General features: G+C 60.6%; 109 protein-coding genes, 1 tRNA gene, 1 other RNA gene and 5 pseudogenes (2 of these 116 cut by a window edge). 75 read left to right on the top strand and 41 right to left on the bottom strand.

Features of this window, described 5'->3' with window-relative positions; all coding sequences use genetic code 11:
- From V8Z78_RS03960 to V8Z78_RS03940, 5 genes are all read right to left on the bottom strand, one after another.
- Positions 1–102, bottom strand: the beginning of a protein-coding gene (locus V8Z78_RS03960; RefSeq protein ID WP_349730950.1) for a TonB-dependent siderophore receptor. 2,085 nt of this gene lie to the left of the window's left edge; only the first 102 of its 2,187 coding nucleotides appear in the window; it begins with the start codon at positions 100–102; the stop codon falls past the left edge of the window.
- Positions 103–185: 83 nt separating this feature from the next.
- Complete coding sequence (locus tag V8Z78_RS03955; protein ID WP_279088231.1) at positions 186–902, bottom strand: DUF4198 domain-containing protein; 717 nt, start codon at positions 900–902, stop codon at positions 186–188.
- Between the two features lie 340 nt (positions 903–1,242).
- The gene (locus tag V8Z78_RS03950; protein WP_314353424.1) at positions 1,243–1,602 is read right to left on the bottom strand and encodes a DUF3325 domain-containing protein; all 360 of its coding nucleotides are present in this window, start codon (positions 1,600–1,602) and stop codon (positions 1,243–1,245) included.
- A gap of 2 nt (positions 1,603–1,604) precedes the next feature.
- Positions 1,605–3,317 carry a PepSY-associated TM helix domain-containing protein gene (locus tag V8Z78_RS03945; RefSeq protein WP_349730949.1) on the bottom strand — a complete coding sequence of 571 codons (1,713 nt, stop codon included), beginning with the start codon at positions 3,315–3,317 and terminating at the stop codon, positions 1,605–1,607.
- A complete protein-coding gene (locus V8Z78_RS03940) occupies positions 3,314–3,622 on the bottom strand; it encodes a DUF3649 domain-containing protein (protein ID WP_179625917.1) in 309 nt (102 codons plus the stop codon). Before V8Z78_RS03940 ends, V8Z78_RS03945 begins: the two co-directional genes overlap by 4 nt.
- A gap of 564 nt (positions 3,623–4,186) precedes the next feature.
- Between V8Z78_RS03940 and V8Z78_RS03935 the strand changes: the two genes are divergently transcribed.
- Both V8Z78_RS03935 and V8Z78_RS03930 read left to right on the top strand, forming a co-directional pair.
- A complete protein-coding gene (locus V8Z78_RS03935) occupies positions 4,187–5,167 on the top strand; it encodes an alpha/beta hydrolase (protein ID WP_046460771.1) in 981 nt (326 codons plus the stop codon).
- Positions 5,168–5,183: 16 nt separating this feature from the next.
- A complete protein-coding gene (locus V8Z78_RS03930; RefSeq protein ID WP_034356690.1) occupies positions 5,184–6,041 on the top strand; it encodes a GNAT family N-acetyltransferase in 858 nt (285 codons plus the stop codon).
- A 265-nt stretch (positions 6,042–6,306) separates the two neighbouring features.
- Here V8Z78_RS03930 and V8Z78_RS03925 read toward each other — a convergent pair.
- Both V8Z78_RS03925 and ygfZ read right to left on the bottom strand, forming a co-directional pair.
- Positions 6,307–6,754 (bottom strand): annotated as a pseudogene (locus V8Z78_RS03925) (GlcG/HbpS family heme-binding protein); the annotation flags it as partial.
- Positions 6,755–6,965: 211 nt separating this feature from the next.
- Positions 6,966–7,920: pseudogene (gene ygfZ, locus V8Z78_RS03920) on the bottom strand (CAF17-like 4Fe-4S cluster assembly/insertion protein YgfZ).
- A 44-nt stretch (positions 7,921–7,964) separates the two neighbouring features.
- Between ygfZ and mltG the strand changes: the two are divergent.
- From mltG to V8Z78_RS03890, 6 genes are all read left to right on the top strand, one after another.
- The gene (mltG, locus tag V8Z78_RS03915; protein WP_034356694.1) at positions 7,965–8,957 is read left to right on the top strand and encodes an endolytic transglycosylase MltG; all 993 of its coding nucleotides are present in this window, start codon (positions 7,965–7,967) and stop codon (positions 8,955–8,957) included.
- 89 nt (positions 8,958–9,046) lie between these two features.
- Positions 9,047–9,736, top strand: a complete 690-nt coding sequence (tmk, locus tag V8Z78_RS03910; protein ID WP_057091983.1) for a dTMP kinase — start codon at positions 9,047–9,049, stop codon at positions 9,734–9,736.
- On the top strand, positions 9,733–10,758 hold the full coding sequence (gene holB / locus V8Z78_RS03905) for a DNA polymerase III subunit delta' (protein ID WP_057091984.1): 1,026 nt from the start codon (positions 9,733–9,735) through the stop codon (positions 10,756–10,758). Before tmk ends, holB begins: the two co-directional genes overlap by 4 nt.
- Before the next feature lie 123 nt (positions 10,759–10,881).
- On the top strand, positions 10,882–11,205 hold the full coding sequence (locus tag V8Z78_RS03900; RefSeq protein ID WP_012837773.1) for a PilZ domain-containing protein: 324 nt from the start codon (positions 10,882–10,884) through the stop codon (positions 11,203–11,205).
- Positions 11,206–11,318: 113 nt separating this feature from the next.
- Positions 11,319–12,149, top strand: coding sequence for a TatD family hydrolase (locus V8Z78_RS03895; RefSeq protein WP_034356703.1), 831 nt, complete (start codon positions 11,319–11,321; stop codon positions 12,147–12,149).
- Positions 12,146–12,874 carry an ankyrin repeat domain-containing protein gene (locus tag V8Z78_RS03890; RefSeq protein ID WP_349730947.1) on the top strand — a complete coding sequence of 243 codons (729 nt, stop codon included), beginning with the start codon at positions 12,146–12,148 and terminating at the stop codon, positions 12,872–12,874. Before V8Z78_RS03895 ends, V8Z78_RS03890 begins: the two co-directional genes overlap by 4 nt.
- A gap of 111 nt (positions 12,875–12,985) precedes the next feature.
- Here the strand turns inward: V8Z78_RS03890 and msbA are convergent, their stop codons facing one another.
- A complete protein-coding gene (gene msbA / locus V8Z78_RS03885) occupies positions 12,986–14,854 on the bottom strand; it encodes a lipid A export permease/ATP-binding protein MsbA (RefSeq protein ID WP_034356707.1) in 1,869 nt (622 codons plus the stop codon).
- A 300-nt stretch (positions 14,855–15,154) separates the two neighbouring features.
- Here msbA and tolB point away from each other — a divergent pair, with 300 nt between their 5' ends.
- The 5 genes from tolB (at position 15,155) to V8Z78_RS03860 (ending at position 18,826) form a co-directional block, all read left to right on the top strand.
- Positions 15,155–16,474 (top strand): Tol-Pal system beta propeller repeat protein TolB, encoded by a 1,320-nt coding sequence (gene tolB / locus V8Z78_RS03880; RefSeq protein ID WP_279088205.1) that lies wholly within the window; start codon positions 15,155–15,157, stop codon positions 16,472–16,474.
- Between the two features lie 67 nt (positions 16,475–16,541).
- On the top strand, positions 16,542–17,069 hold the full coding sequence (gene pal / locus V8Z78_RS03875; protein WP_003061517.1) for a peptidoglycan-associated lipoprotein Pal: 528 nt from the start codon (positions 16,542–16,544) through the stop codon (positions 17,067–17,069).
- On the top strand, positions 17,069–17,830 hold the full coding sequence (gene ybgF / locus V8Z78_RS03870) for a tol-pal system protein YbgF (protein ID WP_003061519.1): 762 nt from the start codon (positions 17,069–17,071) through the stop codon (positions 17,828–17,830). Before pal ends, ybgF begins: the two co-directional genes overlap by 1 nt.
- Entirely contained in the window at positions 17,830–18,654 is an 825-nt protein-coding gene (locus tag V8Z78_RS03865) for a tRNA threonylcarbamoyladenosine dehydratase (RefSeq protein ID WP_280009434.1), read from the top strand. The genes ybgF and V8Z78_RS03865 overlap by 1 nt, the downstream gene beginning before the upstream one ends.
- A gap of 96 nt (positions 18,655–18,750) precedes the next feature.
- Positions 18,751–18,826 (top strand) — tRNA-Lys (locus V8Z78_RS03860).
- A 100-nt stretch (positions 18,827–18,926) separates the two neighbouring features.
- On the opposite strand, the gene V8Z78_RS03855 is transcribed toward V8Z78_RS03860, so the two are convergent.
- From V8Z78_RS03855 to V8Z78_RS03840, 4 genes are read right to left on the bottom strand one after another with little or no spacing between them, the layout of a single operon-like run.
- Complete coding sequence (locus V8Z78_RS03855) at positions 18,927–19,985, bottom strand: tyrosine-type recombinase/integrase (protein WP_349730946.1); 1,059 nt, start codon at positions 19,983–19,985, stop codon at positions 18,927–18,929.
- A gap of 13 nt (positions 19,986–19,998) precedes the next feature.
- A complete protein-coding gene (locus V8Z78_RS03850; RefSeq protein WP_349730945.1) occupies positions 19,999–20,280 on the bottom strand; it encodes a DUF4224 domain-containing protein in 282 nt (93 codons plus the stop codon).
- Between the two features lie 60 nt (positions 20,281–20,340).
- The gene (locus tag V8Z78_RS03845; RefSeq protein ID WP_349730944.1) at positions 20,341–20,484 is read right to left on the bottom strand and encodes a hypothetical protein; all 144 of its coding nucleotides are present in this window, start codon (positions 20,482–20,484) and stop codon (positions 20,341–20,343) included.
- The gene (locus V8Z78_RS03840) at positions 20,481–20,705 is read right to left on the bottom strand and encodes a hypothetical protein (RefSeq protein WP_349730943.1); all 225 of its coding nucleotides are present in this window, start codon (positions 20,703–20,705) and stop codon (positions 20,481–20,483) included. The genes V8Z78_RS03845 and V8Z78_RS03840 overlap by 4 nt, the downstream gene beginning before the upstream one ends.
- Positions 20,706–20,818: 113 nt before the next feature.
- On the opposite strand from V8Z78_RS03840, the gene V8Z78_RS03835 reads away from it, so the two are divergent.
- Together V8Z78_RS03835 and V8Z78_RS03830 are read left to right on the top strand one after the other, a co-directional pair.
- Positions 20,819–21,412: a GNAT family N-acetyltransferase gene (locus tag V8Z78_RS03835; protein ID WP_349730942.1), complete on the top strand. Its 594-nt coding sequence runs from the start codon at positions 20,819–20,821 to the stop codon at positions 21,410–21,412.
- Between the two features lie 183 nt (positions 21,413–21,595).
- Positions 21,596–22,177, top strand: a complete 582-nt coding sequence (locus V8Z78_RS03830) for a hypothetical protein (RefSeq protein ID WP_349730941.1) — start codon at positions 21,596–21,598, stop codon at positions 22,175–22,177.
- Between the two features lie 136 nt (positions 22,178–22,313).
- Here V8Z78_RS03830 and V8Z78_RS03825 read toward each other — a convergent pair whose 3' ends face one another.
- The 7 genes from V8Z78_RS03825 to V8Z78_RS03795 form a co-directional block, all read right to left on the bottom strand.
- Positions 22,314–23,003: a hypothetical protein gene (locus tag V8Z78_RS03825; protein WP_349730940.1), complete on the bottom strand. Its 690-nt coding sequence runs from the start codon at positions 23,001–23,003 to the stop codon at positions 22,314–22,316.
- A gap of 63 nt (positions 23,004–23,066) precedes the next feature.
- Positions 23,067–23,360, bottom strand: coding sequence for a KTSC domain-containing protein (locus tag V8Z78_RS03820; RefSeq protein WP_349730939.1), 294 nt, complete (start codon positions 23,358–23,360; stop codon positions 23,067–23,069).
- Positions 23,361–23,434: 74 nt separating this feature from the next.
- Positions 23,435–23,707, bottom strand: a complete 273-nt coding sequence (locus V8Z78_RS03815) for an HU family DNA-binding protein (RefSeq protein WP_349730972.1) — start codon at positions 23,705–23,707, stop codon at positions 23,435–23,437.
- Between the two features lie 48 nt (positions 23,708–23,755).
- Positions 23,756–25,669, bottom strand: coding sequence for a YqaJ viral recombinase family protein (locus V8Z78_RS03810; RefSeq protein ID WP_349730938.1), 1,914 nt, complete (start codon positions 25,667–25,669; stop codon positions 23,756–23,758).
- On the bottom strand, positions 25,666–26,613 hold the full coding sequence (locus tag V8Z78_RS03805; RefSeq protein WP_349730937.1) for a recombinase RecT: 948 nt from the start codon (positions 26,611–26,613) through the stop codon (positions 25,666–25,668). Before V8Z78_RS03805 ends, V8Z78_RS03810 begins: the two co-directional genes overlap by 4 nt.
- A 162-nt stretch (positions 26,614–26,775) precedes the next feature.
- A complete protein-coding gene (locus V8Z78_RS03800) occupies positions 26,776–27,033 on the bottom strand; it encodes a hypothetical protein (RefSeq protein ID WP_349730936.1) in 258 nt (85 codons plus the stop codon).
- A complete protein-coding gene (locus tag V8Z78_RS03795) occupies positions 27,030–27,416 on the bottom strand; it encodes a hypothetical protein (protein ID WP_349730935.1) in 387 nt (128 codons plus the stop codon). Before V8Z78_RS03795 ends, V8Z78_RS03800 begins: the two co-directional genes overlap by 4 nt.
- Positions 27,417–27,519: 103 nt before the next feature.
- Between V8Z78_RS03795 and V8Z78_RS03790 the strand changes: the two genes are divergently transcribed.
- Positions 27,520–28,386 (top strand): HNH endonuclease, encoded by an 867-nt coding sequence (locus tag V8Z78_RS03790; RefSeq protein WP_349730934.1) that lies wholly within the window; start codon positions 27,520–27,522, stop codon positions 28,384–28,386.
- Positions 28,387–28,804: 418 nt separating this feature from the next.
- Here the strand turns inward: V8Z78_RS03790 and V8Z78_RS03785 are convergent, their stop codons facing one another.
- The 4 genes from V8Z78_RS03785 to V8Z78_RS03770 are packed head-to-tail and all read right to left on the bottom strand — an operon-like array spanning position 28,805 to position 30,477.
- On the bottom strand, positions 28,805–29,239 hold the full coding sequence (locus V8Z78_RS03785) for a hypothetical protein (protein WP_349730933.1): 435 nt from the start codon (positions 29,237–29,239) through the stop codon (positions 28,805–28,807).
- Entirely contained in the window at positions 29,232–29,489 is a 258-nt protein-coding gene (locus V8Z78_RS03780; RefSeq protein WP_349730932.1) for a hypothetical protein, read from the bottom strand. The genes V8Z78_RS03785 and V8Z78_RS03780 overlap by 8 nt, the downstream gene beginning before the upstream one ends.
- A gap of 39 nt (positions 29,490–29,528) precedes the next feature.
- On the bottom strand, positions 29,529–29,759 hold the full coding sequence (locus V8Z78_RS03775) for a hypothetical protein (RefSeq protein WP_349730931.1): 231 nt from the start codon (positions 29,757–29,759) through the stop codon (positions 29,529–29,531).
- Between the two features lie 52 nt (positions 29,760–29,811).
- A complete protein-coding gene (locus V8Z78_RS03770) occupies positions 29,812–30,477 on the bottom strand; it encodes a S24 family peptidase (RefSeq protein WP_349730930.1) in 666 nt (221 codons plus the stop codon).
- A 70-nt stretch (positions 30,478–30,547) separates the two neighbouring features.
- On the opposite strand from V8Z78_RS03770, the gene V8Z78_RS03765 reads away from it, so the two are divergent.
- Both V8Z78_RS03765 and V8Z78_RS03760 read left to right on the top strand, forming a co-directional pair.
- Positions 30,548–30,742 (top strand): hypothetical protein, encoded by a 195-nt coding sequence (locus tag V8Z78_RS03765; RefSeq protein ID WP_349730929.1) that lies wholly within the window; start codon positions 30,548–30,550, stop codon positions 30,740–30,742.
- A complete protein-coding gene (locus V8Z78_RS03760; protein ID WP_349730928.1) occupies positions 30,735–31,181 on the top strand; it encodes a hypothetical protein in 447 nt (148 codons plus the stop codon). Before V8Z78_RS03765 ends, V8Z78_RS03760 begins: the two co-directional genes overlap by 8 nt.
- On the opposite strand, the gene V8Z78_RS03755 is transcribed toward V8Z78_RS03760, so the two are convergent.
- The gene (locus V8Z78_RS03755; protein WP_349730927.1) at positions 31,156–31,383 is read right to left on the bottom strand and encodes a hypothetical protein; all 228 of its coding nucleotides are present in this window, start codon (positions 31,381–31,383) and stop codon (positions 31,156–31,158) included. The genes V8Z78_RS03760 and V8Z78_RS03755 overlap by 26 nt on opposite strands.
- 156 nt (positions 31,384–31,539) lie before the next feature.
- On the opposite strand from V8Z78_RS03755, the gene V8Z78_RS03750 reads away from it, so the two are divergent.
- Genes V8Z78_RS03750 through terL form a run of 9 tightly spaced genes read left to right on the top strand, consistent with a single transcriptional unit; the run spans position 31,540 to position 37,705 of the window.
- The gene (locus tag V8Z78_RS03750; protein ID WP_349730926.1) at positions 31,540–32,049 is read left to right on the top strand and encodes a phage regulatory CII family protein; all 510 of its coding nucleotides are present in this window, start codon (positions 31,540–31,542) and stop codon (positions 32,047–32,049) included.
- Complete coding sequence (locus V8Z78_RS03745; RefSeq protein WP_349730925.1) at positions 32,042–32,980, top strand: hypothetical protein; 939 nt, start codon at positions 32,042–32,044, stop codon at positions 32,978–32,980. Before V8Z78_RS03750 ends, V8Z78_RS03745 begins: the two co-directional genes overlap by 8 nt.
- Positions 32,868–34,349: a replicative DNA helicase gene (locus tag V8Z78_RS03740; protein WP_349730924.1), complete on the top strand. Its 1,482-nt coding sequence runs from the start codon at positions 32,868–32,870 to the stop codon at positions 34,347–34,349. Before V8Z78_RS03745 ends, V8Z78_RS03740 begins: the two co-directional genes overlap by 113 nt.
- Positions 34,350–34,366: 17 nt before the next feature.
- Entirely contained in the window at positions 34,367–34,837 is a 471-nt protein-coding gene (locus V8Z78_RS03735) for a RusA family crossover junction endodeoxyribonuclease (protein ID WP_349730923.1), read from the top strand.
- A complete protein-coding gene (locus tag V8Z78_RS03730; protein WP_332295144.1) occupies positions 34,834–35,307 on the top strand; it encodes a DUF1367 family protein in 474 nt (157 codons plus the stop codon). Before V8Z78_RS03735 ends, V8Z78_RS03730 begins: the two co-directional genes overlap by 4 nt.
- A 45-nt stretch (positions 35,308–35,352) precedes the next feature.
- The gene (locus V8Z78_RS03725; RefSeq protein WP_349730922.1) at positions 35,353–35,757 is read left to right on the top strand and encodes a hypothetical protein; all 405 of its coding nucleotides are present in this window, start codon (positions 35,353–35,355) and stop codon (positions 35,755–35,757) included.
- The gene (locus V8Z78_RS03720) at positions 35,736–36,302 is read left to right on the top strand and encodes a helix-turn-helix domain-containing protein (RefSeq protein ID WP_349730921.1); all 567 of its coding nucleotides are present in this window, start codon (positions 35,736–35,738) and stop codon (positions 36,300–36,302) included. The genes V8Z78_RS03725 and V8Z78_RS03720 overlap by 22 nt, the downstream gene beginning before the upstream one ends.
- Positions 36,283–36,558, top strand: a complete 276-nt coding sequence (locus V8Z78_RS03715) for a hypothetical protein (protein ID WP_349730920.1) — start codon at positions 36,283–36,285, stop codon at positions 36,556–36,558. The genes V8Z78_RS03720 and V8Z78_RS03715 overlap by 20 nt, the downstream gene beginning before the upstream one ends.
- Positions 36,512–37,705 (top strand): phage terminase large subunit, encoded by a 1,194-nt coding sequence (terL, locus tag V8Z78_RS03710; protein WP_349730919.1) that lies wholly within the window; start codon positions 36,512–36,514, stop codon positions 37,703–37,705. The genes V8Z78_RS03715 and terL overlap by 47 nt, the downstream gene beginning before the upstream one ends.
- Here terL and V8Z78_RS03705 read toward each other — a convergent pair.
- On the bottom strand, positions 37,702–37,995 hold the full coding sequence (locus tag V8Z78_RS03705) for a hypothetical protein (RefSeq protein ID WP_349730918.1): 294 nt from the start codon (positions 37,993–37,995) through the stop codon (positions 37,702–37,704). The two genes, terL and V8Z78_RS03705, sit on opposite strands and share 4 nt — an antisense overlap.
- Before the next feature lie 60 nt (positions 37,996–38,055).
- Between V8Z78_RS03705 and V8Z78_RS03700 the strand changes: the two genes are divergently transcribed.
- Together V8Z78_RS03700 and V8Z78_RS03695 are read left to right on the top strand one after the other, a co-directional pair.
- Positions 38,056–39,435, top strand: coding sequence for an anti-CBASS protein Acb1 family protein (locus tag V8Z78_RS03700; protein WP_349730917.1), 1,380 nt, complete (start codon positions 38,056–38,058; stop codon positions 39,433–39,435).
- Entirely contained in the window at positions 39,401–40,333 is a 933-nt protein-coding gene (locus V8Z78_RS03695) for a phage minor head protein (protein ID WP_349730916.1), read from the top strand. The genes V8Z78_RS03700 and V8Z78_RS03695 overlap by 35 nt, the downstream gene beginning before the upstream one ends.
- Here the strand turns inward: V8Z78_RS03695 and V8Z78_RS03690 are convergent.
- The gene (locus V8Z78_RS03690) at positions 40,272–40,859 is read right to left on the bottom strand and encodes a DUF2441 domain-containing protein (RefSeq protein ID WP_349730915.1); all 588 of its coding nucleotides are present in this window, start codon (positions 40,857–40,859) and stop codon (positions 40,272–40,274) included. The genes V8Z78_RS03695 and V8Z78_RS03690 overlap by 62 nt on opposite strands.
- Before the next feature lie 78 nt (positions 40,860–40,937).
- On the opposite strand from V8Z78_RS03690, the gene V8Z78_RS03685 reads away from it, so the two are divergent.
- From V8Z78_RS03685 to V8Z78_RS03560, 26 genes are all read left to right on the top strand, one after another.
- Entirely contained in the window at positions 40,938–42,233 is a 1,296-nt protein-coding gene (locus V8Z78_RS03685) for a hypothetical protein (RefSeq protein ID WP_349730914.1), read from the top strand.
- 3 nt (positions 42,234–42,236) lie between these two features.
- Positions 42,237–42,701, top strand: a complete 465-nt coding sequence (locus V8Z78_RS03680) for a hypothetical protein (protein ID WP_349730913.1) — start codon at positions 42,237–42,239, stop codon at positions 42,699–42,701.
- A 28-nt stretch (positions 42,702–42,729) separates the two neighbouring features.
- The gene (locus tag V8Z78_RS03675; RefSeq protein ID WP_349730912.1) at positions 42,730–43,746 is read left to right on the top strand and encodes a major capsid protein; all 1,017 of its coding nucleotides are present in this window, start codon (positions 42,730–42,732) and stop codon (positions 43,744–43,746) included.
- A 6-nt stretch (positions 43,747–43,752) separates the two neighbouring features.
- A complete protein-coding gene (locus tag V8Z78_RS03670; protein ID WP_349730911.1) occupies positions 43,753–44,316 on the top strand; it encodes a hypothetical protein in 564 nt (187 codons plus the stop codon).
- Positions 44,313–44,684 (top strand): DUF7370 family protein, encoded by a 372-nt coding sequence (locus V8Z78_RS03665; RefSeq protein WP_349730910.1) that lies wholly within the window; start codon positions 44,313–44,315, stop codon positions 44,682–44,684. The genes V8Z78_RS03670 and V8Z78_RS03665 overlap by 4 nt, the downstream gene beginning before the upstream one ends.
- Before the next feature lie 39 nt (positions 44,685–44,723).
- On the top strand, positions 44,724–45,083 hold the full coding sequence (locus V8Z78_RS03660) for a hypothetical protein (RefSeq protein WP_349730909.1): 360 nt from the start codon (positions 44,724–44,726) through the stop codon (positions 45,081–45,083).
- Positions 45,083–45,433 carry a hypothetical protein gene (locus V8Z78_RS03655; protein ID WP_349730908.1) on the top strand — a complete coding sequence of 117 codons (351 nt, stop codon included), beginning with the start codon at positions 45,083–45,085 and terminating at the stop codon, positions 45,431–45,433. Before V8Z78_RS03660 ends, V8Z78_RS03655 begins: the two co-directional genes overlap by 1 nt.
- Entirely contained in the window at positions 45,430–45,780 is a 351-nt protein-coding gene (locus V8Z78_RS03650) for a phage tail termination protein (RefSeq protein ID WP_349730907.1), read from the top strand. The genes V8Z78_RS03655 and V8Z78_RS03650 overlap by 4 nt, the downstream gene beginning before the upstream one ends.
- Before the next feature lie 12 nt (positions 45,781–45,792).
- A complete protein-coding gene (locus V8Z78_RS03645) occupies positions 45,793–46,260 on the top strand; it encodes a phage tail tube protein (protein ID WP_349730906.1) in 468 nt (155 codons plus the stop codon).
- Complete coding sequence (locus V8Z78_RS03640; protein WP_349730905.1) at positions 46,260–46,790, top strand: DUF6246 family protein; 531 nt, start codon at positions 46,260–46,262, stop codon at positions 46,788–46,790. Before V8Z78_RS03645 ends, V8Z78_RS03640 begins: the two co-directional genes overlap by 1 nt.
- Positions 46,791–46,990: 200 nt before the next feature.
- Positions 46,991–47,536, top strand: coding sequence for a hypothetical protein (locus tag V8Z78_RS03635; RefSeq protein ID WP_349730904.1), 546 nt, complete (start codon positions 46,991–46,993; stop codon positions 47,534–47,536).
- Between the two features lie 75 nt (positions 47,537–47,611).
- Positions 47,612–48,235 (top strand): hypothetical protein, encoded by a 624-nt coding sequence (locus tag V8Z78_RS03630; RefSeq protein ID WP_349730903.1) that lies wholly within the window; start codon positions 47,612–47,614, stop codon positions 48,233–48,235.
- Positions 48,236–48,275: 40 nt separating this feature from the next.
- A complete protein-coding gene (locus V8Z78_RS03625; protein ID WP_349730902.1) occupies positions 48,276–51,161 on the top strand; it encodes a tape measure protein in 2,886 nt (961 codons plus the stop codon).
- Between the two features lie 24 nt (positions 51,162–51,185).
- Positions 51,186–51,539 carry a hypothetical protein gene (locus tag V8Z78_RS03620; protein WP_349730901.1) on the top strand — a complete coding sequence of 118 codons (354 nt, stop codon included), beginning with the start codon at positions 51,186–51,188 and terminating at the stop codon, positions 51,537–51,539.
- The gene (locus tag V8Z78_RS03615) at positions 51,536–51,997 is read left to right on the top strand and encodes a DUF1833 family protein (protein WP_349730900.1); all 462 of its coding nucleotides are present in this window, start codon (positions 51,536–51,538) and stop codon (positions 51,995–51,997) included. Before V8Z78_RS03620 ends, V8Z78_RS03615 begins: the two co-directional genes overlap by 4 nt.
- Positions 51,997–52,401, top strand: a complete 405-nt coding sequence (locus tag V8Z78_RS03610; RefSeq protein WP_349730899.1) for a hypothetical protein — start codon at positions 51,997–51,999, stop codon at positions 52,399–52,401. Before V8Z78_RS03615 ends, V8Z78_RS03610 begins: the two co-directional genes overlap by 1 nt.
- Positions 52,392–55,541: a host specificity factor TipJ family phage tail protein gene (locus V8Z78_RS03605; RefSeq protein WP_349730898.1), complete on the top strand. Its 3,150-nt coding sequence runs from the start codon at positions 52,392–52,394 to the stop codon at positions 55,539–55,541. Before V8Z78_RS03610 ends, V8Z78_RS03605 begins: the two co-directional genes overlap by 10 nt.
- Positions 55,447–59,157, top strand: a complete 3,711-nt coding sequence (locus tag V8Z78_RS03600) for a phage tail tip fiber protein (RefSeq protein WP_349730897.1) — start codon at positions 55,447–55,449, stop codon at positions 59,155–59,157. The genes V8Z78_RS03605 and V8Z78_RS03600 overlap by 95 nt, the downstream gene beginning before the upstream one ends.
- Positions 59,158–59,174: 17 nt before the next feature.
- Positions 59,175–59,924 carry a hypothetical protein gene (locus tag V8Z78_RS03595; protein ID WP_349730896.1) on the top strand — a complete coding sequence of 250 codons (750 nt, stop codon included), beginning with the start codon at positions 59,175–59,177 and terminating at the stop codon, positions 59,922–59,924.
- A gap of 6 nt (positions 59,925–59,930) precedes the next feature.
- A complete protein-coding gene (locus V8Z78_RS03590; RefSeq protein WP_349730895.1) occupies positions 59,931–61,205 on the top strand; it encodes a phage head spike fiber domain-containing protein in 1,275 nt (424 codons plus the stop codon).
- 2 nt (positions 61,206–61,207) lie between these two features.
- The gene (locus tag V8Z78_RS03585) at positions 61,208–61,771 is read left to right on the top strand and encodes a hypothetical protein (protein WP_349730894.1); all 564 of its coding nucleotides are present in this window, start codon (positions 61,208–61,210) and stop codon (positions 61,769–61,771) included.
- Positions 61,771–62,073, top strand: coding sequence for a hypothetical protein (locus V8Z78_RS03580; protein ID WP_349730893.1), 303 nt, complete (start codon positions 61,771–61,773; stop codon positions 62,071–62,073). The genes V8Z78_RS03585 and V8Z78_RS03580 overlap by 1 nt, the downstream gene beginning before the upstream one ends.
- Before the next feature lie 94 nt (positions 62,074–62,167).
- Positions 62,168–62,488 (top strand): holin, encoded by a 321-nt coding sequence (locus V8Z78_RS03575; protein WP_349730892.1) that lies wholly within the window; start codon positions 62,168–62,170, stop codon positions 62,486–62,488.
- Positions 62,481–63,032: a lysozyme gene (locus V8Z78_RS03570; protein ID WP_349730891.1), complete on the top strand. Its 552-nt coding sequence runs from the start codon at positions 62,481–62,483 to the stop codon at positions 63,030–63,032. The genes V8Z78_RS03575 and V8Z78_RS03570 overlap by 8 nt, the downstream gene beginning before the upstream one ends.
- The gene (locus V8Z78_RS03565; RefSeq protein WP_349730890.1) at positions 63,032–63,547 is read left to right on the top strand and encodes a hypothetical protein; all 516 of its coding nucleotides are present in this window, start codon (positions 63,032–63,034) and stop codon (positions 63,545–63,547) included. Before V8Z78_RS03570 ends, V8Z78_RS03565 begins: the two co-directional genes overlap by 1 nt.
- 255 nt (positions 63,548–63,802) lie before the next feature.
- A complete protein-coding gene (locus V8Z78_RS03560; protein WP_349730889.1) occupies positions 63,803–65,182 on the top strand; it encodes a hypothetical protein in 1,380 nt (459 codons plus the stop codon).
- A gap of 732 nt (positions 65,183–65,914) precedes the next feature.
- On the opposite strand, the gene V8Z78_RS03555 is transcribed toward V8Z78_RS03560, so the two are convergent.
- The 3 genes from V8Z78_RS03555 to V8Z78_RS03545 all read right to left on the bottom strand — a co-directional run bounded on the left by V8Z78_RS03555 (position 65,915) and on the right by V8Z78_RS03545 (position 67,625).
- On the bottom strand, positions 65,915–66,100 hold the full coding sequence (locus V8Z78_RS03555) for a hypothetical protein (RefSeq protein ID WP_003070780.1): 186 nt from the start codon (positions 66,098–66,100) through the stop codon (positions 65,915–65,917).
- A 560-nt stretch (positions 66,101–66,660) separates the two neighbouring features.
- Positions 66,661–67,059 (bottom strand): c-type cytochrome, encoded by a 399-nt coding sequence (locus V8Z78_RS03550; RefSeq protein ID WP_057091988.1) that lies wholly within the window; start codon positions 67,057–67,059, stop codon positions 66,661–66,663.
- Positions 67,056–67,625 (bottom strand): ferritin-like domain-containing protein, encoded by a 570-nt coding sequence (locus V8Z78_RS03545; protein ID WP_349730888.1) that lies wholly within the window; start codon positions 67,623–67,625, stop codon positions 67,056–67,058. Before V8Z78_RS03545 ends, V8Z78_RS03550 begins: the two co-directional genes overlap by 4 nt.
- 190 nt (positions 67,626–67,815) lie before the next feature.
- Here V8Z78_RS03545 and V8Z78_RS03540 point away from each other — a divergent pair, with 190 nt between their 5' ends.
- The 9 genes from V8Z78_RS03540 to V8Z78_RS03500 all read left to right on the top strand — a co-directional run bounded on the left by V8Z78_RS03540 (position 67,816) and on the right by V8Z78_RS03500 (position 88,902).
- Entirely contained in the window at positions 67,816–68,511 is a 696-nt protein-coding gene (locus V8Z78_RS03540; RefSeq protein ID WP_349730887.1) for an RNA polymerase sigma factor, read from the top strand.
- A gap of 426 nt (positions 68,512–68,937) precedes the next feature.
- Positions 68,938–70,173, top strand: a complete 1,236-nt coding sequence (locus tag V8Z78_RS03535) for a sensor domain-containing phosphodiesterase (protein ID WP_349730886.1) — start codon at positions 68,938–68,940, stop codon at positions 70,171–70,173.
- A gap of 1,113 nt (positions 70,174–71,286) precedes the next feature.
- A complete protein-coding gene (locus V8Z78_RS03530; protein WP_349730885.1) occupies positions 71,287–72,726 on the top strand; it encodes a TolC family protein in 1,440 nt (479 codons plus the stop codon).
- Positions 72,723–73,526, top strand: coding sequence for an efflux RND transporter periplasmic adaptor subunit (locus V8Z78_RS03525; protein ID WP_349730884.1), 804 nt, complete (start codon positions 72,723–72,725; stop codon positions 73,524–73,526). Before V8Z78_RS03530 ends, V8Z78_RS03525 begins: the two co-directional genes overlap by 4 nt.
- Before the next feature lie 210 nt (positions 73,527–73,736).
- The gene (locus tag V8Z78_RS03520; protein ID WP_349730883.1) at positions 73,737–85,382 is read left to right on the top strand and encodes an Ig-like domain-containing protein; all 11,646 of its coding nucleotides are present in this window, start codon (positions 73,737–73,739) and stop codon (positions 85,380–85,382) included.
- Between the two features lie 36 nt (positions 85,383–85,418).
- Positions 85,419–86,060 (top strand): hypothetical protein, encoded by a 642-nt coding sequence (locus tag V8Z78_RS03515; RefSeq protein ID WP_349730882.1) that lies wholly within the window; start codon positions 85,419–85,421, stop codon positions 86,058–86,060.
- 100 nt (positions 86,061–86,160) lie between these two features.
- Complete coding sequence (locus V8Z78_RS03510; protein ID WP_502878830.1) at positions 86,161–86,784, top strand: efflux RND transporter periplasmic adaptor subunit; 624 nt, start codon at positions 86,161–86,163, stop codon at positions 86,782–86,784.
- A gap of 5 nt (positions 86,785–86,789) precedes the next feature.
- Positions 86,790–88,022 (top strand): site-2 protease family protein, encoded by a 1,233-nt coding sequence (locus V8Z78_RS03505; RefSeq protein WP_349730880.1) that lies wholly within the window; start codon positions 86,790–86,792, stop codon positions 88,020–88,022.
- A gap of 88 nt (positions 88,023–88,110) precedes the next feature.
- Positions 88,111–88,902 (top strand): HlyD family secretion protein, encoded by a 792-nt coding sequence (locus tag V8Z78_RS03500; protein ID WP_349730879.1) that lies wholly within the window; start codon positions 88,111–88,113, stop codon positions 88,900–88,902.
- Between the two features lie 159 nt (positions 88,903–89,061).
- On the opposite strand, the pseudogene V8Z78_RS03495 reads toward V8Z78_RS03500, so the two are convergent.
- Positions 89,062–89,653: pseudogene (locus tag V8Z78_RS03495) on the bottom strand (NAD(P)H-dependent oxidoreductase).
- Between the two features lie 75 nt (positions 89,654–89,728).
- Positions 89,729–90,109, bottom strand: coding sequence for a MerR family transcriptional regulator (locus V8Z78_RS03490; protein WP_349730878.1), 381 nt, complete (start codon positions 90,107–90,109; stop codon positions 89,729–89,731).
- Between the two features lie 746 nt (positions 90,110–90,855).
- On the opposite strand from V8Z78_RS03490, the gene rimO reads away from it, so the two are divergent.
- Complete coding sequence (gene rimO, locus V8Z78_RS03485; protein ID WP_034356952.1) at positions 90,856–92,262, top strand: 30S ribosomal protein S12 methylthiotransferase RimO; 1,407 nt, start codon at positions 90,856–90,858, stop codon at positions 92,260–92,262.
- A 324-nt stretch (positions 92,263–92,586) separates the two neighbouring features.
- Here the strand turns inward: rimO and ffs are convergent.
- Positions 92,587–92,682: signal recognition particle sRNA small type (ffs, locus tag V8Z78_RS03480), an RNA gene on the bottom strand.
- A 103-nt stretch (positions 92,683–92,785) separates the two neighbouring features.
- On the opposite strand from ffs, the pseudogene dnaX reads away from it, so the two are divergent.
- From dnaX to recR, 3 genes and pseudogenes are all read left to right on the top strand, one after another.
- Positions 92,786–94,946 (top strand): annotated as a pseudogene (gene dnaX, locus V8Z78_RS03475) (DNA polymerase III subunit gamma/tau).
- Between the two features lie 27 nt (positions 94,947–94,973).
- On the top strand, positions 94,974–95,306 hold the full coding sequence (locus V8Z78_RS03470) for a YbaB/EbfC family nucleoid-associated protein (RefSeq protein WP_003066189.1): 333 nt from the start codon (positions 94,974–94,976) through the stop codon (positions 95,304–95,306).
- A gap of 187 nt (positions 95,307–95,493) precedes the next feature.
- Positions 95,494–96,084 (top strand): recombination mediator RecR, encoded by a 591-nt coding sequence (gene recR / locus V8Z78_RS03465; protein ID WP_003066191.1) that lies wholly within the window; start codon positions 95,494–95,496, stop codon positions 96,082–96,084.
- Positions 96,085–96,213: 129 nt separating this feature from the next.
- Here the strand turns inward: recR and V8Z78_RS03460 are convergent, their stop codons facing one another.
- Both V8Z78_RS03460 and gloB read right to left on the bottom strand, forming a co-directional pair.
- Entirely contained in the window at positions 96,214–97,746 is a 1,533-nt protein-coding gene (locus V8Z78_RS03460; protein ID WP_046460686.1) for a transglycosylase SLT domain-containing protein, read from the bottom strand.
- The gene (gene gloB, locus V8Z78_RS03455; protein WP_349730877.1) at positions 97,746–98,519 is read right to left on the bottom strand and encodes a hydroxyacylglutathione hydrolase; all 774 of its coding nucleotides are present in this window, start codon (positions 98,517–98,519) and stop codon (positions 97,746–97,748) included. Before gloB ends, V8Z78_RS03460 begins: the two co-directional genes overlap by 1 nt.
- A 19-nt stretch (positions 98,520–98,538) precedes the next feature.
- On the opposite strand from gloB, the gene V8Z78_RS03450 reads away from it, so the two are divergent.
- Together V8Z78_RS03450 and rnhA are read left to right on the top strand one after the other, a co-directional pair.
- The gene (locus V8Z78_RS03450; protein WP_034356964.1) at positions 98,539–99,372 is read left to right on the top strand and encodes a class I SAM-dependent methyltransferase; all 834 of its coding nucleotides are present in this window, start codon (positions 98,539–98,541) and stop codon (positions 99,370–99,372) included.
- On the top strand, positions 99,369–99,818 hold the full coding sequence (gene rnhA / locus V8Z78_RS03445; protein WP_349730876.1) for a ribonuclease HI: 450 nt from the start codon (positions 99,369–99,371) through the stop codon (positions 99,816–99,818). Before V8Z78_RS03450 ends, rnhA begins: the two co-directional genes overlap by 4 nt.
- Positions 99,819–99,845: 27 nt before the next feature.
- Here rnhA and V8Z78_RS03440 read toward each other — a convergent pair whose 3' ends face one another.
- The 6 genes from V8Z78_RS03440 to V8Z78_RS03415 form a co-directional block, all read right to left on the bottom strand.
- Complete coding sequence (locus V8Z78_RS03440) at positions 99,846–100,172, bottom strand: thioredoxin family protein (RefSeq protein WP_057091997.1); 327 nt, start codon at positions 100,170–100,172, stop codon at positions 99,846–99,848.
- A gap of 53 nt (positions 100,173–100,225) precedes the next feature.
- The gene (moeA, locus tag V8Z78_RS03435; RefSeq protein ID WP_349730875.1) at positions 100,226–101,599 is read right to left on the bottom strand and encodes a molybdopterin molybdotransferase MoeA; all 1,374 of its coding nucleotides are present in this window, start codon (positions 101,597–101,599) and stop codon (positions 100,226–100,228) included.
- A gap of 86 nt (positions 101,600–101,685) precedes the next feature.
- Positions 101,686–102,351 (bottom strand): molybdenum cofactor guanylyltransferase MobA, encoded by a 666-nt coding sequence (gene mobA / locus V8Z78_RS03430; protein WP_349730874.1) that lies wholly within the window; start codon positions 102,349–102,351, stop codon positions 101,686–101,688.
- Positions 102,344–103,486: a GTP 3',8-cyclase MoaA gene (moaA, locus tag V8Z78_RS03425; protein WP_003066207.1), complete on the bottom strand. Its 1,143-nt coding sequence runs from the start codon at positions 103,484–103,486 to the stop codon at positions 102,344–102,346. The genes mobA and moaA overlap by 8 nt, the downstream gene beginning before the upstream one ends.
- Before the next feature lie 97 nt (positions 103,487–103,583).
- Positions 103,584–104,165: a DUF2889 domain-containing protein gene (locus V8Z78_RS03420; RefSeq protein ID WP_034362247.1), complete on the bottom strand. Its 582-nt coding sequence runs from the start codon at positions 104,163–104,165 to the stop codon at positions 103,584–103,586.
- A gap of 185 nt (positions 104,166–104,350) precedes the next feature.
- A complete protein-coding gene (locus V8Z78_RS03415) occupies positions 104,351–105,112 on the bottom strand; it encodes a Crp/Fnr family transcriptional regulator (protein ID WP_080944399.1) in 762 nt (253 codons plus the stop codon).
- 112 nt (positions 105,113–105,224) lie between these two features.
- On the opposite strand from V8Z78_RS03415, the gene V8Z78_RS03410 reads away from it, so the two are divergent.
- The 4 genes and pseudogenes from V8Z78_RS03410 (at position 105,225) to V8Z78_RS03395 (ending at position 110,612) form a co-directional block, all read left to right on the top strand.
- Positions 105,225–105,749, top strand: coding sequence for an Mpo1 family 2-hydroxy fatty acid dioxygenase (locus V8Z78_RS03410; RefSeq protein ID WP_012837799.1), 525 nt, complete (start codon positions 105,225–105,227; stop codon positions 105,747–105,749).
- A 226-nt stretch (positions 105,750–105,975) separates the two neighbouring features.
- Positions 105,976–106,503: an inorganic diphosphatase gene (gene ppa / locus V8Z78_RS03405; RefSeq protein WP_003056663.1), complete on the top strand. Its 528-nt coding sequence runs from the start codon at positions 105,976–105,978 to the stop codon at positions 106,501–106,503.
- A 138-nt stretch (positions 106,504–106,641) separates the two neighbouring features.
- The gene (locus tag V8Z78_RS03400; protein ID WP_349730873.1) at positions 106,642–108,405 is read left to right on the top strand and encodes a methyl-accepting chemotaxis protein; all 1,764 of its coding nucleotides are present in this window, start codon (positions 106,642–106,644) and stop codon (positions 108,403–108,405) included.
- 436 nt (positions 108,406–108,841) lie between these two features.
- Positions 108,842–110,612, top strand: a pseudogene (locus V8Z78_RS03395) (methyl-accepting chemotaxis protein).
- A gap of 61 nt (positions 110,613–110,673) precedes the next feature.
- On the opposite strand, the gene V8Z78_RS03390 reads toward V8Z78_RS03395, so the two are convergent.
- Positions 110,674–111,987: a GNAT family N-acetyltransferase gene (locus V8Z78_RS03390; protein WP_349730872.1), complete on the bottom strand. Its 1,314-nt coding sequence runs from the start codon at positions 111,985–111,987 to the stop codon at positions 110,674–110,676.
- Between V8Z78_RS03390 and V8Z78_RS03385 the strand changes: the two genes are divergently transcribed.
- On the top strand, positions 111,986–113,119 hold the 5' portion of the coding sequence (locus V8Z78_RS03385) for an NAD+ synthase (RefSeq protein WP_349730871.1). The gene runs 513 nt beyond the window's last position; 1,134 of the gene's 1,647 nt are visible here — the first part of the coding sequence; it begins with the start codon at positions 111,986–111,988; the stop codon falls past the right edge of the window. The two genes, V8Z78_RS03390 and V8Z78_RS03385, sit on opposite strands and share 2 nt — an antisense overlap.

The raw sequence follows: 113,119 nt of genomic DNA, 5'->3' as shown, positions 1-113,119 counted from the left end.
GGGAAGCGAGGTCTGTGCCTGAGTGCCCAGGCTCAGGCAGGCCAGGGCGCTGAGCAAGGCCAGCGATGGTCGGCTGGGTATGCCGGGGAATGGGTGGTTCATGGTACTGCTGTCAAATAGATGGTCACGGACAATGACCACCAGGGGTGGTCGGAGCGGTTGCCGGAGTGAATGGGGGGGCTGCGTCAGGGCTTGATGGCAGACGGCAGGGCGGGGGATGGCATGCCGTCCTTGACGCTGAAGCTCAACGTGGTCACATAGCTGGCTTCGCCATAGCGCTTGCCTTGTGCTTCGCCGCTTTGCTTGTCGCTGTGATGTACTTCGGCTACGTACAGGCCCTTCCAGGGCAGGGCAAAGTTGACCCGGCCCTGCTCGTCGCTTTGTGCCTCGCGCGACCAGCCCGAGGGGGCGACGATCTGCACCTTGGCCTTGGGCAGGGCCTGACCGTTGAAGCTCACCATGAATTGGCCCGGCTGGCCCGTGGGCACCAAATCCAGGGCCTGGGCATTGACGGCCACGGCCTGTGTCGGCGTTGCTACCCAGCGGGCCGCAGGTACCCACAGCAAGGCTGGCTCATTGCGCTTGCTGCGGTCAATCAAGGGATAGGCGGCGCTGGCAAAAAGGGTTTGGGCCTGGCTTGCCGCGTTGTAGCTGAAGCCCGTGGCATTTCGCCGGCCGCTCAGTTGCAGCGTGCCGCTGGCTGTTTGCTGGGCCAGCGTGGGCGTGGCCAGAAATTTGTCCAGCGCCCCAGGCGAGGTTTCGCGTAGGTTGTCATTGAACTCACCAAAAAACAACTGGGCCTGGCCGCCATCGTTTTCCAGCCAGACTTGATGAGCTTGGGCTGTGCCCAGGCTGGCAAGGAGCAGAGTGGCGAGAGCAACGGGATGATAAAAACTGCGCATGAAAATCTCCTTGAATGCTGGATAGGTGAATGAATTCTTCTGAGCGAGTGAAGGTCTTCTGCCCGATATCCGGACTCAAGCGCCGGCCCGGACTCCAAGAAAAGAGAGCCTGTTGATCTCTTGTATGGCCCTGTGCTTTTTCCTCGCACCTCTTGTTCAATCGATTGGCTACGGCCAGCCATGCAAGGGCCGAGGCGGCTGCTGCATCGCGATGCGCACGCCATGTCCTTGCCCGGTCATGATCGGGATTCCTGTTGCATCAATAGCTGCCTGGGTTCTCAGTCATTGATGCTCAGCGGCTCTCTGATTTGTGGCTCCTGCGGGTTCTGAGTGCAGTCCGTCAAGGACCGAGGCGGTCGAAGGTAAAAACCAGTATTCCCAGCGCCAGTGCCATCAAGCCAAACAGAGGCAGGCGCTGCGCTTGCCAGGTCGCCATGCTGGTGGCGGCCAGAGCCGCCAGGCAAAGAGCGGACGTCCACACGGTGGCCGACATGGCAGCGGTGGTTGCGCCCGGAAAGCCCAGAGCAATGCCCAGTGACAAGGCCAGCAGGAGCCAGCCGGCTTGGAACAGGCGCTGGCGGCGCAGTACTGCGGCGGGAGCTTCACTCTCGATATCCGGCCAAGCGTCTTCATGGTGTCGGTCCATGGCCAGGGCAAGAGCCGTCCAGGCGGCAAAGCACAACAGAAAGTCGAGCAGCATTGCTATGCCTCCTGCGCAGTGTTGTCGCCAGGGATCCCTTGGGAGCCGGGCTTGCGTCCAGGGGCTGCCGCGGCCTTGGCGGGGGGCGCATGTCTGGCTGCGGGCAGGGGCCTGTGTTTCAGCAGATGTCGGGTGAGGGCGGCAAGCATCAGCCCCGTGACCGCAAAACTCAAATCCATGCCGGCCCAGCTCCACTCCATGGCCGGCAGGCTGATGCCCAGATGAGTTGAGGTGGTCAAGGCATTGACCAAAGGCAATAGCAGGTATGCGGTGGCGGCCATGCCCAGAACCAGTGCCCATCCTTGGCGCGTGGGCCGGATCAGGCCCAGCAGCAAGGCCAGAGCCCAGGTGCCGAAGAAGCAGGACAGTTCGGCATCGGGGCGGCCTGGCATCTCCAATGGCAGCAGCCGGTTGGCCAGCAGGTAGGCCGCGATCGCCAGCGGCAGGCCGCCCATGAGGCCGATATTGAAACTTGCCACCAGCCGTTCGCCAAAGGGCAGGGGGGCGGCAGGTGTCTTGCGCAGGGCCTGGGTGCGGCGCTTGACCGACCACAGTATCAGGCCCGAGGCAATCATCAGCGAACCCATGACGCCAAAGCCAAACAGCACCCAGCGCATCCCGATGTCGGCGAAACGCCCCAGATGCAGGCCATAGAGCACGCCATAGGTTTTGATGGCTGGGCTTTGTGGATCGACCTGGGTTTGCAGCTGGCCGGTGCGGCCATCGAAACGCAGCCGCGCTGGTCCGTATTGCAGCCTGTCGCCGTCGTGGCGGGTGATCTCCACCAGCGGGCCCTGGCTGTCGCTGCGCACGGTGATGCTGCCGACACGACCGCCCTGCCACAGCTGACTGGCCTGGCTCAGCATGGGGGCCAGATCCAGCATGGGCAGGGGTTCGGCCTGTGCGTTGCTGCCACGCCTGGCGCTGCGCGCACCGGGAACATCGCCCTGCAACTCGGAGAAATAGCTTTGCGAATCCGTTCCTTTCGCGCCAGGGTAGGCGGAGGCTATGCCGGCCGGCATGTACATGGCGTGAAAAATCATCAAACCACTGAAGGTAATCATCAGATAGAACGGCAGCACCAGTACCCCCGAGACGTTGTGTGCGTCCAGCCAGGCGCGCTGTCCGCCCTTGCGCGGGCGAAAGGTGAAGAAGTCCTTGAAGATGCGGCGATGCGTGACCACGCCGGTCAGCAAGGCAATGAACATCATCAGCGTCGCCGCGCCCACCACCCAGCGGCCCTGGATCGTCCAGCGGCCCTTGTGAGCGGTGCGAAGCTCGAAATGGAAGCGGTAGAAAAATTCTCCGCCAGCGGTCTCTCGGGCCTGCAGTGCGGCACCGGTTTGCGGGTGCAGCAGCAAGGTGTCGAAGCGGCTGTTGGGCTTGTCGCGCCACAGCATATTGACGGCCGGCGTACGTTCATCGGGCAGACGCATGATGAAGTTGCTGACGCCCGGCGCGTGCTCGTGCAGCGCCGCCTGGGCGCGTTGCGCAACGTCGCTGTCGGACGGTGGCAGGCCATGCAGCTCGGGTCGCATCCACAGATTGAATTCGTTCTTGAAGAAGCTCAGCGTGCCGGTGACGAAAATCGCAAACAGAAGCCAGCCTAGAATCAGTCCCGACCAGGTATGCAGCCAGGACATGGCCTGGCGAAAACCCTCCTGCTCGGGCTGGTGCGTGGTTCTGGCGCTTGTCTTGGTTTGAGGGATGGTCATGCTTCCACCCCCAACCACAATGGCCCATACAGCGCTGCGCTTAGGGCTAGGGCAGGAAGGAGTACACCGGCCCAGGCAAGCCAAGCCGTGCGTGCATAGAAGGTCCAGGCAATAGCCATGGCGTAGATGACCCAGGACAGCAAGGTAGCTGTCATCACCGCCTCCACGCGGCTCATCAGGGAACTCAGCAGCAGACTCAGGGCCGCCGTACTGACTGCGGCCAGCGCATAGCCTCCAAGGATGGCAGCCAAACTGCGCGAGGCAACCGCAAGGCGGTAGTGAATAAGGGGCGATGTGGCTTTCATACCGCCTCCTGATGCGCTGGAGCTGGGCGGCAAGGATTGCCGCAGAAAGAAGCTGCAACGACAAAGCGCGGGTGAATCACCCTTGGCGAGGAAAAGCAGGTATACGGAGAGCTCAGCATGACAGACAACCAAACGATGCAGTCGGTTCGCTGGCTGGCTTGTGTCAAGAAATCATGCTGGCATGCGAAGAAATGTAAAGCCGATTATAGATGCAATTGAGAATGATTGTTATTTATTTTTGATTCGGCTTACAGGGCCTAAATGCACAGGCCCTGCATGGGCTCTCTGGCCGCTCTGGTCTCTTTGCTGTTGTGGTTCACCTCGGCTCAGGTGGGCGACGATGTCGGCATGTCGGGCCTGCTCTATGGACTGACGGTCTGGATGCTCCTGCCGCAGGTCCTGTTTCACAGGGATCCTGCGGCTGCCGCCGTGCTGCTGCTTGTCATGGGCTGGCTCCATGGAACGTCTGCGACGGTATCGATTACCAACAATTGTCGGCATTGGCCTGCAGACTTCGGAGTTGCAACGCACAATGCCAGCCTGTGTTTTTTAATCGTCGTGATCATGTCCGATTCCTCTGCGGCTTTGCCAGCCAGTCTGACACCATCCATGCGCGATGTGCTGCGTCGCATGGAGCGGGCCGCGCGCACTCCCATGCACGAGCTCGGTGCGGAAGCTGCCAAGGCGGCTTATGAAGCTGGCGCCGGCGTGCTTGAAATCCCCAAGCAGGCCTTGCCCCGTGTGGAGGACCTGCAGATTCCCGCACGCGACGGAGCGAATCTGCCGGCCCGCCTCTATGCACCTGTGACCCGCGATGAAGCCCCCGCTGCGGGCTTGCCTGCGCTGCTGTATCTGCATGGTGGCGGCTTTACGGTAGGCAGCGTGGCCACGCATGACCAGCTTTGTCGCCAGCTCGCACACCTGGCGGGTTGTATGGTTGTGTCGCTGGACTACCGCCTGGCGCCGCAGTTCCAGTTCCCCGTTGCACATGATGACGCCTGGGATGCGCTGCAGTGGCTGACGGCCCATGCGGCGAGCCTGGGGGCGGATGGCAGCCGCATGGCTGTCGGTGGCGACAGCGCCGGCGGTACGCTGGCGGCAGCCTGTGCCATCGAAGCGCGCAACGCCGGCCTCAAGCTGGCCTTGCAGCTGCTGATCTACCCGGGCACCACGGCGCACCAGGATACCGACTCCCATCGCCGCTTTGCCCATGGACTGGTTCTTGAAGAAGTTTCCATCACCTGGTTTTTTGCGCAATATATCGCCAGACGCCAGGATCGCGAGGATTGGCGCTTCGCTCCTTTGCTGGCTCCCGATGTCGACGATGTCGCACCCGCCTGGATCGGCCTGGCCGAGTGCGATCCCCTTGTGGACGAGGGCGTGGAATATGCTGACAAGTTGCGCATGGCAGGCGTGCCTGTGGATCTGGAAATCTACAAGGGCGTGACCCATGAGTTCGTCAAGATGGGCCGCGTGATTGCCGAGGCGCGTCAGGCGCACCGGGACATGGCGCAGGCCTTGCGCGGCGCGTTTGGATTGAATTGAAACCAGAGTGAGAACCATGAATCGACAGGACTTTCGCAGCTTTACGCGTATCGAGGTGCGCTGGGCCGAAGTGGACGCGCAGAAGATCGTCTTCAATGCCCACTATCTGATGTATGCCGATGTGGCCATCACCAACTACTGGCGCCAGCTGGCCATTCCTTACGAGGCAGGCTTTGCATCACTGGGCGGCGAGCTGTTTGTGAAAAAGGCCAGCACGGTCTATCACGGATCGGCCACTTTGGGCGATGTGCTGGATGTCGGCATCCGCTGTGTCAAACAAGGCAATACCTCGCTGCAGTTCGAGGCAGGCATCTTCCGGGGCATGGAGCTGCTCAACACCGTGGAGCTGGTCTATGTGTTTGCCGACGCGGCGACGCAGACCCCCAGGCCCGTGCCCCAGGCCATGCGGGATCTGCTCACGGCCTATGAAGCAGGGCAGGAGGTCGTCACGCTGCGCTCGGGCAGCTGGAACGATCTGGGGCGCGATGCCGAGCGCCTGCGCCTGGCCGTGTTTGTGCGCGAGCAGGGCGTGCCGCGCGAGATCGAGATCGACGAGCTCGACCCTGTGGCGCGTCATGTGGTCTTGTTCAACGGCTTGAACCAGCCCGTGGCCACGGGCCGGCTGGTCAGCGATGCGCCGGGCGTGGGGCGTATCGGCCGCATGGCCGTGGATCGCAGCGTGCGCGGCGGCCGCTGGGGGCGCATGGTGCTAGAGAGCCTGATGGATGCGGCGCGCGATCGCGGTGACAAGGAAATCGTGCTGCACGCGCAGCGCCATGCTGAAGCCTTCTATCTGCGCGCAGGCTTTACGCCGGTAGGCGAGCCTTATGAGGAGGCCGGCATTCCCCACATCACGATGTGCAAAGTGCTTTGATACATCCTTTTTGATAGCTTATAACGCTTTATATGTAAGCGTTTAAGCCCGACTTGATGCTTGATGTGAAGGAGCGCCCATGGCAAGAATCATGACCGTCCTCAGCCTGATCGGGGTGGCGGTGGCCGCCTATGTGGCTTATCGCTACGGGGTCTTCTGAGTCCGTTCGGCCGAGGTCCAGGACAGAGGTGAGCGGGCGGCTGAAGGTGGGGGCCGCACGCAGGCTCGAGCCCAGCCCTTTCTCCGCTGCGTGCCGGCGGCATTGCTGCAACTGATCCTTCAGCGCGGTGATGGCCTTATGAGTGCAGGCTTCGTCCAGATGGCCGCCAGGCGCACCGGCCACGCCAATGGCACTAATGGCACCAATGTTTCATTGCCGATCTTCAGGGGCACGCCGCCGCCCAGCACCAGGAAGCCGGGGATATTCGCCATGCCGGCCGCATCGGGATTGGACTGAATGGCTTTGGCGATGCCGCTGGTGGGGTTGCGCGACGAAGCAGAGGTGAAGGTCTTGGCGTGCGAGGCTTCAGCGGTGTGAGGGCCGGCACCATCGGCACGCACCATGGCCAGCAGCACGCCAAAGCGGCCCACACCGAGGCGCTGACGTTGTAGCCGTCGGCGCTGCAGGGCACCACGGTCTGCCGGGCCAGCTGCACGGCGCTGGTGCTGGCCATGCTGCGGGTGGAGGCGGTCGCTGGAGCTGCGCTGCGGGCTCCAGCAAAGTCTGGCCGTTGAGGCGTCGCAGACCACTGCCATCCGGCAGGACGTTGTCGTCCAGCAAGTGAGAGGAATCAATGCGAACGCAGAGCCAGCTTTCGGGGTCTGCTATCTTTTTGAGGAAAAGATAATGACCCGGGTGCAAGTAAGGTTTAGCGGTGGCCGGGCCCGCACTGCCAGGCCTGCGGCAGTGCGGGTCCGAGACGTTCAGATATCCGCCAGCAGCTCGTAGGGCAGGGGCTGGGTCTGCAGTGCGATTCCCTTGCCCGCATCGGCGCTCTGGCCTTCGGCCAGCGCTGCATGGGCAAACAGATCGTCGCGGGTGGAAGAGGCAATCTGCATCGAGACGATGGCATCCCAGCCGCCTTGCACAGCTGCTGCTGCCTGCACCACGGTGCCGGTTGCCTGCTCGAGGTCTTCGGCGCTGAAGACTTCCTGGCCGACGCTCAGAGCCTGGTCGGCATGAACCAGATAGGCGCGGCGCTTGAGCGTGCCGCGGAACTGGCTGCGAGCCACCACTTCCTGGCCGGGGTAGCAGCCCTTCTTGAAGTTGACGCCGCCCAGGGATTCGTAGTTCAGCATCTGGGGCACGAAGGCATCGACCACGGGAGCCGATAGCGTGGCCACGCCGCTCTGGACTTCGGACCATTGCCAGAGGTCTTCGCTCAGCAACTGTCCTTCGGGGGCCTGACCCGCAGGGCCTACCCACAGCGCACGCTGGTTGCCTGCAGCGGGGTAGAGCGCGATCACATGGGCATCGCCTTGCTGCTTGAGCGCCCAGGCGGCCGCATTCTTGCCGGCAAGCTGCTCGGCGCTGGCCGGCCAGGCCGTAGAGAGCGAAGTCAGCCGTCGCATCGCTGAGCTTGCACTGGGCGCGCAGCACAAACATGGACAGGCGCTTGAGCGTGGGGGCCAGCAGGCTGCGGTCACAGATCAGCACGATTTCGTCGGCGCTGAGCCTGAAGCCGATGAAGCTGGCCAGCATGCGGCCCTTGGCCGTGCAAAAAGCCGCAAGGCGGGCCTGATCGAACTTGAGCAGCGCGAAATCGTTGCTCAACTGGCCGTGGAGAAAGCTGGCTGCGTCGGCGCCAACGGCGCGGATGACACCAAGGTGGGAGATGGGGGTAATGCCGTTCAGGGGCAGCGTCTTGGGCTGGGTCATGGCTGAATTATGATCGTCGCTCTATGTACTGATGGATCTAGCTTGTGCGTGCCCTTATTCGAGCACTGATATTTTTGCTGCTTCTGGCTGCCCTCGCGGCGGGAGGCGCCTGGTGGTGGCTGAACCAGCCGCTGCAGTTGTCCGAGCCCAGTCTGGAGCTGGAGATAGAGCCCGGCACCACGCCGCGTGGCGTGGCGCAGAACGTGGTCAAGGCCGGGGTGCAAACCGATGCGCGTTTGCTCTATGCGTGGTTTCGCTTCTCGGGCAAGGATCGCGCCATCAAGGCCGGCAACTACGAACTGAGCACAGGTCTCACACCTTATGTGCTGTTGCAGAAGCTGGCGCGCGGCGAGGAAAGCCTGCGTGCGCTGACTCTTGTCGAAGGCTGGAACTGGCGCCAGGTGCGAGCGGCGCTGGCGCGTGAGGAATTCCTCAAGCAGGATAGCGCAGGGCTCAGCGACGAGGCTGTGATGACGGCACTGGAGCGCGCGGGCGTGCCGCCCGAAGGCCGCTTCTTCCCCGATACCTATACCTACGCCAAGGGCAGCTCGGACATGGCCGTGCTGCGCCGTGCGCTGCATGCCATGGATCGCCGTCTGGCCGATGCCTGGGCCATGCGGGCGGCCAATACCCCGCTCAAATCCGCCGATGAGGCCCTGATCCTGGCCAGCATCGTGGAAAAGGAAACCGGCCGCGCCGCAGACCGCGCGCAGATTGCCGGCGTTTTCTCCAACCGCCTGCGCATAGGCATGCGTCTGCAGACCGATCCTTCGGTCATCTATGGCGTGGGGGCCAGCTTTGACGGCAATCTGCGCAAGCGTGATCTGCTGGAGGACACGCCCTGGAACACCTATACCCGTGCGGGTCTGCCCGTCACGCCGATCGCCATGCCCGGCAAGGCTGCGCTGATGGCGGCCGTGCAGCCCGATCAGACCAAGGCCCTGTACTTTGTGGCCAAGGGCGATGGCACCAGCCATTTCAGCGCCTCGCTGGACGAGCACAATAGAGCCGTCAACCGCTACCAGCGCGGTCAGTGAGCAATCTTAGAGGGTACAAGGCCGTGGCCTGTGCCCTGTGTCGAATCAAACAACTGGTGCCGCCATGCGCCGCACTAGAGGAAATATCAGTGAGTACAGCTTTACCCAAGGGTCTGTTCATCAGTTTTGAGGGCATCGATGGCGCGGGCAAGTCCTCGCATATCGAGGCACTGGCCCAGGCTTTTCGCGATCAGGGCCGGGTGGTCACGCTCACGCGCGAGCCCGGAGGCACGTCACTGGCCGAAAAGCTGCGCGCCCTGATGCTGCATGACGCCATGGACCCGCTGACCGAGGCGCTGATCGCGTTTGCGGCCCGGCGCGACCATCTGGTGCAGGTCATAGAGCCGGCGCTGGCGCGTGGCGAGGTGGTCATCAGCGACCGCTTCACCGATGCCACTTTCGCCTACCAGGGCGCGGGCCGCGGCTTCAGCTGGGAGCAGTTGTCGGCTCTGGAGCGCATGGCTCAGACCGGTACTGCGCTGCATGCCGGTCCGGACTCGGACTTCATGCGCGAGCCCGATATGACGCTGTGGTTTGACCTGCCTGCCGAAGTGGCTGCCGAGCGCCTGGCCACGGCCCGTGTTCCCGACCGCTTCGAAGCCCAGCCCGGCGAGTTCTTTGCCCGCGTGGCCCAAGGCTATGCGGAGCGAGCCCGGACTGCGCCTCAGCGCTTTGTGCGCATCGACGCCCATGCCAGCCGCCACGCCGTGTGGCAGCAGATCACCCAGGCCGTGGTGCGCAAGGGCTGGCTGGCCATCATGGTGGGCAGCAAGCCATGAGTGCCGGCGACGTTGAAGCGCCCTGGATCGCCGCGCAGCGTGGCCGCCTGCTGGCCCAGCGTGGTCATGCCTGGCTGCTGCAAGGGCCTTCGGGTCTGGGTCAGTACGCTCTGGGACTGTCGCTGGTGCGCGCCTGGCTTTGCGAGCAGCCGTCTGCGCAAGGCGCTTGCGGCCACTGCGCCAGCTGCCATGCCATCGAGGTGCGTGCCCATGCCGATCTGTGCGTGCTCATGCCGGAGGTGCAGATGATGGAGCTGGGCTGGCCGCTGCCGGAAAAGGCCCAGGCCGACATCGACGACAAAAAGCGCAAGCCCAGCAAGGAAATCCGCGTGGAAGCCATGCGCGATGCCGTGGAGTTCTGCCAGCGCACCAGCGCGCGCGGACGCGGCAAGGCCGTGCTGGTCTACCCGGCCGAGCAAATGAATGCGATTACCGCCAACGCCTTGCTCAAGACGCTGGAGGAGCCACCCGGAGACACCCGCTTCGTGCTGGCCAGCGAGGCAGCGCACCAGCTGCTGCCCACCATTCGCAGCCGCTGCCTGACGCACACCATGACCTGGCCGGCAGCGGCCGAGGCCGCGCAGTGGCTGCAGGCGCAAGGTTTGAACGAGCCGGATGCCGCAGCGGCCTTGCAGGCTGCCGGCGGCCGACCCGGCGATGCGCTGCGCATGGCGGCGGACTCGGGCAAGGCCGCCGCCTGGGCGCAACTGCCAAGGCAGCTGGCCAAGGGAGATGTGGCTGCGCTGGCGGCTTTTGCTCCCGTGGATGCCGTGCAGGCGCTGCAGAAAATCTGCCACGACCTGATGGCTCTGGCCGGCGGCGGCGAGCCCCGGTATTTCTCACCTGCCGATCTGCCGGGCAAGCCGCTGCCCATGGCGCTGCTGGCCGAATGGTCGCGCGAGCTGGTGCAGGCGGCGCGCACGGCCGATCACCCCTTCAATGCCGGGTTGATGATGGAGGCCCTGGCTTCCAGGGCGCGGGCGGTGCTGATCTCGGGCAAAGCCGCCAGAGCCGTGCGCTAGGTCATGAGGCAAGGGTTTGGTCAAAATTTTTCCGGGTGTTAACCTCGCGAGTACAGCCGCCCGGCTGCCACAAGAATTCTGCTATCCACTATGAACGCAACTACCACCCCTCGTCCCAGCGTGATGCAGCTGGCGATCAAGGAGAAGGCGGCGCTGTATGCCGCCTATATTCCGTTGTTCGCCGAAGGGGGGATTTTTGTGCCCACGCAGCGTGACTACCGATTGGGCGATGATGTCTATGTGCTGCTGACCCTGCCCGACGATCCGCAGCGCTACCCGGTCGCGGGTCGTGTGGCCTGGGTGACGCCCGAGCGCGCCTCCGGCAATCGCACCCAGGGCGTGGGCATCCAGTTTCCCAAGGATGCCAAGTCCGCCGAGCTCAAAGCCAAGATCGAGCAGATTCTGGGCACGGCCCTGAGCTCCGAGAAGCCCACTCAGACAATCTGATTTTTAACACTGGCGCGCTCCCACATCAGAGACGCCGAGCAAGAGCCGTCTCGCAGCGATGGCGTCGCCCCCTGGGGGAAGCGGCGCAGCCGCTCAGGGGAGGTCCAATTTCTATGTTTACCGATTCCCACTGCCACCTGAATTTCCCCGAGCTGAGCGCCAATATTGCGCAGATCCGCGAAGCCATGGCTGCTGCCAAGGTCACGCGCGCGCTGTGCATCAGCACGACGATGGAAGAGTTCCCCGAGGTGCACCAGCTGGCGCTGGACTACGACAATTTCTGGGCCACCGTGGGCGTGCACCCCGATACCGAAGACATGACCGAGCCCAGCGTGCAGGACCTGGTGGAGCGTGCAGCGCTGCCGCGCGTGGTGGCGATAGGCGAGACCGGGCTCGATTACTACGGCATGGAAGACCGCAAGGGCGGCCGCACGATTGCCGATCTGGAATGGCAGCGTGAGCGTTTTCGCACGCACATCAAGGCGGCGCAGATCACGCAAAAGCCGCTGGTCATCCACACCCGCAGCAGCTCCGACGACACCCTGGGCATTTTGCGCGAGTGCGGCGAGGCCGATTCCGCCACCCAGGCCGGCGGTGTCTTTCACTGTTTCACCGAAACGGCCGAAGTGGCCCGTGCCGGCCTGGACATGGGTTACTACATCTCCCTGTCGGGCATCGTGACCTTCAAGAATGCCCAGCATCTGCGCGACGTGGCGGCCTTCGTGCCGCTGGACAGGCTGTTGATAGAAACCGATAGCCCTTATCTGGCGCCCGTGCCCTACCGCGGCAAGACCAATAATCCTTCGTACGTGCCCTTTGTGGCCAAGCAGATTGCCGAGGTGCGCGGCATTTCCATTGAGGAGGTGGCCGCCGCCACCAGTGCCAACTTTGACCGCCTGTTCAAGGGCGTGACCTTGTCAGCGAACTCTGGAGCCAGTGCATGAGTCTTTTTGCTGCCCCATCGATTGCATCGTCATTGAGCCGCCGCCAGAGCCTGCGCTGGGCCGGTGCTGCTGTCGTCGGGGTGGCGGGCCTGCCAGGACTGGCACGAGCCAATGACTACGAGGACTATTCGCGGGCGCTGGTCAGCGACAACTCCAGTGCCATGGTGAATCTGATCTTTCGCGGCTTCAATGCCAACACCCTGGATTCGCGCGGGCGGCCGGGGCTGGTGGCGGCCCTGCATCAGGACTCGCTCAAGGTCTTCGATGTGCTGCTCAAGGCGCCGCGCATCGATGTCAATCTGGCCTCGCGCCAGAATGAGACGCCGCTGATGATGGCCTGCATCAAGGGCCATCTCGACATCGTGCGCGAGCTCATCAAGCGCGGTGCCGACGTCAATCGCGAAGGCTGGGCGCCGCTGCATTACGCGGCCTCTGCCGATACGCCGCAGACGCTGGACATCGTCAAGCTGTTGCTGGAGGAAAGCGCCTATATCGATGCCGCTTCACCGAACGGCAGCACGCCGCTGATGCTGGCCGCCCAGTACAGCAGCGAAGCCGTGGTCAGGCTGCTGCTGGAGGAGGGCGCGGACATCACGCTGCGCAACCAGCGCAATATGACGGCAGCGGACTTCGCCAGACTCGTGGACCGGCAGTACATGGTCGATCTGCTGGGCAAGGCGCTGCAGCATGAGCGCCGTACCCAGCCCCCGCGCGGGAGCTGGTAGCGGACGGGTTCAGAATCGGACTAGCTATTTTGATAGCTGCTAGCGCCCAATGAAAAAGGACTTCAGGGTCATTTGACTCTGAAGTCCTTTATTTATATGCGGTAGAAGCTCTTAAATTTGAGGCTCGCCTGGGGTCGAGCTGCGCACCTGATTGTGCAGGCGGGCATAGAGGCCGCCCAGCTCCATCAGCTGTGCATGCGAGCCTTGCTCGGCAATCTGGCCGCGCTCCATGACCACCACGCGGTCCGCATGCTCAATGGTGGACAGGCGGTGGGCGATCACCAGCGTGGTGCGGCCCTGCATCAGCCGGTTCAGGGCTTGCTGGACCAGGCGCTCGGACTCGTTGTCCAGTGCCGAAGTTGCTTCGTCCAGAATCAGGATCGGCGCGTCCTTGTAAAGCGCGCGGGCAATGGCCAGGCGCTGGCGCTGGCCGCCCGAGAGCTGGCTGGCATTGTGGCCCACCAGGGTGTGCAGGCCCTGAGGCAGATTGCGCACGAAGTCGCCCAGATTGGCCGCCTCCAGCGCGGACCAGACGCGGGCCTCGTCAATATCCTTGCCCAGCGCCACATTGGCCGCGACGCTGTCGTTGAGCATGACCACGTCCTGGCTGACCATGGCGAACTGCTGGCGCAGCGTGTTCAGGTCCCAGTCGGCCACGGGCACGCCTTCCAGAGTGATCTGGCCGCTGGTGGGCGAGAAAAAGCGGGGCAGCAGATTGACCAGCGTGGTCTTGCCGGCACCGGACGGCCCGACCAGGGCCACGACTTCGCCGGCCCTGACGTTCAGGCTCAGGTGCGAGAGGGCCGGAGCCTTGTCCGCGCCGAACTGCACGCTCACATCGCTCAGCTGCAGCGCGCCGCTGACCTTGGCGGAGGGCTTGAAACTACCGCCTTGCTCGTCGGTGGAGCCTTCGAGCAGGGCCAGGCCACGCTCCAGTGCGGCCACCCCGCGCGTGATGGGGTTGGCCACATCGGCCATGCGGCGAATGGGCGCAATCAGCATCAGCATGGCCGAGATGAAGGCGGCAAAGCCGCCCACGGTCACATCCTGCACGCTGGCTGAGCCGATGGCGGCGCCGCCTTCGCGGCTTTGCCACAGGGCGATGCAGAGAATCACCGACAGCGCAATCGCCGCCAGCACCTGGGTCAGCGGCGTCATGGCGGCCGAGGCGATGGTGGCCTTGGTGTTCAGGCCGCGCAGCTGCCGGCTCAACTCGCCAAAGCGCGACTGCTGCGAAGCCTGGGCACCATGCAGGCGCACCATGCGGTGGGCCAGCACGTTCTCCTCCACCACATAGGCCAGCTCGTCGGTGGCCGTCTGGCTGGACTTGGTGATGCGGTACAGACGGCGCGACAGCGTCTTCATGACCCAGGCCACGCCCGGCACCATGAAGGCCACGATCAGCGTGAGCTGCCAGTTCAGATAGATCAGGTAGCCGAGTAGGGCGATCAGCGTGAAGCCGTCGCGGGAGATGCTCATCATGGCCTGCACCAGCTGCTGGGCACCGGTCTGCACCTCGTAGACGATGGTGTTGGACAGCGCCGATGCCGATTGCCTGGAAAACAGGCTCATGTCGGCGGCCAGCAGGCGCTCGAAGAGTTTCTGGCGCAGACCCAGCATGCCGTCATTGGTGATGCGTGCCAGGGCGTACTGTCCCGTGAACTGGGCCAGGCCGCGAATGACGAACAGGCCGATCAGAAACACCGGCACCGTCCACAGCGCAAGCGAGCCAGCCGTAAAACCGCTGTCGAGCAAGGGCTTGAGCAGTGCCGGCATGGCTGGCTCGGTGGCTGCCCCCACCAGCGTGGCCAGTATGGCCAGACCCCAGGCCCAGCGCTGGCCCGAGAAATAAGGCGTCAGGCGCTTGAGGCGCTGCATCAGCGGCAGCTCTGATGGATTGACGGGGGCCGCTTGAGCGGGAGCTGGGGCAGGGACGGCCTTGGCGGTCTCGCTCGGCGATGGGGACGGTGTGGCTTGCATAAGCGCGTGATTTTAGGGCTTGTGCTTTTGGAGTCCGCACGGATCTCAATAGATGAAATTCGGGATGAAGTTGTAACCAACTATGCCTGTTTGAATATAAAGCGCAAGCCTGCGGCAGAATTGGCCTGGGGCTTGTCCCTGCACTCATGCAGACTCTGGCATGCTCCCGATCTGAAAGTTTTGTGGCACTTGCGTTTGATCACCCTACTGAGCACGTTCTTACATCAGGAATCCGTCAGTGTGTGTAACATTCGCGCTTGTGTTTGTACCGGGCAATTCCGGAAATTTTGATGGCTGCCAATGACTATTGACCGACTTCCATCCCTGACAACCTGGGCGGCAGGGCCGCGCGCTTCCCGCAGAGCCATGCTGGCAACGTTAGCCGCCACGCCGGCCTTTCCGGCACTGGCCCAGTTCAGGGTTGAGGTAACAGGCGTGGGCCTGACACAGTTGCCGATCGCAATTGCCCAGTTCAAGGGAGAGGGCTCGGCCCCACAGAAGATTTCCGCCATCATCCAGGCCGACCTGGAGCGCAGCGGACAGTTCCGCGGCGTGGATGCCTCAGGCCTGGCGCTTGACGAGACCTCACGCCCCGATGTGGCCCAGTGGCGTCAGAAGGGTGCCGATTCGCTGGCGACCGGCAGCATCACGCGTCTGGCGGATGGCCGCTGGGATGTGCGCTTCCGCCTTTGGGATGTGGTCAAGGGCCAGGATCTGGGTGGTCAGGGCTTCGCAGTCACCACCGGCGATCTGCGCCTCGTGGCCCACCGCATTGCCGACTACATCTATGAGAAGCTCACGGGCGAGAAAGGCATTTTCTCCACCCGCATTGCCTATGTGACCAAGGCCGGTGCCCACTACCGCCTGTGGATTGCCGATGCGGACGGCGAGAATGCCCAGTCCGCGCTGTCCAGTCCCGAGCCCATCATTTCCCCTGCCTGGGCGCCCAACGGCACGCAACTGGCCTATGTGTCCTTCGAGTCACGCAAGCCCGTGGTCTATGTGCACGATGTAGCCAGCGGCCATCGTCGTCTGTTGGCCAACTTCCGCGGCTCCAACAGCGCTCCCGCCTGGTCGCCAGACGGCAGCCGTCTGGCCGTGACGCTGAGCCGCGACGGCGGCTCGCAGCTGTATCTGCTCAGCGCCCAGGGCGGTGAGCCCCGTCGTCTCATGCAAAGCAGCGGCATCGATACCGAGCCCTGCTTCTCCAGTGACGGCCGCACCATTTACTTTGTCAGCGATCGCGGCGGTGCACCTCAGGTCTACAAGGTCTCGTCCTCGGGCGGCAGTGCCGAGCGAGTGACCTTCACCGGCAACTACAACATCTCGCCCGCCATCAGCCCCGACGGCAAATGGCTGGCCTATATCTCCCGCGTAGGCGGTGGTTTCAAGCTCCAGGTCATGGATCTGGCGACAGGCACAGTGAACTCCGTCACGGACACCACGGCGGACGAAAGCCCGAGTTTTGCGCCCAATAGCCGTCTGATTGTTTACGCCACCATTCAGGGAGGCCGTGAAGCGCTCATGACCACCACGCTGGACGGCAAGATCAAGGCGCGTCTGGCAGGTGCAAGTGGAGACATACGTGAGCCCGACTGGGGCCCGTTCCAAAAACACTGATCTGAAGTTTGCTTTCCTTCTTTCTTTCTAGTGATGAAGTCCGTTGTGGACTGTTCGGAGAAATCTCATGTTGACTATCAAACGTCTTTCCCTGGCTTTGGCTGTGACCGCGCTGGTCGCAGGTTGCAGCTCTGGCGTCAAGCTGGACGACAAGCCCGTTGACGGTTCGCTGTCCAGCCAGGGTGCTGGCACCAGCGGCCAGGGCCAAAGTGGCGTGTCGGGCGTGGACCTGACAGGTTCCGCCGCTTCCAAGGCCGGCCCTCAGGGCGTCAGCCGCATCGTCTACTTCGACTTTGACAGCTACTCTGTCAAGGCTGATGCACAGCCCCAGATCGAAGCCCATGCCAAGTTCATCAAGGCCAACCCCGCTGCCAAGGTGCAACTGGAAGGCCATACCGACGAGCGCGGCGGCCGTGAATACAACCTGGCCCTGGGTCAAAAGCGCGCTGAAGCCGTGCGCCGTTCTCTGGGCCTGCTGGGCGTGAACGACGCTCAGGTTGAAGCAGTGAGCTACGGCAAGGAAAAGCCCGCTGCTGAAGGTCATAGCGAAGACGCCTACGCTCAAAACCGTCGCGTTGAAATCAACTACCGTTAATGATGAAGCAGGCCTTGTTGACTCTCCGTCACGCAACGCTGCCTCGCTTGGTGGTGGCCGGCCTGCTGGCCGGCTCTGCCATCAGCGCCCATGCAGCCCTGTTTGGTGATGACGAGGCGCGCCGCGCCATCATCGAACTGCGCCAGCGCGTTGACAGCCTGCAGCAATCGCAGGAGCAAACCCGCCGCAGCCTGCTGGATCTGCAGTCGCAGATCGAGTCGCTCAAGTCGGACCAGGCCAAGCTGCGGGGTCAGAACGAGCAGCTGACACGCGATGCCGCAGAGTTGCAGCGTGGCCAGAAAGATCTGGCCAAGGGCTTTGACGAGCGGCTGCGCCAGTTCGAACCCGTCAGCGTGACTGTGGACGGCGTGGAGTTCACTGCCGATCGCAATGAGCAGCAGGAATTCGAGCAGGCTCTGGGCATGTTCCGTTCGGGCAAGTTCCCCGAGGCCGGTCAGGCCTTCGCCGCTTTCCTGCGTCAATGGCCCAAGAGCGGCTATACGCCGTCGGTGCGCTTCTGGCTGGGCAACTCGCAGTACGCCACGCGCGACTACAAGAATGCCATCGCCAATTTCCGTTCGGTCATGACCAATGCGCCCATGCATGCTCGTGCACCGGAAGCGGCCCTGTCCATCGCCAACTGTCTGGTGGAACTCAAGGACACCAAGGCAGCTCGCAAGACCCTGGAAGAGCTGCTGCAGGCCTATCCGAACTCGGAAGCCGCAGGGATTGCCAAGTCCAAGCTGGCGACGCTCAAGTAATGGCCGAATATTCTCAGCCTCAAGCGGAAACAGCGCCCCAATCCGGCGCTGTTTTTTCTATGGAAGAAGCAGATGTGCAGCGCCGCTTTGGCGGTTTGGAGCGCCTCTACGGCGTGCAGGGGGCAGCCCGGATTCGTGCGGCCCATGTAGTGGTGGTCGGTGTGGGCGGAGTCGGTTCATGGACGGCCGAGGCTCTGGCGCGCAGCGGCGTGAGCCGCTTGACTCTGATCGATATGGACCATGTGGCCGAGTCCAATATCAATCGCCAGATCCACGCGCTGACCAGCACGGTGGGGCAGGCCAAGATCGATGCCATGCGTTATCGTATCGCCGAGATCAATCCGGCCTGCGTGGTCAATTGCATCGATGAATTTGTCGATCCGGACAACTGGCAGCAACTCTTGCCGGCAGATGCCGATGCGGTGATAGATGCTTGCGACCAGATCAAGGCCAAGGCCGAAATGGCGGCACATGCGCGCAAAACCAGACAGTGCTTTATCTCCGTTGGTGCCGCAGGCGGCAAGCGCATGGCCCACTTGGTGGACATTGCAGACCTGAGTGCGACAACCCATGATCCGCTTCTATCGCAGCTGCGCTACCGGCTGCGCAAGCAGCATGGCGCTCCCAAGGATGGCAAGCGCATGGGGGTGACTTGTGTGTTCAGCCGCGAGGCCGTCGCACCACCGGATGCATCTTGCTCAATCGAGGGCGGTGATGGCAGTCTCAACTGCCACGGTTATGGTTCGGTCGTAGCTGTGACAGCTACCTTTGGTCAGTGCGCAGCAGGCTGGGTACTTGATCAATTGGCCCGCAAACCAAGCTAATCCAACTAATTCAAGAATTAGGCAAAGAGCCGGAAAAAATAGATTACAATAACGTCATTCCACTGATTAGGCAACTACTGCTTTTGATGTGTGGCAGGGTCTTTAGCTCAGTCGGTAGAGCAGCGGACTTTTAATCCGTTGGTCGCGAGTTCGAATCTCGCAGGACCCACCAGAATGCGAAAGCCGCTACAGCTATTAAAGTTGTAGCGGCTTTTCTGCTTTATGTGACCACATATGTGACGGGTCTCATATCCAGTGATTTCATACAGTGGTCATACAGTCATTACGGCTGTCTCGTTCGGCTGAGCAGTCGCCCGCCATCGGGCCTTGATGTAACGCTCCGTTGTGGCCTTGTCGGAGTGGCCGCAGAGCAGCTGGATCTGCTCGATGGGCGTCCCTGCCAGCCACATATCGGTGGCACCTTTGCCCTTGAGGTCGCGGAAGCCAAAGGAGGCCATGGGTGGGATGTTTTGGGTCGCCCTGATCTCGTTTGCGGTCCGGATGGCTTTGCCGAGCATGGAGTTGATTCCACCGTAGGTATACCCAGTGCCCGCTCGGGTGTGCACCAGAGGCTGGTCCATCTGTGGATTCGTGCCCACGGCACGGTTGATCAGTTTTTCCAAGCCCTCGGTCATCGCAATCTTCAGCCTTGTGCCCGTCTTTCCCTGCTCGAAGGTGATGATGCGATTCCCTGTGTGTGGATCGCGTGCGAGGACTTTCGGCGTCCAGTAGATGATGTCGCTCTCCGGCCGCTGCAGGGTACGGTAGGTAAGCTCCATCAGTACGCGCACCTGGGGCCAGGCCAAGGCATAGACCTCCTGATACTCCTGATGAGTGACATACCGATCGCGCTTTTTCTCCGAGTTTTCTCGCGTGCCGCTTTTTTGCATACACGGGTTGATCTTGAGGCCGGGGCATTTGTTTGTGCGGATCAACCAGGACAGGCACGAGCTCAGACATGCTTTTTCCCGGTTGGCGCGCACTCCGCGCTCAGCCGCAGAGCCTGCATCCAAATAGGCTTGGACATGGTGGGGCTCAATGTGCTCAGGGAGCATTGCCCCAAAGAACACTTTGAGCGGCTCTGAATCCTTTGTGTAGTCGGAGAGAGTCCGCGGCGCGAGGTCTTTTATGGATACCCGTTGTTGGCAGTCCACCAAGAATTGATCCAACCAGTACGCGGTGGTGCCATAGTTGTCAGCCGGGCTGTTGTATATGGCAGCTCGCTCCTTCGCGGCACGGACATCGGTGCCCATGCGCTCCCATCGGCCGTCCCTGTGACGGTAGTAGAAGGCATTGTGTTTGAAGGAAAGGCGAGTGCCAGCGAGACCCATTGGGTCTCCATCTTTACGTGCTCGTCCCATGTTTTCTCTGTTTGAAGAAGGATTGCAGCCCGATTACGTTGGGAGTGGATGAGGCTGCGCTCGTGCTATGACCTGTGGCCACGGCATTGCTGCCGGTCATGACTCTGTCGAACTCCGTGCGGGCGACAAGAGGGCGACCGCTGGGCTTTGGCTTCACCACCATGCCAAGGCGCTCCAGAAAGCGGATCTGTGCGGCCCCATTTTTCAGCGGAGCACAGATCTCATTGATCTCCGCATCGGTGAGGTATGGCCATGGATTGTTCATGAGCGTCTCCATGAAAGAGCCCCGCACGAGGCGGGGCTTGATGTTTGTCGGGTGAGGCGGCTAGTCCAGTGGCAGATCAGCGAGATCGTTACCTGGTGAGGCTTTGCGGAGAGACTGGACTAGCTGGCGAACCGGCATGGCCAGTTCGTCCACTTTGCCGCCGGCAGCAGTTTGCGAAATTTCGCAAGTTTCGGGGTGTTTCATTGCATGCTCCATGAAATGCAGGATCCGGAAGTGCAGCGGCCGGAGGAGACGCCGCTGGTCAGGACGGTGAAATTCAGCCGGCTTTTGCAGCGCGGGCACTTAAGGTGCCCGGTCACTTTCTCGGCCGGGGCGAAGGTGGGCGGTGCGCAGTAGGTGCGCTTGACCTGGGCCAGGGCTGCCCGGATGTGTGGCGCCTGGGCGCTGAAGGCGTCGGTGGTCAATCAGAGCTCCATAAAAAAACCCGCTCTAGGCGGGCTACTGCTAAATTACTGAATGGGCTACACGCATTTAATAAATAATCTCCTGTTTCATAACTCGTAAGGAATATATTTCTATGAATAAGAAAACAAAGAAAAATGGTTTCAAATTTTCGATTAAGCATATTCGGAAGGAAGATGTTGAGAGCAGCATGTCAGTAAAGTTATGCCTTGCTGGTTTCTATGGGCTGGAGCTCGGAAAGGAAACTGATTGGAGTGTTGATAATAGGTACCGGATGCAAGCGCAAGCTTTGATGATGATTGAAGCGGGCTTGTCTAAGCTATTCATAGCTTTCAATGAAGAGAAGCTGCCGATTGGCATGGTCATCGTTACAAAAACAGAAGTGCCTAAGATCAAGAGAATTGAATCAATCGTGGTCTTTGAGTCCTTTCGAAAGCTTGGTGTAGGCCGGGCACTTATAGACCATGTGCGCGGAGATTCTGATCTGCACTCATTTTCGGTTCCTGGTGCTGTCGAATGGCATTTAAAAAATGGTTTTAAAAATATTGGAATCAAAGAAGATGATGGGACATATGAAATGTTTACAGGTCGCTATAAGCCCAAATACACCTTTGACTATGTTCTGCCAATGATGACCGCTGAGGATCAGCGTGCGATCGATGCCTTGGCGCGCCTAGAACCTCCAAGCCTCACCCATAAAAACGCCTAAATGAACGGCCAACCTCGAAGTCCAAGTTGATGTGGTTCAGTGAGTGGTACCTGAGTCCATCCACCAATTTTGGCGCCGTGATAGCGAAGGGCAGGAGATAGCACGGGCATAGGATTCCAGATAAGCAAAAGCCCGCTCGAGGCGGGCAGGTGAAGCGGTAGGATTGCGCCCCAGGAGGAGCGCATGAACGCTGAAGAGTTAATTGAAGGGGTTGGAAAGGCAGCGGTTGGAGGTGATCCAAGCCAAGTCTATTGTCTTTTTGCTATTGAACATTGGTCAACCTGTATGACTAAGGCCGAATGGGCAGGCTGGATGCAGGCGATTTTTTCGGTGCTGGCTATCGCTGCGGCTGCTTGTATTGCCGCGTTTCAGGCATCACGAGCCAGTAAGGATGTGGCTGCACGAGAAGCAAAAGAGGCACTTGCTAAGCGCGCTGCGATCAAAGCCACATTAAGGCGGGTGCGAGTGGCGGTCGACAATGCAGAACGAGTTTTGAAGGTAAATGATGGATCTGAGCAAACTGCTTGGCAACATGTTGAGCAGGTGCGGGTAATACTGCGCAGCATTTCACCGTTTGAAGTCCCCGATGCTGATCTAGTGTTTCTCGTGCACCGAACGGATCGCGACCTGGATTACGTATTTGAAATGCTTAAAACGCGCATTACTCCGGAGCCGGGGCGCGAACGCACGCGTGGTGAGCCCCTTTTCAAGCGGATTCGGGTGCGCCTTGATGAAGCAATTACTGCTTGCGATCAGTCTGGATGATCAAGCGGCAGCATGGGTTTTGAAAGTGCTTCGACGGGAGTCTTCGGCGGCCGTAGGGTGCATGGAGTCTGCCGCATCCAGGATATGCGGCGACAGCGCGCTGCACGCGCTGTGCTCATGCCTATGGGGCTGTGGTTTATTGTTGGCTGTCCAGCACTGAGTCGGTGAAGGCGGATTCAGGCGTGCGCTCTTCTGGACCGTCGTCATCGTCCTCATGCCCACCATCTAGGTCGAGCTTTCCGCTGCCACCGTCTGCTGGAGGTGGTGGCGTGTCGGGCTTGCCAGCCCGGTAGCCCTTCTTGGCCTGGACCAGTTCGGCAGGGGCCAGCAGCTTGATGGAGATCTCGCCTTCGGCGGCCAGGCCGGAGAGCTCGCCGAAGAGGTCGTTGTTCTCCAACTCCTCGCCGTTGTACGAGATAGTGCCTTTCACCGTGACACTGCCGCCCTCCGAGAGCTCGTACTGAAGGTTGGACAGGACGGCGTCGGTGAAGTCGACATGGTCCTCGTTTAGGCCCCAGTCCCAGATGAAGCGATAGCCGCGCCATTTCTGGCCCTTGCCGTAGTGATAGATCAGCGGCAGCTGCGGGTGGCGAAGGTTGGGCAGCGGAATGTGCACGCCCGGCAGGTCCGTCTGGCCTTCCTGCAGGGCCTTGTTGCAGTAGTGGTGCTCGCGCAGCCCTTTCTCAATCAGGTCGAGTAGGGTGTTTTCGCCGGTGAGCACGAAGGCCAGATCAATCGCGCGCACCTTTTCTTCGCCGTGCAGCTCGCGCCGCGGGTTCGCATTGGTTATCGTGACTGTGGTTGGGTCAGCAAGTTCAAAGGCCATGGGCCCTCCTGGGATTCGATGCGACCCGCGCGCGGCGGGCCGGCTGGAGTTGTCGGGAAGGGATCAGGCCTGGGCAGTGGTTGCCTGTGCAGGGAACTTGTCGAACGGCAGTTCCTTGATGTTCTTGCCGAAGAACGTGCCCTTGGATTCAGCCTGCATGAAGTTCACGTGCAGCTCGGGCTCCACGTTGGGGTAGTGGTAGATGCTGCCGGGGCCGCGGGTGAAGGTGACGGCCAGCGTCTTGGTCTCCGGGTCATAGCCGACGGCCTTGACCTGGTTGGATTCAACCGGCTCCATGGGGATGGCCACATAGGGCTTGTCAGTGAAGGCGGCAGCTGCTTTGAATTTGGCGTTCATGATGAGGACTCTGAGATTTCAATTAAAAAGCCCGCTTGTTGAGGGCGGGCTTGCGATACTTGCTATGGAATTTGTCAGCTCACGGCATCCTTGAGGTGCTTGCCGGGCTTGAACTTCGCCACGCGGGTGGCTGCGATGGTGACTTTCTCGCCGGTGCGAGGGTTGCGGCCGGTGCGGCCGGCACGACGGCCCACGCTGAAAGTGCCAAAGCCAATGATCTGGACGACCTTGCCTTTCTTGAGCGCTTGGCGGATGCCATCCAGAGTGGCGCTCAATGCACGATCAGCAGCCTGCTTTGAAACTTCGGCGCTTTTGGATATGTGTTCGATCAGGTCGGACTTGTTCACGGGATGCTCCTTGGGGTGGATGCCCAGTTGATTGCTGGGCACGGGGGGTTAAACATTGGCGCTCTGCAGGTCATCTGCCAGCTTGCGGGTGCCCATCGAGATCAGCAGCAGCAGCCGACGGACCTGCGTGACGGAGATCTGCACCGAGCCGCGGTCCTTGGCGTATGGAATGCCGTGGAAATCGAGGGTTGCAGCTGAAATCTGACCGAGGCCGGCATCCTTCAACCGGGTATTGATCTGCCCAATGGTCAGCTTTGCTTCCTGTTCGTCAGTGGCTGGAGCTGCTGCAGCGCTGGCCTGAGCAGTGCTGATCGCCTGTTGAGCGTCGATGCCAGCCACGCTTTCTGCAGCCTGCTCAGTGACCAGTCCGGCCAGGTCCTCTGCCAGTGGCTTGGCCAGATCGCTTTCCCGTACCGCTTGGGCGATATCGGCCTGTGCAGCCTGGGCCTGCTGCTGCACCTGCTGGCGCTGCTGGATGGCATCAGCCTGGGCCTTTTGCTGCTCCTCGGCCCGGATGCGAGCGCGGTCAGCTTCAAGTTGGCGCGCCTGCTCAGCGGCTTCGGCGGCAGCTTTCGCTTCGGCTTCACGCCTGGCCTTGGCTTCCTCCTCTGCGCGGATCCGAGCACGCTCGGCCTCCAGGCGCTGGGCCTCGGCCTGCTTGAAGTCGTTGATGCGCATGGTGGCCATGGCCTTGAAGACTTCAGCCTCTTTGACACCCATTGCTGGGAAGTCTGGGAACAGCGTGATCCAGTCCTGGCCCGTGCCATCGCCGCGGAGGAAGTCGCGGTTCAGCAGCAGGGTGTTGGCCGTGGTCTGCGCCTGCAGCTTGGCATTGGTCAGGGCTACGGCCACCTTGTCGCGCATGCTGTCCAACGACTTCAGGCCCTTGATCGTTTCCGCAAAGCCGCCCGCAATACGAGGCAGCCAGTAGGTGCCAAGCTGCTTGTTCAGGCTATCTACATGTACGTCCAGCGCCTGCTGAGCTTCCTGAATGATGACCTGCTTGCGCACATCCTTCTCGGACTTGACACGCTTTTCCAGGTCGATGGCCTTGCGGGTTGCGATCTGGTCCAGCTGCTCCAGCACGTTGAGCACGTCATCAACCGACTGCATGTCGGAGCGCACCTTTTTGCCGGCCTGCTTCATCGCACTGGAGACTTCCCGCAGCCATTTCGCATCGGCGTCGGCATCAGCGAACTGCTGGTCTGTCTCCAGCACCGCGTTGACGCTGTTGATGCGCTCCAGGACCTCGACCCTGAAGCTGTCCAAGGTGCTGGTGGTGATCTCGCCGCGGGCTTCGATGCGCAGCACCGGCAGGGCGTCGCGGATCTTGGCCTCGGGCTGAGGCCTGGGCTCGGCAGCCTGGGGCTGGTAGGCCGCCACATCCTTTTCAATCTGCTCCCAGCCGGCGATGATCTGGGCTCGCAGTTCGGCGTCTGGCTCGTACCAGCAGTGCAGGGCTTCCACGGGAAGGCCCTCGCTCGTCCATTTGCTGGCCATGAACAGGATGCGCTCGGATCCCGAGACCATGGCCTGCTGTTCCATCTGCAGCCGATATTGCAGCGGTAGGTCAGCACCGGTGCAGCCGGCCTCCATGACGCCGCGCAGTGTGCTGTTTAGCGTCTTGTGCTCGAAGGCGACGTCATTCATGAACGTCAGGCCGTCGAAGCTGGCCGAATACTTGCCACGGGTGCCAACGCAGGGGGACAAGTCTTCACCGATGATCTGCTCAGCCAAAGGGCGGGCCAAGGCCTCGAACTGGTGACCGTCGTCAAAGCGGCGCTGGGTACCAGCGTCGACCTCGGGCGTGATGCCCGTGGCCAGTTCCTTGATCAGCTCGGAGCGGGTTTTGTATGAACTGGCCCCCATCATGGCCGGCGCATCGCTGGCGTTGAAGTGGTTGCGGCGGTGGGCATGCCATTCAGGGCTGCCCTGAACGAGATTCACGAGTTGCATGGTCATGCGTTCTCCAGTTCTGCCACTCGGGCGTCAAAAATGTCGGTGAGGATGGCTTGCTGGGAGGGGTCAGCAATGTTGTCGATCAGGCCGCCCAGCTCGTACAGCCTGTCCAGGTCGGTGCAGGCCTTGATGTCTGCGGCCAGCTTTTCGGGATCAGGCGCCGTGGTGCTGGTGTCGGCCGCCTTTTGGCGCTTTGCTACCTCGCCGCGCAGCTGCTGCTCTTGCTCTACGGAGACTTTGGCCTTGCTGTTGAGCCATGCCAGCACATCGGCAAGAGGCTTCCCGGCGGCAATCCCGTCCACCCACTTTTGCAAGCCGGCGGCCCAGCGATCAGCCGCCCATTCAGGTTGGACTACTTCGGCCGGGCCCATGCTCTTTTCTTGCGGTGAGGCTTGCTGGCTGGTGGCCATGTCCTGCAGTTCCTCTGCCACCGGCATGCCGCGCAGAACATCGGGGAACACGTCTCGCAGGGCGAAGGCTCGGGCGCGCATCTGGCGCATGCGCTTTGGGTATTGACTCCATGGGCCTTGCTTTCCGGCCAGGCCAGCCTTCTGAGCATCCTCCATGCTGAAGGTGCGAACCTGCTCTGGTGCGCCCTTGCGCTTGACCCGACACGTGGCGGTGTGCCCGTCGTCGTCCTCGGTCACGTACTCGCACACAGGACTGCTGAGCACCAGGGCAATCACAGCATCACCCCAGAGGGCAGGGCGCCCGTTGATAACGGCCAGGTTCTGCAATGACTGCAGCGGCTTCAAGCCCAGTTCTGCGCCCCACTGCATGGCAATGAGGCAGTTTCCCGGCTTGCCTTTGAAGTCCTTGGGCACCATGTCACTGTCGGCCAGGTAGTTGGAGAAGGTCAGGGCCTGCTCAAAGTTCTGCGGGCTCAGATCAAACTGACTGGCCGGGCGCAAGGCCGTGACCGACTGATGTGCAAGAGCATTGCTCATGAAAACCTCACTTGAGTGATGAAGGCGAGAAGGGCGGCAGCGCTGCTGGTCACCCACAAAAGAAAAGCCCGGGCGGTACCGGGCTCGTGATCAGGTTGGTTCATGGTTTCCAGGCCAGGGCGGCAAAGGTGGGAACGATGAGCAGGAGAGCAAATGCTTCGTTCATGGGCGTTCCTTCAAACATTGAACGGTCTGCGCATCCAGCCACTCGGCATGCATCCCCGGGCAGAGCCACGCGCCGGCGGCAGCTCGCTTGAGGTCGGCGACGGTCGAGCTGGTGGGCGAATCAGCCGCCTGGGCACTGCACCCGGCCAGTCCGGTGCACAGCACGATTAGCAGCAGGGCCAGAAACAACAAAGCCCGCTTGGGTGCGGGCTTCTTGCGGCGCGGGAAGCGCTGGAGTTGGATGGGCGGGCTCATTGCAGGCTCTCCATGTGCGCGGCGTAGACCGCGAGGGCGTTCTTCTTGCCGAACCACTCAGCAATTCGCTGCTTGAGCTTCTGCATGCTCTCTACGCTGGGGCTGAGCATCAGCTCCGTATAGGCATCAGCAGAGTCATCGTCGCAGGCCACCGCCTCATGCATAACTTCGTCTGCTGACCAACTGTGGTCGGCGAAGATCTTGTCCTTGAACCAGTCGCCGGGCTTGGCGATGGCTTGCAGAGCGGCAAGTACGATCAGCGGAGCCTGGCGTTGGGCTTCTTCATGCAGCTCATCAGCCGAACTCACCTCATTCTCCCAACGCTCGGCATCGGCGTGGGGGTTAGCAGATGGGCCGGCATAAACCGGGATTCGTGCGTTCATGTCAGTCTCCAAAAGGAAAAGGCCCGCGATTGCGAGCCTTCAGGGATAGTTAAGCCAGCACACAGCTATCGTTGGGACGAATATTTCTTAAGGCAGTGAAGATATGGAATCAAGGAAGACAACAAAAAAGTACCTGTACGGCGACGGTAGTCGCTCAACTGTTCAAATTGTTTTGGACGCTGTCATGTCGATTGAACATCCAGCAACCCAACACGAGATCTTCGAGCGCGTCTTCGCTGACATCCCCGAGTTCAAGAAAAGCAACATGTTTCCGGATCTGTCCTCCTTGACCGTTAACTGCGCTTCACGAAGTAACTACGCAGGAAACAAAAAGGCCAGAAAGACAGATGAAGGCAATCCTTTGGACAAGCTTTTCCGAGTTTGGATTGGCGGAGAAACACGCTATCTGCCATACGTACCGGAGCAACATGGAATTTGGGAACTACGAAAAGACCATGCCGGCAAGCTGAGGCCCAAGCTACTTGTCTCTCCTGCAAATGCAGAGAGGTTGCAGGCGCTGAGTGACATTGATCAGGAAGACGGATGGTCGCTACAGGAGGATGCGCGTAGGCAGGTAATGGCACTGATTGTTCGCAGAGAAGGGCAACCAGCTTTTCGGCAAAAATTACTTGATGCGTATGCCAGAACATGTGTTCTAACTGGCTGTACTGTCGAGGCTCTGCTAGAGGCTGCCCACATCGTTCCTTATCAGGGTGTGCACACCAACACCGTGCAGAACGGATTGCTGTTACGTGCTGATTTGCACAAGCTCTTTGACCTGCACTTGCTGCGCATTGATCCTCACACACAAAAAGTCGATGTGCATGAGTCATTGGTTGAATCAGAGTATGCGAGCTATGCCGGGAGCAGAATTCGCCAACCTATGCATCCGTCTCATGCTCCGAGTACAGAAGCTCTGACACATCATGCGCAGAGGTGCGTTTGGTGGCTCCAAGAGAGTGCTGCATAACTCCGGGCTAAGTTGCACGCTTAATTCGTGTTGGTAACAGTGGTCTAAGCCAGAACCCCCTCGTTGGAAGACGCTCTGGTTTTCATCCTGGCTCTTCCCGGTTACCCGGCTCCAGGACTCACATGCCCGTTCCTTGTCGGTGCAGAGGGGCAGCACCTTCATGGCTCCACAGCAGCGGGCATTCGCCTTCTTCTGCCTTCCCATCTTTCGACGCCGGTTGACCATCTGGCCGGTGCCGCTGCACTTTTGCGTTACTGCTTTGTGCTGCGATGGGATGTATTGAACCACGGTTGAATTTATAAAGTCAACCTAGGTTGATAAATATTTTTAACCGGGGTTGAAATTCAACCCATGACCACACACTGCACAGACGAAAAAATGCCCGCTCTGGGCGGGCTAGGTGTGAAGGCGGGGAGAGCTACTCTTTCGTCGCAGGCGAGGAGGCAACTGCTGGTGCCGAGCTTGGTACGTTGATGATGATTGGAGATGGGGTGGCCGGTTGTGCAATCGCAGGGGCAGGTGCCGGCGATGATTGCTTGAGCGCATTGCTCATCGCAAGAAAAAGACCGCCAAACCCCAGGAAAAGGCCAATTACCGTTCCGATCATCCACTTGTGGATGTCGATGTTGGTCTTATGCATCTCTGCTCGCAGATCGGAGATCCCTGTCTTCACGTCAGCGCGCAGTTCTGCAAAGTCTGCTTTGGTGGGCAGATTCTTGACAGCTTCTTCAAGGGCTTTGACGCGCTCTTCCATGCCGTCATTATGCGGCGGTGCACCACCGCCGTCTGCCATCCTTTTCTCGATAGCCCTGAGCCTGCGCTGGGCATCCATGTCATGGGCAAAGTCAGCCATGTGCGTACTTCTCCAGGCTGTCAAGCATCGCTTCAGTGCCTTCGCTCACTTTGTCGATATATTTATTAATATCCCCTTGTAATTCTCCTAGTTGCTTGAGATCTTGCTCTGATACATTACCGTCAGCAACTACTCTACGCTCCAGAAGTTGCAGCTTGATATTCATTTGCGCAAGTGCGCCTTCTATGGCTAGTTGAGATCTCGTACTCGCAATTAAAAATGCTTTGAGATTTTCGTAATCAGCGCTCATTTTTAAATCCAAAGTTTAGTGGAGCGACGTGGAAGAGGTTCATTTGCCGATGCCCCAGTTGTAGCCATCTGCACCGCAGTTCCTGTCGATGGATTCAAGGGCTTCCTGAGGGGTGTACTGTCTTGACCTCCAGCCCTTGATGTTCTCTGCGATCAGTGCTCGGCAATTGACTGGTAGGCCAGACTCTGCATAGATCAGCTTCTCGTTGGGGTCGCCCAATTTGCATCCAGAAAGTGAGAGGCATGCGGTGAAGACAAAAGCTAGTTTCATGTTCCCTCTAGATTCCCTGATCTTCATTCGTAGGCCCACATTTTTTGAACAACTAATATCTGCTCTTGATCCGCTTTCTCGGTACCTCGTGAGCACAGTAGTACATCCATGAGACTTGGCTCTCTTCATAGACCAGAAGATCAGGCTCATTGAAGCTTCCTAAGGTGTAGCTTCCATTGCGTCTTGAGAGCAGCCTCTTGATCATGGTGGATCCGTCTGTCAGCCTGACTAAAACGACGTCTTCAATATCAATTGGGGCGCCTGGCTCAACTAGGGCGAAATTCTTGTTCTCGTATTTCGGGAACATGCTTTGACCAACAACTTCAGCAAGAAATGCATGGTCATCGCTTGAGGCCAGCTCAGCATATTCATCGGTCGCTCCGACTGGGTGATCTCCATCCGTCCAAATCCTCTCGGGCATCACTCCTCCTGCGCCTCTCCCTACAACCCAGATTGGGCGCAAGCTCGACCGTTTTACTGGGTGCTGCGTGCCTTCTTGATCTTCAAGGTGCGCGGGGCCAGAGCCCGTTGCTAGCCATGTCGGGTTGAGCCCTAAAAGGGCTGCGGCCTTGATGTTGTTCTTGCTACCGAAGGCGCCACCGTCGCGAACCTTAACGACTGCTTGATAGCTGACGCCGAGAGCGTCAGCCAATTGCTGCACTCCCCATCCCTTTGCGTCGATGGACGGCTTTAGCCGATCCCAGTATGTAGAAACCATGGTTGTGATCGTATAGGGCCTGTATTGAACCTGGGTTGACATTTCAATATCAACCGTGGTTCAATTTGGCATGCTCAAATCTAAAGCCATTGAACTTTTGGGTGGCACGGTGACTTCCGCTGCCGATGCTGTTGGCATTTCTTACCAAGCCATCGTGAAGTGGCCAGATGTACTTCCGGCCCGCATCGTCGACCGCGTGCAGGCTGCCCTCTGGCGCATGCAGCAAGCAGAGCAGCCAACCGCCACCAAGGCGGGCCATGAATAAGCCCCGTAAAGCCCGAAAAGGCGGCCCATTGCTGTGGCAGCTCAAGCTGAGGCTGAAGCGGATGGAACGCCGGTTGGATGCCGATCTGAGCGCAATGAGAGCCAAGTTGGCGCGCACCACCCAGTTCGCGCCAGCTCCGATGGGTGAGACATGCGGCCTGCTGATCCCCGCAGAAATTCGGCGGCTCATCGGCGCCGAACATCTTGTTGAGCTCGAAGCGATCTCAGCCGACTTGGTAGCGCTGCAATCACAGGCTAGGCGCGAGTGGGTGCTCATGATGCTGGGAAGGCTGGGGCTCGCGCTGCAGCTCCGTTTTGTAGGTGACGACGCTGGCGGCGGCAGGCTGGAGTTAGGGCTGCACTTGCACGGGCTGGAAGCCTGGCGGGCGGAGCTGCGCGCACTTACCAACGTGGCTACTGATTCAGCGGGTCGTCCATGAACGGCTCGTGCGGAAACCACTTCTGTCCCCAGGACGCCGCTGCTTTCGCGATGGCCGGATCTGGATGGACTGAGAGCTCCTTTGATGTCCGATGCAATCTGGTTTTGAGTTTGCGATCGAGTTCTGCCGCGTTGACCAACAGCTGCAGTGCTTGGCTCATCAGGTCGATCTGCGTCTGCAAGCCTTTGATTTCTTCGTTCATGTCCGCCCTCTCTGGTGATGGTTGTGTAGGAGCTTCCATCGTAGCCCGGAGCCGGGCGGGCACCTTTTCCTCTCTTCTGGCTTGTGTTTCTTCGCATGAGGCCAGTGTCTCCGGCCAACAGCAGCGGAGCAACGTCCAATTTCCGGGAGCCCGGACATGAATTCCCTTGATGCACTGAGGCGCATGGTCGCCAGTTACCCCGGCGGCCGTTCGGCGCTGGCCGCCCGTATGGGCAAATCAGATGAAGTCCTGCGCAAGGAGCTGAGCGGTACATCCGTCCATCACAAGATGGGCTTAGCCGACGCGGAAGAGATTGCGGCCATGTGCCAGGAAGTTGGCAGCCCCGAGGCACATGCCTTGGGCACAGTCTTCTCATTCAAGGCTGGAATGCTCGTGCTCCCGGTCATGGAGCTGGGCTCTGACCGACTCTGCCTTTCAGCTACAACCGCTGATGCCGTGCGTGAAGCCGCTGATGTGCTGATGGCTGTGACGCACTCGAAGGCGGATGGCAATGTGAGCGACAACGACAAGCGCTACGTCCTGCGTGAGCTCGGCGAAGCTCTGGTCGCGCTGCAAAAGGTCGCGGTTGCACTGGTGGTTGAACATGCGGCCGACAACAAGGGTCGTCAGGAACAGCAGGCCGTGGGAGGCATTCCCAATGCGTGATTACGCCAAGGTCGCTCCCAAGATGTGGCATGGCAAGACCATGAAGGCCCTTCGAAAGCATCCGGAGGGGCTTGTTGTGGCCCTGTACCTGATGACCTCCCCGAGTTCCAACATGCTCGGCCTCTTCGCGCAGCCAGTTCTGTACATGGCCTACGAAACAGGCTTGGGCGAAGAAGGGGCTAGGAAGGGGCTTCAATGCTGCATCGATGCCGGTTATTGCTCCTATGACGAGGAGTCCGAGTTCGTCTGGGTCCACGAGATGGCGAGCTACCAGATCGCCAAGGAACTCAAGGCTACAGACCTACGCTGCAAGGGCATCCAGAAGGACTATGAGACTCTTCCGGAGAACCCGTTCCTGGGCGCCTTCTTCGAGCGTTATGCAGCAGCCTTCCATCTGACAAACGCAAGGGGCATAGAAGGGGCTTCGCAAGGCCCTTCCAAGCCCCATCGAAGCCAAGAACAGGAGCAGGAACAGGAGAAGGAACAAGAACAGGATTCCTCCTCTTCACTTCGTTCCGAGGAGGGGGCGGCGAAATCGCCTTCTCGCTCCTCCGGCCGAAAAAAATCTGAACAAACCACCTTGGCGACCTACCTGTCGACCTGCCGAGAGGCCGGGGTGAAGCCGTTGCCCAAGGACCATGCGATCCGAAGGTGGGCCGAAGACGCGGGCATCGGCGAAGAGATGCTGCAGGTGGCCTGGGTGGCCTTCCGTGAGCGCTACACCGAGGAAACGCAGTACCTGGCCAAGCGCTACAAGGACTGGCCTGCGACCTTTGCCAACTCGGTCAAGGACCGCTGGTTCTCGCTGTGGTTCACGAATGACGTCGGTGAGGTGCAGTGGACGTCGACAGGCTTGCAGCGCAAGGCCGTGCTCGATGCTCGCCATGCCGAGCAGCTGGCGCAGAAGGAGGTGGCCGATGCAACCGCATGACGACCACGAGATTCCTGTGCTGCCATGGTCTCCTGAGGCTGAAGCTGGTGTCCTAGGCGCTGTGATGCTCAACAACGACCTGTTCGACCAGGTCGGCGACATCCTGCTGCCCACGCATTTTTTCGACAAACGACACGCCCGGGTCTTCGAAACGGTCTCGAAGCTGTCCACGGCCTGCAAGCCTGCCGATGTGGTGAGCGTGCTGCTGGCCCTGCAGGCGGCAGGGCATGGCGACATCGACATGACGCTGCTCAACGAGCTGGCCCAGGTTCCGTATGGGCCTAGCAGCGTGCGGCGCTACGCGGAGGTCATTGCCGAGCGCTCCATGATGCGCGGGCTGATCGCAGCCGCCGGAGACGTGCGCGAAATCGCTGTGCTGCCAGGCATGGACGCTTCCGAGCGCTTGGACAAGGCCCAGGCCCGACTTGAATCGCTGACGGTCAGCCGTGGAGGCAAGGAGCCGGTGGCCGTGGGTTCGTTGGCATTGTCCATGCTGGAGCGGCTCCAGGCGCTGTCCGATGGCAGCATCAAACCGGGCATCAGCACAGGCATTCCTGGCCTGGACAAGCGTCTCAATGGCGGGCTGCGCGGTGGGAAGCTGATCATCGTGGCCGCACGCCCAGCCGTGGGGAAGTCATCGTTGACGCAGCAGGTCAGCATCAACTTGGCCAGGAGTGGAGTCCCTGCCGCAGTGCTGTCCCTGGAGATGCCTCAGGCGGATCTGTTGGACCGAACCACGAGCAATCTGGGCCGAGTCTTCCTGGACAACATCATCACAGGGCGACTGCACGACTCCGAGTGGGCGCGAGTTACAGAGGCCATCGAGCTGATGAACACCTTGCCGCTGTACCTGGATGACGAGTCTGGCCTGACCCTGGCAGACATTCGCGCCAAGGCTCGCAAGCTGGTGCGCCAGCACAAGATCAAGCTGCTGGTGCTGGACTACATCCAGCTGTGCGGCTCGCGCAAGGCGGACGACAAGCGTCACCACCAGATCGAAGAGCTCACCCGCGGCCTGAAGTCGCTGGCCAAGGAGCTCGACATCACCATCATCGCGCTCAGCCAGCTCAACCGCCTCGTGGAAGGGCGTATCGGAGGCAAGCCCCAGCTCTCCGACCTGAAGGAATCCGGCGCGATCGAGGAAGACGCGGACGTCGTGATCCTGCTGAGCCTCAACCACATCGCAGCCCATGGCGGAAAGGTCATCGAGGCCGACTTTGCGAAGAACCGCCAGGGCCGTGTCGGGAGCGTTCCGCTGTCCTTCGATGGCGGCTACCAGCGCTGGACCGACAGCAGCGAGCCCTTGTCAACGCCGAACCCCGGGCCGAGCCGCGGCCGTCGCGCCGTTCCCTACACCGAAGAAATCTGATTCAGGAGCACCAAACCATGATCACGCTCACTCTCCCGTACCCCATCAGCGCAAATCGTTATTGGCAGACCCGCGTTATCAAGGTGGCTGGACAGACCCGCGCCATGACCTACGTGAGCACCGAAGCCAAGGTCTTCAAGGAGCAGGTCGGTTGGCTGGCCAAGGCAGCGGGCATCCTGAAGCCCATCCTCGGCCGCGTGGCGATCTCGTACACGCTGCACCCTCACTGCCCGCAAGACGCGCAGCGCCGCATGAAGCGCGACCCTTACACCTGGGATGACACCGTGCAGTGCATCGACCTGGACAACGCCCAGAAGGTGCTGCTGGATGCCCTCAAGGGCGTAGCGATCGAGGACGACAAGTGGGTTCGCCGCATCACAGCTGAGCGCGGCATGCCAGTGGACGGCGGCAAGTTGGTGGTGACTATCACTCCAATCAAGGCTGCACCGGAGCAAGAGCAGGGCGATTTGCTGGGGGCTTTGCCATGAGCCGCCTTGTCATCACCAAGGGCCAGGACGGCAAGCTGTGCGGGCTGGACGCAGCGGGCCAGCGAGCCTATGCCAAATGGCGCCGCACTGTCACCGAGCTGGCCCCGGGACAGACTTTGGGCTTTTCCTTCTGGTTGCCCAGGTGTCCCGAGCATCACCGGTTCTTCTTCCTGCGCATCAACCGCCTGCTGGAGCGCACCGAGGCATTTGACGATGCCACCAAGCTGCGCCACTGGCTGCTGATCGGCGCCGGCCACTGCGATTTCGTGCCCGGCAGCGACGGCAAGCCCAACGCGATCCCCAAGAGCATGGACTTCGAGTCCATGGACGAGGCGGACTTCTGCGAGCTGCAGCGTTCCATCGACGCCTTCCTCTGGACTTTGCACGCACAGGCCATCTTGTGGCCAGCACTCGACGCGAACCAGCGTTGGGGCTGCATGGAGTCTTTCATGGAGGGCTTCCAGCGTTGAGCCCACCCATCACGCATTGCTTTCACCACCGCGGAGGGGAGATCCATGGGACGAGATGACCTGCAGTTTGATCTTTTCGACAGCAGCTCAGCCCTGGAGGAGATGCGCGCGGACGTGGCGGAGTCGGAGCTGGATCCGCCCATCGTCCATAGCATCGTCCGGGCAGAGGATTGCTGCGCACCAATACTGGCCGGGCCCACTTCCGTTTTCAATCTGGCAGCCACTGGCATGCAGCTACGCACACCCATCAGCACTCCGGAGAAGAACCGCAATGTGATGGTGGTCACACGGGAGCAGGGCGTTGTGCGTTGCCAAGTGGTGCGCTTCGCTGAGACAGAAGAGGGTATGGAACGGGAGCGTCAGCGCAGGGCCCGCCAGATCGTGCCCAAGGCCAAGAAACAGACTTTCAAGATGAGGAATAGCAGGACATGGGACGACCCTCAAAGCTGACCGAGAAACAGTGGGGCGAGATCACCGCCAGACTCGTGGCGGGTGAGAAGGCTGCGGATTTGGCCCGGGAGTATGGGGTCTCCAAAACCTCGATCAGTATGCGAGTTTCGAAACGCGCAGAAACAATCCATAGCGTTGCAAATCAAGTGGTTACGGCGGAGCGCTCACTTGCAAGCCTGCCAGTTTCCGAACAACTCATCGCAGTTAATTTAGCGTCCAAGCTGCGGGCGATCAGTGACAACCTCGCCAGCGCGGCTCAGTACGGCGCTCAGACTGCACACAGGCTCAGCGCCCTAGCCAATTCAGAAGTGGCAAAGGTGGACGACGCCGCGCCCCTGGCGCCCGAGAGCGTGAATGCCATGAAGGGCGTAGCCGTGCTCACCAAGTTGGCCAACGACAGCGCGAGCATTGCGCTGAACCTGCTGGCGGCCAATAAGGACACCATCAAGGAGCTCAACAGCCAGGAGCCCCAGCACTGCCTGGGCGGAAACGTGACCCCGGAGCAGTTGAAGGAAGCGGTGCAGAGTGTCCAAGCCAAGTTTTAGCCCCGCAGAGCGTCTGGCCGCCGTGGGCTGGGCGCGCGAAGACCTGTTCTCGTTCGCCCGTTGGATGTTCCTGCAGCGCAAGGGCTTCCTCTGGCGCCGTGCCCAGCACCACGCCATGATCTGCAACGCCTTGATGCGCGTGTTCAATGGCGAGTGCAAGCGGCTGATCATCATGATGCCCCCCCCGGTATTCAAAGACAGAGCTGGCCGTGGTGAACTTCATCGCCTGGGCCTTCGGCAAGGTGCCGGATGCTGAGTTCATTCATTGCAGCTACAGCACGCCGCTGGCCGTCAACAACAGCACTCAGGTGCGCAACCTGGTTCAGCACGAGGCCTTCACCGAGATTTTCCCCGAGCTGCGCCTGGCCACGGACGCCGGTTCGCACTGGAAGACCACCGCCGGCGGCGTCATGTATGCCACGGGCACGGGCGGCACTATCACCGGCTTCGGCGCGGGTAAGCACCGTGAGGGCTTCGGCGGGGCCATCATCATCGATGACCCGCACAAGGCGGATGAGGCGAAGTCAGACACCATCCGTAAGGGCGTCATTGACTGGTTCCAGAACACGCTGGAGAGTCGCAAGAACAGCCCGGACACTCCCATCATCGTGATCATGCAGCGCCTGCACGAGGACGATCTGGCCGGTTGGCTCTTGGGTGATCGTGGCAAGGATGGCAACGGGCCGCCAGTGGCTGGCGGCAATGGTGAGGTGTGGGAGCAGCTGCGCCTGTCGGCTTGGGTGGGCAAAGACGAGGAGCCGCTCTGGCCCGAGAAGCACAGTGCCGACGAGCTGCGGCGTATGGAGAAGGCCAATCCCTATGTGTTCGCCGGCCAGTACCGGCAACTGCCGGCACCGCCATCCGGGGGCGTGATCAAGCCCGACCTGATGCCCATCGTGGATGCCATCCCTGCGGGCGTGGTGGAGTGGTGCCGGGGCTGGGACCTGGGCGCATCGGGCGATGGTGACTACACAGCCGGCGGCAAGGTGGGCCGGCTGGCCGATGGCCGCTACATCATTGCCGACATGAAGCGGGAGCAGTTCGAGACCAACCTGCGCGACCAGCTCATCAAGAACACTGCGGTTTCAGATGGCCGCCTGCTGAAGCAGAGCCTGCCACAGGATCCGGGCCAGGCCGGTAAGTCCCAAGTGTTGGCATTCGCCAAGCTGCTGGCCGGCCACAACGTGCACTTCAGCCCTGAATCAGGGGACAAGGTCACGCGGGCCACGCCACTTGCTAGTCAGATCAATGCGGGCAACGTGCTGCTGCTCAAGGGCGCCTGGAACACTGCGTTCATCGATGAGTGCCGTCTCTTCCCGTTTGGCAAATTTGATGACCAGGTGGATGGCGCAGCACGAGGGTTCAATGGGTTGTTGCAGCCGACTGTTGGCATATTTACTTAGTTCCAGCCAAACGCCTTGGTCAGCCAGTTAACCAATAATGGCGCCAGTAATAGCGTTGCAAGAGCGCCCAGTGCTACAACCCACCATCTTTTTTTTTTAGGAAATGGCGGTTCATTCGTTGATTGGGCTTTGCCTGTAATCAAATTGTCTTCATGACGATTGTCTTGACCAAAATCGGCAATGCCACGGTCAAACCCATGAATGCGATTACCTTTTGTAGTCACATTTTTTGCACCTGGGCCAATATAGATGCCCGTGGATATGGGCTGTTCATTTGTGTCTTTATCCATTTTTCTCTCCACAAAAGTTTCGATGATTATGCGGGATGCTGACTCCCTAGCATTGGCTGCATGCCAGAGATCATCACTAACACCCTCGAAATCTCCCGCGCCCGCCGTGAGTTCCTCGGCTCCCTTGGCCTGGATGCCAAGCGTGCAACAGCCTGGATTCAGTACGGCTACAGCGAGCAAGTCAGCTTTGAAATGCTCTATGCCGCTTACGAGCGTGGCGGCGCTGGCCACGGCGCGGTTCACCGGCTGCTGGATGTGTGCTGGCTCAAGCTGCCTCGCATCAAAAAGCCGGAGAGTGATGAGAAAAGTCCATGGGAGGTGAAGACGGGCAAGGTGCTGCGCTCCATCCGGGCATGGAGCAAGTTCAAGGACTTGGACCGGCGTAACCTGGTGGGCAGATATGCGGCCGTGATCTACCGCGTGGCCGACAGCAAGCCGCTGGACCAACCTCTGGATCGGGCAACCACGCTGGTCGACCTTATCCCGCTCTACGAAAACCAGATCAAGGTCACGAAGTGGCACACAGACCAGGATGCCGAAAACTACGGCACTCCGGCTATGTTCCAGTACCGGCAAATAAGCGCACCAGGAACAGAGACGGAGGGTAGGCCTGAGAAGTGGGCCGATGTTCACCCCAGCCGCGTGCAGATCCTGGCCGAGGGCGCGGTCGGCGACTTCTACGACGGCGTGCCACTGCTGCGCGCGGGCTTCAATCGTCTGGTGGATCTGGACAAGATCGCCGGGGGCTCGGGCGAATCCTTCCTGAAGAACAGCGCTCGCACCATCGTGTTCAAGTACGACACGGGCGGCCAGCCACAGGCCATGCCTGGCCCTGACGGCAAGCCAGTCACGTCGGTGAAGGATGCGCACGAGGCGCAGGCTAAGGCCTTGAACCAGAATCAGGACGCGTCGATCGTCATGCAGGGTGGCGAGGCCACAACTCTGCAGACGGCGATCAGCGACCCCACAGGGCCCTGGACCACGGCGGCCAATGAGTTTGCGGCCTCCGTGCGTATTCCCTTCACCGTGCTGTTCGGCCAGCAGACCGGGCGCCTGGCCAGCGATGAGGACAAATCCGACTTTGCCAATCGCTGCTCCAGCCGGCAGGAGTTTGAGCTCACGCCCATGCTGGAGGAATTCATCACGCGCATGCAGGCGGCCGGCATCATCGACAAAGGCGAGTTTGAGATTGAATGGCCGCCGGTCAATGCCCCAACTGAGAAAGACAAGGTGGATCTGCTTGGCAAGATGACGGCCGCCATGCAGCAGGCATATCAGGCGGGGCTGACCGAGCCGATTTTCGATGCGAACGAGCTGCGCGCTGTGGTGGACTATGAACAGCGCAAGGATGATGGCATGCCGACCGAGGACGATCCTGCTCGCACTGGTCATGTAGATCCCGCAGATGACCCAATCGAAAATGCGCCGGCGAGCTCCTAACCCGGCCATCCCTGGCACGCCTCGGGACCGCACGGGCTCCACGCAACTGCTCCGCAAGGCGCTGGTCGCAATCAATGAGCGCTGGCTCAGGCTGACCACAGATGTGCTGGCCGCGTTCGAACGCATCCCGGTCTACGCCCTGAACGACACGGGCCCGCAGGTGGCCTATGGCATCACGCCTGCCATTCTCGATATCGTCCTGCTGGAGATTGCAGCTGCGCTCGATCGCTGGGTGCAGAACGGCAAGGAGCCAAAGGAGCTGTTCTGGTGGAATCCGTTTGTTGAGCAGGCATCACAGCTCGGCGCGCTGCAAAGCGTGACCAATCTCACGAACCTCTCTCAGGCATATGCCGCTTCACGCTCGTTCGATCAGGTGGTCCGCAGTGAGCCGTATCTCACACGGGTGGCACTGGCCCGCATGAAGAGCTATGAGCATTGGACGGGCTTGCGTGCCGAGGCGCAGAGTCGTCTGGCCGGCATCATTGGCCGAGCCGTGGCGGATGGCCTGAATCCTAAGGCTGCACGAACGCTGATCGTTGAGGGCCTGGGCGTGACCAGGTCAAAGGCTGCTCAGTATGCGCAAACCGACATCACCGACACCTTGCGGCAGGCGCGCTGGGCCGAATCAGAAGCTTCCCAGGTGCAGTACGGGCTGAAGATTGGGATGCTGTGGACCTCGGCACTGTTGCCGACCACCCGGGCCACGCATGCGATGCGCAATGGCCGGGTGTACACCACGGATCAGGTTCGGGCTTTCTACAGTCAGGGTGGCAACCGGTATAACTGCCACTGCGGGCAGACTGAGTGCCTGCTGGATGCTAGTGGAAGACCAATCCTTACTGAGTCGCTACAGCAGAAGATGGCTCTGGAGCTTGCCAATTGGTCTGCGGCAACATGACTGGTGGAAGCTGCCTGATGATATTGACGCTGTGAGGGATAAGGATTTCCCACATCGGATCAGCAGGGCCTTGTTCACCCCTCCAATATGCGTGGGCGTATGCAATCGAGAAGCCGCCTGGGTTTCCAATGTGCAATAAGTTCATGTTTGCAGTGAAGCTGCTGTCAGGGATGACTTCACTCACCTCATATGCAATGTGAAACGGAACCGGGGAAGGTAACTTAATTTTCAGTAGTGATACCTCATCTGGAACCGCGAAAAAGCTCTGCATGCGCGAGGGCCTATGAGGATAAAAGCGTTGGCGTACTTGCTCAAAAAGGAGCTCGATAGCGGTGCTGCTTACAGAGAACTCATTTTGCTTTTCTGACATATAGCGCTGGCCATGACGCGATAAGCCTGCTTCGAGGCCTTCGGATATCAGGTCGATAGTTTCTTGGCTTGCATCATCGGTTGGCCATTTAGCGAGGATGTCCAGCTTTCCAATCGGTAGAAGCTTGTCAAATGTTCTGCATATGTGAAATGGCATTCGTTCTCCTCTGAATAATGGAATTCTGCCGGATGCTCTTGCCTCCCTAGCATGACCTGCATCTTTATGAGGCAGACCATGGCAAAAAAGCGCATCCACATCATCAGTGCCGTCAATGCGGCCAACGTCAGCAAATCCGCCACTACCTACACGATCCGCGACGTTTGCGGCGCTGTCGATGACATCGTGATGAACCGCCGGCTGTACCCGGCAGACCAGTTGGCCGCCGGCGTCAAAAGCCTGAACGGCAAGCCCGCACCCGCAGGGCACCCCAAAAACAGCAAGGGCCAGCACATCAGTGCTGCCAACGGCGAAGCCCTGGCCACGGCCTGGATCGGCGCCTACTGCACCAATGCCCGGCATGAGGGCGGCCGCACGCTGACCGATATCGTCGTCAATGGCGACATGGCCCAGGCCACGGAGCAGGGCAAGAAGCTGGTTGCGCGCCTGGATGCAGCCATCGCCGGCACCAATGCCGATCCCATCCACGTCAGCACCGGCCTGAACCTGATCGAGGTCGTAGCCAACGGCGAGAGCCGCGGCAAGAAATACAGCTCGATCGCCACCAACCTGCATTACGACCACCTAGCCATCCTGCTGGACGAGCCGGGCGCCGGCACGCCGGAGGAGGGCGTGGGCATGTTCCTCAACAGCGAAGGCGGCGAGGACGAGATCGAGACCATCAAAGTCAACCAGGACCCCGAAGACCGGCGCTATGAGGGTGCCATTGGCTGGTTGCGCAGTTTCTTCACCAACAAGGACATCAGCTTCGACCAGATCTATGACGGCCTGCGCGTTGGGCTTCCTCAAAACTCATGGATCCGCGAGGTGTTTGCCTCCTATGCGGTCTGGTCGGACGAGGCCGGCAAGCTGTGGCGTCAGGACTATCACGTCGCAGAAAGTGGCTCCGTAGCATGGGTCGGACAGCCTGTTGAAGTCGTTCGGCAGGTTTCTTATGAACCGATCACGAACCATCAGGAGGTCGACATCGTGAAAGAGCAAATCATCGCCGCACTCAATGCTGCAGGCATCAAGACCGAGGGGCTGAGCGATACCCAAGTCCTCGCTGCCTACAACTCTCTGGTGAACAAGCCGCTGGAAGAAAAGCTGACTACAGCGAATTCACGCATTGCTGATCTGGAGACCGCCCAGGCCGCAGTCGTGAACGCCGAGCGCGACGCCCTGGCTACCGAACTGGCCGTCAACAGCTCCCTGACCGTCGATGACTTCAAGCTGATGCCGCTGGAACGCTTGAAGGAGCTCAAGGCCAAAGCCGCGCCCGTCAGCGTGGGCAACAAGCAAACCCAGACGCAGCCCGGCGACGAGTTCAAGGGCTACTCCATCAACAGCCTGATTGAAGAAGGAGCCAAGTAAGCCATGGCCAAAGCCAACCTCATTTATCGCGGCCCTCATGACCGCCATCCGCGCACAGTGTCGGACAAGCCTGTGGCTGCAGCTCTGTTGCCGGGCACCTTTGTTACCGAGGGCGCCGCCACTCTGGCCCAGGCCACAGCACCAGGCCCCATGGTGCGCTTGCTGGCACACCGTGACTTCTACGCCCAGGCCGGCAGCTGGTTCAACGGCAGCGATCCGCTCAAGACGGCCTACGCCGCCAACGAAACCGGCGTGGCCTACATCCTGGAGCCGGGCCAGCAGTACCAGGCTGCCGTGGCCGCTGGCAACTACACCTTCGGCCAGCCGCTGACCATCGGTGCCGCTGGCCGCCTGACAGCCGCTGCTGCCAGCAACCTGGTCGTGGCCTTCGCCTCGGCCGCAGTCACCGGCGCCGCCGCCGGCGATCTGGTGGACATCGAGATCGCCAACTTCTACAACATGGCCTGACCGGTCAAGACTCAATAGGGAGAATCACATGCTTCGTTTGACCGATGAACAAGGCGCAGCCATCAATGGCGCCCGCGCGGCGTTCAATATGCGCCAGACGGCCATGGCCGCAAGTTCGGCCTTTGCTGATGGCTTTGGCGACACGATGACCGGCAATGCCGCCCAGGTGCCCCTGGACGCATGGCGCCGCATCGATAGCCGCTCCGTGCAGCTGCAACGTGACATCCTGGTGATGTTCAACCGCCTGGCCCAGGCCAACTCCACGCCCGTGGCCATGGCTGATCTGGTGTCCTACTTCCCAAAGATTTCCGACTCGGGCGAGGTGCACGTCACCATGGACGGTCGCAGCGAAGGCCGCGCTGATCAGGCCCTGGTGCAGTACGAGGGCACACCGCTGCCCATCTTCGACAGCCAGGCGCGCTTCGGCTGGCGTCAGATGGAAGTGATGCGCCGTGGCCCCTCGGGCATCGACACGGCCACCATCTCCAACCACCAGCGCAAGGTGTCCGAGAAGCTGGAAGACGTGGTGCTCAATGGCTATGGCTCCATCAACGTGGCCGGACAGACCATCTACGGTCTGCGCAACTTCCCGCAGCGCGCGAGCGATGTGCACGGCCTGGACCTGAAAGGTGCGACGGGCGCACAGTGGCTGAGCGTGATCGAGAAGTTGGTGAATGCCCACCTGGGCGACAACGCCTACGGCCGCATCTCCATCTTCCTGAACTACAGCGATTACACCTACGCGGACATCAACGAGTTCACCGCCGGCTATCCGAAGACGATTCTGGCGCGCCTGCGCGAGGTCTCACAGGTGGCCGAGATCGTGCCTGTGCCACGCCTGGCTGCCAACGAGGTGATCAGCATCGCCAACATCAGCAACGGCGACTGGGGAACCATCCTGAACGGCATGCCCCTGGTCACCCGCCCCAAGGTGCGTCACAACCCCGAAGACGACTATGTGTTCGGCGTGCTGGCTGCGGCCGTCCCCCAGTTCCGCAGCGACTTCGAAGGCCGCTCGCAGATCGCCCACTTCACCAAGAGCTGATTGACCATGGCCCTCTACATCATCAAACACCTCAAGGCACCCTGGCCCAAAGGGGCCAAGGTAGGCGACATCATCGAATTCAATGCGCTTCCTGGTTGGGCCGCTGGCAAGTGTGAACTGGGCGGCTCGCAGCCCACGGTCTTTGCCGATCAGGAAGTCTCAGGCGATGGCTCTGGCTCTGGCGCTGCGCTGGCGCTGGTCGATCCCGATGCAGCCAAGATCGCTGCAGCTATGGCAGACGCTGCCGAGCAGGAGCGCCTCGAGCGCGCCCGCATCATGGCGGAGCAGAAGGCCACTCTGGAGGCCCAGGGGAAGACCATCGAAGGCCTCATCGCTGATGTCAAGGCCGGCCTGGCCGAAAGCCAGAAGCTGGAGCAGCAGCTGGCTGCCGCCAAAGTCGACCTCGAAGCCTCTCTGTCCCGTGAAGCTACGCTGCAAGGCCACCTTACGGATACGCAAAAGCTGAATGAGGCTGCTGTCGGCGAAATCGAGAAGGTGCGCGGGCAAGTTGCTGACCTGCAGGCGCAGCTCGCTGCTGCAAAGACCGAAGTGAAGGCAACCAAGAAATGATCACGAGCACGCAAGCGCAGCAGTACCTGGATTCAGCCCTGGGCGTGAGCGTGCCCGCGTTCCTCTTGGAGGCTGCCGTAGCCCGTGTTGCCACAGCCGAGCAGGCCATGGTGGATTCTGGCTACGACAGCCACACTCAAATCTTGATCCAGTGCATGGCCGTGGCACTGGTGGCAGCCGCTGGAGATCCACGGCGCCTTTCCAGCCAAGGTGCCCCCTCTGGTGCATCGCGTGGCTTCAAATACAAGGATGGCGACCTCACAGCCTTGCGGCGTTCCCTTGCCGCACTGGACAAGGCCGGCACTGTGGCCGATATCGTCGGCCCGGATCCAGCGGCCTCGGCATTCATGTTCGTGGTCAACGGCTGACCGCCAGCCCTTCAAATAGCGCTCCCTAGCATGGGGCGCATGTCTGCATCAGCTGCCTGGTCCTATACCGCTAAAGCCACTCATTGGGAGCTCCTTGGTCGTGACGACTGGAGCGGTCAGCTTTCCTTTGCGCCTCCCGTGCTTTTTGACTGCGACTACAAGTCTGAAGCAGTGCGCTCATCCGACGCAGGGGGTACGTCTCCGGATACAGGCGTGGAGCTGGCCCTGCGCCAGGTCATCTACACCGAACACAGCACCGTCAAGCAAGGCGACTACGTCCTGATCGGCGAGAGCGCGCTGGGTGATCCCGTGGCGGCCGGCGCAGCTGAGGTGCGCACTGTGGTGCGTGATGCCGACACCTTCGACCGCATCGCGGACGATTTCAGGATCTTGACGTAATGGCCAAGCCACGTATCACCAGCCGACTGCCGCAGTTCGTGGAGCAAGTCCAAGCCAAAGGGGCTCGTGGCATGACGCAGGCGCTCATCCTTGGTGCCTCAGAAGCTTCTGTCCTCACCCCCATTGACACCTCAACTCTGCTCAACAGCCAATACCGCAGGGTAGAGACCGCAGCGACCAAGGTAGTCGGCCGTGTCGGCTACACGGCTGTCTATGCCGAACCCGTGCATGACCCTGACAACGTGCAGCGCTTTCGTCGACCATCTGCTGAGAAGGAATTCCTGGCCAAGGGATTCGAGCGAGCAGAGCCCAACATTCGTGCCGTGATTTCCGGAGCAATCAAGACATGACCGCGAGTGAATCTCTGCGAGAGCTCCTGCAGCCGGTGCTTGCGGGCTGGCGCTTTCAGTTTGGTCGCTGGATCGATAGTGGCAAGTCGGATCGCTATGCCGTTCTCAAGCCCATGGGTGGGCCTCTGGCGGGTCTGGTGCGGCAGCCTACCTTCAGCCTGGTGTTGATCGGTGCCGGCGCGGACCCGCTCACTGCGCCCGAAAGCAAAGCCCAGGAGGTGATCGAGAAGCTGCTTGATGAATCCGGCTCCCTAGTATTTGCACAACCGGGTGAGCCAGTCTACTGGGCTACCGACGATGGCCGGCCAGTGGCCGAGATAGCCATCAATACCATCATCAACCGATAGAAGGAGATCGCCATGGGCGCTCACGTTGGACGCGACGTAAAGGTCGAATTTGCACTGAAGCCGGAGACGCTGCCCAAACCAGCGGCCGGTGATTACAAGATCCTGGGCATGATGCGCGCCAAGAGCATCAACACCACCTGGGACACTGTGGACACTACAGCCGACAAGTCCCCCGACTTCACCAAGACCGGCTTGGTTACGTTCAAGAATGTGGAGTTCTCGGGCGACGGCGTCAGCTACGACGACGAAGTGCACAACCAGGAGTTGCTGGAAAAGCACGTCGTTTCGCCACCAGTAGAAACCGGCCGTCAGCCCAAGGTGTGGTTCAAGATCACTTACCCCAACGGCAAGGTGTATGAAGGCCCGTTCATTGTCACCTCGTGGTCGAACGATAGTCCCTATGCAAACGAAGCCACATGGAGCATCGGTTCGCAAAGCAATGGCGAGGTGACTCTGACCCTCCCGCCCGTCGGCCCCTGATGCTGATTGAGCACGGTTACTCCAGAGTCGTGACTGCTAGCGGCCTGGAGTTCACATTCACACCGTCATTCGCCCGGATCGCCCAGCTCGGGCGCCCGGGCGAAATCGTTGATGCTTTCCGTGGCCTGTTCGGCGCTCGCGCACATCTCAACGCTCGTTATGTGCTCGCCGTTCTGTGCGATCAGGACGATGCAACAGCCCTGCTGGGATGGCTTGATGAAGACGGTGAGCATGAAGGCAGCATGCCGGTGCTTGAACAGATCAGTCTGGCCGCGCACCTGATGCGCCATGGCCTGGTGGGCACAGGTGGCAGCAAGGAACAGAGCTCTAGGCCTGTGACAGAGTTCAACGTTGGCGAATACGTGGCCGCCGCCCGCGTTCATTTGGGCATGACCACGGCGGATGCTGAGGCCTTGAGCATGAGCGAGTTCCAGGCCTTGTTCGAAATGAAGTTCCCAGACGCCAAGAAGAAAAAGCGCGATGTGCCGACGCGTGAAGAGTACCGTGCGGCCATGGCAGCGATGAAATAAATCACAGGTTGCCCAAAATGGGCCACTTGGCGTTCTTGCAATTCTGTCAATTTGACAACGATTGGTCTCATCAAAAACTTTGTGAGCCCGATTTATGAAACCGTTGTTGATTTTCGTTGTGTTGATGCTCGTCGCGCTGCCAGCGTATTGAGTAAGCCTAGCGTTTGCTAGCATCACCCCAAACAATGAAGGGAGTGGTGATGCTTAAGTGGATCAAGCAGTTTTTCGGAGTTGAGACTGATGTGGCAGTGCAGCCAGTACTGCCATTGGTAGAAGAGACCCCGGCAATTCCAGCAAAGCCTGTCACCACCTGGCAAGAGCGTGCGGCAGCGGTGGGGGCACTTTCGGGCCCAGGCCTGACGGCTACGTGCACACCGCTCAACACACAGGCGATAGAGCCGCGCTCATCTAATCCATTGCACCTTCGCGGCAAGGCCCTTACAGATTTCCTTGCACAACCAGGTGGGGTGCAGAGGTATGAGGCTGCCGAGCGCACACGCAAACGCCTCGGATCTGTGGATGGAAAGCACTACTCGCAATACGTACCGGCGACCAAGCGCCTGCTTCAGGCAGGCGAATATGACGCTGCAGTTTTGCTGCTTGAGAAGCTTGTTGCTGCAGTGGATGCAGAAGCTAAATTCAGTGGAGGTTGCGTTCCACCTTGGTATAGGGCTGCGCTAGATGAAGCCAGAGAACGGAAAAACGGAGGTGGCGTGTCCAGTAAAAAGCGCAGCAGGCACTCGTGACTTGATACGATATAAGCGTTACGCAATGTTGCTGACATTAAGAAAACTTCAAATCTCTCTTTAAAAGGATAAGTAATGAGGGGCGCAATTTTCGGGACAATTATCGCGGCATCTGCTGCTATGGTGGGGTGTGCTACATCGACTAATGATTACTCCCCTCCAAAGGTTTCTCAGATCGAAAATTCCAAGTTTGTTAAAAAGCCGTTTGACGGAGTGTGGGATGGGCTTGTAAAAGAACTTAGTAGCGACTTTTTCGTAATTAACAATATTGATAAAAATTCGCGACTTATAAATATCTCGTTTTCGTCGCAGAGGCCCTCAGACTTTGTTGACTGCGGCACTACTACAAGAACGTTTACGAACGCTCGCGGCGAGAATAAATATGTATACAAGACCGCTGACGGCTCTGAGTTCACTGCTGCCAATAAACAAGGGCATGTATTTAATGTGCGACGTGCCACGCGCTTGGAGGGACGATCAAATATTTATGTCGCACCAGAAAACGATGGCACAAATGTCACCGTCAATACAAAGTATGTCGTGACAGTCACCATGAGTGGAAGCACGCTCGATGGACGCGTGGTTCCTACAGAAACGTTTACGTTTGATCCCTCAACCAAGCAGCCGTACACCACCGACCAAGTGACTTGTGTGGCAACCGGGAATATTGAGGAGAGAATCCTTCGCGCTGCAAAATAGCGCTCCATAGCATTTCTTCAGTACAACTGGAGAGCATGCTGTGGCAGAGAAAGTAGGCGAAATTTACTATGACGTGACGTTGGAGCTTGATCAGATGATCAAGGATCAGCGTCGCGCCCAGCAAAGTCTGGACAAGACTGCCGACAGCTTGCAGCGTCTCTCCCCGATCGCTGCTGCAGCAAAGGCAGCACTTTCAGGCCTGGCGGTGATGAAGGTCATAGACATGGCCGACGAGTGGGGTCAATACGCCAGCCGCATCAAGCAGGCCACGAAGAGCACAGAAGAGTACACCTATGTGCAGGAGCGCATGCTTGCCTCCGCAAACGCCACTTTCCGGAGGATCCAAGAGACGCGCGAGAGCTTCATCCAGCTCTCGCCGGTGTTGCGGGAAATGGGGCTATCGCTGAGCCAGTCAGTGGATGTGATCGACTCATTCAGCGGATTGCTGGTGGTCAATGCGGCGAGCGCGGATAAATCCAAAGGAGCCATGGAGGCTCTGGCCAAGTCGCTTCAAAAAGGTGCGATTGATGCAGACGCATGGATGAGCATCTACTCAACTGTGGACAGCGTCGTCGACATCATCGCTGAGAGCAGTGGCAAAAGTGCAACCGAGATTCGAAGGCTGGGAGCCGAGGGCAAGCTTGGCATTGATGTGCTGGTGCAGGCGCTATCCGATGGCTCGTCCAAGATCGCAAAGCAGGTCAAAGACATGCCTACCACGGTCAAGGATGCCATTCAGTCCGTGACGAATGCTCTGTATGAGTATGTCGGGCGCACAAATGAGGCCAGCGGCATCACAGCCACTATCTCTTCAGCCATTCAGTCGCTTGGGGCCAATTTCAATGTGCTGGCCGATACGGCTTTGATCGCAGTTGCTGCTGGCTTGACGCGTTACGTTGCAGGAATGGTGGCTGCCAGTGTAGCCACAGCCGCCAAGGCTGCTGTGGCTGTACGTGCCGCAGCAGCAGAGGTCGCATTGGCGGAGGCCCAGGTGGCTCAAACAGCTGCCTCTCTAGCGCAGGCTCGGGCGTTTGCTGGCGTTGGCGTAACTCAGGCGCAGGTGACGGCCGCCACGCTGGCGCATGAAGTGGCAACCAATCGACTGACTGCGGCGCAGGCTGCGCAACTTGCCACGAGTGCGGCCATGAGTGGTGCTTTGCGCGGGCTGATCGCATTTCTCACTGGGCCAGCCGGCATTGCCATTGCTGCCGGCATCGCCGCCGCAAGCATCTTTGCATTTGGGAACAACGCATCGAATGCTGTACCCAAGGTCGACGAGCTCACAGCTTCGGTTGATAAGCTGACCACTGCGCAGCTCGCCAATCAGCGCAACAAGGCAGCGGACGCCATCGGGCAGCTGACAACGAAGGCGCGGGATGCGAATGCGGCAGTCAAGGCGCTGGAGCGTGACCAGGCAGCCTTGAACAAGCAATTTCAGGAAGGCCGGGGCGGCATTGATTCGAAGGGACTGGAGAACGTCAATCGCGCTTTGGTGGAGGCTCGAAGTAATGCGGATGGCGCCACCAAAGAGCTGCAGGAAATGATCAATGCCGACTACAAATTGGCAGAGGCACAGAAGCAGCGAGAGAGCGCTCCCACCGCAAAGGCGAAGGTTAATCGCAAGGATCCTGAAGTTCAGAAGCGCTTGGCAGCCATGCGTGATGAAGTTGAGTTGGCCAAGCTATCTGGTGCGGCACGTGCTCGACTGCAGGCGATCCAGAAGCTGGGCGTCAATGCCACGGCCGAGGAGCGAGCAGAGGCTGAGAAGCTGGCGACCACCATCTATGACCTGACCGAAGCTCAAAAGAAGCTCAAAGAAGGTTCTAAGGGTGAGAAGTTTGATAGCAAGAGCTACTTGCTTGGATTGAGTGCGAACGCATCGACTGATGAGCTGGCTCGAATTGATGCGCAGGAGCAAGAGTCCTTATCCAAGCATAAGGCCCTGCTCAAGGAGCGAAAACTGAGCACACAGGAGTATGAAGAAGGCGTGACGCTCATTCAGAGACGCTACGCCTCTGAGCGTGCGAAGCTTCAGGATGATGAGCTCGGTATGTTCATCGCGCGAGCGGAAGAGGCAAGCAAGGCGCGTGCGGACATGGCCACGCAAGCACAGGAACTCGGCAACGCCCTGACCGAATCTGTGATGACTCCGCTGGAGCGCTTGAATATCGAATTGCTGAAGCATGACAGCTTGCTAGCGGCCGGCGTGATCTCGCAGGAAACATACACGCGCGCGGCAGTGAAGGCCAGAAAGGAATATCAAGAGAATCTGAATCAGATGGATCAGTTCACGGTCCGTTTCGCGCAGAACGTGCAGGACCAGTTGGGCGACACGATCTACAACAACCTCACGGGTGATTTCGACAATATCGGCAGGGCCTGGGGGCAGATGCTGATGAAGATGGCCAGTCAAGCCATTGCTGCAAATCTTTCGCGCACCTTGTTCGGTGGGCTTGTTCAGGGTGGGTCAGGCTCTGGTTTGTTCGGATCTGCTGTCAGTGCAATTGGAAGCCTCTTCGGTATCAGCGGTGGCCGAGCCAACGGCGGCGATGTTGGCGCCGGAAAGATGTACGAGGTCAATGAACGAGGCGTACCGGAGCTGCTGACTGTGGGCAACAAGCAGCTGCTGATGATGGCAGGGCAGTCTGGCCGGGTGACGCCGATGGGAGGCATGGAGGTTGCGAACGTGCCGTCCCCGCGAGGGCAGGGAAGTGGGTGGGCTGGCGCTGCCCCCATCATCAATATGAAGTTCATTGGGGCACCATCGCAGCCAGAAGTGAAGCGGAGCACATCGGGCAACGGTCAATTCGACATCGAAGTGATATTCAAGCAGATCGAGAACCGGATCGGCGATGGGATATCGAACGGTACCGGCGCGCCATATCGCGCACTGACTGGACGCTTTCCTGGCCTGAGGGACAGCTGAACCCGCTCCCTAGCATGCCTATGCATGGCATCGCTACCTTCATACGTCACTGTCCATTTTTCCCGTCCCGAGTCGTTTGACCCAGCGGTCGCGTCATCGGAGATGGAGCGCGGCCTGGCCAAGCTCCGTGTCACGAATGCGCGTGTGGTCAAAGAAGTTGAGGTGACGCTGCAGTTCAAGTCTGCAGACGATACCGAAACCTTCGAGGACTGGTACTTCAATACGGTTCGCCGCATCGGCTTCTTCAATTGGTTCGACACGCGGACTGGTGTTGTGCGTTCGGTGCGCTTCAAGGGCGGCGCTTTAGGTGAGTTGGTGCCGCTGGCGCAAGGGTTCGCCGTCGCACAGCGCACAGCCACGCTGGAGTTCCTGCGATGACTGACTTTCGCACGCGAAACCAGCGCCTCACCAACGATGTGGGTCATATCGAGCTGCTGGAGGTGAGCAACCCCAGCTTTTCGGAGCCCATGCGTATCTGCAACGACACCCAGGACTTTGTGAGCCAGGGCATCAGCTACATCGGTTTGATGTTCGGCTTCACGCTGCCTGACGATGTGGCTGGGCAGGCTCCCCGCATGCGCCTGGGCATGGACAACGTGGGCCGTGGCGTCAGCGACGAGCTAGAGCGCCGCCTGCCCGGTACCACCACGATGGCCAAGCTGATCATCGTTCCGCGCGATATGCCGGACGTGCATCAGCATGTGTACTGGCTGCCAATGTCCAGCGTAAGCATCAGCGGGGCCTCTGCCCAGGCCTCCTGCAGCGTCGATGACCTCATGCGGCGCGCGGCCTGCCTGCAGATGGCCAATCCGCACACCTTGACGGGGATCTTCTGATGCTGGACGCCCTGCAGCTGGACCGATTCATCGGCATCCCCTATTGCCCACGCCACATGGACTGCGCCGACCTGGCCCTGCTGGTGCAGCGCGAGCTGTTCGGTCGTCAGGTGGTGCTGGCCGGCAAGCGGGCCCGGCCGCTCGAGCTGGATGCCCAAGCCGCCGCCATTGCCGGCTATTGCACCGAGCTGGGCACGGCAGTGGAGCAGCCCCAGGACGGCGATGCCGTGCTGATGCGCGACTTTGATACCGAGCAGGCCGGGCACATCGGCATTTACGTATTTACCAATTTCGCACCGCATGTGCTGCACACCTCCCACAAGCTGGGTGCGTCCGTGCTGCACCGGGTGCAGGACTTGCTGGGCTACGGCCTGGTGGTAGAGGGCTTTTACCGATGGAAGTGAATCGCGCTGAATCTGCTGCTGTGGCTGCCGTGGACGGGGTGCCTGCCGATGTGCTGGACGCTCAGGGCCGCCTGGTCGTCACGCCCAATGCACTGACGCTGGACGGCCAGCGCAATGTGCCGGCAGATCTGCAGCCCGGTGAGAGCCTGGCATCTTTCCTCGAGCGCCATGTGCCCGGTATCGACTCCGGGGCCTGGACCGTGATGATCGGCGGGGCCGTGGTGCCCCAAGCCATGTGGGTGCGCACCTTCCCCAAGCATGGCCAGCTGATCGCCTGCCGGGCCGTGTTGCGCAAGAGCGCGCTGCAGTTGGTGGCCATTGCTGCGCTGTCTTATTTCACGGCTGGTTGGGGGGCTTCGCTGGCCGGCGCCATGGGCATGGGCGCGGCGGCTGGGTCGGCCATCGGCATGGGCATGTTCATGGCTGGCTCCATGCTCATTAACAAGGTGCTGGGCCCCAAGATTCAATCTCAGCAGTCCCAGGCGCAAAAGCAGATCTACAGCCTGAGCGACCAGCGCAACACTGCGCGCCCCTATGAGCCAATCCCCACGCTGTGGGGCGAGATGCGCGTCACGCCCGACCTGGCCAGCAAGTCCTATGCGTGGTACGAGGGCGACGATCAGTACCTGAGCACCATCCTGCTGGGCGGCATCAATGTGCATGAAGCGTTTGACCTGGCCGTCGGTGACACGCCCATCGGCAACTACAGCGATGTGAGCCTGTATTTCAATGGCTTTGCTGGCATGCCCAGCCAGAACGTGCCGCTGTACAGCAATGTGGACGCTATCGCCGGTGCCGAGTTCGTCAACGGCGGCGACTGGATCACCCGCACCGGCTCGGCCGGGGCCGCGGCCCTGCAGGTGGACATCGAGGGCCAGCTTTACGCCGTGTACAGCAAGTCGGGTGTGGGTGTAAACAGCGTGGGCCTGACCATTCAGGCGCGCAAGGTCGGCACGAGTGCGTGGGCCACATTGCTTGAGACCACCTTGAGCCATGCCAGCCAGGATGCACTGCGCCGCACCTATTCGTTCGATGTGGCGCCGGGCCAGTACGAGGTGAGGGCCAAGCTGGGGGTACCTCACTGGACTGACCCGCAGGATATGTGCCGCTTGTCTTGGGTTGCGCTCAAGACCGTGCAGTCCGACACCACGGATTACAGCCAGTGGGGCCGCATCGGCATCAAGATCCGCGCATCGGGCCAGCTCAATGGCAGCCTGGACACGGTGCGGGCCACCTATCGGGCCAAGCCCATGCCGATCTGGACGGGCACGGGCTGGGCCACGGCCACCACGCGTGCCAATGGCTTGTCCAACCCTGGCGCCATCCTGCTGCAGACGCTGCGCGGCATCTGGACCGTCAACCCCCAGGGGCAGCGCGTTTTGCAGTTCGGCTTTGGCCTGAGCGACGATCAGATCGACATCGAAGGCCTCAAGGCCTTCATGCTGCACTGCGCAGCGCGCGGCTACACCTATGACAAATGGGTCACCACAGGTGTTTCGCTGGGTGCTTTCTGCGACGAAGTGGCGCTGGCCGGCATGGGCCAGTTCACGTGGACGGACGGCAGTCGGCCCACGGCTTCGTTTGTGACCAGCGGCCAGCCCCTGGGCGGCGTGGTCAATATGGCCAACATGCTCAAGGGCGGATTCAGCGTGGATTACGCGCTGAGCAACGCGGCCGACGGCATTGAATACCAATGGCTGAGCCGCGACACCTGGGAAATGACGACCCTGCGTGTGATGGCCCCAGGCGTGACCACCATGTTGAATCCAGCCCGCGTGACGGGCGAGGGCATCACCAGCGAGGCCCAGGCCGCTGTGATGGCCCGCTACCACCTGGCCCAGAGCCTGTACCAGTACAAGACCGTTCACTTCACTGCCGACATTGAGCACCTGGACTATCGCCGCCTGTCGGTGCTGTCCGTGTCCCACGATCTGACCCAATGGGGCTTCGGCGGGCGCCTGGTCGCTGCCAAGCGCGTGGGCGGGCAAGTGCAGCTCACGCTGGACGAGTCAGTGCCGCCGCTAGCCACGCCCTATATCGGCCTGCGGGTGCCTGGTGGGCGCGACTATCGTGTGTGGCCCGTGCAGCCGCTGGCGGCCGAGTCCAACGTAGTCACCCTGGTGGGCGAATGGCCCGTGGGCGTGGCCTTGCCCGGGGAGGATCTGGACAACCCCGCACACGACACGCTCTGGTGCTATGACTTCAAGTCCACACCCGGCTACCGCGTGCGCGTGACCGGCATTGACCCCGAGTCCGACCTCAAAGGCGCCCGCGTGACGGCCGTGCCAGAGGGCCCGGAGTTCTGGGACTATGTCTTCAACGGCACCTATGTGCCCGCGCCCAATCAAAGCAGCATCCCCCAGCTGGGTCGCCCCGTGGTCAAGAACTTGCGCGTGTCAGAAAAAGTCAACCTGCAGGGCGATACAGAGTGGTACGAGCTGTCCTGCATCTGGGATGTGGAAGGCGACTTTGACCACGCCCAGGTCTGGGCCGGCCGTGACGGGTCCGAGCTGCGCCTGGTTGACGGCAACGCTGTCGGCAACCGCAGCACGTTCCGCATTGACGGGGCGGGCGAATGGCTCATCGAGGTGCGGCCGTTCAATCCTGCGGGGCGTGCTGGTCAGGTGGCCGTCAAGCTGTACATCACCAGCCAGACACAGCTGCCCCCGCGCAACCCCGGCACGTTTGTGGTCCAGCAGTTGGCTGGTGGCTTGCGACGTTTTGCTTGGGCCTATGCGGGTGACAAACCGGCCGCACTGGCTGGTGTGCAAATCCGCTATCTGCCTGGAGAAGTGGCTTTGAGCCTGAACGGCTGGGATGCCATGCAGCCCTTGGGTGATGACGATGACATTTACACCGCCCAGTTTGAGGCCAGTCGCCCAGGCGCTGGCCTGTGGACGTTTGGTTTACGCGCCATCGACACGGCAGGCCAGCTGGCCAATGGCATTGCGCGCTTTGTCATTGAGCTAGACCAGAGCTTTGATCAGATACAAAACCCTGACTTGACCCCGCCCCCCCCTGGTGACCGGATTGACGGCGACAGGCATGCTCACTTCGGTGCAGGTGGCATGGGATGCCCCACTCTATGCCGTAGGCCATGGCCATGCCCGCACGGAGATCTGGGCCGGGCAGGGTGCTGATCTGCAGCAAGCCACCCCGATGGGCGAAGGCTATGCTGGCCCCATCAGCTTCAGTGCCCAACCCGCGCAAAGCTGGAACATTTGGGCGCGCAACGTCAGCGTCGATGGCGTGGCCGGCAACTGGGCCGGCCCGGTGGCGGCCGCTACGGGCGAGGATGTGGCCGGTCTGCTGGAGGCGCTGGCCGGGAAGGTTGGGTCTGAACAGTTTGATCCCATCGTGGTGGAGAAGATCGACCAGCTAGATCTGATTGACTTTGACCGCATTGACGCGCTCAACGATTTCAGCCTAGAGCAGTTGGAGTCTGTGGCGCAGGTGGATCTCAAGCGCCTTGACCTGATTGACATTGAGGGCGGTCCGCTGGGCAAAAGCTTGGTGACCGCTGCGGCTCAGCAAGATGCGCTGAACCAGCAGGTGCGCGGCAATATGGAGGATATGGGCAAAGGCTTGCTGGAAGCTGCGCTGGCTGCCGATGCTGCGCTCGAGCGCATCACCGATGCCGGTGTGTATGTCGATCCAGCCACCGGCCAGGTCAAGATCTACGGGCTAGAGACCACCAAAACCCAGGTCACCAATCTGGAGGTGCTGCTGGATGCGTTGTCTGGTCAGTTGCAGCTCAAGGCCTCCACGGCTTACGTGGACGGAAGGATTGCGGAGGCAGTGCTTTCGCCAGCAGATCTGCTTCTTTATGAGGGTCTGGACGCGCGCCTCATCAATGTGGTTCAGCAGCTCGACAGCATCAACGGCACGCTCAGCAGTAAGGCCGAGGCACTTGAGCTGCAGAATGCCGTTGCCCGGCTGACCACCGCAGAAAGCAATCTCGATGCCCTGGGGGCGCAGATCGCCTTGCGCGTGACGCGGGCCGAGTATGAGGCCGCGCAAGATGCCCTGCAAACCAGGCTAGGCAGTGCCGAGCTGACCTTGTCGGCGCTGGATGTGCCAGCCATCACGGCTACGGTAACCGCTGTGAGCAAGTTGCAGCGTGAATCGGACAAGACCGCACAAGCTCTGCTGCAGGACATCCTGAATGGTGAATACAACAGGGTCCAGGCCCAGGACGCCTTGGCGTTTGCGCGCAACCAGCTGAGCGCTTCGATACAGGAGGGGCTGTCAGCAGAGGCGGCAGCGCGCACTCAGCTGGCGGCTACCGTGGACCAGCAAGCGGCAGCGCTGGAGCAGGAATCGTTGACGCGCGCGACGGCGGATGCAGCCGAGGCCAGCCAGCGCCAAGCTCTGGCGGCCACGGTACAGGGAAACCAACAGCAAACTACTGCCGCAATAGAAGCCGAGCAAGCGGCCCGTGTAGATGGCGACGCGGCAGAAGCAGCGCAGCGCGAGGCCCTGCGCGCGCAAATGCAGGGCGATACAGACACGCTGGCGGCGCTGCTGGAGGAGGAGGCAACGACTCGCGCCACGGCGGACAGCGCCGAAGCTTCGGCCAGGCTGCAGCTGGCTGCACAGCTGCAGCAGGCGGACAGCGCCCTGGGCGCGGAAGTCTCGGACGAGCGCAATGCACGCATTGCCGCCGATGAAGCCGAGGCAGCGGCCCGCACCGCTCTGGCCACCCGCTTGGATGGCAAGGACAGCGATCTGGCTGCGCAGGTCAGCGAGGAACAGTCTGCCCGTGTGGCAGGCGATGCGGCTGAAGCACTGGCCCGTCAGCAGTTGGCGGCGGCAGTGGAGCAGGACCAGGGTTTGTTGCAGGCCCAGATCGAGGCTGAAGCCACCGCCCGTGTGGAGGGCGACCGTGCAGAGACCACCTCGCGCGAAAGCCAGATCTCGGTATCTCGGGAGCTGAGCAAAAAAGAGGGTGAACGCACAGCGCAGGCTTTGCTGCAAGACATTCTGACCGGTGAGCGCAACATGGAGGAGGCCAGAACAACACTGGCCCTGGCCAAGGTCGAGCTGTCCACGCAGATCCAGGAAGGCTTGAGTGCGGAGGCTGTGCAGCGCACACAGTTGGCTGCCGTGGTAGATGGGCAAAAGGCAGCGCTCGAGCAGGAGTCTCGCGTGCGGGCTGATGGCGACGCAGCCGAAGCGCTGCAGAGGCAGCAACTCGCGGCGCGCTTGGAAGGGGCTGACAGCGCATTGCAGTCCCAGCTTTCGGATGAGCAGATCGCCAGAGTTGATGCTGATACCGCCGAAGCCATTTCACGCCAAGCGCTGGCAGCGCAGATGCAGTCCGAACAGGATGCTATCCGTGCGCAGGTTTTCGCGGAGTCGCAGGCCCGCGCCACGGCGGACGAGGCAGAGGCTTCGGCGCGTCAACAGTTGGCCGCTACTGTGGGTGACAACCATGCAGCAGTGCAGCAGCAGTTCACGGCACAGGCCGGCATCAATGGCTATCTGGCAGCCAAGTACTCGCTGGCCGTGCAGGTGGGCAGCGGGGGGCAGGTGGTGGTGGGTGGCATGCAGATCACCGGTACCGCAGATGGTGAAGCAGGGCCCAAGATCGCTATTGCGTTTGCCACCGATGCATTCAGCATCGTGGCGCCCGATGGCAGCCGCAAGGTCGTGCCCTTTTATGTGCAGACCTCGGACATGACAATCAATGGCGTGTCCGTGCCGGCCGGTGTCTACATGGACTCGGCGCGCATCGGCAATGTCGAAGCGCTGTTTGGCCGCTTCGGATCGCTTTTTGCGGACAAGGTGCAGGCCACGGCTATCAGTGCCAGTCAGCTCACAGCCGGTAATGGAGTGATTGGTGGCACGCTGAAATCCAGCAACTACGTGGCCGGCTCCAGCGGCTGGACGCTGCGGCCTGACGGCATGGCTGAGTTCTCGGGTGTGATCGTGCGCGGGACCGTGTATGCCTCGTCGGGGCAGGTGGGAGGCGTCACGATTGCAAGCAATGAGCTGCATTCCAGCAACTGGAACGGCGTTTACGGGCCTACTGGCACGGGCTGGGCGATCCGGGCCAACGGAGAGGCCTATTTCAACGGCCTCAACATCCGAGGGCAGATCAACGGCGGCGCCTTTGCGGGCTACGGTTGGCCTGCGGCTGGGCAAAGCGGCTTCCACCTGGGGCCAAACGGCCTGCTGATCGGGAATGCCAACAACGGCAAGTATCTGCAAGTCACTGCCGATGGTGATATTTACACGCCGGGCTTCAATGTCGTTGGCGGTGTGATGACCGTCCACCAGGCCAACATCATTGACACCTTGCAGATCAAGAGCGGAGCGCTTACTTCCGTGGCTCCACGTTGGCGCGGAAATTTTGCATTTTTCGTATCCGCCAGTCGGACGCTTGATGAGTTTGCAGTGTCTCCCGAGTATCAAAACATCATCTATCTGGAATGGGTGAACAACATCGGTGGCGACGGCCTGTATCTCATGGCCTATAGGGGCTACGGGGAAGACAGTTCGGCTGTGGGCGTTCTCTATCCGGGCGCTTATGCCCGCGTAGAGCTGCTGTTTTATGCCAATGGCTCTCATATGGGGACCGCATCCGTAGAGGTCTTTCAGGGCATTGGGAATTACGTGATCACTCCCATGTACGCGGTGCCATTGGGCGCCACATATGTGGTCGTGAACATGCCGGCGATTTCTCGCAACTCCCCCGAAGGTCAGCGCTCGCTGAACAACATCAAGATCACAACCATCTCGATCAAGAGATAACCATGAAGGACTGCTAAATGGCATGGTACAGAACTGGCACCGTCGCGGTGACCAACAACAGCAACGTCATCACCGGCACAGGCACCTCATGGGTGGATGGTGCAGCGGTTGGCGAAACCTTCCTGGGGCCGGACGCGCAGGTCTATGAGATCACGTCCATCGTGAGCGGCACCAGCTTGCGCATCAGCCCTAACTACAAAGGCAGCACGGCCACAGTCCAAGCGTACGCCATCATGCCTACTCAGGGCTATTTGCGTGACCTGGCTGCCCAGGCTGCGGCCCTGGTCAATAGCTACCAGGCGGTGCGCGATGGCGCTGGGGCCGGCAAGTTTGCAGCGGGTACGGCTGCAGCGCCCAGCGTGCGCGGCGCAGCCGACGAAAACACCGGTTTGAACCTGCCTGGATCTGATGTGGTTCAACTGGTCACTGGCGGGGTGGCGCAACTGCAGATCACTGCAGATGGCACGCCCAGCGGCAATGCCGTGACCAAGGCGCCAGTCAGCACAGCTCAGCAGGAGGCCATCAATGCGGCCGCTGCGGCATCGGTGCCTACCTCGACGGTGGGTTCAGATCCTGCGCAGATCCCGCCCGCTCAGTTCTTTGGTCGGCTGGCCTTCTTGGATGTTTTGGGCGCGCTCATGGTCTCCAAGCACCAGCCTGCAGCTAACGGCTCCTTCTGGACAGAGCGTGTCAGCGACACATCCATCAAGCTATTTCTGCGCGGTGACGATGGTGTCGCGCGTTCCACAACCCTGACCTTGAGCTAATCTGCCATGGCAAATATTCTGAATCTGCCCGACCTGCGGCCCTCGCTGCTGCTGGACTTTGCCAACAGCCGCCAGGTGGACCCGCGCGTCACCTTTACCCGAGCGTCTGCTGCCACGCGATGGAATGCTGCTGGCGTGCTGGAAACTGTGCCTGCTGGTGTGCCGCGCATCGACCACGATCCAGCGACCGGTAAATGCCTGGGCCTGTTGGTGGAGGGGGCGCGCACGAACCTGAGAACCAACTCCCGGCAACCCACTGCAAGCACGGGGACCGTCTTGGGCACATCCAGTGCAATTGCCCCCGATGGATTGGCGGTCACTTCCATTGAGGACGATCCGGCCACCTCCGGCGAGCACTACGTCAACGATTTGGCAGTGGCGGTCACCACGGGGCAAACATTCGTGCAGAGCGTCTTTGTCAAGGCGATGCCTGGGGCAGAGCGCCAAGTAGTGCTTCGAGTTGCTGGCAGTGTGGCTGGCAGTCAGTCCCTGGCTTTCAATGTCAGTGATACCGCATGCTCGGCAACATCGGCGCCCAGCTATCCATACGGCATACAGAAGTGCCTGAATGGCTGGTGGCGCATCTGGAGCCAGTACACCGCTATAGGCGACTTTGCAGCGGCGGTCTTTCGAGTCCAGGTCTACAAGAACAATTCGGGCGGCTATCAGGGGGAGGCCGGCAAGGGCTTGTTTCTGTTTGGCCGACAAGTCGAGGCGGGCAGCTCCCCAACGTCATACATCCCTGCAGGGGCGAGTGTGGCTACGCGGGCAGACGAGTTCGCCGGGCTGCTCGGCGCTAACTTCTCCAACTGGTATCGGCCAGACGAGGGCACCTTCTTGTTTGAGGGGGCGCCTTCAAGTATTGCCCCTGGATATGGCCCTGGCCTGTTCGCGGTTGGAGACGCCACGCTGAGTTTTGAAACTCGCAATGGGCTTTATCTGAACACCGGCAACGGCACGGGTGTGCTCGCGGCCAGCATGGCTGTGGCAGGTGCCGGGCAGATCGGCACCAACACTGTCACAGGGACATTCGCTGCTGGCGTGACCAAGAAAACAGCCTTCGCGTACCAGACTGACAACACCGTGGGCGCCACTGATGGCGTGCTCGGGGTGGTTGACACCTTGTGCACGATTCCCAAGGGGCTCACCGGGCTGTCTCTTGGCGAACTGTCTGCCGGCTGGTCGGGCGGTACTTCAAGGCTGAACGGCCATATCCGGCGCTTCGCTTTCTATCCCAAGCGCCTGACAGCTGCTGAGCTGAAACGAATCACGGAGGCCTGAGCATGCGATTTCTGAAGTTTGATTCCAAGCCAATTGCCCGCGCGGCATTCGCGCCGTGGCTGAGTCCCCAGGCGGTGGAGATACCGTCATCCATCGGCACGGTGGCCGTGGATGTGGTCGGCGTGATCCAGCGCCCCACAGGGGAGATGCTGGACTCGCCTGATGGACCGGTGCCCGTTTTGGCTCCCGTTCCTGGCTACCACATCAACCTGAGCGAGCGCATCCCAGAGCTGCAGCAGTACGAGATCGAGCCGCCAGCTATTCCAGATCGAGTGTTTGCGGGCAGCGAGAACCCGGCACCGCCGGCATGGCCGCGCTTTTTCGGCAATCAAAAGCTGGACCTGTTCACGCAGGCAGAGCAGCTGGCCGTTGTCACGGCCACGATGACGGACCCTGTCGTCAAGCTGCTCTATGACCGGCTGCTGGGCTCTGCATACCTTACCTATGAGGACGCGGAGACCGAGCAAGGCCTGGCCATGTTGGTGGACAAGGGCCTTCTGACGACAGGGCGCAAAGCCGAAATTGTGGCGGCCATGCAGCCACTAGATCGGCAGGGAGTGGCCTGATGGACTGGACGCCGCTGATTCACGCGCTGATTGCCATGCTGGCCCAGGCCCTGGTCGGCCTGGTGCTGGGCAACTGGTGGTTGGGTGGCGCGCTGGCCTGCAGCTGGTGGCTGGCGCGCGAGCACACCCAGGCCGAATATCGCTGGATTCAGGCGTTTGCGGGCGGGCACCGCACGGGCATGCCCTGGTGGGGAGGGTTTGATCCCAGGGTATGGAACAGGGCTAGCGGCCTGGATGCGCTGGTTCCAGTAGTCGCCTGTCTGGTCGTTTATCTGTGCGTTGCGCTCCCAGTGCTCACCTGAGTGGAGATCTTCTCGCTCCCTAGCATCCCTGAGCTATGTCAATGGCATCTGGTTTGGCCGGTTGCTTTGGTGCTCATTACGGCGGAGGGAGTCAATGAACGAAACACTGGAGAATGCCGCAATCGTTGTAGGCAAGACAGCAACATATGGAGGGGCCGCCGGGGCTGTTCTTGGCGGCCTGACCATTTCAGAGCTTGGCATCACGATTGGCGCCATCGTCGGCATCTTGGGTTGGGTCTGCAGCCAATACTGGTCCTGGCGCAGGGACAAGCGGTCAGCCGCAGCTGACCATCGTGCAGCAGCTGCCGATCTTCGAGACAAGGCAGAGAGCGACTTGCGCATGACGCTGATGCGCACGACAGGTGCGCCGATCATGCCCCCGGCCAAGGAAACTGAGGAGGCCGAGCATGAATGAGGTCTCAATGCCCAAGGCGCCAAGTATTCCTGCATCATTGGCCAGGAAGGGGGCGATCCCGGCTGCACTGCTGGCGGCCCTGACCAGCCCGCTGGCGTACACGACGCTTGAACGCTGGGAAGGCAACATTCTTCACGTCTACAAGGACAAGCTGGCCAACGGAATTCCCACGTTCTGTGCAGGCCGCACTGACTGGAAGGCTCCGCCCGGCGCGAAGCTGACCAGCGACCAATGCCAGGAGGTCAACAAGACCACGTTGCTCGAGTACGGCTACACCGTCTTGGGATGCGTGAACTGGGACTATTTGACGGCCAAGCGCCTGATCGGCTTGACCATGTTCGCCATCAACGTGGGCAAGGAGGGTGCGTGCGGCTCCCAGGCCGTTCGCCAGATCAATCAGGGCAACGTGACGGCCGGCTGCAACCTGATCGCTAGGACCTCGAGCGGTGCGCCGAACTGGTCATTTGCGGATGGCAAGTTCGTCCAAGGGCTCCAGAACCGCCGGCAAGCTGAGCGCTCCCTGTGCCTGGAGGAAAGCAAGTGATGAATGACCGAGCTAACTCTATCGCCAAGGGTTTGCTGCTGGTGCTGGCCTTCTCCGCTGGCTGGGCGGTCAATGGCTGGCGAGCAGACGCGCGCATCGCGCGTGCGGAAAGCGCACAGGACAAACAGGTCGCATCTCAAGCTCAGCAATCGCAAGCTGCTACAGAAAACAAAGCGGTTGCCGTGGTCACGCACGGTACCTCCCAACAGGAAAACACCCATGACTACACGCAAGAAATGGCCCGCCTGGAGGCTGGGCGCGCTGCTGATGCTGCCCGCATTGCAGGCCTGCAGCACGACATCAGGAGCGCGGCCACCCGCAACGCCCAGCTTGCCGGTGACGCCGCTGCCTGCCGAGATCTCGCAGATCAGCACCAGCGACTCGCAGGCCTCGCTGCAGAAGGCGCGGAAGTGGTTGGCGAACTTGCTGGACTGGTCCAAAAGCGAGACGCCCAGGTGAGCCTGTTGCGTGGCCAGATTGCGGCTGACCGAACGCTGCTCGAGCAGTTGAACTAAAAGCGCCCCTGATACCTTTATTGGTGTCGGGGCGCTTTTTGCGTTTGGTGCTTGATCAGTAACCTTCGACCAAAGGTGGCATCGTGGTGACGAGGTTGGCCGAAGCATGCAAGTGCATGAAACCTTGATGAAGTGGAAGATTACACTGCGCAGTGGAGTGCCCGTTTACACAAAAAAAACTGTATGCTTTCTTACCTTAGAATACATATCTTATTGAATTTCTTAATGTTTTGAATAATTGACTGTTTCTAATATATGTTTAATCTAAATTCTAAATATAAAAATGGAAAAGATTTTCTATCGCTTGAATTGCCTGGGTACTTTATTGATTACATACCAATAGATGGGGCAAAAAGTATAGTTTTTACTTTTGAAAATGCAGACAAACCAAACATACCAAGACCAGATGCTCTTCGTGAACCGTGGGGCGGTATGTGGCTACATGAGCGTGGTTACGCTGTTATCGGTGTAAAACCAAAATCAGTTGAGTGGTATCGAGGGAAAGATTTACACGATTTCTTTCGATCAAATGATTTACAAAAATTTCTTGCTCAGTTTGATGAGATTTTTTTATATGGCTCGTCAATGGGTGGATTCGCAGCAATGGCATTCGCAGATGCCATACCTGGCTCAAAAGTAATTGCATTCAATCCACAATCTACGCTGGATCCATTGATAGTCCCATGGGAAAAACGTTACGAAGAAGGTCGCATTCAAGACTGGTCTGGTGATTTTTCGGATGCACGCATCGGAGCCACTAAGGCAAAATCCGTATTTGTCGCTTATGACCCATTATTTGAGCCTGACCGTAAGCATATTAATAGATTAGAACAGAAAAACCTTATACCTTTAAAAATGCCGCTGGTTGGGCATGTCATCGCAAATTACATGAGTGAAGTAGGCATTCTTTCAGAGTTTGTGGAAGGCGCATTATCAGGGAAATTATCGGCCAGTGATTGCAATCGGCTAGCGCGAAACCGAAAAAACACCCCCAGATATTATTATTGTCTTTTTGAGAGAGCGAAATCCATTTCTGTTAAGGAAGTCTGCCTTGCAAATATTTTGAAAATAAAAAATATTCGGCCTGAATATCAGCAGAATTTCTTTGAGTTAATGGATTCAATTGGATCTTGGCATTTGATAAAGGATTCTGAGATTCAAAAAAATTTAATAAAGATTAATGACGATATTTTATTTAAAATACTAAAAAAAGCTGCTGAAAAAAGTTATTTGGATGACGCTCTTAAAGTTGCAAAGCTTGCAATTGCTCATCGAAAAGTAACTTCTGAGATGCTCGTTTTTATATCAGAATCCCTATGGAGATTGAAGCGTTTACAAGAAGCAGAAGCCTACGCTAGGTTAGCTTTACTTAGCACCCCAAGTTATGGTAATGCTTACCGCATTCTCGCCAGAATTTTATTCTCTGATAAACGTGCCAATGAGGCACGAGACATCGCAAAGGTAGGTGTTGTAGTAGAAAAAACAAGTTTCCTAGGCTGGCATGATCTTGCACGTTACTACGAAGTGTCAGGTGATTTCAATGATGCACTTATCGCTGCTGAACAAGCGGAAAAATTGCAGCCGAATAACTCAGCTGTGAAAGAGGTAATTAAAAGAATAAAGGAAAATTTATAAAAAACTTACTGCATAAATCGTTGCTGGCATGTGCACAATTGTGGCTGGCCAAGATCAATAACTACACGATTGTTACAACCTAGGCCCACAGAAAAGCACGTCTCATATACAGGATGCATTCGCGGATTGCCATAGGCAACAAAACATGCATTGAGTGGTATTTTATGAGACACAAGATTGATAAGAATGGCTCAACCATGCGCCTTTGACCGTGGTTAACTGATCGGACTTTTAATCCGTTGGTCGCGAGTTCGAATCTCGCAGGACCCACCAGAATACATAAGCCGCTACAGCTGTTAAAGCTGTAGCGGCTTTTATGTTTTATTCCCGTGGTGGAGCATTCATCGCTCCAAGGAATTGCGGTTTGCCCTCCTTGCGCGTTCATGGACACGGGTGGCCCTTGCTCTGTCGGCCTGCGGTTCGGGTAGCGCTCCGTATCGATTCCTGTCCGGGTTATCAATCAACAGAAACGACTCTTGCGAGGCTGAGTGGCCTCTGCAGCCAGGTTTTGTGCTTCGCCAAAGGCTTTGTCCGTCGGAGTAGCGAACCTGCTTTCCGCTGGACAGGCAGCGGCTCAGCAGATCGGTCAGTGGAAGTGATGCTGGAGCCAGGCCTTGTCTTCTGGCGGGCCAGCGGTGCTGGCGCTGGTCGCCGTGTGCTTGCCGAAAAAGCAGAACCCCGCTCAGTTCAACAGTGGCGGGGTTCGTCAGGAGATCGGAGACCGAGCTGCTGTTATGGGGTTTTGCTTCTTCCCCGGTAGTTCAGGTCGGTGGCCGAGTAGTTCTCACGCTTGCGCCAGTCCATTTGAATCGGGCCGGCATGGTTGGCAGGATAGGTGATGCGCTCTTTTTCGCGATTGAGTTCCCACTGCTTTGCATCCACGATGCGATGGACTGTGGACTCTTTGGATTTGCTCATGGGGAAGGCGGCCTTCAATCAAGTTTCTGAACCTAAAGAAGACGGTACAGCTGCCGGGATGGCGAGTCCAGTGAATTCGCATGATGAATGACGGATCGCCTGGATTGCGTTGGAATCACGACTACTAGGGGATGTTTTTAGGGTGGATGCGGATAGTTGCTGCTTGGAGGATGGGGTTGTGTTACCGTCAAGGCGTCAGCCTTGAAGCGGCCTGAGCCCTGTGTGGCCGCTCAAACGCTGCAAACAGAGCGTCGGGGAATTCTTGTCGGGCATATTGGCCCCCGGAATGAGAAAAGTCCGCTTTGGAAGATGGGCAGGGTGATGGATTCCAGGTGAGCGATGCCTTCGACTGTGACTGCTAGACCCAAATACATGCAGCCGGCGATCTGTCGTCCACATCTTGCCTCGATGCGTATTCCGGTTGGGCCGACTCCTCGCGCCGGAGGCGAGGCATGGTGTTGCATCGGCCGATGGAATCCACCGCCTGAAGCAGTCGGCCTGAGCATTTTCTTGGTGAACTGCTTCAGGCCGATTGAGATGCGCAGCTAGGGTATATGCGTTCAATGCGGGAGTGCTCGAAGGGAATGACACTCTCGTGAATCGTTGGCTTGCTTGAGGTAGGCAATCAAGTCGCTACGCTCCTTGGAGTCAGGGATTCCGGCGTACGTCATTGTCGTACCTGGTAGCACCTTCATGGGCTGGGTCAGGAAACGGTCGAGTGTTTTTTCGTCCCAGATGAAGCCGGAATTCTTCATGGCATTCGAGTAAGCAAAGCCGGGAACCGTGCCAGCACGCCGTCCCAACAGGCCGCAATGATGCGGTCCCACTCGGTCATATGCCAGCGCATGGCAGGCCGCACAGCGAGCGTATATCTGCTCGCCAGGAAGTTTGTCAGGTGCTGCATGCACTGTCGCCGCGAACGACAGCATGCCAAGCAGCAGCCACCGTTCGGTGTTCATGATACGAATGCCGTGGGGACCGGTGCTTCGCCCACTGCCTGGCGCAGTACTGCCCAGTGCATGGCTTCATCACCCAGAATGCTGGCCGCAGCCTTGGATAGTTCTCGATTGCCGAACAAGGGAACGGCTCCCAGATAAGCACTGACGGCCCCTTGCTCCAGTCGTGCCGCAAACCGAAGCACATCCTCCTGTGATTTCAGCTGATTTGCTGGGAAGTTGTAAGCAGTCTTGGGGACTACCGGCTTGCCACCCAGTTTTTCAACCGTCTTGGCTAGTAGTTCAGCATGCGCTTTGTGATGGCCCTGGAAGGTCAGGGCCAGATCCAGCACCGATTGTTGCAGCAGTTTGCTTTCTGCTCCCAACTGATAAGCAGCGATGGCCTCCAGCTCTGCACTCAGGGCGGTGTTCAGGATTTGAGTGTCCTGGGCTTTTCCATCGCCGGTTTTGGCGGCTAGCGCTTCACGGCCGGCTAATAGCGCAACAGCGGCACCTGAAAGCATCAGCCCGGATTGGCCAAGAAAAAGGCGGCGCGCCTCCTGTGGATGAGCGATATGCAAAAACGACATGATGCACTCCTTCGTGGGTGACGAGGCCAGCTTTGGGAGACCGAAAATCCGGTGTCTAGGGCAAGCACTCATCCATTGGATGGATCGGAGCGTCACCACGTTCCGCCCCTGTTGGCAGCAGGGCCGAGAATCAGATCGACACGGGAACGCTGGATGCGGATACACCATCCAATGGTCAAAGGAGGCGTACATGCCGCACACTCAACCTTCGAACCACAGCCCTACGGTTGCTGATGCGTCGGATCTGGAGCTCGCTTTCAGAGCTGCAGCTGGCGATGAGGTGGCTTTCGAGGCCATCATGCGACGCCACAATCGCTTGTTGTTCCGCGCCGCACGAGCCATCTTGAAAAGTGACACGGATGCTGAAGATGTCGTGCAGCAGGCCTATTTGCAGGCTTGGCAGGCATTGGGGAATTTCAGGGCGGATGCCAAGTTGTCGACATGGCTGGTACGCATTGTCGTCAACGAAGCACTTGGACAGATCAGACGTCGTAAGTTGAAGATCGTGCCGCTGGAGTCCGCGATGGTATCGACTCAGCAGATGGATACCAGTTGGCAGCAAGACGATATGGACCGCAGCCCCGATCGAACCGTCATGCGTTCAGAGTTGCGTCAAATCATGGAGGCGCGCATTGACCTGCTGCCCGATGACTTCCGCAGGGTTTTCATGTTGCGCGGGGTGGAAGAGATGAGTGCGCAAGAGGTGTCGCAGATACTGGAAATTCCAGAGGCCACGGTGCGCACGCGCTTCTTCCGTGCACGAAGCATGCTTCGTGAAGGGCTTTCACAGGATCTGGATATGGCGCTCAGTGACGCCTTCAATTTCGATGGTGAGCGGTGCAATCGCATCGTGTCCTTGGTGCGGGCAAGACTACCCCAGCGTTAAGCAGGCATGCTTGGATCATTGGTTCTGATGAACATGCAGCAGATGCAGACCGATTCGCAAGAATGGACTGCCCTGGGCAAGTAGCAGATCTGCGCTTCACTAACTCTGGATTTCTTCATGCAGAGACCTCCCTGGGGTGAGCTCTCTACTTTTGAGTGGAGCGAGGATTTGAGGAGGCTTCAAAGCGGACAACAGGTGGCGACTTATGCCATGAAGCCGTCATACAGAAAAACTCACCGCGGAAACATTCCTGGAGCAGCAGCTGGAACCCAGGCGGATGGCGAAACTGTTGGATCGATTGACATTTTCGCCACGGCCGATGCTGAGACACTTGCTGGATATCGATGATCATCGCTTCACATTGCATGCTTTTCCAGATTAAATATTGAAAAAAGCCGTGTGAGTCGACTGTATGTAAGAGGGGGCATGCAGATGAACGATCTGGAGGTTGCCGGGAATCGCCATCTCAATCATTTGATGAGATCAGGTGTGTGCGCAGAAGGAGTGGATCGCATACTGCGTGCGGTTCGCAAGCATCTGGGAATGGATATCGCCTTTGTCTCACACTTCGGTGCGACCGAACGGGTGCTCAAGCATTTGGACAGTGTTTCGGGCGGGCCGCTCTATCAAGGCCAGAGCATTCCCATGCAGGAGGGATACTGCCTGAAGGTTGTGCATGGCGAGCTGCCCGAATGCATTCCGGACACAAGTCGTGTGCCGGTTGCTCAGCATATTTCTGCAACACATGCCATTCCAATTGGGTCCCATTTGAGTGTTCCAGTCCGTCTTGCGGATGGGCATGTATATGGGACGCTCTGCTGCTTCAGCTACCTCCCGAATCCAACGCTAGGGGAGCGCGACATGCAATTGCTGCGCGCATTTGCAGAGATCCTGGCAGACCGTATCGAAGAGCAGGCTGCCGAGGAGCAGGTCAAGGCACGGTTGGTCGGTGAAGTCCGATCCGCGTTGGCGCACGGTGATCCGAGGATGGTTTTCCAGCCGATCTGCAGTTTGCGTGACAAGGCCATTTGCGGCTTTGAAAGCCTTTCGCGTTTTGATGTCGAGCCCAGGCATGCGCCGGATTATTGGTTCGATGTGGCAGACAAGGCCGGTTTGGGCATTGACCTGGAGTTGTGCGCTGTTTCCAAGGTGCTGCCGGCGCTGGAGCGGCTGCCCGCCAACAGCAGTGTAAGTGTCAACTGCTCGCCACAATTGCTGCTTAGCAGCAAATTCCATCAACTACTTGATGGCATTGATGATCTCTCACGTCTGGTCCTGGAGATCACTGAACATGCTGCGGTCAAGGATTACAAGGCTCTTGCCATTGGGCTGGAGCCTTACCGTCGCCGGGGCGCGAAGCTGGCGGTTGACGATGCTGGTGCAGGCTATTCCAGCATGCGGCATATCCTCAATCTCGAGCCCGAGATCATCAAGCTGGATATGAGTCTTACTCACTCTATCGATACAGATGAGAAGCGGCGTGCACTGGCCAGAGGCCTCATCAGCTTCGCGCATGAAATAGGAAGTCTGGTGATTGCAGAGGGCGTTGAACGGCCGGAAGAGCTGGATATGCTGAAAAGGCTTGGAGTGGATTGCGCTCAAGGGTATTTGCTTTCCAGGCCACTTGAGATTGATGCCGCGGCTGTGTTCTCGCTTCATTAGTCGGTGTGCCGTGGGATGTGTCGCTGCATGGGCGGTCGCATCGTTCAAGTGTCTGGCGACTGATCTCGTCCAGTAGGCAGATGGCTTGGCTGGCTTCGTACGCCTGCATCGAGCAGGCCTTGGCTTTTCTCGTGACTCTTTTGCAGAGGACCTGAGAGCATATGGGGCTTGGGGTGGCAGGTGCTTGGTCTGTGCTTGGCCCTAGCGTAAACATCTATTTAGTGCCGTCAATCAATGCGAGCATACTGTTTGCGAATATCAATTGCACGAGGACGCTATGAAGTGGCTGCTTGTCAGTTTTGCGCTCATGGTGTTGACGCTCTGCGTCAGCTTTGTCGCGTCGGTCGCGGACGACCTGAGGCAAGGTAGCGACCAGGATTGATTGCCAGGGTTTTCAGGACCCCTCACGAGGCATTTCCGCGCCATCGACTGCAATCGTCACGCCCGTGGTGTTGCGGTCGATTTCATTTCGGGTGCCGAGATCTCATCAAGCTTGACGATGTAGCAGCCGCGATTGAGCTGCCTGGTTTTGCTGGAGCAGCTTGATGCGCCTGGGGGCGCTGTTGTACGCCTTCCAATGCATCGGGAATGCGTGGCAAGCACCCATGCGAACGGTGTTGATCCGAAATTCACAGCTCAGGGCTGGATCTCCAATAGCAAGCTTTGAACCTAAGCCCTGAGAAAACCCGAAGGAGCGCCTTGCTGCCTCCAACGGGAAGCGGCTTTGGAAGCGGCCTCAGGCAGCTACACACTGCATCACCACCGAATCGCTTGACCAGGCACCACCAAGCACTCAATGCACCAATTGGGGCAAAAAATGAGTGCGGCCGCATGGTGCTTCTGGCAGAAGAAATACCTGATTTCAGTGATTGCTCTTGCAGTCCTTGCCCAGTTAATATTCTTGGAACACTTTTTGACAATTAAGACTTTTGCATACTTTTTGAGAGTTTGTTGCTAGAGCTCGCCGGCGTCTTCTTGTCAAACCGCCTTCGCCACTATCCCTCTGCTGATATGAACGCCCTTGCTTACCACCGGTCTGAGACAAATTTTCGTGGCCGTGTCCGGCTCACAGCCCTGCTAGGCTCGGCCATCTGGCTCACCGGTTGCGCCAATTTGACAAGCCAGGCACTTTCCACGGAGGAAATACAGTCGCAGGTTCAGGCCGATCGGCAAAGCCTTGGCAAGGACGTTGCTCCTCTGACCGGGCCCGTGAGCCTGGAAGAGGCGATCGCGCGGGCCATCAAATACAACGCAGCCCAGCGCCTGCGTGGCATGGAAGAGGCGGTGGCGCAGGGGACGGCCAATGTTGCCAAGTTCGACATGCTGCCCAAGCTGGTGGCCTCGGCCGGCTACCGCTACCGCGACAAGGATCTGATCAGCCGCAGCACGGACTCCGTCACGGGCGCGCCTTCCCTGGCGCATCCCTATATCTCGTCGGATCGTGAGTCGACCTTGGCTTCGCTGAGCTTCTCCTGGAGCCTGCTGGACTTCGGTCAAAGCTATTACGCGGCTCGCCAGCATGCGGATCGCGCCCAGATTGCTGCCGAGCGTCGCCGCAAGGCCATACACACGCTGATCCAGGATGTGCGCATCGCCTACTGGCGTGTGGCTGCGGCCCAGGCCCTGGAGTCTTCGCTGCAGACCGCAGGCCAGGATGCAGACAAGGCCCTGGAAGACTCGCGCAAGGTCGAAGCAGAAAAACTGCGCTCCCCCATGGAGCCGCTGCGCTATCAGCGCCAGTTGCTGGAGAACATCCGCCTGCTGGAGGCCATTCAGCAGGAGCTGTCCTCCTCGCGCATCGAACTGGCTTCGCTGATGGGCGTGTCTCCCGCAGAGCTGAACCAGCCTTTGCGTGTGATCGAGCCTGCTGCATCGAATGCCCAGCGCTGGCTGGAGCAGCCGGTGGACAAGCTGGAAGACCGGGCCCTGCTGCTGAACCCGGATCTGCGCGAGAGCCTGTACAACGCCCGTATCGCCAATGAAGAGACCAAGCGCGTCATGTTGCGCATGTTCCCCGGCCTTTCCTTCAACTACGGTGTCAACAAAAGCAGCGACAGCTATCTGATCAACGACCGCTGGCAGGATGCTGGCCTGCAGATCTCCTTCAATCTGCTGGGACTGCTGTCCCTGCCTGCACAGCGTCAACTGGCTGACGCGGGTGTCCAGCTGGCCGATCAGCGTCGTCTGGCTACCCAAATGGCGGTATTGACACAGCTGCATGTAGCCCGTCTGCAATTTGCGAACGCCGTGCGCCAGTACGAAAGAGCACAGACCATTGCCTCCGTGGACCAGCGCCTGTCCGAGCATGTGAACAATCAGGTGCAGGCCGACAAGCTCAATGCGCTTGAGCGCGTCTCCCAGCAGACCACCACCATTCTTTCCGTGCTGCGCCGTTACCAGGCCCAATCCAATATGCAGGCCGCCAGCTCCCGCCTGCAAGCCACCCTGGGCATGGAGCCCGTGATCGAAGGCTCGGACAGCATGCCCCTGCCTGAACTCACACAGGCCGTGGGCAAATCGCTGCAAAGCTGGGACGCGGGCCAATTCCAATGAAGTCTTGCGTCTCCCCCTTGATTCTGGGCCTGGCGTTGAGCCTGTCGCTCGCCGCTCATGGCCAGCACGGCCCGGCAGTCCAGAGCCTTCCCAAGACTCAGGTCCCCTTGCCCAGCGTGCTGGACCAGCGTGAGATCCGTGCCCAGCTTTCACCGTACCGCTACACCACGCTGGCCGCCGAAATCGGTGCCAAGGTGCAACGCCTGCCAGTGGTGGAGGGGGGTGCCTTTCGCCAGGGCCAGCTGCTGGTGCAGTTTGACTGCAGCCTGCCGCAAGCCCAACTGAACAAGGCCCAGGCGGGCGTGGATGCCACCGAGAAGACCTGGAAGGCCAACCAGCGCTTGGCGGAGCTGAACTCGGTGGGCAAGGTGGAGCTGGATATCTCTCAGGCCGAGTGGAACAAGGCCAGGGCCGAAGTCGCAGCCAACCGCAGCCTGCTGAGCAAATGCCAGATCACCGCGCCCTATGCCGGTCGTGTGGCCGAGCAGAAGATCCGTGAGCAGCAATATGCGCAGCCGGGTCAGGCGCTGCTGGACATTCTGGACGACTCCGCGCTGGAGCTGGAGTTCCTGGTGCCCTCGCGCTGGCTCAGCTGGCTGCATTCGGGCTCGGAATTCCAGGTGCGTATTGACGAAACCGGTAAGACCTACCCTGCCAAGGTGCAGCGCCTGGCCGCGCGGGTGGATCCGGTGAGCCAGTCCGTAAAGGTCAATGCCACCATTCATGGAAAGTTTCCAGAGCTGATCGCCGGCATGAGCGGGCAGGTGTTGTTAGCACCCCCTCAGACCGGCAAGCCCTAGACATTCAAATACAAGAGCATATTACGCATGCTATTAAAAGGTTTCAGGTAATTTTTATTCTGAAGTCTAAATATAGAAAGCGAAAAATGCTCATGTTTTTATAGTCCGATAGCAGGAGACCGACTGCTTCCCAGGAAGAGGGTAAGCCGGCGGTCTGAACCTGCAAGGCAGGCAAGCGCCATGCCACCTTCATACCGGAAGGACACTTTGATGACCCGCAAATCCCGCCAACTCTGGAGCCGTCTGACACAGGCCATGACGGCGCAGGCCGTAAAGACCGGTGCCCCTCAGCATCTGCAGCCGGCCTTCGTCGTGCGCCCGCTGGCATTGGAGCAGCGCTTTATGTTTGATGGTGCGGCTGCGGTGGATGTGGCTCATGCGGCTGCAGACTCTGCAGCACCTGCGGCGGCAGAGCATACAGTGGACACGGCAACTGCGCTGCGACATGCGCTGACCGCGGAAGCGCAGAGAGCGACCGAGGCTTCGCCAGCGACTACACAGCGCCAGGAAGTGGTGTTTGTTGACAGCAATGTCAGGAATTACCAGAAGCTTGTCAGTGGCTTGAAGCCAGGTACCGAAGTCGTGGTGCTGGATGCCAGCAAGGATGGCCTGCAGCAGATCGCCGACTACCTCGACGGTCGCAGCGGTATCGATGCCATTCATATCCTCAGCCATGGCGATGTCGGCAAGGTCCAACTCGGCAACGACTGGCTTGAAGGTGGCGACCTCGCCGCCCGCAGCGGCCTGCTGAACGCCATCGGCCAGTCGCTGGACAGCGACGGCGACATCCTGCTGTACGGCTGCCAGGTAGGCGCCGATGGCGTCGGAGTGGATTTCGTCCGGTCCCTGGCTAGCGCAACCGGCGCGGACATTGCGGTTTCCAGCGACATGACCGGGGCCGCGAGCCTGGGCGGGGACTGGACGCTGGAAGTCAGCCAGGGGGCCGTCGAGGCGGTGGCACTGGAGATCAACGACTTCAAAGGCCTGCTGACGGCCTTCAATGACAGTTTCACGACCGATACCGGTACGACGAGCAGCTTCACCAGAGACTTGGGCGGCGTCGAATTCACCTACACCTTCACGCCGGTGGGTGACGGTGGTGACACCGTCTGGGAAACCCAGTACGGAGATGGCAACTCGCCATCGATCAATCTGCAGTCGCAGACGTTCAACGTTGGCACTACCGAGCGTTTCACCATTGCCCGCAGCGATGGCGCGGATTTCACCTTCACCAGCATCTTCATCAACAACTCGGGCGGATCGACCGTTACGGTGGCCGGCTACCTGGACGGCGTCCTGGTAGGCACCGCCGGGACTATAGATACCGCCGGCAGCGGCACCCTGAGCTTTGGCGGTATACGGGTCGACGAAGTGCGGGTTAGCAGCACGGACTTCTTCCAGACCAACATCGACAGTTTCGTGGGTGACACCAACCCGCCCAATGCCGTACCGACCATCGGCAACCTGAACAACGACAGCGTCGCCTGGGCCGGCGTGGGCAATACCGTGGCGCTGGATTCCAGCGGCAACGCTTCGCTCACGGATGCCGAACTCGGTGCGCTCAACGGCGGCCTCGGCAACTGGTCCGGCGCCAGCCTGACCGTGCAGAATTCGGGCAGCGCCGTGGCGGCCGATGTCTTCGGTTTCAACACCACGGGAGCCTTGTTCACCGTCAGTGGCAGCAACCTGCAATCTGGGGGCGTCACCTTCGCCACCTTCACCAATACCGGCGGTGTGCTGACGATCAGCTTCACCAGCAGCGGCACCACGGCGACCACGGCACTGGTGAACGATGTCGCCCAGCGCATTACCTACCGCAACGACACGCCGGCTGGTGACGCCAACATCCGCTTCACCCTGAACGACGGCAACACCAGCGCGACGGCCAACGTCACCGTCACCAGCGACACCATCTACGTCACCAACACCACCGATACCGCCACCATCGACCGGAGCAATGGCGTCAGCTTCAGCGAGGCGGTGGCCATTGCGGCGGCCGATGCCACCGGCACCCAGACCCTGATCTTCAGCAACAGCTTCAATAACAACATGGCGCTGGCTGGCAACCTGTCGATCAGTGAGAGCCTGAACATCAACGGCGATTCGGCCACGGGCCTGAACATCACCGGCAGCACCATCACCCTGGGTGGCGGCACCGCGCTGAACTTCAGCAATTCCAGCGGGATCGTGACCGTTACCAGCACCCTGGCCGGCAGCGGTGCGCTGACCAAGGCTGGAGGCGGCACCCTGGCGCTCGCCAGCCCCAGCAACGAAGCCAACATGTCCGGTGGCATCAGCGTGACCGGCGGCACCTTGCAGATCGGCAATGATGACTTCCTGTCGTCCGGTACGCTGACGCTGAACGGCGGGACCTTCACCAACAACAGCAACGCCTTCACCCTGGACAACAACATCGTCCTCGGTGCCGCTGGCGGCTTCATCAATATCGGTGGTAGCGGCGGCGCCACGCAGGTCACATTCAGCGGCGTGATCTCCGGTTCCGGCAGCCTGACCAAGAATGGCCAGGCCATCCTGCAGCTCGACGGCAACAACACCTACACCGGTGCCACCAGCATCACGGGCGGTACTGTGATCGCCAACCACGCCAACGCATTCGGTACGACCGCCGGCGGCACCACGGTGGCCAGCGGCACGACCGTCCGCGTAAACGGTGGGCTCACCATCGCCGAAGCCTTCACCATCGCCGGCACTGGCAAAACAGTCAGCGCCGCCGACTACGGCGTACTGCACCAGGTCAGTGGCAGCTCCACGCTGAGCGGCAACATCACCTTCACCGGCGATGCCAACATCAGCGCGGCCAGCGGGGCCACCCTGACCCTCAGCGGCGCGCTGGGTGGTGGCAGTTTCAACCTGAACAAGACCGATGCCGGTACGCTGGCGTTGGCCAACACGGGCAACGAGGCTGGCCTGACCGGTGGTACGACCATTTCCGCAGGTGCGCTGAGCATCGGCTCGGATGATCATCTGGCCAGCGGCACCGTTACATTGGTCGGCGGCACCTTGAGCAACAGCGCCGCCGTCACTATCGATAACGCGATCAGCGTAACGGCTGCTTCGACCATCAGCACGGCCAACAGTATGACGCTGAGCGGTGTTGTCAGCGGCAGCGGTGGGCTGACCAAGAGCGGCGCCAGCACACTCACATTGGCCGGAACCAACACCTACAGCGGCGCCGTCTCGGTAACGGCGGGCACGCTGGCGCTGCAGAACGGCTCTGCATTGGCCGACACCACAACCGTCGCACTGAGTTCCGGCACAACATTGTCGCTCTCGAGCAGCGAGACCATCGGCGGCCTATCCGGTGTCGGCAACGTGACCCTGTCGAGCAATACGCTCACCGTCAACCAGAACGCCAGCACTACATACTCCGGCGTCATCAGCGGCTCGGGCGGCCTGACCAAGTCCGGCAGCGGCACGCTGACGCTGAGCGGTTCCAACGCCTACACCGGCGCCACCACCGTTTCGGCCGGCGGGCTGATGCTCAACGGAGCCAGCGGTACGCTGGACGACAACACCTCGGTGACGGTTTCGTCGGGCGCAACGCTGACCCTTGGCGCCGACGATGTCGTCGCCCTGCTCTCCGGCGCGGGCACGGTGGCCATCGGGGCGAACGAATTCGTGGTCGGCGTCAGCGGCGGCAGCAGCACCTTCTCCGGTAGCATCACCGGCAGCGGCACCTTGGTGCTGGATGGCAGCGGCACCTTGACGCTGTCCGGCACCAACAGTGGCCAGAGCTGGGGGACGCAGGTGCTGAGCGGCGGCACCCTGTCGATTGCCGGCGATGCCAACCTGGGCACCGGAACCGTGCAACTCAATGACGGGACCCTGGCAATCACCAGCTCCACAACCGTCGACAACGCGATCGCACTGGGCGCCAGCGGTGGCGCCGTTTCGCTGGGCTCCGGCCTTGCGGCCACCCTGAGCGGGGCAATCGGCGGCACCGGCGGATTGACCAAGACCGGCAGTGGCTCGCTGACACTGCCAAACACAAACAACTATTCGGGCATGACCACCGTATCGGCCGGCACGCTTGCCGTGAATGGCAGCACCGCCAGTGCAACCACCGTCAATAGCGGCGGCACCCTCGCAGGCTCCGGCACGCTGGGTGGCAACGTAACCGTCAACAACGGCGGCACCCTGTCGCCGGGCAACAGCGCCGGCACCCTGACGGTGAACGGCGACCTGCAGATGAACGCCGGCAGTACCCTGGCCGTCGAGATCAACGGCACCACGGCTGGCAGCCAGTACGACCAGGTGGTGGTGAATGGCACCGTGGGCGTTTCCGGGACGACCCTCTCGGTCACCCACGGCTATGCCCCTGGCAACGGCGACAGCTATACCCTGATCGTCAATGACTTGGCGGACGGCATCACCGGTACCTTCAGTGGCCTGGCCGAAGGCGGCACCATCACAGCCGGCGGCAACAGCACCGTGTTGACCGCCAGCTACATCGGCGGCAGCGGCAACGACTTCACTCTCACCGCGCCGATCAACGCGGCGCCTGTGGTCGGCAACTTGAACGGCGACAGCATGTTCATCTACGAAGGCAGCCAGGCCCAGCTGCTGGACGCCGGTGACAACGCCACGGTTACCGACAGCGATTCCGCGAACTTCGATGGCGGCAACGTCACCGTCGCCATCGTTGCCAACCGCGCCAGCGGCGAAGACATCCTGGCCATCCGCAACCAAGGGACGGGGGCCGGGCAGATCGGTGTTGCCGGTTCGAACATCACCTTCGGCGGCGTGGTGATCGGCAGCTTCACCGGCGGCACCGGCACCAACGACCTTGTGATCAGCCTGAACGCCAACGCGACCCCGGCGGCCGTCCAGGCGCTGGTGCGCAACATCACCTACAGCAACAGCAACACCCTCGATCCGAGCACCGCTACCCGCACCGTGCGCGTCACCGTGAACGATGGCGACGGTGCCACCAGCGGCAATGCCGATATCACCGTCAACGTCATCGGCGTGAACGACGCACCCGCCCTGTTCGCCACCGGCGGTACGCCCACCTACACCGAGAACGGTGTGGCGGTGGACCTGTTCAGCAGCGTGAGCATCGACACCATCGAGGCGGGCCAGGCCATCATCGGCCTGACCCTGACCGTGGGTAACCTGGCCAACGGCGCCAGCGAAATCCTGAGCATCGACGGCACCGACATCGCCCTCGTAAACGGCGCCAACGGCGTCACCGGCAGCAACGGCATCGGCTACAGCGTCAGCGCCAGTGGCGGCACCGCCACCGTCACCCTGACCCACCCCGGCCTCAGCACGGCCAGCGCCCAGACCGTCATCGACGGCATGACCTACCGCAACAGCAGCGAAGCGCCCACCGGCAGCAGCCGTGTGGTCACGCTGACCAGCATCACTGACAACGGCGGCACCAGTAATGGCGGCGTGAACAGCACCAGCGTCAGCATCGCGGCCACGGTCGGCGTCGAGGCGGTGAACGATGCCCCCGGCATCACCGCGCCCGGCTCCATCGCCGTGACCGAGGATGTACCCGCCGCCCTGACCGGCATCAGCTTCGCCGATGTCGACGCGGGCAGCGGCAGCGTGACTGCCACCTTCAGCGTGGCCAGCGGCACCCTGGCCGCCACCAACGGCGGCGGCGTCACCGTGGGCGGCTCGGGTACCGGCAGCCTCACCCTGAGCGGCACCGTGGCCGACATCAACGCCTTCATCGCCGCCAGCGGCATGAGCTTCACCACCGCCAGCAACGCCACGGCCAACGTGACGCTGACGATCGCCATCGACGATGGCGGTAACACTGGCACTGATCCGGGCCTGTCCGGCACCGGCAGCAGCGAGGCCGACTCGGCCACCCTTACCCTGACGGTCGCGGCGGTCAACGATGCCCCGGTCAACAGCGTTCCGGCCGCGCAAACCACCGACCAGGACGCCAACCTGGTGTTCAGCAGCGGCAATGGCAACTTGATCAGCATCAGCGACGTGGATGCCGGTTCGGGCACGGTACGGGTGACCCTGACCGCCAGCAATGGCCTGATTACCCTGAGCGGCACCGCGGGCCTGAGCTTCCTCTTCGGCAGCGGCGCCGGCGACGCGACCCTCACCTTCGAAGGCTCGATCGCCAATATCAACAATGCCCTCAACGGCCTGGTGTTCAGCCCCAGGGGCGGCTACAACGGCGCCGCCAGCCTGCAGGTCAGCACCAGCGACCTGGGGCAGTCCGGCACCGGTGGCCCCCAGACCGACACCGATATCATCTCGATCAACGTCGAGCAGCCCAACCCGCGTATCGTCGGCGTCAGCGCCGGCACCCCGGACGGCACCTACAAGATCGGCGACACCATCACCGTCACCATCACCTTTGATACCACCGTCGACGTCACCGGAGCGCCCAGGCTGCAACTGGAGACCGGCGCCGTCGACCGGACGCTCGACTACGTTTCCGGCTCGGGCAGCAACACCCTGACCTTCAGCTACACCATCCAGGCCGGCGACAGTTCCGCCGACCTCGACTACGCCTCCACCTCGGCACTGAGCCTCAACGGCGGCACCATCAAGGACGGTTCCAGCCGCGATGCCATCCTGACCCTGCCCACCCCCGGCGCCGCCGGCTCCCTGGGAGCCAACAAGGCACTAGTAGTGGACGGCGTGCGCCCGGTGGCCAGCAGCATCGCGGTTGCCGACACAGTACTGCGCGCTGGCGAAACCAGCACCGTCACCATCACCTTCAGCGAGGCGGTGACAGGCCTCACTACCGCCGACTTCACCGTGGCCAACGGCGCACTCAGCAACCTCAGCAGCTTGGACGGCGGCATCACCTGGACCGCCACCCTGACACCCGATGGCAATGTCCTGGATGCCAGCAACCTGATTACTCTGAACAACACTGGCTACACGGACCAGGCCGGCAATGCTGGTGCCGGCACCACCAACTCGAACAACTACGCCATCGACACGGCGCGCCCGACGGCCACCATTGTCGTGGCGGACACTAGCCTTGCGGTCGGTGAAACCTCGCTGGTGACTATCACCTTCAGCGAAGCGGTCAGCGGTTTCGACAACAGCGACCTGACCATCGCCAATGGCACGTTGAGCAATGTGAGCAGTAGCGACGGCGGTATCACCTGGACGGCGACCTTCACCCCGACCGCCAACACCAGTGACGCCACCAACCTGATCACCCTGAGCAACGCAGGTGTGACCAACGCCTCGGGCAACAGCGGCGTCGGCACCACCGACTCCAACAATTTTGCCATCGATACGCTGCGCCCAACGGCGACCATTGTCGTGGCGGACACTAGCCTTGCGGTCGGAGAAACCTCGCTGGTGACCATCACCTTCAACGAAGCGGTAAGCGGTTTCGATAACAGCGATCTGGCCATCGCCAACGGCACGCTGAGCACCGTCAGCAGCAGCGACGGCGGTATCACCTGGACGGCGACCTTCACCCCGACCGCCAACACTAGTGACGCCACCAATCTGATAGCCCTGGACAATTCCGGGGTGACTGACGCAGCGGGCAACGCCGGCAGCGGCACCACCAACTCCAACAGCTACGCCATTGACACCCAGCGTCCGACCGCGACCATTGTGGTGGCGGATACCGCGCTGAAAGTCGGTGAGGCCTCGCTGGTGACCATCACCTTCAGTGAAGCGGTAAGCGGTTTCAGCAACGCCGATCTGACGGTAGCCAACGGCACCCTGAGCGCGGTCAGCAGCAGCGACGGCGGCATCACGTGGACGGCGACCTTCACCCCGGACGCCAACACCAGTGACGCCACCAACCTGATCACCCTGGACAATTCCGGGGTGACTGACGCAGCGGGCAACGCCGGCAGCGGCACCACCGACTCCAACAGCTACGCCATTGACACCCAGCGTCCGACCGCGACCATTGTGGTGGCGGATAACGCGCTGAAAGTCGGTGAGACCTCGCTGGTGACCATCACCTTCAGTGAAGCGGTAAGCGGTTTCAGCAACGCCGATCTGACGGTAGCCAACGGCACCCTGAGCGCGGTCAGCAGCAGCGACGGCGGCATTACCTGGACGGCGACCTTCACGCCGAGCGTCGGTATCAACGATGCCAGCAACCTGATCACCCTGGACAATACCGGCGTTGCCGATCTGTCAGGCAACGTCGGCGCCGGTACGACCAATTCCGCCAACTTTGTCATCAATACCGTGTTGCCGACCGCCACCATCGTGGTCAGCGAAAGCGCACTGAAGATCGGTGAAACCTCGCTGGTGACCATTACCTTCAGCGAAGCGGTGACCGGTTTCACCAACGCCGACCTGACCATTGCCAACGGCACGTTGTCGGCAGTGTCCAGTGCTGATGGCGGCGTCACTTGGACCGCCACCTTCACCCCGACGGCGGGCATCACCAACCTCAGCAACCTCATCACCCTGGACAATACGGGCGCACAGAACGCCTCCGGCAACGCCGGCAGCGGCACCACAGACTCCAACAACTACGCCATCGACACGGTGCGTCCGACCGCGACCATCGTGGTCGCCAACACGGTTCTCGGCATCGGCGAGACCAGCCTGGTGACCATCACCTTCAGCGAAGCGGTGATCGACTTCACCAATGCCGATCTGACGATTGTCAACGGTACGCTGAGTGCGGTGAGTAGCAGCGACGGCGGCATCACCTGGACGGCGACCTTCACCCCGACTGCCAACACCAGTGACGCCAGCAACCTGATCACCCTGGACAATTCCGGGGTGACTGACGCAGCGGGCAACGCCGGCAGCGGCACCACCAACTCCAACAACTACGCCATCGATACGCTGCGCCCAACGGCGACCATTGTCGTGGCGGACACTAGCCTTGCGGTCGGAGAAACCTCGTTGGTGACCATCACCTTCAGCGAGGCGGTGACCGGCTTCACCAACGCCGACCTGACGGTGGCCAACGGCGCGCTGAGCAACGTCAGCAGCAGCGACGGCGGTATCACGTGGACGGCGACCTTCACGCCGACTGCCAACACCAGTGACGCCAGCAACCTGATCACCCTGGACAATTCCGGGGTGACTGACGCTGCCGGCAATGCCGGCAGCGGCGCCACCGACTCCAACAACTACGCCATCGACACCCAGCGCCCGACAGCCACCATTGTGGTGAACGACACGGCGCTGGCGGTGGGCGAGAGCACCACGGTCATCATTACCTTCAGCGAAGCGGTGACGGGGCTGGATGTTGGTGACTTCACTGTGGCGAACGGCAGTCTGAGCAACCTCAGCAGCAGCGACGGCATCACCTGGACGGCGACCCTGACGCCGACAGCCCGCATCACCGATGCCAGCAATGTGATCACGCTGAACAACACCGGCTATGTGGATGTAGCGGGCAACACAGGCAGCGGCACCACCGACTCCAACAACTACGCCATCGACACCCAGCGCCCGACGGCCACCATTGTGGTGACCGACAACGCTTTGAGCGTGGGTGAGACTTCGCTGGTGACCATCACCTTTAGCGAAGCCGTCAGCGGTCTGGATCTGTCCGACTTCAGCGTCGAGCATGGAGCTCTGAGCCATCTGATATCCAGCGATGGCGGCATCACCTGGACGGTGATGCTGACGCCAACGGCCGGTATCACCAACGCTAGCAATCTGATCACGCTGAACAACATCGGCTATGTGGATGCGGCGGGTAATACAGGCAGCGGCACCACCGACTCCAACAACTACGCCATCGATACCGTACGTCCTACCGCGACCATTGTGGTGGCGGATACCGCGCTGAAAGTCGGTGAGGCCTCGCTGGTGACCATCACCTTCAGTGAAGCGGTAAGCGGTTTCAGCAACGCCGATCTGACGGTAGCCAACGGCACCCTGAGCGCGGTCAGCAGCAGCGACGGCGGCATCACGTGGACGGCGACCTTCACCCCGGACGCCAACACCAGTGACGCCACCAACCTGATCACCCTGGACAATTCCGGGGTGACTGACGCAGCGGGCAACGCCGGCAGCGGCACCACCGATTCGAACAACTACGCCATCGATACCCAGCGTCCGACTGCGACCATTGTGGTGGCGGACACTAGCCTTGTGGTCGGAGAAACCTCGTTGGTGACCATCACCTTCAGCGAGGCAGTAAGCGGTTTCAGCAATGCCGATCTGACGGTGGCCAACGGCACGCTGAGCAACGTCAGCAGCAGCGACGGCGGCATCACGTGGACGGCGACGTTCACGCCAACCAGCAACGTCACCGACGCCAGCAACCTGATCACCCTGGACAATTCCGGGGTCGCCGACGCAGCGGGCAACGTTGGCAGCGGCACCACCGATTCGAACAACTACGCCATCGACACCCAGCGCCCGACGGCGACCATTGTGGTGGCCGACAACGCGTTGAAAGTCGGAGAAACCTCGCTGGTGACCATCACCTTCAGCGAGGCGGTGACCGGCTTCACCAACGCCGACCTGACGGTAGCCAACGGCACCCTGAGCGCGGTCAGCAGCAGCGACGGCGGCATCACCTGGACGGCGACCTTCACACCTACCAGCAACGTCACCGATGCCAGCAACCTGATCACCTTGGATAACACCGGGGCCACCGACGCAGCGGGCAACGTTGGCAGCGGCACCACCGGCTCCAACAACTACGCCATCGACACCCAGCGTCCGACCGCGACCATTGTGGTGGCGGACACAGCGCTGCAAGCCGGAGAGAGTACCCAGGTCACCATCACCTTCAGCGAAGCAGTGAACGGGTTTGACAACAGCGACCTGAGCGTCAGCGGTGGCTCCTTGAGCACTGTCACCAGCAGCGATGGCGGCGTCACCTGGACTGCGACCTTTACGCCCACGGTCAACCTGGAGAGCACGGGTAACCTGATCACACTGAACAACGCAGGTGTGACAGACAAGGCAGGCAATGCTGGAGTCGGCACTACGGCATCCAATGTCTATGCCATCGACACCGCGGATCCGGTTGCACCGGAAGTTACCCTCGATCAAGCCACACTGGTGGACGGCCGACAGATCTCTCCCACAGGCTTGGTCATCATCTCCGGTCTGGAAGCGGGAGGAAGCTGGCAGTATTCCCTGGACAATGGCGCATCCTGGCTTGAAGGCCGCAGCAATGCAGTCCAGTTGCCTGGTCTTGGGACATTCAGCCTCTGGGTTCAGCAAAGGGACGCGGCGGGCAATGCATCTGCGGTGACCTCGCTCACCGGAGTTGTTGAACCCTTGGTTCCTCCGGCAGTGCAGCCTCCAGGCCTACCCACCATGAATGATCTGCCTGCAGTGCCTGGCCTCGCACCATTTCAACCCTCCGAGGTACCAGAACCGAATGCTGATTTTCTACACCCCGCGTCGATGATGCGCGGCTCCGTATCTCAAGACACAGGGATGCCTCGTCAAGATAGCTGGTCTGAATATGGTCTTCCGCAGTCAATTGCAGGCTTCAATGACTGGGCGTGGGCGTCGCTTTTCGTGCCGGTAGAGCCCAATCGCTCTGGATTTGATCCGGCACCTGAGCAGTTCTCGGTCACGACTGGGGTCAGCACTCTGGATCTGAAGCCCGTCCTGCTGGCGTCGGAGAGCCCGTGGGATATCGAGTCGCTCCAGTTCAGCTTCTCCGGCAAGCAGGAGCTACCCGGATGGGTGCGCTTGGACCGTCATAGCGGTCAGCTAACCATCAACGCACCCAAGGACCTCAGCACAACGCTTGTTCTGCAGATCAAGGTCAGCGATGGAAAGGGGCACGAGTCGGTGCGAACTGTCAAGCTGGTAGTCGGCGATGCACAGGCCACATCCAGTGTGCCCACAGGGCGAGCCGGACTGAGTGAAAAGATGGCAAATGCGGCAAATCAGCAGGCGGGGAAAAGGATGTCCCAGTATGTCCATGGTTGATGGAATCATGACTACAGCATATGAGGCGGTTGCGCCATGAACGCAGCCGTTTCTCCTCAGAGCGTGAACCCGGCAATGCTGCTGCTTGAGCTGGGGCATCGCGCCAGGGCTGCCCGCAGCAATGCCGAACTGCGCTTTTTGCTGGTCAACGATAGCCGTTTGCTCGTTCCTTACCGTCAAGCATGTCTGTGGCTGGATGACGGCGGGGTAACGGCCCTATCCGGCGTGGTAGAGACCGATAGAAATACGCCTTATGCCCAATGGCTGCACGGGGTATGCCAGTTTCTCCAGACACAGCAACCCATTCAGGTTCGGCGCATTGAACCGGCTCAGCTTCCACCCGAGTTGGCAAGCTCATGGAGCGAATGGTTGGGGCCCTATGCGATATGGGTGCCTCTGCTGCAAGATGGTCAAAAGCCTGTTCCTGAAGGCGGACTGCTTCTTTCGGGGGCACAGGCAATTGAAGAGCAGCGCTTTCCGCTTCTCGCCGAATGGGGGCATATCTGGTTTCATGCCTATTCTGCATTGCAGGCAAGCCAGCCCAGGTTCTGGCGAAAACCTGCGGCATCGAGAGTCAACGCCAAAAGCTGGTGGCAAAAAAAAAACTACCTGGATCTTGGGCGGACTTTTTGTGCTTGGCGCCGTTCCTGTGCACATGAGCGTGCTTGCTCCTGGTGAGCTCGTTGCCGCGCAGCCTGTAGTTCTCAGGGCTCCATTGGACGGTGTCATTGATCAGATCCACGTCCAGCCCAATCAAATGGTACGGAAAGGCGAGAGCTTGTTTGGACTGGATGAGGCGCAGATCAGCAGTCGGCTGGAGGTTGCCCGGCAAGCTCTGCTGACCGCTGAAGCCGAATATCGACAATCTGCCCAACTGGCCTTGGGCGACGCTCGCTCCAAGGCTCAGCTTGCAGCGCTTGTCGGGCGCATAGGCGAGAAGCGTGCCGAGGTGCAGTATCTGAGTGACCAGCGTGATCGCAGTCGGGTGCTGGCACCTGAAGATGGCATGGTTTTGTTTGACTCTCCCACCGAATGGCTTGGCAAACCTGTACAGACCGGTGAGCGGGTGATGCGTATTGCCCGGCCTGATGAAGTGGAAATCGAGGCCTGGGTTCCTATCGGTGATGCCATTCCATTGGCCCAGGGCGCCACAGTGAAGCTGTATCTGGCAGCGAATCCCATGGCAGGGCTGGAGGGCAAGCTACGGTATATGGCGTATGACGCCAATGCCAGGCCAGATGGCAGCTACGCCTATCGAGTGCGTGCATCCATGTCGCTCGCCAAGGAGGAGGCTCGTATCGGCCTCAAAGGTACCGCCAAGCTGCAAGGTGATTGGGTACCGTTGGTCTACTGGGTTCTGCGCAAGCCCTGGGCCGTCCTGCGCCAGTTCATTGCCTGGTAAGTCCCATGAGTACCGCATGGCCTGCTTTACGTGAAGAACTGGATTTGCTTCCCGGTCCTGTGTTGCCCGATGGTCAGCCGAGCTGGACCCTGCATGATCCCGTGCGCAACCTTTTCTTTCAGCTGGACTGGGCCAGCTTTGAGGTGTTCAAGCGCTGGCATCTGGGCGTCGCTGACGCGATTGTGCAAGATGTCTGTGCTCAAACGACATTGACGCTCCATGAGGAAGACGTGAATGCGCTCTTGCAGTTTGCGCAGCGAAATGATCTGTTGGAGCCGCCTCCCAATAGCGCCGATGCGCTGGCTGAGAGGTGGCAGGGCAGACGCTCAAGCTGGATGCAATGGCTTCTTCATAACTACCTCTTTTTTCGGGTCCCGCTGATCAAGCCTGATCGCTGGCTGACACGGTGGGCGCCTTCGCTGGAGTTTCTATTCACTCGAACGTTTGGCTGGATCAGCTTGCTGGCTCTGTTTGCTGGACTGTGGGGTGTTTCACGCTCCTGGGGAGCGTTCACGGCCACCCTGGTTGATTCGCTGACCTGGCAAGGACTGCTGGCCTATGGATTGACGCTAGGGTTTGTCAAGGTGCTTCATGAACTGGGGCATGGTTTGATGGCCAAGCGATTTGGATGTCGTGTCCCGACCATGGGTGTAGCCTTCCTGGTGCTTTGGCCGGTTGCATACACCGATACCAACGAGGTCTGGAAATTGACCCGGCGCGATCAGCGCCTCAAGGTCGCGGGTGCAGGCATCGCAACGGAGCTGATGATTGCCGCATGGGCCTTGCTGGCGTGGGTCTGGTTACCTGAAGGGTCCCCCAAGTCCATGGCCTTTTTGCTGGCCACTACGACATGGGTCAGCACGCTGGTCATCAATGCAAGTCCGTTCATGCGTTTTGACGGATATTTTCTGTTGTCCGATTTTCTACAGATGCCCAATCTGCACTCACGTGCCTTTGCGCTGGCACGCTGGGATCTCAGAGAGAAATTATTCAAGCTCGGTGAACCTCCCCCGGAGTCTTTTACCGTTGCCAAACGTCGCGGGCTTATCTTGTTTGCCTGGGCTACCTGGATTTATCGATTGGTTCTTTTTTTTGGGTATTGCCGCCTTGGTGTATCACTTTTTCATAAAGGCGCTGGGCATCTTGCTGTTTCTGGTGGAGATTGTGTGGTTCATTGCCAAGCCTCTCTGGTCCGAGATTGCCGCATGGCATTTGCGCTGGCCTCAGATCGTCCGTAGTCGAAGAGCACGTTGGAGTGCCATTGTCGCCTTTGTGCTTATTGCACTTTGCTGGCTGCCCCTGCCTGCCCCAATCCGCACCGAGGGTATGTTGCAATCCAGCGAGATATGGCCTTTGCATGCGCTTGATGCATCGCAGCTGCAGCAGCAAATGCTTGGCGACGCACGCATGGTCGAGGTTGATGCTCCAGTCTTTATGCTGGATTCCCCGGCTCTCAAGGCCGCTCAGGCTCAGAACGATGCGCAGAGGACCCAGTATTCGCAGCAAATAGCGGCAGCAGGTTTCGACTCGGAGCTGCGCAGGGATTGGCAGGTTCTGCAAGAGCGTCAGCTGCAGGCGGCCACTCAACAGCAGGCGGTGGAAACCGAAGCCAGTCGCTACCGGCTGAATGCCTCGGGCGCTGGAGTGCTGCGCGACGTGGATCCGGATCTTCGACCGGGAGACTGGCTGGCCCGGAATGAATTGCTGGGTAGGGTCGTGGGCCGCGATCGACTGGAGGTTCTTGCCTATGTGCAGGAAGAAGATGTGCAACGCATCGGCATCGGCGACAGCGCAATTTTTATCGCTGACGCTGGTGTGGGGCCGGTACTGGATTTGACGGTGCGCAGCGTTGATCAGGATGCGAGTCGCACGCTCTCGGAAGCTGCGCTGTCTGCGGCAGCTGGAGGCATGATTCAGGTCCGAAGCATGCAAGGCACCCTATACCCGGAGCGTCCGGTCTACAGAGTGGTGCTGGATGTGGTGACACCGCTTGAAACGGACGCAGTCTTGCAACACCGTTGGCGTGGCAAAGTCAGCATTCGCGGCCAGTGGGAAGCGGCTGCGGCGCAGTTTGTGAAAACTGCGACGAGTGTCTTTTGGAGGGAGGCAGGTTTTTAGCCTCAATGAATGACTGCAATGGACGGTGATTCAACCGGTCGATGCATCCGCCCAGCAGCAGTCTGCGGCCGTATTCCTTGATCGCGCGGAACTTCGCGGAACGAAATCGGGTGGCTTGCCGATCCTTCCTGCCGCAGCAAAGAACAGCGAGGGTCGCTGTCAGCGCAAGCCTGCATGGGCGCCCAGCGTGCGCACGCGCTCTATCCAGGCGGCGCGCTTGGCAGCACTGGACGGACTTGACCACCGGGCCGAAACTGTGCACCTGCACGGGCCGGATGCCGCTGAACTCCAGGATGCTCTGCTTCATTTGCCGGTGACCTGGTTGGCGTTGTATCCAGCGGTAGTACCAAGGAGGGAAATCCATTGTCACAAGCAGTTCAGCAGTGCGGCCGGCCAGCAGGCGGTCCCACAATGCAGAGTTGGCCCGGTATTTGAAGGCGAAGCCTGGCAGGAAGATGCGATCCAGAAAGCCCTTGAGCAGGGCCGGTAGTCCGCCCCACCATATCGGATAGACCCACACCAGGTGTTGCGCCCAGATAATGTCGAGCTGAGCGCCTTGCAGGTCGGCCTCCAGCGGCTGGCTATGCTCGTATCCGTGGCGCAGGATGGGGTCGAATTGCATTTCACCCAGCTCCAACAGTCGGACCTTGGCTCCAGCATGGCGCGCGGCATCGGCATAGGTGCTCGCCAAGGCGGCACATAGACTGTTGGTGGAGGGCTGGCCGAGGATGATGAGGATGCGACGGGACATGGTGATAGAGGCGGGCTGAGTTCGTAAGCAGCCAGCATCACCTTGTCCTTGGGGGCAGAGTCAAGCCCTACAACGTCAAATGGAGAGTGGCTCTGGTGAATGGCATGTCTTTGCACCGTCGCATGTGCTCAGCTCCATGGACAATGCAGCCAGGGCGGTGTCGGCAGCTTGCAGCCGCGCCAGTTCGTCGGCAATGGCACGTCGCCGGGTTTGGAGCAGTGCCTGGACGGCAGCGGCACCGGCCGGGGTGTCGATGCTGCGTAGCGGCTGTAGCGCAGCCAGACGAAAACCCAGCGCCAGTGCTTGGCGGATCCACTGCACGCGCTGCACATCTTCGGGGCCGTAGTTGCGGTAGCTGCCCCGGCGTGCCACGGTGCCGAGCAAGCCGTGCGCCTCATAAAGGCGTAGCGCTTTGGGCGTGCAGCCTGTGAGCGCGGCGAGTTCACCGATACGCATAGGCGGCTCCCGTGCGCTTGGAAGCATGTATCTTTTTTGCTGAAAGTGCTGTTGGCTCAGGTTGCATGAATGCTTGGAGTCGTTTGAATGTGTTGTGGGAGTTGTTGATCCATGAATTTCGAGTGGTCGTGGCAAGGGGCTCACGGCCATAGGCCTTGTCAGGAGCCATCGTGCGAATTTACGGCAATACCATGGCGCGATTGCAGCAAATTTCGGCGTGGCCCTGGCACTCGACAATCGTCAGGGTCGTCGGCTTGTCCAGTGCATGTCGGAAATCCTCTGCTAACGGCTTTTCTCTAGTGAGCAATGCCTTGCTGCCGCTCCTTTATCTGCTCATATTGACTGGGCTTGCGGTAGCGAGCGTTGAAGGGTGACTGCTGGATGTCTCTGGCTAGGCAGAGGAGGGCGGTTGCAAGCTTCCATCGCATACCTGAGCTTTGGGGCAAAGACCTGGAGGGCGCGAGCAGCCTGGGTGCGCAACTGGTAAAATCATCCAAATAACCTGTTTTGGCCGTGTCAATGCTTGTTGATGACTCGGGCTTTTAATCCGTTGGCCGCGAGCTTGAATCTCGTGGAACCAATCAGAATACAGGCGCTACAGCTATAGAAGCGGTAGCGCCTTTTTCGTTTACCAGTTTTTCATCGTGCGTGTGGCTGACTCGAACAACAGAGTCGAGTCTGCTGATTTGGCCGTTGAAATAAAATTTCTGCTTGGCGCGTAGACGCTGCGCTGCTGGAAAAATCAAATGAAATCAATCGACTCCGTTAGCCCCACGCAAACCGCAATCCCCAAAGTGGGCTTTGTTTCGCTGGGCTGCCCCAAGGCCTTGACTGATAGCGAGCTGATTCTCACGCAGCTCAGCGCCGAGGGCTACCAGACTTCCAAGACCTTTGAAGGCGCGGATCTGGTCATCGTCAACACCTGCGGCTTCATTGACGATGCCGTCAAGGAAAGCCTGGACACCATTGGCGAAGCTCTGGCAGCCAACGGCAAGGTTATCGTGACCGGTTGCCTGGGTGCCAAGGCAGGCAAAGAGGGCGGCTCCACCATGGTGGCCGAAGTGCACCCCAGTGTGCTGGCAGTCACGGGACCCCATGCGACGCAGGAAGTGATGGATGCGGTGCACACCCACCTGCCCAAGCCGCATGACCCATTCGTGGACCTAGTGCCTGGCAGCTTTGGCGATGCTGGCATCAAGCTCACGCCCAAGCACTATGCCTATCTGAAGATTTCCGAGGGCTGCAACCATCGCTGCACCTTTTGCATCATTCCCAGCATGCGTGGCGATCTGGTTTCGCGTCCGATCGGCGATGTGCTCAAGGAGGCCAAGGCGTTGTTTGAAGGGGGCGTGAAAGAGCTGTTGGTGATCAGCCAGGATACCTCGGCCTATGGTGTGGATGTGAAGTACCGCACCGGTTTCTGGGACGGCAAGCCCGTCAAGACCCGTATGCTGGAGCTGGCCGACGAGCTGGGCAAGCTGGCGCAGCAGCACGGTGCCTGGGTGCGTCTGCACTATGTCTACCCCTATCCCACCGTGGATGCGGTCCTGCCCTTGATGGCCGAGGGCAAGATCTTGCCTTACCTGGATGTGCCCTTGCAGCACAGCCACCCCGATGTGCTCAAGCGCATGAAGCGACCCGCATCGGGCGAAAAGAACCTGGACCGTATCCGCGAGTGGCGCAAGATCTGTCCCGAGCTGGTGATTCGTTCCACCTTCATTGCCGGTTTCCCCGGCGAGACTGAAGAAGAGTTCGAGCATCTGCTGGACTTCATTCGCGAAGCCGAGATCGACCGTGCCGGCTGCTTTGCCTACAGCCCCGTCGAAGGCGCCACCGCCAACGAACTTCCCGGCATGCTGCCCGAAGAGGTGCGCGAAGCACGTCGTGCGCGTTTCATGGAGGTGGCCGAGGAGGTCTCCACCAAGCGTCTGCAGCGCCGCGTAGGCCAGGTCATGAAGGTGTTGGTGGACAAGGCGGTCAGCCTGGGCAAAAAGGGTGGTGTGGGCCGCACCTATGCCGATGCCCCCGAGATCGACGGCGTGGTTCACATCCAGCCGCCCGAGAAGGCCAGCAAGACCTACAAGGTGGGCGAGTTGATCAGCGTGCGCATCGTGGGCACGCAGGGGCATGATCTGGTGGGCGTTCCGGTTTGAATTTTCATGGCGTCACTGTGCGGCGCCACTTCAATCCAGTAGGGACAAAAAGGCCGCGACTGCGGCCTTTTTTGCATCTGACCTCTTGGCCTCTTTGCTACCGCTCTTGTCTGCCAATGGCCTGCGGGAGATCCTGATGCAATGAAGGGTTCAGATTCGGTTCTGATCGGGACGGCATCGCCTCCGGGGTCGATTTGAGATCCAGGACACGACGTCAGCACGAAACACTTTTCCTGGGCAACGCGCCGCAGCATTGTGTTGTTCATGTAAGGAATTGCCTTTCTCGGAAGACAGCCTCTTGTCTGTAAGAGGTTTCCATCGAAAGGTGACGAGCCTGATCTCGGCACTGTATCCACAGTTAGGGCTGCTTGGTTCCCCACCTGACCCGGTTGGCTGCTTCCCCATGCGAGGAGGCCCGTCACGCTCAATTATAGATGCAAAACCGACACAGTCCCGCGAGCTGTGAAATGAGATTCCAGGAGCAGGCTTGTTGGCATGTCCCGGCCCCGTAGAATCAGAGGCTATGTCTTATTTAGTGCTTGCTCGCAAATACCGGCCCCGTACCTTCACCGAAATGGTGGGGCAGGAGCACGTGGTTCAGGCTCTGACCAATGCGTTGACCCAGCAGCGCCTGCACCATGCCTATCTGTTCACGGGCACACGTGGCGTGGGCAAGACCACGGTGTCGCGCATTCTGGCCAAGTCTCTGAATTGCCAGGGCCTGGACGGTAACGGTGGAATCACCGCAACCCCTTGCGGGGTTTGTGCAGCATGCACTGAAATCGATAGCGGACGTTTTCCCGACTACACCGAGCTGGACGCTGCGTCCAACCGGGGTGTGGATGAGGTGCAGAGCCTGCTGGAGCAGGCGGTGTACAAGCCGGTGCAGGGGCGCTTCAAGGTCTTCATGATCGACGAGGTGCACATGCTGACAAACACCGCGTTCAACGCCATGCTCAAGACGCTGGAAGAGCCTCCGGAGTATCTGAAGTTCGTGCTTGCCACGACCGATCCGCAGAAAGTGCCGGTCACTGTGCTCTCGCGCTGCCTGCAGTTCAATCTGCGCCCGATGGCGCCCGAGACGGTTCTGGAGCACCTGACCCATGTGCTGGACAAGGAAAGCGTGCCGGCAGAGCCTCAGGCGCTGCGATTGCTGTCGCGTGCTGCGCGTGGCTCCATGCGCGATGCGCTGAGCCTGACCGACCAGGCGATTGCCTTTGGCAGCGGGCAGTTGCAGGAGACGACGGTGCGCCAGATGCTGGGCAGCGTGGATCGCAGCCATGTCTTTCGCCTGATCGATGCCTTGGCACAGGGTCACGGGCGTACGGTGGTTGAAGTCTCCGAAGAGCTGCGCCACAACGGTCTGTCTGCTGCATCGACTCTGGAAGAAATGTGCGCCGTGCTGCAGCGCATGGCCGTGTTGCAGGCTGTGCCCGATATGCCGCTGGATGCCAGCGATCCGGAGGCTGCCGAAGTAGACCGGCTGGCCAGTCTGATGCCGCGCGACGAGACTCAGCTGCTCTATAGCATCTGCCTGCATGGCCGTGCCGAACTGGGGCTGGCTCCAGATGAGTACGCTGCGCTGACCATGGCACTGCTGCGGCTGCTGGCCTTCAAGCCGGAAAACGCCGAAGCCGGCATGGCTGAAAAAAAAAACTCCGGCGCTGAGGCCTAGCCGGCCTGTTGTCCAGGCTCCGGATCCGATTCAGCAGCCTCCGGCTTCAACGCCAGCGGCGATGGAGGCGCCACCGGCCAAGGTTCAGTCCGTGCAGCCGGTGGTGGAATCCGCACTGGAGTCCGCATCGGTGCAGGAGCCTGCGTCAGTGGCCGGCATGGCCGAGCCAGAACATATTCAAGTTGTTGCCGATCGCTCGGATTCAGCAGAGTATTCCGTCGCAAGGCCGGTGATGCAGGCAGTGCCGGAGTCGACCCGCTTGCCTGCTCCTGCGGTGACGCCTGAGCCTGCTGCAGTTCAGCAAACCACGCCCTCGGCGAATCATGAAGCAGTCGCAGAGGCCGGCCAGATGCCCGCCGACAATGCGTCCGAGAGCGCCGAGGCCGTCGATATGGCTGATGCTCCCGAAGAGCAGGATGCCAGCGAGGCGGCCTGGGCAGGCATGCCCGATGAGGGCTGGTCTGACGATGGGCGCTGGGGTGATGATGCTGACCTGGATGTCGGACAGCCCCTGCATGCCATGCCGCCCATGGAGTCTGACGAACCTGCGGCCCAGAGCGCAAGCGGCGGTTATGTCAGTACGGCCCAGGATGCGGCCCCGGTGGAGCGCACAGCCGAGGGCGATCTGTGGTTTGGCGTGGTTCAGCAGTTGCTGCAGAGCGAAGCCGTGGTGGCCGTGGCGCGACAGCTGGCGCTGCAGTCGCAGCTGCTGGGGCGTGAAGGTGATCTGTGGCGACTGCGCGTGGAGTCCAGCTCGCTCAATCAGGCCGGCACACGTGATCGTCTGCGTGCTGCGCTGGAAGCAGCCGGTCATGCGCGACAATTGCAGGTTGAGCAAGGGCCGGTGACGGACAGTCCTGCCCGCCGACTGGCCCTGGAAAGACAAGCCAGCCAGTTGCTGGCCGAGGACATTGTCAAAAGCAATCCGCAGGTGCAAACGTTGATGCGAGACTTTGGCGCGAAAATCGTGCCCGGTAGCATCAAGCCCATATCTATTCAGCCTGAATAAGGCGTTTCAACAAAAGAAGGAATTCTCATGTTCAACAAAGGACAACTCGCCGGTTTGATGAAGCAAGCTCAGGCCATGCAGGACAACCTGAAGAAGGCTCAGGAAGAGCTGGGCAATATCGAAGTCGAAGGCGAATCCGGTGCCGGTCTGGTCAAGGTCGTGATGACCTGCAAGCATGACGTCAAGCGCATCACCATCGACCCCAGTCTGCTGGCCGAAGACAAGGACATGCTGGAAGACCTGGTGGCTGCTGCCTTCAACGCGGCTGTGCGCAAGGCCGAAGAGACCTCCAACGAGAAGATGGGCAAGATCACTGCCGGTATGCCCGGCCTGCCCGGCGGGATGAAGTTCCCGTTTTAAACTGCTCCCCCCTGTGCGGCGAAGCCGCTTCCCCCTGAGGGGGACGGCAGCCTCGCTGCGCGGCGGCGCTTGCTTGCTGCCTCTGGCTTGGGGCATGCCAGCGTTGAGTGCGGTGTGCGAAATCCTGCATTCAAATATCAGGCGATCTCCGGGTCGCCTTTTTTCTGGTGACTGAAAGGACAAGCCTGTGTCTGATGTGCAATCTCTGGACGCCTTGATCGAGGCCTTGCGCCGACTGCCGGGCGTGGGCATCAAGTCGGCGCAGCGTATGGCGTTTCATTTGCTGCAGCGTGATCAGGCTGGTGCGCTGCAACTGGCGCGGGCGCTGGATTCTGCGGTGAACTCTGTTCATCACTGCGAGCGCTGCCATACGTTTACCGAAGGCGCTATCTGCAGCATCTGTGATGACGCCGGGCGCGACGGGGCTCGGCTGTGCGTGGTCGAGGCTCCGGCCGATCTGGCCGCCATGGAGCGCACGGGGGCCTATCAGGGCTATTACTATGTGCTGATGGGGCGGCTGTCCCCGCTCGACGGCGTGGGCCCCAAGGAAATCGGCATGAAGCAGTTGCTGGAGCGTGCCTGTGATGGCGTGGTGCAGGAGGTGATTCTGGCCACCAGCTTCACGGCAGAGGGCGAGGCCACGGCCCATGCTGTCAGCGAGGCGCTCAAGTCGCGCGGCATTCTGGTCACGCGGCTGGCGCGCGGCGTGCCGATAGGCAGCGAACTTGAATATGTGGATCTCGGCACGATTGCCCACGCGCTGGTGGACAGGCGCTGAAAATATCGCTTGAATTGGCTGCCAGCGATTTGAAATCAGGCGTGTGCTGCTATTGATTTCTTTGAGAGAGCAGAAATAAAAAAGCCCGCTGATTTTGCGAACAGCGGGCTTTTTGGCGGGCGGCGAAGCTTATTTGCGCTTCTTGGCCGGTGTGCCGCCACGTGCTTTGGGTTCGCTCTTGCCGCCACGGGGAGCGGGGGCGCTGCTGGCTCTGGCGTTCTTGCTGGCGGCTGCCACCTTGCTGCCGCCACGGGTGTTGCGGGCTGACTCGCGTGGGCTGTCGTTGGCTTCGGCGCGTGCGCTGCGGGCTGCGCGGCTGGGCAGGTAGGCAATCAGCGACTGGCCGGGGCGCAAGGATGCCGTGGACTTGAGGTCGTTCCAGTCCGCGAGGTTGGAGACGCTGATGCCATAGCGGCTGGCCACGCTGACCAGGGTATCGCGCTTGCGAGCCTTGACCGTGGTACGCACGGTCACGACTTCAGGAGCGAAGGAGATCTGACCGTTGTCTGCCACATGGCCGGGCACATCGGTCTTGACATTGGCATCGCGCGGCACCATCAGGGTCGAGCCGGCCTTGATCAGCATGCGCGGCGGGATGTTGTTGATGGCGCGCAGGTCGGCTTCGCCCAGGCCTGCGCGCTGGGCGGCTTCGGCCACGGTGATGGTGGTGGGCACGGTCCATACCGTCCAGCTGGCAAACTGGCCTTCGCTATAGGCCTGCAGATTGCGGCGGAAAACCTTGGCGTTGTCCCAGGGCAGCAGCACCTGTGGCGTGGCGCGCGCAAAGATCACCGGTTTGTGAAAGCTGGGGTTGAGTGCCTTGAAGTCCTTGACGCTGACATCGGCCAGCTTGGCCACCAGCTCCACGTCGATGTCGTGCGGCAGATCCACGGCCTGGAAATAGGGGTGGTTCTCGATGATGGGAAGCTCGGTGTTGAACTTCTCGGGTTCGGCCACGATGTTCTTGACGGCTTGCAGCTTGGGCACGTAGTTGCGGGTTTCGGCCGGCATCTGCAGGTCGAGGTAGCCGGCGGGCTGGCCCAGCTTTTCATTGCGCTTGATGGCGCGGCCCACGCTGCCTTCGCCCCAGTTATAGGCGGCCAGGGCCAGATGCCAGTCGCCGAACATGTTGTAGAGCTTTTGCAGATAGTCGAGCGCGGCACGGGTCGAGGCCAGCACATCGCGGCGATCGTCGCGGAAGACATTCTGCTTGAGGTCGAAATAGGTGCCCGTGGCCGGCATGAACTGCCACATGCCGGCGGCCTTGGCGCTGGATACGGCCTGAGGGTTGAAGGCGCTCTCGATGAAGGGCAGCAGCGCCAGCTCTGTCGGCATGTTGCGGCGCTCCAGCTCCTCGACGATGTGGAACAGGTATTTGCTCGACCGCTCCGTCATGCGCTGGATGTAGTCGGGGCGCGTGGCATACCACTGCTCCTGGTTCTGGACCAGATCCTGCTCAAGGTTGGGCATGGCAAAGCCCTTGCGGATACGCACCCAGAGGTCGCCCGTGGCTTCCAGTTCTGCGACTTCGGAGCTGCCGACTTTGCCCTGGCCCAGGGGTTTGAGCGGGCCATTGGGATACATGGGGTCGACACTGCTGGTGGTGGCGCAGCCGGTCAATATCAGTGCGCTTGTCAGCAGCAGGGTGGATAGCAGCTTCATCAGAAAACGTTTTTCCATTGGCGCAGGGTGCCCAGCACGCTGGCGGGGTCCTCGGGCCTGGTTTGAGGATCATGGTGCACGGCGGCTGCGATCACGTCGGCAGCGCGGCTTCGCATGAACGGGTTGATGGCCAGCTCGGTCTGCAATGTGGAGGGCAGCGTGGGCTGCCCGCTTTTGCGCAGTTGCTGGCAATGTTCCAGATACTGAGCCAGTTCCGGGTTGTTTGGTTCCACGGCCTGCGCAAATCGCAGGTTGGAAATTGTGTACTCATGTGCGCAGCACACCAGCGTGTTGGCGGGCAGGGCGGCAAGTGCGTCCAGCGAAGCCTGCATCTGTGCTGCCGTGCCTTCGAAAAGGCGGCCGCAGCCGCCCGAGAACAGCGTGTCGCCGCAGAACAGCAGAGGCTGGCCTTGCGCCTGGGTGCTGAAGAAGGCGATATGACCGCTGGTGTGTCCCGGCACATCGATGACCCGCCAGGGGCCTCCGAGCAGCTCCACGTGGTCGCCCCCCTGCACGCGCGTGACGGGCTCGGGCAGGGTCTCGTAGGCGGGGCCCCAGACCGGAGCACCCGTGGCCGCGCGAATGGCGTCCACGCCGCCCACATGGTCGGCATGATGGTGGGTGACTAAAATGCCCTGCAGTTTCAGACCCCGCTGTGCCAAGGTGGCCAGCACAGGCTCGGCCTGACCCGGATCGACGACCACGGCATGTTCTGCATCGTGGAGCATCCAGATGTAGTTGTCGGAAAAAGCGGGAATGGGCAACAGGTTCATGAGCTGCAAAATTATAGAGATGCATCACTGGACGGATTCAGCCCTCGGGCACTATCTCCTGAAATGGGAGCAGCAGCGCTTTGACGAGGCGGTGGCCGATATCTTTGGCTACCACGCCTTGCAGCTGGGCTTGCCGCAGCTGCAAGGACTGCGCAGCAATCGCATGCCTCATCGCTGGCTGGCGCTGGAGGGTCTCGATCCCGTTCCGGATGCAAAAGCAGGCACTGTAGCGCAAGCGAGGGCGACCGCAGTGTCGCAGCAGCAGCCGCCCGCTGATGAAGCACAGAATTCTGCCCCGTTGATGCCGGCGCTCAGAACCGCCCCGGAAGCCCTGCCTTTTGCCGAGGCCAGCCTCGACCTGTTGCTGATGCCGCATACGCTGGAGGCTTGCAACGATCCGCATGCCGCGCTGCGCGAGGCTGCACGCGTGCTGGTGCCGGAAGGCAGGCTGGTGATCAGCGGGCTGAACCCCTCAAGCCTGCTGGGCTTGCAGCGCCGGGTGGAGCGCAGTGCGGGCTATTTGCCGGACTTGAGCCTGGGTGTGGGCTACTGGCGTTTGCGCGATTGGCTGCGATTGCTGAGCTTCGAGATCGAAGCAGTGCAATTTGGCTGTTATCGTCCTGCCACTCAAAGTGAAAAGTGGCTGAGCCGCTGGCAGTTCATGGAAGGCCTGGGCCACCGCTGCTGGCCGGTGATGGGGGGCGTCTATTGCGTGGTGGCCGTCAAGCGTGTGCAGGGCATGCGGCTGATGAGCCCGAGCTGGCGCAAGAGCAGCGTGCCGGCCGGCATGAAGGCGCCCGTGACCCAGAGGCAGCCGCCGGACATGTCCTGGCGTAACAAGGAAGAAAATTGAATCAAGTTGTGATCTATACCGACGGTGCCTGCAAGGGCAATCCCGGCCCTGGCGGCTGGGGCGCATTGCTGCAGGCCGGATCGGCGCAGAAAGAACTCTTCGGTGGTGAACTGGGAACCACCAATAACCGCATGGAACTCAAGGCCGTGATTGAGGCGCTGTCCGCGCTCAAGCGTCCCTGCGATGTGGTGCTGTATCTGGATAGTCAGTACGTGCGCAAAGGCATTACCGAGTGGATACAGGGTTGGAAGGCCAAGGGCTGGGTTACTGCTTCCAAGGAGCCCGTCAAGAATGTCGAGCTCTGGAAGCAGCTGGACGCGCTGGTGCAGGGCAGCGGCCACCGCATCGACTGGCGCTGGGTCAAGGGCCATGCCGGAGACCCCGGCAATGAGCGCGCCGATGCGCTTGCCAACAAGGGCGTGGAGCTGGCACTTAAGAAGGACTGAGCCAGGAGCCGGGGTAGATGCGCTGGCTCAGTTCGTGATTTGTGCCAGCGCTTCTTGGATCTGTTGCTCGGATTCGGGGCGCACGATGCGCGCCACTTCCTTGCCGTCAAGCAGAAAAATCAGCGTGGGCCAGAGCTTGACGCGATAGCTGCGGCCCAGTGGCCGGCCGGGACCGTCTTCCACCTTGATGTGCGCTACTTCCGGCTGGGCAGCCAGCGCAGCCTGCAACAGCGGCTGGGCGCGCTGGCAGTGGCCGCACCAGGGGGTGCCGAATTCCAGCAAATTCGCGCCCTTGAGCGCATCGATGGCCTGCCTTGTGGGTTCTGTGGCCCAGTGGGTGGCTTGGTATGGCATGCAATATTTCCCAGAATGGATCGAGGGTCGAAGACCAGGCAGAAAGCCCGTTTTCAGATCAGCCCTTGCAGTAGTAGGACGTTGACGGATTCTCCGGGCAGGACGTCGCCGCGCGCATCGTCCAGCACGATGATGCAGTCGGCGGCGACCATGGAGCTGAGCACGCCCGAGCCTTGCGGTCCCGTGGTGCGCACGGCGGCCTGGCCCTTCTCATTGAGTTCGAGCACGCCGCGCAGATATTCGGTGCGGCCCGGGCGTTTGCGCAGGCGCTCGCTGCTGATCGCCTGCAGCAATGGCACGGGGGTGCTGCGTTCGCCTGCCAGCATGGCCAGGGCCGGACGCACAAACATCAGAAAGCTCACCATGGCGGCCACCGGGTTGCCGGGCAGCCCCAGCAGCACCGCCGGGCGCTGAGTGGGCGGTGGATTGCTCAGATCTTGGGAGCGGTTTGCGCTTGTCTTGATCGGGATGCCTGTTGATCTGGTCAATGAGATTCCACCGGCGGGAGCGAGCAGGCCCACCGCCAGCGGCCGACCGGGACGCATGGCCACCCGCCAGAACTGCACAGTGCCCAGGCGCTGCAGCATCGCACGGGTGTGATCGGCCTCACCGGCGCTGATGCCGCCACTGGTCAGCACCACATCGGCCAGGGTGGCTGCTTCGCGCAGGCGCTCTTCCAGTGCGGCCGGTTCATCGGGCACTGCTCCCAGGTCCAGCACATGGGCTCCCAGACGGCGCAGCAGCGCCTGCAGGCTGAAGCGGTTGCTGTCGTAGATGGCTCCCTCGCGCGGCTCGGCGCCTGGGCTCAGCAGCTCGTCGCCGGTGGAGAAGTAAGCCACGCTGAGGCGGCGTCGCACGCTGACCTGGCCCAGTCCCAGACTGGCCAGCAGACCCAGGGCGGCTGGTGTGAGGCGCTGGCCTGCCTGCAGTGCCACAGAGCCTTGCTCCAGGTCTTCGCCGCGCAGGCGACGATTGGCACCTGCACGCAGGGCACTGCCGTCGAACTGGATGCACTCCTCGCCAGAGCTGGCCTGCTCATGGGCGACTACGGTATCCGCACCCACCGGCATGACCGCACCCGTCATGATCTTCACGCATTCGCCCGCGCCAAGCCGGCCTTGCCAAGGCCCTCCTGCCAGAGCCGTCCCCACCACACGCAGCATCAGCGGCTGGCCGGGCCGCGCCTGCTCCAGTTCGCTGCCGGCAAAGGCATAGCCGTCCATGGCACTGTTGTCGTGGGGCGGTACGTTGACGGGGCAGATCACATCGGCTGCCAGCACACGATCCAGGGCATCGGGCAGGGCGACGGCTTCCACCTCGGCGACCGCACCCAGCGGCTGCAGCAAGGCTTGCAGCTGTTGCAGTACCTGGTCAGTGGTCAGCGTCTGGGCGCTGGTGGAGGCGGCAGGTTGAAAAGTCGCAGTCATAACAGCAAAAAAATAGAAAACCTCATGACAGGATGCGGCCATGGGCTGCGTGGCACTTTACGCTTTTGGCTGGTGGTGCCGGTGACTCAGTATTGGCGTTCGGGGGCGATTTGCTCCAGATCAAGCAACTGGGCCAGCGTGTTGGCGTTGCTGAAGGCCTGTTCGTCCCCGGGGCGGTCAAATACGGCCTGGGCGCTGTGATGCTGGCTGGTCCAGGCGTCTATCTTGCGGCCACCACTGGTGATGAAGCGCTCAAGGCTGTAGGCGAGTCCGGCCCGCAACAGGCAGAACACGGGCTGGGGGCGCAGTTGCGGCGGCTGCCCCGGCTGGGCATGCTCGGTATCCCGGCCGTGAGCGATGACGATATCGGCATCGCCACGCGACGCCAGCATTCGCGCAGCCAGATCGAGGGGCAGCAGCGGCGTATCGCAGGGCACGCACAGCAGCCATGGCGTGCGGCAATGGGCGAGGCCGGCCATGAAGCCCGCCAACGGGCCGGGGTAGTCGGGCAGGCTGTCGGCGCAGACCTCGGCAGCCAGTGGCTGCCCCAGCTCGGCGTAAGCTGCTGTATTGCGATTGGCATTGATGAGCAAGGGGCCGACCTGCAGAGCCAGGCGCTGCAATGCATGCAGTGCCAGAGGCAAGCCTTGAAAGCTCTGCAGGCCCTTGTCCACACCGCCCATGCGCGCACCGCGTCCTCCGGCCAGCACGCAACCGGTGATCTGCTCGGGGGTGATGCGTGAGTCAGCCACCGATATAGCTCATCTCGATGCGCCGACCTTGCCGGACTGGCGCCACATCGGGGGGCATTTCGCTGCGCATTTGCGAGTAGCGATCGTCGCGCTGTTGCCAGATGGGGGCAATGGCGGCTGCAATCTCGGCATCGCTGGCACCGGTGCGCAGCAGGCTGCGCAAGTCCCAACCCTGGCTGGCGAACAGGCACAGATAGAGCTGGCCCTCGGTGGACAGGCGTGCACGGTTGCAGTCGCCGCAGAAAGCGTGGGTCACACTGCTGATGACGCCCACCTCGCCCAGCTGCGGATCATGTCGGCCGCTGGCGTCGGCATAGCCCCAGCGCACGGCGGTCTCGCCAGGGGCGCTGGGTGCCAGCGGGATCAGCGGCAGCTCGGCGCGCAGACGGGCTATGACCTCGTCCGAAGGCAGCACCTCGTCCATGCGCCAGCCGTTGGTGGCTCCCACATCCATGTATTCGATGAATCGCAGCGTGATTCCCGTGCCACGGAAGTAGCGGGCCATGGGCAGGATCTGGTCGTCATTGGTGCCGCGCTTGACCACCATATTCACCTTGATGTGCGACAGGCCTGCGGTCTGTGCAGCCTCGATGCCGGCCAGCACATCGGTCACGGGAAAGTCCACATCGTTCATGCGCCGGAACACGGTGTCGTCCAGTCCGTCGAGGCTGACGGTCACGCGGTTCAGGCCGGCTTCCTTCAGGGCGCGGGCCTTGCGCGCCAGCAGCGAGGCGTTGGTGGTCAGTGTCAGGTCCAGCGGCTGGCCGTCGGGCGTGCGCAGCTCGGCCAGCTGGGCAATCAGGGCTTCGATGTTCTTGCGCAGCAGTGGCTCGCCGCCGGTCAGGCGCAGCTTGCGTACGCCATGGGCGACAAAAAGCCTGGCCAGGCGCGTAATTTCCTCGAAGCTCAACAGCGAGCTGTGGGGCAGATATTGGTAGTTCTTGTCAAAAACTTCCTTGGGCATGCAGTAGTTGCAGCGGAAGTTGCAGCGGTCGGTGACGCTGATGCGCAGGTCGCGCAAAGGCCGTCCCCATTGATCCTGCAGCAGCCCGGTAGGGGCCTGCAGGGGGCTGGGGACGATTGCGCTGCGCGATGCCGCACGCTCATCGACCAAGGGGATCACACGTTCTGCCATAGGCTCGATTGTGCCGCAAGAGCGAAGTCCGGGCCGGCTGCGGGCTTGTTGTGGGCTATCAAAATTGATAGCTGGTGGTGCTTGATGGTATTGTGGATCAGTCTTTTGTAGTGGTTTCCACGGGTTGCTGAGAGAGCGGCTTCCAGCCCTTGAACTCGGGGTAGAACTCGGCCACGCCGGGGCCGTTGAAGTCCCAGCCCAGGCACTGACCCAGATGGCGTGGCGGCAGGCCCGAGCCATTGGGGCCGAACTGGTTGAGCACGGTGTGAAAAGCGGGCGTTGCCATATTGAACAGCAGCTCGCGCAGATGCGTGCAGCCCACTACCCCGCCCAGATTGTCGGCAATGGCGCGGCGCCAGCCGCGGGCTATGCAGCAGCCCACCATCTTCTGCATGGACTTTGTGGCCTGGGGGCAGTGGCCCAGGGGGTGGTCGTCCATGGCGGCCTCTATGCCGTGGACCACCATGTCGGCATCGATGGTCAGGCGGATCCACATATGGTGAATCGGCTTGCCCGCTGGCACTTTGCGGTGGCCATGAAGCTCGATGTCATAGGTTTTCTGGTCGATCAGCTCGGCTTCCACGTCCCACATGCCGTCATCACGGGCATAGCCCCGGTATTTGACGTCGCGCATATTGATGGGGACTGGCTTGCGGCTGGCACTGGGAGACAGGGGCATGGGGTATCCGTTGTTATGGCGGGCGACAACGACGGCATGTCGGAACTCGGCTGGGTCGCCCGCGATGATCTTGAGCCGGGTCTGGTGCATCAGACCCGATTTCATTATCAAAGAGATAGCAGGCTTGTCCAGCACCAAGCGGACAGCGGGGCGGGACGGGGGACCCCGAGCCAGGCCGGCAGCGCCTAGCTGCTCGGGGGGATTTGCCCGGTGAGTGCTGCGGCCTTGAGTGCAGCCAGGTCGAGAACTTCCAGCTTGCCGCGCCGCAGTTGCAGCCAGCCGGCCTGCTGCAACTCCTGCAGGATCTGGTTGGTGGTCTGGCGTGACAGGCCGAGCATGCGTGCGATCTGCTCCTGGGAGACGGCCAGCTCGCGGTGAGTGCGCATGCGGTCGGCCCATTGCTCGTGGCCCATGGCCATTTGCACCAGACGGCACATCACGCGCTGCGGTGCAGGCAGCACGGTCTGCTCTTCCAGCGCGATCAGGCTGGCACGCAGCTTGTGGGTCAGCAGCAGGGCCATGTGGCGCCAGCAATGCGGGTTGGCATCCAGCCATTCGCGCAGCGGCGGTATAGGGATATGCAGCAGGGCGCAGGCGGTGTTGGCGCAGGCGTCGTGGGTGCGGGGCTCGCCATCGAAGAGGGCGATCTCGCCCAGCCAGCTCGGCGGCTCGATCAAGGTCAGCAAGGCCGTGCGGGTGTTTTCCTGAAGCGCTGCCGTGCCGGAGATGCTGAGCGATCCCCTGGCCACCGCATACAGGCCGCAGGGGGCATCGCCGCGGCGAAACAGCCATTCGCCGGCGGCCAGCAGCCTTGGCTGGGCCAGTTGCTGCATCTGGGCGGTCAATTCCGGCGGCAGCGAGCGGAACCAGCGGCCGGCCTGCACGATGGCCCAGAGATCATTGGAGTTGACATGCTCGAAGCTGCCGCGCTTGCGTGCAGTGGGCACTGAGGCCAGTGCAGGCCTGGGTGAAGGGTTTAGCGCTTGTGTCGGTGGCATGACAGACGGCAAGGTTGATGCTGCGCCACCATGCTCTGACAAGCGACAAGGAGATACAGCGATGAAAACCCTAATCGATCAACTGTCCAACTACGCCGACTACCACCGCGACCCGCGCAATATCGTCACGCACTACATCGGTGTGCCCATGATCATGCAGGCGGTGGTGATTCTGCTGGCCAGGCTGCAATGGGGAGCGCTTGGCGGCATGCCGATCTCGCTGGCCCTGCTGGCAGCGGTTGCTGCAGCAGTGTATTACTGGCGGCTCGACGGGCGCTACGGCCTGTTCATGAGCGTGTTGCTGGCCGCCATGCTGGCGCTGGCGGCTCCTGTCGCCGTGCAGCCCATGGGGAGCTGGCTGGCCTGGGGGCTGGGCCTGTTTGTGCTGGGCTGGGTGATCCAGTTCATCGGTCACTACTGGGAAGGACGCAAGCCCGCTTTTCTTGACGATGTGATGGGTCTGCTGATAGGCCCGCTGTTTGTGGCGGCCGAGCTGGGTTTTGCTCTGGGTCTGCGCAAAGAGGTGCAGGCGGCGGTGGAGCAGCGCAGCGGTCCCGTGCGTCGCCGGCATCCGGTGAGCGCCTGAAATGCTCTTGTTCTGAGAGCTGAAACCGCTTTATGAGTATTGGTTTTGGTGGGTTTTCATGGCTGCAGCGGGCGAGGCTGCCCGGCGGGAATACACGACTGCACGCGCATCTTTCAGACATGTAATGCCAGCGTTAGGGTCATGCGCCTAAAATCGCGGGCTGACCCTCAGGTGCCGATGCTTTGTCGGCTCTGGCGGGCTTTTTGTATTACTTCTCCCAACCATCATGTCTCTGAACAATGTGACCCCCGGCTCCAAGACGCCTGAAGTCTTCAACGTCGTCATCGAAATCTCGGCCAACTCGGCTCCCGTGAAGTACGAAGTGGACAAGGAATCCGGCTGCCTGTTCGTGGATCGTTTCCTGGGCACTGCCATGCACTACCCCGTGAACTACGGCTATGTGCCCCAGACCCTGTCTGGCGACGGCGACCCCGTGGACGTGCTGGTGATGACTCCCTTCCCCCTGCCCAGCGGCGTGGTGGTGCCCTGCCGTGCCATCGGCATTCTGGAGATGGAAGACGAGTCCGGCGTCGACGGCAAGGTTCTGGCCGTTCCCACACAGAAGCTGCTGCCTTCCTACGACAAGATCAACCACCTCAGCGACATCCATGAGCTGACCCTGCAGCAGATCGCTCACTTCTTCGAGCACTACAAGGATCTGGAAAAGGGCAAGTGGGTCAAGGTTCTGGGCTGGAAGGGCGTGGACGCGGCACACAAGGAAATCGTGGACGGTATCGCCAACTACAAGGGCTGATCCAAACTAGTAAAGGGTCTCTAACCTTTACTTGCAGAGAAGCCTCGCGATCTGCATCTATACAATTTGAAACGCACCCGGCGGACATCGCTTGGTGCGTTTTTTATTGCCTGTATCGATATATACGAGGGGGTGCGCATGAGTTGGAAGATTTCGGACTGGCGCGTGGGGACCAAGTTGGGCATCAGCTTTACGGCGCTGGTGCTATTGTCTGCATTGCTTGGTCTGGTGGCCTGGCTGCAGCTGTCCAGCATTCATGCAGCGGGCCGTGAGGTTTCCGAAGTGGCGCTGCCCAGCGTTTACAACGCGGCCTCCATGCGTTCCGAGTACAACCGGCTGCGCCGCCACGAGGCAGGCATTGCCACGGCACGCACCCTGGTCGAGATCGAAGGCTACGAGCAGCAGATCCAGCAGCGCCTGAAAACCATTGCCGAGCAGGAGAAAGTGGTCAACGACCTGATTGCCAGCCAGCCGCTGCGCGAGGCCTACGAGGGCTATCAGGCCAACAAGGCGAATTTCCTGAAGCTGCACGAGCAGTTGCTGGCGCGAGCACGCGATGGCGACTACAACACCGTGGACAGCCAGGCAGGTATGGCCGACGAGCTGGGGCTGTTTTTTGCAGGGCTGTCCGAACAGGCCTTCAGCCAGCTGGCGGAAAGCACGGGCAAGCTGATGACGCTGCAGCTCGAGAACGCGGCTCAGGCCCAGCAGGCCGAAAAGTCCAGTTTCGAGCTGGCCCGCTACTGGCTGCTCGGTACGCTGGCGCTGGTGGTGCTGTTTGCAGCCGTGGTCGGCATTGCGATGACACGTGCCATTACGGCTCCCGTGGCCACGGCAGTTGAGCTGGCGCAGGCCGTGGCTGCCGGCAGGCTGGGCATGGTGGTGAAGAACCAGCGCCGCGATGAAATGGGCTTGCTGCTCAATGCGCTGGAAGACATGCGTCGGCAACTGTCCTCCGTGGTCCAGGATGTGCGCGGCAATGCCCATGGCGTGGCCCTTGCGTCCAGCGAAATCGCTCAGGGCAATGCGGATCTTTCGGCGCGCACCGAAAGCCAGGCCAGCGCCCTGGAGGAAACGGCGGCCTCCATGGAGCAACTGGGCTCGACCGTGCGCCAGAACGCCGACAACGCCCAGACAGCCAATCAAATGGCAAAGAATGCCTCCGATGTCGCGGGTCGAGGCGGGGATGTGGTTGCCCAGGTGGTGGACACCATGAAGGGCATCAACGACAGCAGCCGCCAGATCGCCGACATCATCGGCGTCATCGACTCGATTGCCTTCCAGACCAATATCCTGGCCCTGAATGCGGCCGTGGAAGCCGCGCGTGCCGGCGAGCAAGGCCGTGGCTTTGCCGTGGTGGCGGGCGAGGTGCGCACGCTGGCCCAGCGCAGCGCCGAGGCGGCCAAGGAAATCAAGCAGCTCATCCATGCCAGCGTGGAGCGCGTGGAGCAAGGCTCGCAGCTGGTGGACAAGGCCGGTGACACCATGGCCGAAATCGTGACGGCCATAGGCCGCGTGACCGACATCATGGGCGAGATCAGCGCGGCCAGCCGCGAACAGAGCCAGGGCGTGGCCCAGGTGGGTGAAGCCGTCACCCAGATGGATCAGACCACGCAGCAGAATGCGGCCCTTGTGGAGCAGAGCGCGGCGGCCGCCGATTCTTTGCAGCGCCAGGCCAAGGCGCTGGTCGATTCGGTGGCGATTTTTCAGTTGGGGAATCAGGCGCAGAGCTTTGCCGCTGCGGCGCTGAAAAATCGGGTCGAGCCGGTTGCAAAGGCCGGCATGAGCGCTGGCCCGCGGGCTGCGGCGTTAGCCGATCAAGGCCCGGGCAAGGCTGTGCCTGCGCCGGTCAAAACGGCTCAGCCTGCCTTGAGCAATGACCAGGATTGGGAGCAGTTCTGAGGTCGAGGTATTGCCGGTTTCAACGACTTCCGTCTCAAAACCCCGATAGCGAATGCTGTCGGGGTTTTTTTACAAGCTTTCTTCAAACTGTCTTGATATTGATCAAGAAGAGGGGTGGCTTGATGCTTTTTCAAGGCTATGTAGGTTGCCATGGCATCGAGAATCTCTGCTGTCACTGGTTGGTAACTTTCAGTAACTCAAGTGCGACGTAAGCGACTGCCTACATGACTGTAGGCTCGTGAAGATAGGCAAGGAATATGAAACTGGAAACAATTGAAAAAATATAAGCCGGTATCAAGGACCATTCCATCTCTGGTATGCCATTCAGAGAGATATTTCCCGATCGAGCAGAAACATTGAATCCTTGCGCTTTGTGGGCATGGATTCAAAAGAAGTATTTATAAAAACTAATTGATAATAGAGGGAGGTGCAATCAATGAAAAGCATCAAAATCTCCACGCGGATTCTCGGTACGTTCGGGGTTCTGGTCTTGCTGCTGGTCGTGGTGGTTGCCATGGCATTGCTGCAGCTGCGCTCCATGCGCTCCAGTGCTGAAACCATCACCGGCAATGCCCTGCCCAGTGTGGAAGTGATCAATACACTCAATACCGACCTGGCGCGCACCCGTTTGCTCGAGTTGCGACATGTCAATAATGACGAGCCCGGCTATATGGCTCAGGTGGAAGCTCAATTCGAGCAATTGCAGAAACACCTGGCGGAGGCAAAAAAGCTCTATGAACCTTTGATTGTCACTGCCGAGGAGCGCGAGCTCTACACGCAGTTCCTGCGCGAACGGGAGCGCTACGTCGAGTTGAACAAGCAACTGTTCGAAATTTCGCGTCGAGGCGATAAAGAGCAGGCCAAGCAATTGCTGGGAGGCGAATCTCTCAAGCTCTATGACCAGTCTTCGGCAACTCTGCAAAAGCTGATCAAGTTCAACGGCGATGTGGCAAGGGGCGAGACTCTGGCTTCGGAGAAGGTTTACGACCGGGCTGTGAGCATGCTTGCCTTGGCTGCCTTGATTGCGGTGCTGGGGGCTGCAGGGGCAGGCATCTGGCTGGTGCGTTCCATCCGTGCGCCGCTGGAGCAGGCGGTGCAGGCTGCGGACCGTGTGGCCAATGGGGATCTGAGCGGCGTCATCCGCGTGGAGCGACAGGACGAAACAGGCCGCTTGCTCAGCGCCCTGGAGCGTATGCAAAGCAGTCTGGTGCAGACCGTGCGCTCGGTACGCCAGAACGCGGAAGGCGTGGCCTCGGCCAGTTCGCAGATTGCCTCGGGAAATGCTGATCTCTCTGGTCGCACCGAGGAGCAGGCCAGTGCGCTGGAGGAAACCGCGGCCTCCATGGAGCAGCTGGGCTCTACCGTGCGCCAGAACGCCGACAACGCCCGTGCCGCCAATCAGATGGCGGTGAATGCTTCCCAGGTGGCAGCGCAGGGCGGTGCCGTGGTGGCCGAAGTGGTGGAAACCATGAAGGGCATCAACAACAGCAGCCAGCAGATTGCCGACATCATCACCGTCATCGACTCCATCGCCTTCCAGACCAATATTCTGGCGCTGAATGCGGCCGTGGAAGCAGCGCGCGCTGGTGAGCAGGGCCGTGGTTTTGCCGTGGTGGCGGGCGAGGTGCGTACCCTGGCCCAGCGCAGTGCCGAGGCGGCCAAGGAAATCAAGGCCTTGATCAGCACCAGTGTGCAGCGGGTGGAGCAGGGCACGCAGCTGGTGGACAAGGCCGGTGCCACCATGGCCGACATTGTGTCGGCGATCAGCCGGGTGACGGATTTGATGGCAGAGATCAGTGCCGCCAGCCAGGAACAGAGCCAGGGTGTGGCCCAGGTTGGCGAGGCGGTGACGCAGATGGATCAGACGACGCAGCAAAACGCGGCGCTGGTGGAGGAAAGTGCTGCTGCCGCCGGTGCGCTGCGCAAGCAGGCGCAGGATCTGGTTCAGGCTGTGGCGGTCTTCCAGTTGCCTGCCAGTGCGCTTTATGACCAGGCACCCAAGGCTGCAGCCCGTGCTGCGTCGCCGGCTGTGGTCGCTGCTGCCGCCCCGGCGCGTCAGGCACCTGTCCGTCGTGTGGCCGCCCGTCCTGCCCCCATGCCTGCAGCCCCGCGCTCTTTGATGGGGGGGCGCTGTTGCTGGCGAATCCGCTACTGCCCGTAATGCGCAAAAGTCCTCGCTGGATGAGGGTGACTGGGAAACCTTCTGAATGTCTCCTGGAGTTTGAGCTTCAAGGCCGCTGCAAAGCGGCCTTTTTTTTGTCTCCACCTTCAGGCCTTGCGCAGCGGGCTATGGGATTGCAGCTCTTCCACATATTGGGCCATGCCTTCGCTCTCGCGCTGCAAGAAGCGCTCGATGGCATCGGCAAAAGCGGGATGGGCCACCCAGTGGGCGCTCGGTGTTTCCACGGGCAGCAGCGCGCGGGCCATCTTGTGCTCGCCCTGGGCGCCGCCTTCGAATCGGGCAAAGCCGTTGGCGATGCACCATTCGATGGGTTGGTAGTAGCAGGCTTCGAAATGCAGGCTGTCGACCCGCTCCAGAGCGCCCCAGTAGCGACCATAGGCCACCTTGCTATTGATAGCTGCTTGCGCTTGTCCATCCTCAAAAAACAATGGTTTTGATGCTGAAATCATTGATTGCAAGGCGCTAATAGCTATCAAACTTGAGGCGACAGGCTGCCCGTTGCGCTCGGCGATGAACATCACCCAGTTCTCGGGCATGGCCGAGGCCATGGAGGCAAAGAACTCCGGTGTCAGATACGGCGGGTTGCCGTGCTCCAGGTAGGTGCGCTCATAGCAGCGGTAGAAGAAGGACCAGTCCTGCGCACCGATGTCGCTACCCTGCATGGCTTTGAAGCTCACGCCGGCTGCGCGTATCTTGCGTCGCTCCTGGCGGATTTTCTTGCGCTTTTCCTGGTTCAGCGAGCCCAGAAAGTCGTCGAAGTCCTTCCAGCGGGACGGTGTTGTCGCAGTGCCGCCCGCAGCGGGGGGCGCGGGCGGCGTGTTCGTCCAGTGAAACTGCACTGTGCTGCGCTGCATCCAGCCGGCTGCGGCGCAGGCGGCAAGATCATCGGCATCGCCAAACAGCAGGTGCAGCGATGACAGCTGCTGCTCGGCTGCCCAGGCCTGGACGGCATGCACCAGCGCCACGCGCAGTGCCTGGCTGCGTGCCAGCAGGCGGGAGCCTGGCACGGGCGTGAAGGGGACGGCCAGCAATCCCTTGGGGTAATAAGGCAGGCCATGCTGCTGATAGGCGCGCGCCCAGGCCCAGTCAAACACATATTCGCCGTAGGAGTGGGTCTTGATATAGAGGGGGCAGGCCGCCAGCAGTTCATCGCCGTCCCAGACGGTGATGACCCGGGCGATCCAGCCGGTATCGGGCGTGGCGCTGCCGCTTTGCTCCATGGCTGCCAGGTATTCGTGGCGCATGAAGGGCGTGGGCGTGGATTGAGAGGCCAGCAGCACATTCCAGGTTTGTGCGTCCAGCTGCTGCACGCTGGCAAGCACGCGAGTGATAATCTTGTTTTCGGCCATGCCCTGATTGTCGCGGGGGCTGGTGGCCTCACCGCCTAGCTTGCTTTTCATGACGCTTTCCATTTGCTGTGCCCAACGCAATTTTGTTGTGGGAGACCTCTCTGGCAATGTCCAGAAAATCATCGCCGCTGCTGCTGAAGCTTATGCCAACGGTGCCCGCCTGCTGCTCACGCCCGAGCTTGCCCTGTGTGGCTACGCGGCTGAGGACCTGTATCTGCGTCCGGCATTTTTGGAAGCCTGCGATGCGGCCCTGCAGCAGTTGCAGCAAGCCAGTGCCCAATGGCCGGGGCTGGCGCTGGTCATCGGTCACCCGCAGCGCGATGAGCAAGGTGAGAAACTGTTCAACGCTGCCAGCGTGTTGCGCGATGGTCAGCAGATTGCGCGCTATTTCAAGCAACTGCTGCCCAACTTTGGCGTGTTCGACGAACAGCGCTACTTTGCGGCCGGTGAGGAAAGCTGTGTCTTCGAGCTGGAGGGCATCCAGATCGGACTGCTGATTTGCGAAGACGCCTGGCATGCCGGCCCGGCCCATGCCGCCGTTGCCGCAGGCGCCCAGTTGCTGCTCGTCATCAATGCCTCGCCGTTCCATAGTGGCAAACCCCTGGAGCGCGAGGCGGTGATTGCGCAGCGCGCCGTGGAAAACGCGGTTCCTCTGGTCTATGTCCATCTGGTGGGTGGCCAGGATGAAGTCGTGTTCGACGGCTGTTCGTTCGCGGTGCAGGCCGACGGCCAGGTGGCGGCGCGTGCGGCGGCCTTCGAGGAAGAGCTGCCCATGGTTGCCGCGCAGCTGGTGGATGGATGCGTGACGCTGATGGGGCAAGTCAAGCCCCAGCTGAGCCACCACCATGCGCTTTGGTCGGCGCTGGTGCTGTCCGTGCGCGACTATGTGGGCAAGAACCGTTTTCCGGGCGCACTCATCGGCCTGTCGGGCGGTATGGACTCGGCCCTGGTACTGGCCATTGCCGTGGATGCTCTAGGCGCAGACAAGGTGCGCACGGTAATGATGCCTTCGCCCTATACGGCCGATATCAGCTGGCTGGATGCGCGCGAAATGTCCGAGCGCGTGGGCGTGCAGCACGAAGAGATCGATATCGCGCCGCAGTTCGAAGCCTTCAAGGCCGCGCTGGCTGGCACTTTTGCCGGACGCGCCGAAGACACGACCGAGGAAAACCTGCAAGCCCGT

This window comes from Comamonas sp. wu1-DMT (assembly GCF_040187805.1).
GTDB lineage: Bacteria > Pseudomonadota > Gammaproteobacteria > Burkholderiales > Burkholderiaceae_C > Comamonas > Comamonas thiooxydans.
The sequence above is the reverse complement of the archived record's forward strand: the minus strand, read 5'-3'. Positions and strand labels throughout refer to the sequence as shown.

Coding starts and splice junctions, on each gene's coding strand:
- V8Z78_RS03600 (WP_349730897.1), top strand. CDS start 55,447: ATGCTCACTTCGGTGCAGGTGGCATGGGATGCCCCACTCTATGCCGTA.
- V8Z78_RS03635 (WP_349730904.1), top strand. CDS start 46,991: ATGCTTAAGTGGATCAAGCAGTTTTTCGGAGTTGAGACTGATGTGGCA.
- V8Z78_RS03490 (WP_349730878.1), bottom strand. CDS start 90,109: ATGCGTATCGGTGAACTCGCCGCGCTCACAGGCTGCACGCCCAAAGCG.
- V8Z78_RS03735 (WP_349730923.1), top strand. CDS start 34,367: ATGATCACGCTCACTCTCCCGTACCCCATCAGCGCAAATCGTTATTGG.
- V8Z78_RS03785 (WP_349730933.1), bottom strand. CDS start 29,239: ATGGCTGACTTTGCCCATGACATGGATGCCCAGCGCAGGCTCAGGGCT.
- V8Z78_RS03640 (WP_349730905.1), top strand. CDS start 46,260: ATGCTGATTGAGCACGGTTACTCCAGAGTCGTGACTGCTAGCGGCCTG.
- V8Z78_RS03555 (WP_003070780.1), bottom strand. CDS start 66,100: ATGAGCAAATCCAAAGAGTCCACAGTCCATCGCATCGTGGATGCAAAG.
- V8Z78_RS03440 (WP_057091997.1), bottom strand. CDS start 100,172: ATGCCATACCAAGCCACCCACTGGGCCACAGAACCCACAAGGCAGGCC.
- tolB (WP_279088205.1), top strand. CDS start 15,155: ATGACTATTGACCGACTTCCATCCCTGACAACCTGGGCGGCAGGGCCG.
- V8Z78_RS03620 (WP_349730901.1), top strand. CDS start 51,186: ATGGCATCGCTACCTTCATACGTCACTGTCCATTTTTCCCGTCCCGAG.
- V8Z78_RS03520 (WP_349730883.1), top strand. CDS start 73,737: ATGACCCGCAAATCCCGCCAACTCTGGAGCCGTCTGACACAGGCCATG.
- V8Z78_RS03570 (WP_349730891.1), top strand. CDS start 62,481: ATGAATGAGGTCTCAATGCCCAAGGCGCCAAGTATTCCTGCATCATTG.
- V8Z78_RS03820 (WP_349730939.1), bottom strand. CDS start 23,360: ATGAACGCCAAATTCAAAGCAGCTGCCGCCTTCACTGACAAGCCCTAT.
- V8Z78_RS03955 (WP_279088231.1), bottom strand. CDS start 902: ATGCGCAGTTTTTATCATCCCGTTGCTCTCGCCACTCTGCTCCTTGCC.
- V8Z78_RS03740 (WP_349730924.1), top strand. CDS start 32,868: ATGACGTCGGTGAGGTGCAGTGGACGTCGACAGGCTTGCAGCGCAAGG.
- V8Z78_RS03565 (WP_349730890.1), top strand. CDS start 63,032: ATGAATGACCGAGCTAACTCTATCGCCAAGGGTTTGCTGCTGGTGCTG.
- V8Z78_RS03410 (WP_012837799.1), top strand. CDS start 105,225: ATGAAAACCCTAATCGATCAACTGTCCAACTACGCCGACTACCACCGC.
- V8Z78_RS03670 (WP_349730911.1), top strand. CDS start 43,753: ATGGCCCTCTACATCATCAAACACCTCAAGGCACCCTGGCCCAAAGGG.
- V8Z78_RS03500 (WP_349730879.1), top strand. CDS start 88,111: ATGTTGCAATCCAGCGAGATATGGCCTTTGCATGCGCTTGATGCATCG.
- V8Z78_RS03755 (WP_349730927.1), bottom strand. CDS start 31,383: ATGAACGAAGAAATCAAAGGCTTGCAGACGCAGATCGACCTGATGAGC.
- V8Z78_RS03845 (WP_349730944.1), bottom strand. CDS start 20,484: ATGAAACACCCCGAAACTTGCGAAATTTCGCAAACTGCTGCCGGCGGC.
- ybgF (WP_003061519.1), top strand. CDS start 17,069: ATGATGAAGCAGGCCTTGTTGACTCTCCGTCACGCAACGCTGCCTCGC.
- V8Z78_RS03830 (WP_349730941.1), top strand. CDS start 21,596: ATGAACGCTGAAGAGTTAATTGAAGGGGTTGGAAAGGCAGCGGTTGGA.
- V8Z78_RS03660 (WP_349730909.1), top strand. CDS start 44,724: ATGTCTGCATCAGCTGCCTGGTCCTATACCGCTAAAGCCACTCATTGG.
- V8Z78_RS03705 (WP_349730918.1), bottom strand. CDS start 37,995: ATGGATAAAGACACAAATGAACAGCCCATATCCACGGGCATCTATATT.
- V8Z78_RS03665 (WP_349730910.1), top strand. CDS start 44,313: ATGATCACGAGCACGCAAGCGCAGCAGTACCTGGATTCAGCCCTGGGC.
- V8Z78_RS03835 (WP_349730942.1), top strand. CDS start 20,819: ATGAATAAGAAAACAAAGAAAAATGGTTTCAAATTTTCGATTAAGCAT.
- V8Z78_RS03420 (WP_034362247.1), bottom strand. CDS start 104,165: ATGCCCCTGTCTCCCAGTGCCAGCCGCAAGCCAGTCCCCATCAATATG.
- V8Z78_RS03865 (WP_280009434.1), top strand. CDS start 17,830: ATGGCCGAATATTCTCAGCCTCAAGCGGAAACAGCGCCCCAATCCGGC.
- V8Z78_RS03950 (WP_314353424.1), bottom strand. CDS start 1,602: ATGCTGCTCGACTTTCTGTTGTGCTTTGCCGCCTGGACGGCTCTTGCC.
- V8Z78_RS03850 (WP_349730945.1), bottom strand. CDS start 20,280: ATGAACAATCCATGGCCATACCTCACCGATGCGGAGATCAATGAGATC.
- V8Z78_RS03630 (WP_349730903.1), top strand. CDS start 47,612: ATGAGGGGCGCAATTTTCGGGACAATTATCGCGGCATCTGCTGCTATG.
- gloB (WP_349730877.1), bottom strand. CDS start 98,519: ATGAACCTGTTGCCCATTCCCGCTTTTTCCGACAACTACATCTGGATG.
- V8Z78_RS03935 (WP_046460771.1), top strand. CDS start 4,187: ATGTCCGATTCCTCTGCGGCTTTGCCAGCCAGTCTGACACCATCCATG.
- V8Z78_RS03890 (WP_349730947.1), top strand. CDS start 12,146: ATGAGTCTTTTTGCTGCCCCATCGATTGCATCGTCATTGAGCCGCCGC.
- V8Z78_RS03780 (WP_349730932.1), bottom strand. CDS start 29,489: ATGAGCGCTGATTACGAAAATCTCAAAGCATTTTTAATTGCGAGTACG.
- V8Z78_RS03560 (WP_349730889.1), top strand. CDS start 63,803: ATGTTTAATCTAAATTCTAAATATAAAAATGGAAAAGATTTTCTATCG.
- V8Z78_RS03535 (WP_349730886.1), top strand. CDS start 68,938: ATGCAGATGAACGATCTGGAGGTTGCCGGGAATCGCCATCTCAATCAT.
- V8Z78_RS03745 (WP_349730925.1), top strand. CDS start 32,042: ATGCGTGATTACGCCAAGGTCGCTCCCAAGATGTGGCATGGCAAGACC.
- V8Z78_RS03825 (WP_349730940.1), bottom strand. CDS start 23,003: ATGGCCTTTGAACTTGCTGACCCAACCACAGTCACGATAACCAATGCG.
- V8Z78_RS03460 (WP_046460686.1), bottom strand. CDS start 97,746: ATGAAGCTGCTATCCACCCTGCTGCTGACAAGCGCACTGATATTGACC.
- V8Z78_RS03655 (WP_349730908.1), top strand. CDS start 45,083: ATGGCCAAGCCACGTATCACCAGCCGACTGCCGCAGTTCGTGGAGCAA.
- V8Z78_RS03790 (WP_349730934.1), top strand. CDS start 27,520: ATGGAATCAAGGAAGACAACAAAAAAGTACCTGTACGGCGACGGTAGT.
- V8Z78_RS03685 (WP_349730914.1), top strand. CDS start 40,938: ATGGCAAAAAAGCGCATCCACATCATCAGTGCCGTCAATGCGGCCAAC.
- V8Z78_RS03930 (WP_034356690.1), top strand. CDS start 5,184: ATGAATCGACAGGACTTTCGCAGCTTTACGCGTATCGAGGTGCGCTGG.
- V8Z78_RS03575 (WP_349730892.1), top strand. CDS start 62,168: ATGAACGAAACACTGGAGAATGCCGCAATCGTTGTAGGCAAGACAGCA.
- msbA (WP_034356707.1), bottom strand. CDS start 14,854: ATGCAAGCCACACCGTCCCCATCGCCGAGCGAGACCGCCAAGGCCGTC.
- V8Z78_RS03675 (WP_349730912.1), top strand. CDS start 42,730: ATGCTTCGTTTGACCGATGAACAAGGCGCAGCCATCAATGGCGCCCGC.
- V8Z78_RS03690 (WP_349730915.1), bottom strand. CDS start 40,859: ATGCCATTTCACATATGCAGAACATTTGACAAGCTTCTACCGATTGGA.
- V8Z78_RS03680 (WP_349730913.1), top strand. CDS start 42,237: ATGGCCAAAGCCAACCTCATTTATCGCGGCCCTCATGACCGCCATCCG.
- V8Z78_RS03650 (WP_349730907.1), top strand. CDS start 45,430: ATGACCGCGAGTGAATCTCTGCGAGAGCTCCTGCAGCCGGTGCTTGCG.
- V8Z78_RS03505 (WP_349730880.1), top strand. CDS start 86,790: ATGAGTACCGCATGGCCTGCTTTACGTGAAGAACTGGATTTGCTTCCC.
- V8Z78_RS03550 (WP_057091988.1), bottom strand. CDS start 67,059: ATGAACACCGAACGGTGGCTGCTGCTTGGCATGCTGTCGTTCGCGGCG.
- V8Z78_RS03400 (WP_349730873.1), top strand. CDS start 106,642: ATGAGTTGGAAGATTTCGGACTGGCGCGTGGGGACCAAGTTGGGCATC.
- V8Z78_RS03540 (WP_349730887.1), top strand. CDS start 67,816: ATGCCGCACACTCAACCTTCGAACCACAGCCCTACGGTTGCTGATGCG.
- V8Z78_RS03525 (WP_349730884.1), top strand. CDS start 72,723: ATGAAGTCTTGCGTCTCCCCCTTGATTCTGGGCCTGGCGTTGAGCCTG.
- V8Z78_RS03900 (WP_012837773.1), top strand. CDS start 10,882: ATGCAGCTGGCGATCAAGGAGAAGGCGGCGCTGTATGCCGCCTATATT.
- pal (WP_003061517.1), top strand. CDS start 16,542: ATGTTGACTATCAAACGTCTTTCCCTGGCTTTGGCTGTGACCGCGCTG.
- V8Z78_RS03470 (WP_003066189.1), top strand. CDS start 94,974: ATGTTCAACAAAGGACAACTCGCCGGTTTGATGAAGCAAGCTCAGGCC.
- V8Z78_RS03800 (WP_349730936.1), bottom strand. CDS start 27,033: ATGAGCCCGCCCATCCAACTCCAGCGCTTCCCGCGCCGCAAGAAGCCC.
- V8Z78_RS03450 (WP_034356964.1), top strand. CDS start 98,539: ATGCATCACTGGACGGATTCAGCCCTCGGGCACTATCTCCTGAAATGG.
- V8Z78_RS03700 (WP_349730917.1), top strand. CDS start 38,056: ATGCCAGAGATCATCACTAACACCCTCGAAATCTCCCGCGCCCGCCGT.
- V8Z78_RS03770 (WP_349730930.1), bottom strand. CDS start 30,477: ATGGTTTCTACATACTGGGATCGGCTAAAGCCGTCCATCGACGCAAAG.
- rimO (WP_034356952.1), top strand. CDS start 90,856: ATGAAATCAATCGACTCCGTTAGCCCCACGCAAACCGCAATCCCCAAA.
- V8Z78_RS03795 (WP_349730935.1), bottom strand. CDS start 27,416: ATGAACGCACGAATCCCGGTTTATGCCGGCCCATCTGCTAACCCCCAC.
- V8Z78_RS03545 (WP_349730888.1), bottom strand. CDS start 67,625: ATGTCGTTTTTGCATATCGCTCATCCACAGGAGGCGCGCCGCCTTTTT.
- V8Z78_RS03805 (WP_349730937.1), bottom strand. CDS start 26,613: ATGAGCAATGCTCTTGCACATCAGTCGGTCACGGCCTTGCGCCCGGCC.
- V8Z78_RS03750 (WP_349730926.1), top strand. CDS start 31,540: ATGAATTCCCTTGATGCACTGAGGCGCATGGTCGCCAGTTACCCCGGC.
- V8Z78_RS03895 (WP_034356703.1), top strand. CDS start 11,319: ATGTTTACCGATTCCCACTGCCACCTGAATTTCCCCGAGCTGAGCGCC.
- V8Z78_RS03945 (WP_349730949.1), bottom strand. CDS start 3,317: ATGACCATCCCTCAAACCAAGACAAGCGCCAGAACCACGCACCAGCCC.
- V8Z78_RS03775 (WP_349730931.1), bottom strand. CDS start 29,759: ATGAAACTAGCTTTTGTCTTCACCGCATGCCTCTCACTTTCTGGATGC.
- V8Z78_RS03590 (WP_349730895.1), top strand. CDS start 59,931: ATGGCAAATATTCTGAATCTGCCCGACCTGCGGCCCTCGCTGCTGCTG.
- V8Z78_RS03390 (WP_349730872.1), bottom strand. CDS start 111,987: ATGAAAAGCAAGCTAGGCGGTGAGGCCACCAGCCCCCGCGACAATCAG.
- V8Z78_RS03515 (WP_349730882.1), top strand. CDS start 85,419: ATGAACGCAGCCGTTTCTCCTCAGAGCGTGAACCCGGCAATGCTGCTG.
- moaA (WP_003066207.1), bottom strand. CDS start 103,486: ATGGCAGAACGTGTGATCCCCTTGGTCGATGAGCGTGCGGCATCGCGC.
- moeA (WP_349730875.1), bottom strand. CDS start 101,599: ATGACTGCGACTTTTCAACCTGCCGCCTCCACCAGCGCCCAGACGCTG.
- V8Z78_RS03695 (WP_349730916.1), top strand. CDS start 39,401: ATGACCCAATCGAAAATGCGCCGGCGAGCTCCTAACCCGGCCATCCCT.
- V8Z78_RS03760 (WP_349730928.1), top strand. CDS start 30,735: ATGAATAAGCCCCGTAAAGCCCGAAAAGGCGGCCCATTGCTGTGGCAG.
- V8Z78_RS03725 (WP_349730922.1), top strand. CDS start 35,353: ATGGGACGAGATGACCTGCAGTTTGATCTTTTCGACAGCAGCTCAGCC.
- V8Z78_RS03810 (WP_349730938.1), bottom strand. CDS start 25,669: ATGACCATGCAACTCGTGAATCTCGTTCAGGGCAGCCCTGAATGGCAT.
- ppa (WP_003056663.1), top strand. CDS start 105,976: ATGTCTCTGAACAATGTGACCCCCGGCTCCAAGACGCCTGAAGTCTTC.
- V8Z78_RS03595 (WP_349730896.1), top strand. CDS start 59,175: ATGGCATGGTACAGAACTGGCACCGTCGCGGTGACCAACAACAGCAAC.
- V8Z78_RS03720 (WP_349730921.1), top strand. CDS start 35,736: ATGGGACGACCCTCAAAGCTGACCGAGAAACAGTGGGGCGAGATCACC.
- holB (WP_057091984.1), top strand. CDS start 9,733: ATGAGTGCCGGCGACGTTGAAGCGCCCTGGATCGCCGCGCAGCGTGGC.
- V8Z78_RS03765 (WP_349730929.1), top strand. CDS start 30,548: ATGCTCAAATCTAAAGCCATTGAACTTTTGGGTGGCACGGTGACTTCC.
- V8Z78_RS03605 (WP_349730898.1), top strand. CDS start 52,392: ATGGAAGTGAATCGCGCTGAATCTGCTGCTGTGGCTGCCGTGGACGGG.
- V8Z78_RS03855 (WP_349730946.1), bottom strand. CDS start 19,985: ATGGGTCTCGCTGGCACTCGCCTTTCCTTCAAACACAATGCCTTCTAC.
- V8Z78_RS03580 (WP_349730893.1), top strand. CDS start 61,771: ATGGACTGGACGCCGCTGATTCACGCGCTGATTGCCATGCTGGCCCAG.
- V8Z78_RS03730 (WP_332295144.1), top strand. CDS start 34,834: ATGAGCCGCCTTGTCATCACCAAGGGCCAGGACGGCAAGCTGTGCGGG.
- V8Z78_RS03615 (WP_349730900.1), top strand. CDS start 51,536: ATGACTGACTTTCGCACGCGAAACCAGCGCCTCACCAACGATGTGGGT.
- V8Z78_RS03940 (WP_179625917.1), bottom strand. CDS start 3,622: ATGAAAGCCACATCGCCCCTTATTCACTACCGCCTTGCGGTTGCCTCG.
- V8Z78_RS03610 (WP_349730899.1), top strand. CDS start 51,997: ATGCTGGACGCCCTGCAGCTGGACCGATTCATCGGCATCCCCTATTGC.
- V8Z78_RS03645 (WP_349730906.1), top strand. CDS start 45,793: ATGGGCGCTCACGTTGGACGCGACGTAAAGGTCGAATTTGCACTGAAG.
- V8Z78_RS03585 (WP_349730894.1), top strand. CDS start 61,208: ATGCGATTTCTGAAGTTTGATTCCAAGCCAATTGCCCGCGCGGCATTC.